Below are 113801 nucleotides of genomic sequence, written 5' to 3'. Positions count from 1 at the left end.
GGACGCAGTTGTGGTTGAGGGTGCCGCCGCCGGGCGCCTGCTGCACCCACAGTTCCTTCGCCCCGGTCGCCTGCCGCACCAGGCGCTCGACCCGGGCGAGCTCCGCGGGTTCGAGCCCCGGCATGGTGCGCAGCCCGGGCCAGGTCTCCGAGGTGTAGGGGTAGCCCTGCACCCAGTCGTCCTTCGCCAGACAGCGCGCGCGGACGGCGTCCACGTCGGGCAGCACGTCGTCGAGGACCCAGTAGTCGCGGCCCTTGGTGGGCTTGCGGTACGGCAGGACCGGAAGGGCCGCGGGAACCCGGGGCGTGGGCTGTGGGGACATGGGCCGAATCTAGGTCGGGGGCTCGTCTGGACTCTCCCGAGAAGTGGTCAACATTCCGTCAACCCTGTCATGAGCACAGCACCATGATCTGACTCACACCCGTGGGATTTTACCGAATCAAAAGGTTCCGTTCCCCGGTGCCGTCCGTACTCATCTCCGTCCGACCCCCGCCTCAGGACGGCGGGACAACCGATTGGGCAGGAGGCACGGTGCGCTTTTCGCGGAACGCGACGGGAACTCTCTTCGTGGGCGGTGCCCTCAGTCTGACCCTCGTCGCACTCGCCTATCCCTCGATGCTCGGGGTGAACACCGTGTCCAGTTCGGGGACGAGAGTCATCGCGCAGACCCAGTGGGGGCCGCTGACCGAGGCGGACCGGGACTTCGTGGTCAAGGTGCGCGCCGCCGGCCTGTGGGAGTACCCCGTCGGTCAACTGGGGCTGCAGAAGGGGCAGAGCGCGGCGGTCAAGACCGCCAGCAAGCACCTCATCGACGGCCACGCGGCACTGGACGCCAGCTGCCGCAAGATCAGCACGATGCTGAACATCACGATTCCCAATGTGGCGAGCCCGCAGCAGGTGGGGTTCGTCAACACGCTCAAGGCGGACAGCGGCAAGCAGTTCGACACCGACTTCGCCAACATCCTGCGCGTGACGCACGGTTCGATCTTCAACACCATCGCGAAGATCCGCTCCACCACCAAGAACACCGTGGTGCGGACCCTGGCCGACCAGGCCAACGCCACGGTGCTGGACCACATCACGGTCATGGAGAACACCGGCCTGGTCAACTTCGACCAGGTGCTCTTCCAGGAGACCACCCCGCCGAAGCTGCCCGCCAAGGACCTGACCCCGCCGCCCCCGGTCGCAGGTCAGCCCGCGATCGTGCTCACCCCGCCGGTGGACAGCACCACCCAACCCCCGGTCCTGCCGGGCGAGCCCAGCACGAACGCCAGCCCCACCCCGACGGTGGGCTGAGCGCGGGACACCCGGAAGGACCACCTCCCGCTTGTGTCGAAATTGTGATGGACGGTTGAACTACCGCTGCGTCACCGCAGGTTGACAGCGTTCGATCACGGGCTCCACGATGTGAGCGCACTGAGGCTCATGTGACCAGTGAGCCCAGTGTTTCTTTCGACCATCACCCCGGCAGGACCGGCCGCGGCATGCCCTCACGCTGCCCGCGCGGCCCTCGCCGGGTGCTGCACATGCCGAAGTGGGGATCCGCCATGTCCACAGCGAGCCGTGTCACCGCGCGCCGCCTCCTCGGAACGGGCGTCGCGACGCTCGCCCTCTGCGCCGCCACCGCCTCCGGCGCCTGGGCGCACGGCGGCGCCCCCGGCGGAGACGGCTGGAAGTCGGGTGGCTCCTACAAGCCCGGGACGGGCGCCGGCACCAAGACGGAGACCGACCGCTGCCAGTTCTCCCTCGACGGCACGGACTTCTACGACTCCGTCAAGGTCGACGACCAGAACCTCGGACCCACCGACGACGGCAAGGTCCACATCAAGGTCCGCACCGCAGGCGACGCCTCCACCTGCACCGCCTCGCTCGCCTCCTACCTCGCCCACGGCGCCACCTTCGCCACCTCGGGACAGCAGGTCCTCGTCGACTTCGACACGGTGACGGTCAAGCCCGGCCGGACCGACTCCCTCGACATCGCGGTGCCGGACGCGGGCTGCTTCGCGCAGATCGACCTCTACCGCGGCGCCACGAAGTTCGACGGCAAGCAGGGCGCGAACGACGGCTTCGAGCACGGCGACCTGCCGGCCGGCCCGGACCACGCGGTCATCAAGGACAAGCTGATCGCGTCCTGGAACGGCGGCACGAAGGACTGCACGAGCACCGGGTCGCAGCCCCCCGCCACGCCCTCCACGACCCCGTCCACCCCGACGCCGAGCGCCTCGGAGTCGACACCGGACACCCCCGTGGCGTCCGCGTCCACCAGCGTCCCGGCGGCCACGCCGAACGGCGGCGGGGGCGACCTCGCCGAGACCGGCGGCGGCAACTCCGGCATGATCGCCGGCGGCGCGGCGGTGCTCCTGGCCGGCGGCGCGGCGATCGTCGTCGCGAGCCGACGCCGACGCGGCGCCCGCTCCTAGACCACTCCCGAACGACGGACGCCCCGGGGATCCCCCGCTCCGGGGCGTCCGTCACATCCGCACGTCAGCTCGCGTCGGCGGCACAGTGCTTGAGCAGCAGCCGTACGTCCTCGTCGACGAGCCGGTAGCGCACGACCCGCCCCTCCTTCTCCCCGGCGACCGCACCGGCCGCGCGCAGCAGCCGCAGCGCCTGCGAGACGGCCGGGTCGTTCATACCGGTCGCGATCGCCAGGTCGGACACGGCCAGCGGCCCCGTGCGGTGCAACGCGAGCAGCAGGGCCAGCCGCTTGGGGTCGGCGAGCAGGGAGAAGCGGTCGGCCCACATGCGCACATGGGCCTCGTCACCGATGGCGGCGATGGCGTCGCACACCCGGTGGCCGTCGATGGTGCGCCGGTCTGCGCGATCGGCCGGGACGAGATGCATGGGGTCATCCTCGCAGCCCCATATGTGATCTTGAATACCTGCGCAGGTGCGCAGCTATGCAGGGATACGTGGGGTCGCCTACGGTGAGCGGGCCGTGGCGTTCGGGAATCCGGTGCGATACCGGAGCGGCCCTCGCCACTGAAATCGGGGAGTCCCCGTCCCGCGTCCCGCAAGGGACAGCCACTGGTCGTCTCACGACGGCTGGGAAGGCAGGGACGACGGACGCACGACCCGTAAGCCAGGAGACCGGCCACGGCAGCTCACGAAAGATCCACGAGGTGCTGGAGCTGATGGCATGACCCTGCCCGAGACCAAGGACGCCTCCTTCCGCTGGCGACGCGAGGACACCGTCAAGACCGCGGGACTGGTGGCGGTGATCGCCGCCCTGCACATCGTCGCCTTCGGAATCCTCTTCCTCCTGGTGGTCCCCGGCCACTACGAGGTCGGCTCCAAGGCCTTCGGCATCGGCCTGGGCATCACGGCCTACACACTGGGCGTGCGGCACGCCTTCGACGCCGACCACATCGCCGCGATCGACAACACCACCCGCAAGCTGATGGCCGACGGCAAGCGGCCGGTGTCCGTCGGGTTCTGGTTCGCGCTCGGGCACTCCAGCGTGGTGATCGTGCTGGCCGTGATGATCGCGGCGGGCACGCAGCTCGCCGACAAGGTGACCAACCAGAACTCGGGTACCCACCAGGTCCTCGGCTTCCTCGGAACAACCGTCGCCGGTGCCTTCCTCTACCTCATCGCGGCGCTCAACCTGGTGGCCCTGGTGGGCATCGTGCGCGTCTTCCGGGCGATGCGGGCGGGCACGTACGACGAGAACGAGCTCCAACGCCACCTCGACTCCCGCGGTTTCATGAACCGCTTCCTGGGCCGCCTGACCCGCTCCATCAGCCGCCCCGGCCAGATGTACCCGGTCGGCTTCCTGTTCGGGCTCGGCTTCGAGACGGCCACCGAGGTCACCCTCATGGTCATGGCCGGCTCCGGAGCGGCGGCGGGCCTGCCCTGGTACGCGATCCTGTGCCTGCCGCTCCTCTTCACCGCGGGGATGTGCCTGTTCGACACGCTCGACGGCACCTTCATGAACTTCGCCTACCAGTGGGCGTTCTCCAACCCGGTCCGCAAGGTCTTCTACAACCTGACCATCACCGGCCTGTCCATCGTGGTCGCCTTCTTCATCGGCACGATGGAACTCGCAGGCCTCGACGTCGGCAACATCGGCTACGTCATCGTCGGCCTGTTCATCGTCGTATGGGCGGCAGCACTGACGTACTGGCGCCTGGCGAAGGTGGAACAGCGCTGGACCGCACGCACGGCCGAAGCGGACTAGGCCCGCTCCACAGTCTCCAGATACAACTTCACGAACCGCTCCACGTCCACGTCCAACGCCACATCCACCAGGGCCTGTTCACGGTCGCCCTCATGGTGCTCGGCCTCGCCGGGCCGAGGGCGCCGGTCGACGATCGTCTGCCCCCGCGTCGCCCCCGGCGCGAGGGAGACCTCGACCGGAAGCAGCCGCGTGCCGATCCCCGCCGGATCGACGACCGCGCACACGGCCCCCGCGTCCCCCAGCCCACCGGCCTCCTCGGCCTCGGGCGCCTCACCGGGATGGGCGGGCCGATGGGCGAGAAGCTCACCGGCGAGCCGGGTCCCCGGTTCGGAACTGGCCCGCAGCCGATGCACGTCCGCACCGGGCACGACGACCTGGGTGAAGACGTCCAGCCCGTACATGGTGATCGGCACCCCGGCGGTCAGCAGCACCGCGGCCGCCTCGGGGTCGTGCCACACGTTGAACTCGGCGACGGGCGTGGCGTTGCCGGTCGCCACCGCGCCGCCCATGAACACGATCCGCTCGATGTTGCGGGTGACCTCGGGATGGGTCCGCAACAGCAGCGCGATGTTGGTCAGCGGAGCGGTGGGAATCAGCGTCACCGGACGAGGCGAACCGACGATCGCCCTGTGCAGCAAGGTCACCGCATCGACGTCGACCGGCCGCCGCCGGGGCGCGGGCAGCCCGAGATCGCCCATACCGTCCACCCCGTGCACCGGGGCGGGCCGCGCGGGCTCGATCAACGGCCGCTCGGCCCCCCGGGCGACCGGAATGTCCGGCGCCCCGGCCTGCTCCAGCACGGTCAACGTATTACGGACAACGCCGTCCACGTCCGTGTTGCCGGCGACGCAGGTCACCGCCCGCAGATCGAGCCCCGGATGCCGCACGGCGAACAACAGCGCCAGGGCGTCGTCGACACCGGTGTCACAGTCGATGATCACCGGAATGCCCACCACGACGAACTCCTCTCGACACCCCCGTACCAGCGACTCTACGAGTCCTGTCGCACCCGGGCCAGAAGCGGTGGGGCAGCCGCGTACGACGGAAGGGGCCGCGGCGGGGGGTGCCCGCCCGCAGTGTCGGGCGTCAAGAAACAGCACATCCCCCCCCGGCACCGCCCGACCGAGGACGGACACCCCCCGCCGCGGCCCCGCACCACCACCGGCCTACGCCCGCCCCCACAGCTCGCCACCCCGCTCAGCGACCCGCTCCCCGATCCGCCGCACCAGCTCCGCACCGGACATCGCACCCACCCGCCACCCGTCCCGCAGCCGCACCTCCACCTGGTCAGCACCGGCCTCGCGGGCACCGATCACGGCCTGGTACGGCACCAGCCGCGCGCCCCGGATCCGGGCACCCAGACTGCCGCCCTCCGGTCCCACCGACTCGACCCGCAGCCCCACCGCCCGCGCCCGCCGCGCCAGCGCCTCCGCCGCGTCCCGCTGCTCCTCCGCGACCGGCAGCACCACGAGCTGCACGGGCGCGAGCCACACCGGGAACGCGCCGCCGTGTTCCTCGACGAGGTGCGCGACCACCCGCTCCACGCTGCCGATGATGCTGCGGTGCACCATCACGGGCCGGTGCTTCGCGCCGTCGGCGCCGATGTAGTGCAGGCCAAATCGTTCGGGCTGGTGGAAGTCGATCTGCACGGTGGAGAGGGTGGCCTCACGCCCGGCGGAGTCGACGACCTGCACATCGATCTTCGGCCCGTAGAAGGCGGCTTCACCCGGGACGGCCTCGTACGAGACGCCCTCGCCATCCAGCACCTCCCGCAGCAACCCAGCGGCCCGCTGCCAAATCCCCTCCCCGGCAACGTACTTACCACCCTCCCCCGGCAGGGAGAGCCGAAAGCGGGCCGCCCGGATACCCAGATCGGCGTAGGCCCGCCGAATGAGACGCAGAGCATCCCGGGCCTCCTCGACGGCCTGATCAGGGGTGCAGAAGACATGGGCGTCGTTGAGCTGGATGGCCCGCACCCGGGTGAGCCCACCAAGTACACCCGACAGCTCGGACCGGTACATGGCACCCACCTCGGCGATGCGCAGGGGCAGTTCGCGATAACTGTGTGCCCGCGACCGATAGATGAGCGCGTGATGCGGACACAGACTGGGCCGCAGCACGACCTCCTCACCGCCCAGCCGCATGGGCGGGAACATGTCGTCGCTGTAGTGGGACCAGTGCCCGGAGATCTCGTACAGCTCCCGTTTGCCCAGCACGGGCGAGTACACGTGCCGGTACCCGGCGGCGCGCTCGACCTCCCGGACGTACTCCTCCAGCACGTGCCGCACGGTCGCCCCGTCGGGCAGCCAGTACGGCAGCCCCGCGCCCATCAGCGGGTCGGTGTCGAACAGTTCCAGCTCACGGCCGAGGCGGTGGTGGTCGTACATGGTCGTTCTCCTCACGTCAGTGCGGGAGGGCGAGCGACCGGCCGACGACGAAACCCCGGGGCACTCGCCCCGGGGCTTCGGACTTCCGTCCAGGAATCAGCGCGCCGGGACACTCTCCGGCGTCGTCGTGGACCACACGTGGGCGCGCTGCATGAAAAAACGGTAGCGCCCCCGCGAAAGAAGACGCGAGCCGTTTTCGGAGTAGCCCGTACGGACCGGAGCGCTGGTGGCACAGGACGCGGAATGGTCCCTTGAAGACAGCCGATCTTGTACGCGCCCTCCCAGGAGGCCCCGATGCCCCGCACCCCCACCCGCCTCCTCACCACGGCCCCACTGCTCACCGCAGCCGCCCTGCTCACCGCGACCGCCTGCACGGCAGGCACCCCGCAAGCGAGGAAGCCCCCCGTCGCCCCCACGAAACCGTCCGCCACCGGCTCGGCACCGGCCCCCCGGGCCCTCACCGAGGCCCAGGCCCAGGCCGCCCTGGTCACCGCCACCGACCTCGGGGAGCCATGGGCGCCGACGCAGGGGGCGGCGACCTGGCGGGACGGGCTGCTGAAGGCCACGACCGAGTCGCCCGAATGCCGTCGCCTCCTGGACGCGCTCTACGCCGACGACCTGTTCGGCGGGAACACCGGCACCCGGGCGGTGACGGGCCTGGACGACCCGCTGGACCAGGCCCAGCTCCGCTACCAGGTCCTCGCGCTGAACACCTCCGACGTGGACCGCACGCTGACGTGGCTGAAGTCGCTGCCGCGCGGCTGCGGGACGTTCACGGCGGTCACCGCGCACGGCGCCGTGCAGGGGGTCACCGTCAGGGAGGCCGATCTGCCGCAGGTCGGGGACGCCCGGCAGGGGCTGCGGGTGACGCTGAGCGGCGAGACGGCGGACGGCGACCCGACGGTGCTGACGATGGACGTCGCCGCGGTCCGCGTCGGCGACGACACGATCGCGGTCAGCCTGGGCGGCCTGGGCGACGTCTCACCGGACGCGACGCGGGCGGCGGTGGAGACGGGCGTGCGCCGACTGACCGAGATCAGGAAGTCGGGCCGGGCGCAGATCTGATGCGCCCCGGCTAAGCGAGTCGCTCTACGGCTTCCTTGGCCTCGCGCAGGTCGGCCCCGGTGGCCTCCCGGTAGACCTTGATCGCCTGGATCTTCTTGCCGTCGCGCAGGAGGGCGGTCACCTCGTCGTTCCAGGGTTCGGAGGCGTCGATGCCCAAGTGCGCGATGATCAGGTCGAGTTTGCGCTCGACGCGGGCGACTCGCTTGTCCGCGCGGGAGATCCGGCTCTCGACGCTGCCGACACCGACGATGAGGAAGAGGGCGGCCAGGGAGTAACCCAGTATGTCCATGGGGCCGATCCTAGAGGTCGCCGTCGAACCTCATCCGGCGCGCCACGATGTCCCGCGCCACGTCCAGGACCGTGCGGCCGAGGACGAACGCGTGGCCGCGCAGCCGGGCCAGCGCCTCGGCCGCGTCGGCTCCGAGCTGGGCCATGATCATGCCGACGGCCTGGTTGATCTCGTCGTGGTCGGCGGCCAGCCCGACCACCCACGGCTCGTCACCCCGCTCACCGCCGGCCTCCCATGGCAGCGTCACCAGGGCCTCCGTGAGGAACCAGGCCGCCCGGCGCGCGGTACGCAGCTGCCGCTCGGTGAGCTTCCCCGGGGTGCCCCGGTAGAGGTCGAGAGTGCCGACGCACAGCGCGTCGACGCCCAGCGGAAGCGAGTACACGGCCGCGACCCCGGCGGCCGTCGCCTGGTGTGCGAACACCGGCCAGCGCTGCGGGTCGCGGCCGGCCGTGAGATCGCAGGCGAGCACGGTGGCGCCGAGCCGGGCGGCCAGCGCCCCCGGCCCCTCGCCGACAGTCGCCTGGAGTTCGGCGAGGTAGGAGGCCGCCTCGTCGCTGGCGCTGATGGGTACGGGCACCGCGTCGGACCGCAGGGAGACGCTCGCGCCGCTCACCGGCAGCAGTTCCACCAGCGCCGCGCACAGCCGGCCGGGGATCTCCTCGGGCCGTGCCCCGCGCAGCCCCGCGATCACGGCCTCGGCCCGGGCGTGGTCGTCCCCGGGCCCCGGAGCACCGCCGAAGAACCCTTCGCGGTCGTCGCCGGACCGCACGGCCACCGCCTCCCTCGGTCACGTCTCCCCTCAGCGGACCGGCAGAATCAGGGACCGGGACTCATGACACGCCCGCTCGGGAACCTCCCGCACCACCCGTGTGCCCACATCGGCCCCGCCCACGACACCACCGCACCACCCACCCCGACACACCGCACCACCATCACCACGCCGCACCCCCACCCCTCACAACGCGGCAGCACCCCTCACCACGGGCGCACCCCACCCCACCCTCACCACGGGCGCACCCCCACCCCTCACAACGCCGCGGCGCCCCGGTGAAAACGCCGCAGCGCCCCCTCACAACGGCGGCTGTGCCGGAGCCGGCCCCAGCGTGGTGGTGCCCGGCGCCGTGCGGTGGCCGAGCCCGGTCCGGTAGGCGTCCAGGGCCGCCTCCACCCGCCCGGTCCGGCGCAGCAGGTCCCCCAGCAGCCGGCACAGGTCGGCGAGGTCGCCGGCCGCCCCGGCGCGCTCGAGCAGGCTGAGCGCCCGTACGTAGTGCTCCTCGGCGGTCTCCGTGTCGCGGGCGTCCTCGGCGATGATGCCGAGGAGGCGGTGGGCGGCGGCGGAGTGCAGCGCGCCGCGTTCGGAGTTCAGGTCGCTCAGGGTGTCGTGGAGGAGGGCCGCGGCCTGTTCGGACTTGCCGCGGCGGTGCAGTACGTCGGCCAGCTCGACGGCGACCTGGCTGCTGTAGAGGGCGGCCCGCTTGGCGGTGAGCATCTCCAGGGCCTGCCGCAACTCCGCCTCGGCACGCTCCAGTTCGCCGTTCTGGGCGCACACGTACCCACGCATCCAGTGGCAGTTGGCGAGTTCGGTGCGGATCTGCAGGGTGCGGTACAGCTCGGACGCCTTGGCCAGCGAGGCGTCGGCCTCGGCGATACGGCCCTCGGCGAGCAGGGTGCGGGCGACCGAGCGGTGCATCCGGGCGACGAGGGCGGGGTCGCCGGCCTGGGGCGCGAGGGCGAGGGCGAGCTCGGCGGCCTGGGCGGCCCGGGCGTGGGCGCCCATGTCCATGTAGGGGCCGATGATGCTGGCGTAGAGCAGGAGCAGGGCGTCGGGGTCGTGCAGCCCGCCGCGGTTGAGCTCGTCGAGGGTGGACTCCAGCAGGTAGACGGCGTAGCGGAGTTCGCCCGCGAGGTAGTGGGAGACGGCGCGTCCGCGCAGGGCCGGGACGCGGGCGGGCAGCGGGGCGTCGGCGAGGGTCTTCTCCGCCTGCTCGAAGTACCGGCGGGCGTCGGTGAGTTCGCCGGTGTCCAGGGCCGACTCGCCCAGCCCCAGCAGGGCGGCGGCCTGTACGTCGGCGAGGTCGTGCCCCTCGGCCTCGGCGAGCAGCGCGCCGTACTGCTCGGCGGCCCGCTCGGCCTCGCCGCCGGCGAGCGTGCGCTGGGCCTCGGTGAGCCGGAGCCTGAGGTCGGTGGCGAGCCGTGCCGGACGTCCGGTGGCGAGTTCCTCGTACGCCACCCCGAGCCGTTCGGCGATGTGCCGGAGCGCCTCGTCGGAGGCGCGCACCCGGCCGGCTTCCAGGGTGGAGATGTAAGCGGGGGTGTAGGCGGGCTCGGCGAGCTGTTTCTGCGTCAGCCCGCGTGCCGCCCTGAGCTGCTGCACCCGTCTGCCGATGACCTCCGGTTCGTCGCGGTCCGTCATCCCCAACTCCCCCTGGCCCTCTTGCTGTTAGCCCCCGTCCGCCCCTAGGTTAAGCCACGGATTAAACATGCTTAACCCGTTGCTGTAATCACCGCTGTTGCGAGGTCGCCGTGAACGAACGCACCAGCCCCGCCGAGCGCTACGCAAGAGGCTTCGCCGCCGCGCTGATCGCCGTGACGACCCTGGTCCTGGCGGCGAACGCGGGACCGGCGAGAGCGGCGAACGAGCCGAAGCCGGCGGCCCAGGTCCAGCAGGCCTCGCAGCACGGCTGAGGCTTCGGCGAGAAGCCCCCGCGAATTCGACAGAAAGCCCTTTCCAAAAGGGTCTCGGCCTGCCAGTCTTCGGGCGGCCCCGGATGTCATGTCCGGGACGAGTCCGTTCGTCGACTGGAGCCCCCCATGCCCCACCGCCTCGCCCGTTCCGCGGCCGTCGCGGGCAGCGCCGCGGTCCTCGCCGTCGCCCTCGCCGGCAGCGCCTCCGCGGGCGTGCTGCAGAACCTGCCCGAGAACGCGACCGCGTTCCAGAAGAACTTCGAGCCCCTCTACGACTACGACACCGACAGCTGCTACCCGGCCGCCGCGATCGACCCCGACGGCAACCTCAACGGCGGCCTCAAGCCGACCGGTTCCGTCACCGGCGAGTGCCGCAGCGGGCATCTGAACCACGCGAACACCTACTCGCGCGCCAAGTGCAACAACGGCTGGTGCGGAATCGTCTACGCCGGCTACTTCGAGAAGGACGAGGCCTCGCCCGGCATCGGCCACCGCCACGACTGGGAGTGCGTCGTCGTCTGGGTCAAGGAGGGCGCGGACACCCCGTCGTACCTGTCGGCCTCCGCGCACGGCGGCTTCGACACCGAGCCCGTCGCGAACGTGCCGATGAGCGGCCGGCGCGTGCAGGTGGTCTACCACAAGGACGGCGCGAGCACCCACGCCTTCCGCTTCGCCAAGTGGGGCGAGACCGCGGAGAACGACACCGGCGCCTGGCACCAGGAGAACCTGCTCACCTGGGACAACCTGGCGCCCGACCTGCGCACGATCCTCAACGGCTCCGACTGGGGCAGCGCCAACTTCCCGCTGCAGGACTCCAAGTTCGCCGACCACCTGAACAAGGCGAGGCCGAGCGGCATCACCTTCGACCCGTACGCCTGACGCGGCCGCGGGCGCCGACGGAGGCTTCCCCTGCCGTCGGCGGCCGCCTTGCGTACGCTGCGGGGATGACCTCTGTCGCCGCGCGCACCGCCCTCGACCTGACCTCCGACCTGCCGGTGACCGCCCTGGAGGACCTCTACCGGGACCTGCACCGCCACCCCGAGCTCTCGCTGCGGGAGCACCGCACGGCAGGACGGCTCGCCGAGCAGCTGCGCGAGGCGGGCTACGAGACCGCGGAGGGCATCGGCGGCACCGGAGTCGCCGGGCTGCTGCGCAACGGCGACGGGCCGACCGTGCTGCTGCGCGCGGACATGGACGCGCTGCCGGTCGTGGAGGACACCGGGCTGCCGTACGCCTCCGAGACCCCCGGCGTGATGCACGCCTGCGGGCACGACCTGCATGTCACCTGGCTCGCGGGCGCGGCCCGGGCGCTGGCGGCCGGACGGGAGACCTGGAACGGCACCCTGCTGGTGGTGGGCCAGCCGGCCGAGGAGTCCGGGCAGGGAGCCGAGCGGATGGTCGCGGACGGGCTCTACGAGCGGTTCCCGCGGCCGGACGTGCTGCTCGGGCAGCACGCGGCGCCGGGCCCGGTCGGCTTCTACGCCCACTCGCCCGGCCTGATCATGTCGGCGTCGACGGACGTCGACATCGTCGTGCACGGGCGGGGCGGGCACGGTTCGCGGCCCGAGACGACCGTCGATCCCGTCGTCACGGCCGCCCACCTCGTCACCCGGCTGCAGACCGTCGTCTCCCGCGAGATCCCGGCGAAGGAGTCGGCCGTGCTGACCGTGGGCCGGATCGAGGCGGGCACCCGGCACAACATCATCCCGTCCGAGGCACGCATCGCCCTGAACCTGCGCACCCAGTCCGAGGAGGTGCGGGCGCGGATGCTCGCGGCGATCCGCCGTATCGCGGCCGGCGAGGCGCTCGCCGCCGGGTGCCCGCGGGAGCCGGAGATCACGGTGGGCGCGACCTTCCCGGTGACCGTCAACGACGCGGACACCGACCGCCGGGTCGCGGCCGTGCACGAGGAGGTGCTCGGGGCCGGTACGGTCCTCGACTTCGGGCCGGTGATGGGCAGCGAGGACTTCCCGCACCTGGCGCAGGGCGGGATCCCGTACTCCTACTGGTTCGTCACGACGACCCGGGCCGATGTGTGGGAGGCGGCCGAGGGGGCGGACCTGATGGAGAAGTTCCTGGCCGTCCCCAGCAACCACAGCCCCCACTTCGCCCCCGACCTCGCCACCGTCACCCCGGGCGTACGCACCCTGGTGTCGGGAGCGCTGGCCTGCCTGGACAGGTAGGGCTCTAGTCGGGCAACGCCTTGCGCAGGGCGCGGTCGAGGTTGGTCGCCAGTTTCTCGTCGGTCGGTGGGCTGTCTCCGAACAGGGCGCCAAGCTGGGCGATGAAGGTCTGGGTGAAGGCTCCGTACAGGGGTGTGCGGGGGCGCTGGACGGCCTTCTGCAGGGCGGGCAGCAGGATCCTGCGGGCGTATTTCGGGCGGCCGTCGGCGTCGCGGGGCATCGGGTCGGTGCGCTCGCCCGTGGGTGAGGCGGACGGCGCCGCGGTGCCGGTGGTGCAGCGCAGGCGGTGATCCCGGTACGCGGAGGTACGGGTGGCCGCGAACCCCGCGTCGAGCAGGCAGCGTTCGCTCTCGGCACTGGTCAGGTAGGAGATCAGCTCGGCGGCCTTGTGCGCCCGCGGGGACGAGGCGGTCACCGCCAGGTTCTGCCCGCCCAGCACCGCGGCGCCCGGCAGCGGGGCCACGCCCAGCTGTTCCTCGCCGAAGGTCTGGAACAGGCTGCGGTAGCCGTAGGGCCAGAAGCGCAGGAAGGCGGTGCGGCCGTCCGCGAAGTCGCTCATCGAGGCGGGCTCGTCGGAGTGCACTGCGGCGGGGAGCAGGTACGGTGCGGCGGTGCGCCGGCGCAGCTCCGCGATGCCCTGCGCCAGATCGTCGACGTCGGCGTCGTAATGGCCCTCGGCGTCGGTGAGCGTCAGCTCGGGCGCCTCCGTCGTGAACGCCTCGATCGCGTTGACGGTACGGCCCTCGTAGCCGGCCAGCTGTGTGGTCCAGCCCCTCTGGTAGCCCTTGGGGGCGAGGTCGTCCACGTCGCCGATCAGCGCGTCGATGTCCGTCCAGGAGGTGTCCTTCGCGCTCAGGTCGGTGTCCCGGACGCCCGCCTCCCGCAGCCAGTCGCGCCGGTAGAAGAGCAGCCCGACGTCGCTGTTGAACGGCACCGCGTACACCTTGCCGTCCCAGCTGGCCGTGCTGGCGACGGACTCGATGACGTCGTCCGGGATCAGCGAGCCCGGCAGCGGGCGCACCAGGTGGGCAGCGGCGAACTCCGGCACCCAGGTGACGTCCAGGTTCACCACGTCGTACGACGCGCTGCCGGACTGCAGGGCGCCGAGCAGCTGGCTGCGCTGTTCGTCCGCGCTGCCGGAGAGTTCGACCAGGCGGGCGTGGTAGCCGGTGTTCGCCTTGTCCTGCTTGCGGTTCCAGGCGTCGATGAGCTGCTCGCGGATGCCGTTCTTGCCGGTGACGTCCCGGCCGCTGGCGATGACGATCTCGCCGGGCACCTCCTGCGAGGAGGACGCGTCGGTGTGTCCGGTCCCGCCGGTGCAGGCGGCGAGCAGCAGCAGGGCGGCCGCGGCCGCCAGGCGCCGTAGCACCATCAGTCCTCCCCCGTTCCGGTGCGCGCGACCTCGTCGGTCAGGCCCGTGCCCAGGTCGTCGTCGGCGTCCAGGCAACGGCCGCCGCTCGCCGCGGAGATGAGCGCGTCCGGCCTGCCGCGGTCGCAGCCGCCGCTCACCAGGGACACCATGGTCACCGGCACCCGCCCCTTGCCGGCGCGGGCCTTGCTCAGCACGTCGTCGAGGGCGGCGCCGGTCAGCCGGCCGTCGTCCTCGTCGTCGGTGATGTACACGATCAGCTCGGGGCGGTGGTCGTCGATGCCGCGGCGGCGCATCTCGTCGAGGGCGGCGGACAGGGCTGCGGGCGGGTCGGCCTCGGCGTCCCGGACCCTCGCGCGGCCGACGGCTCGTTCCGCTTCCCCGCGCGGGTGGTGGCCGTAGCGCAGGAGCGTGGTGTACGGCCGCTCCCCCGTCCCCGACACTGTCCGGATCCCGAACTCGTCGCGGGAGCCGAGGCCGCCGAGCGACTGCCTCAGCAGTCCGGGCCCGCCGCTGGGTCCGTCCCAGAGACCGCCCATGGAGCCGGAGTTGTCGAGCAGATAGAGCACCCGGCCGGGCCCGTTGGCTCCCCGGTACTGCTTCAGCGCGTCGTCCATCGCGCCGCTCGCGGCGCCCGCGGCGAGCGGGGACGGGGCGTGCAGCACCCCGGAGGCGGTGTCCGCGCCGTCCGGCAGCGGCCGGTGGCGGGCGTCCCGGAACCCGTCGCGCGCGAACACGGCCCGCCCGCCGGAGCCGGCCAGCCAGGTGCCGAACCTCTCCGTGGCGTCGTCGCGGGCGGCGCCGTCCCGGTCGCCGTGGTCCCAGCGCACCCGCACGAAGGTGGGCTCGACGCCGGGCATGTCGTCCGGGTACCGGGCGGTGCGCCGCTCGCGGGTCGTCCGGTCGCAGCCGACACCGGTCTTCAGCAGGAACTCCGGTACGAGGGCGGCGGTAGAGGCGTCCGACGACGGGTCCTCGGGCAGCGCGCACATCAGGTCGGCGGCGGTCCGGGAGGGCGGCCCCGCCTGGGAGACCAGCCGCTCGGCGCGGCCGGGGTCGGTCGCCTTCGCGGTGCCGGTGCCGTACAGGCCCGTCGTGGCCAGCAGCGCGGCGTCGGCGTACTCGGGGTCGGGCCGGCGCACCCGGAAGTCGGCGTTCCGCGCGGTCAGGGCGGCCAGCATCGCGGACAGCGGCCGCCCGGTGCGCGGCCCGGCGCCGGTGACGGTGTCCGGGACGGCGAGAACGACCGGCGAGTAGGCGAGCGGTGTGCGGGCCGCCACCAGGTGGGCCACGGCCGCGGTGTCCTGGTCCTCCTTGACGCGGTCGACGTCGGCGGGTGTGGCGGGGATCCACACGTCCGGCTGCGGTCCGACGTCCCGCTGCGGGTTGACGTCCTGGTCGTTCGGCTCCCGCCAGTCCTCGCTCTGTCGCCTGAGCGCGGTGACCGCGTCGGCCGCGCCCGCGCCGTAGACGGTGATCCCGCTGCGCCGGCAGCCGTGGCCGTCGGTGTTCGCGTCCGAGGTGAGATAGGCGTCGGCCGCCGCGGTGACCGTCGGCTCCAGGTCGGGGTCGGTCAGGACCCGCAGTTCGAGCGGCGGGGCGCAGGAGGCGGAGCCGCGCAGCAGGGCGGAGACGCCGACGGAGCCGGCGCCCAGGACGGCGAGGGCCAGGGCCAGGACGACGCCGGTACGGGCGGGGCGGGACAGCTTCCTGAACCGGTCGGCACCGCGCCCGGCCCGGGAGCGGAGGGCGGCGAGCGGCACGGTGAGGGCGTTGCGGACGCGGCGGGGGAGCGTCGGCCGGCGGGCGGGCGGCAGCCGGGACTGGTCGTCGGAGGGCCCGGGGGTGTCGGTGGACGACGTCGGGGCGCCGGGCCGGATCGTGATCGGCAGCGTGGGCCGGGTGCCGGGCGGCTCCGGTGGGACACCCCGTGCCGACAGCAGTACGTCCGCCTCGGCCTCCATCCTGCTGAACGGCCGCCACGGCCGGTCGCGCAGGGTCCGCAGGTCCAGGGCCTCCATCCGGGCCCGTAAGTCCGCGGCGAGCCGGCCGAAGCCGACCTCGCCCTCCCGGCCGAGGAGGTGCACGAGTTCGGCGGTGAACGGCGTCGGGGTGGTGTCATCGCCGGCGTCGATACGGTGGTTGGGCTGCACGCTCATCAGCAGCAGCACGCGCCGGCGGTCCTCGAAGGGCTCCCACTGCTCCCAGACGTGGGAGGCGTTGCCCGCGTAGCAGCAGTCGAGGATCACCACGATCCGCTCCGCCCGGCTGGCGGCCAGCATGCCCAGGACCGTGTCGAACGTCTCGGCGCCGGGGAAGACCGACGCCTCGCCGCGGTAGACCTCCGCCCCGCGCAACTGCAGGAACAGCGGTTCGGCGGCGCTGGGTACCGCCGCGTGCCCGGCGAAGTACACCAGCAGCAGGCCCTCGGCGCCGTTGGCGGCCCTGCGCAGGGCGTTGTGGAAGGTGCCCACGTCGGGCGAGGCCAGGGCGGTGACCTCGTCCGGGGTGAAGACCTGCCCGCCCCGCAGCGCCTCCTGGAGCCGGGTCAGGTTGTGCGCCACGGCGGGCAGCGGCCCGGGTACGCCGTGCGGCGGTCGGACGTGGTCGTACTCGCTGACGCCGACCAGCAGTGCCCGGTTGGCCTTGCCACGCGGGTCCAGGCGGTTCACGGCACTACCTGTCGTCGGCCGCACCGCCGACCTGGGCCTCGGGCGGATCGCCGGCCTCCACGCTGCGGCGGTTCTCCTGCCAGGCCACGACCGCGAGCCGCACCGCCACCATCAGTTCCTTGAACGCGGCGGAGGCGGCCCCGCCGATCAGCACGACGACGACCTCGGTGCCGAAGCCCATCGGCGTGCCGGGGTCCTCGTTCCTGCGGTCGCGGAGCTCGATCTGCAGCTCGCCGCGCCGCAGCCGTTCGGCGAGCGGCTCCTCCCGCTCCAGCCACTGGCGCAGCGCCACGACGTCCCGGTCACCGGCGGTGCGGTCCAGGCATACGCGTATCTCCTGGTCGGCCACTCCATCCCCCTCAGCCATAACTCACCATCATGGCACCACGGTTGCTCAGAGGCGAGGGTCTGTCACCGTCAGTCGCAGGGGAGTTGTCAGTTCTGCGTCTGCAACTGCCGCAGCTGTCGCCGGACATGGTCCAGCGCGCCCTGCCGTTGCCCCGGCACCCGGGCACGCAGTTCGGCCAGCGCGGGCCCGGTCCGCCGCGCCTCCTCCGCGTCGCGGATCTGCCCCCACTGGTGGTGCGCCCGGTCCACGGCCGCCTCGACCGCCGGCGCGTCCACGGGCTGCCCGGCCGACAGCCTGGCCAGCGCCACGAGCATCCAGGCCCGGCAGCTGCGCACCGGATCGCCGGCCAGCATGGCCAGATCGGCGCGCACCTCGGCCCAGTGCAGGGCCTGTTCGGAGCCGGCTCCGTGGGCCTGTACGGCGGCCCGCTCGTGGCCGGCGGCGAGGGAGTCGGCGTCGGGGTGCCGGCCGGCCTGGACGGCGGCGGTGATGGCGGCGTGCGGGTCCGGCCTGCTCGCGGGGGCCGGCGGGACGTCGACGACCGGTTGCCGGGCGGCCGTCAGCACGATGCCGGGGCCCTCCTCGGCGATCCGCGCGAGGGCCTGCTGGTGCAACTGCTCCACCGGCGGCCGCCATCCGCTGCGCAGGATGGTCGCCACGGCCCTCATGTACGTCGGCGCCGCCACCGCCCGCCGGGTCGCGGGCGGCGCGATGCGGCCGTAGACCGCGTTGCTGTGGCCGGAGTCGAGACGGTTCGCGGCCAGCCACTCCCAGGTCTCGGCGTCGGCGTGCAGGTCGGCGAAGAGCGTCGTCGACCCGGGCGGGCGCAGGCGCAGCTCCTCCTTGAGCCAGTGCCAGGGAAGCCCGGTGTAGCGGACGGTGGAGGGGGTGGTGCGGGCCAGCGCCAGGTGCGGCAGCCGCTGACGGCGGTCGAGCTGGAGCTGGCCGGTGACGAAGACGGTGAGCGGGCCGGGTGCGCCCGCGGCGGCGCGCAGCCGCGTCAGCACGGCCTGCGGTTCCAGCGGGTCGGCGAGCTCGACGACGTTCGCGGTGTCGGTGCCCGACAGTACGGCGGGCGGGACGGCCGCGAGGACGGGAAGCACGGACGCCGCGTCCACCAGGCGCCCCTTGCCCGCCGGGGCGGCGGCGAGCAGCAGCACGGTTCCGGGCATCGTTCCCTCCCCATCCCCCGTCGATCACGTACGTCAGCACCGTAACGGCTGCGACTGCGAAGCAGGCACCGCAGCACCGCAAACGTCCGCTTCCTCTCCTCCCGCCGACTTGCCAGGGCCCTCGCCCAGGTGTGCCCTGGAAGGCAGGGGCGAGGAGAGAGAGGAGTGCTCTCATGGCTCATGCGGCACCCGCGCGCCGCGGCGGAATGATGGGGAAGGTCCGGGCCAACCGGGCCGCCCGGCCCACCCGTACACCCGACCTGTTCGACGAGCGCGTCCACACCGTGGGCCGGTACGGGATTCCCGTGGTTCTCGGACTCCTCTACGGGTTCTGGGCGGCCGCCAACCGCCGTCACGGCGGCGAGATCACGGGCTGGAACATCCTGTTCGGCTTCGTCACCGCGGTCGTGTTCATCGTGCTGTGCATCGCCGTCGCGACCTTCGCACCGCTGCTGAAGCGCGAGTTGCACTCACTGGTGAAGTCGGCCTTCGCAGGCGCGGCGGTCGGCTTCCTCTACAGCCAGACCGGGGACTCCGTGCTGCGGTCGGTGGCGCTGGGCGTCGGGGTGACGGCGGCCGTCTTCCTGGTGTTCTTCTACCGCTACTACACGCGTGAGGACGCCGAGGGACACCGCATCCGCTGACGTGCGGGCACGGGTGGGCCCCGGCCGTGACGGCCGGGGCCCCCCCGCTCCCTCACCCTCCGGTGGTCACGGTGATGGTGACGCTGGTGGTCACCGCCCAGGTGCCGCTCCAGCTCGGGTCGTTCCAGTCGGCGTTGGTCCAGTTGCCGTCCCGCCACCGCGGACAGGGGTCCGCGCAGGTCGGCACCCAGCGGCCGCCGGTGTCGACGAACTCGGCGCTGGCCCAGCCCTGGGCGCCGACGAGCCAGTACCAGTACGGATTGCGGTCGACGCTCTGCCCGCGGACCATGCACTGGACGCGGTCCTGGCTGCCCGGCGAGAGCCGGTCGACGACCGCCGAGTCGACGGTGGGTCTTGCCCGGACGTTCAGCGCGGTGCGGGAGACGACGGTGCCCCAGATCGGACCGCCGCTGCCTCCGGGATGGGAGGGCTGGGCCGCCGCCGACGTGCCCGCCGCCGCGGCGACGAGGGTGCCACCGGCGAACAGGGCAGCGGTGAGGGTCCTCAGGGCAGGAGTGGTGCGCATGATCGGCCTCCTTCTCCCCAGCACCATGAGACACCCGTTCGGGTGAACCCTCCACCGGAGAACGGAACCTGCAGTTCCGGCCTGCTTTCCTCCACACAGCGCCCGTTCGGCCGTGCGAAAGCACCCGTATGCAGTCACACCGCTCGCGCGGCCGGCCCACAGGGCCTTGCCTGAGAGGGTGTCCATACGCCTCAGGGGCGCCCTGTCGGCCGCTCTCATCGCCCTCGCCTGCCTCCTCGCGCCGTGCGGCGCGCTGGCGGCCTGGGCGGCGTACGACCTCGCCGACACGGGCCGCTACGTCAGCACGATGGCGCCGCTCGCCGGGGACCCCGCGGTGCAGGGCGCGGTCGCGGACACCGTGGGAGCCCAGGTCATGGACGAGGTCGGTGACCGCCCCGAGGTCCGCCCGATGCGCTCCGCCGTCGGCCCCTACGTGCACGACGCGGTCCGCTCCTTCACCCGCACCGAGACCTTCCGCGCGGCCTGGGACGCCGCCAACCGCGCCCTGCACGACGCCGTCCTGCACGCCCTGCGCGACGACCGCGAGCGCGCGGTACGGGTCGACCTGGCGCCGGTCACCGAGCAGGTCAAGCGCCGCCTCACCGACCAGCACATGCCGCTCGCCGCCCGCATCCCGGTCGAGCACACGGCGGTCGACGTCCTCCCGGCCCAGGACCTGGACCGGCTTCGGAAAGGGTTCCACGTGCTGGAAGTCGCCGGTTTCTGGCTCCCCTTGGCGGCCGTGGTCTTCGCCGTCGCCGGTCTCGCGGTGGCCGGGTGCCGCCGCCGCGCGCTGACCGCGACCGGCCTCGGCACCGCGCTCGGCGGCGGGTGCCTCGCCCTCGCCGTCGCCGTCGGTCGCCGCCTCACCCTCGCCGACCTGCCCGAGGCGGCCCACCGCCCGGCCGCGGGCGCGGTCTACGACGCCCTCACCACCACACTGCGCGAGGCCTCCTGGCTCCTGGTCGCCCTCGGCCTGGCGGTGGCCCTGGCAGCCCGGCTCAGCCGCCCCCGCGAATCCGGTACGGCGGAGACCGTTCCACCACTCCCCGACCTGAGCGCGGCCGATCGCCCGTCCGTGCCGGGGATGAGCGCGCAAGCGTAGGCTCGGGAGTCGTGACCCACCCAGGCCGTCCGGCATGTGAGGACGAGGCCCGTTCAGGGCCGAAGCGGGGGCCTGGGGGCGGCAGCCCCCAGCGAGGCCCGCACCGACGCCGGGGCCCCGCCAGGAGGCTCGGCGCCTGGACAGCCGGTCTGCTGCTGGCAGGCACCAGCACCGTCGTCGCCTGTCGCGCCGCCGACACCGACGCCCTCACCCCCGTCCCCCAACTCCTCGCCTTCCTGCCCTGGCTGCTCGCCCCCACCGGGCTCGCCCTCCTCCTCGCCCTGCTCGCCCGCTGGCGGACGGGCATGGTGTGGGCGCTGCTCGTCCTCGCGTTCCTGGCCTGGTTCGTCGAGCCGTACGGCAGGGTCGACGAACCAGGCGGCACCCCACTCGCCGAGCTCAGGGTGCTGACGTCGAATGTCGAGTTCGGGCGGGGCACGGCCGCCCTGGTCCCCGAGATCCGGCGGCACAGGCCGGACATCGTGTTCGTCGAGGAGTGCGAGTACACCTGCCAGGCCACGCTCCGGCGGGAGTTCGGCACCGCGTACCCCTACCGGCAGGCCGTCGTCGCCGGCGGCTCCGAGGGGTCGGTGGTCCTGAGCCGGCTGCCCCTGACCGGTACCGACGGGGTGGGCGGCGAGATGGGCATGCCCGGCGCCGTCGCCGACGTGCGCGGACACGACGTACGGCTCCAGCTCGCGCACCCCATGCCCCCGCTGCCCGGCCAGGTCGGGGTGTGGCGCCGCGAACTCGGCCGACTGCGGTCGGCGGCCGCCGACCGCTCCGGTACGCCGATGATCCTGGCCGGCGACTTCAACGCCTCCCAGGACCACGCCGCCTTCCGCCGCATCCTCGACACCGGCCTGCGCGACACGGCCCGGCTCGCCGACCACGACCGCACACCCAGCTGGCCGTCGCGCACCGCCCCCGCCTTCGGCGCCCAGATCGACCACGTGCTCGTGTCGGAGGAGTTCTCCGCGAACAGCGCCCGCTTCCTGGACCTCGCCGGCACCGACCATCGCGCGCTGCTCGTGGACATCACCCTGCACCGGCGCGGATGAGGCAGGCGGCCCGGGTCGGCACAGCCGGGTGCGGGCCGCCTCGTGCAGGAAAGGCGGCCCGCACCGTGTGGGGGGTGGGGTCAGGTCTTCGAGGGGGGGGTCAGCTCTTGCTGAGGGCCTTGTCGAGGGCGGCGGCGAGGCCGTTCGCCCACAACTGGTTCACGCGGGCCCGCTCGTTGGCGTTCGGCTGGGAGTTGGTGCACGACGGCCCCGGCCCGCCGCCCGACATCAGCTCGCTGCACGGGCCCGAGTAGTGGTCCGGCAGCCCCAGCACATGGCCCGTCTCGTGGGCGGTCACGCGCGTGGAGTCGTACTGCCGGTTCTGCGCGTAGTCGAGGAAGACGTAACCGCTGCCGTGCCCGTCGGTGGAGGCGTACGAGCCACGGGAGTCGTTGCCCTCGCGGTAGCTGAAGTCGGCGTTCGAGGACGAGCCCGACTGCAGCTTCACGTTCGACACCGCGCTGTTCCATATCTGGGCGCTGCGGGATATCTGCGCGCTGAACGTCGGCGCGCGGGAGGCGTCGTAGACGACGGTGACGGCGGCGGCGCTGTCCGGATGGGCGGCGCGCTTCTCCGCGACCGACTTCAGCACGGCGTCGAAGAAGGCCCGGTTTGCCTTGGCCTCGGCGGGAGAACCGGAGTACGGGGCGGGAGCCGGCGCGGCGGAGGCCGGAACCGCCGTACCGAGACCGAGGACCGCGAGGCCGAGAGCGGCCGCGGCCGCCGCACGGGAGAATGACAAGCTCATCGAGGACTCCTTGGTGGGGGGTGAGTCTCGATGTGAGTGTCGGCGCCTGTGGGGCGGCTGTGATGATGGCAACCGGCGATAGCACGGCCGTATCACCGCCCCGGTCCGGGCTCGATTCGCCTGTGCACGAAGGGATTTGTGCGTCTGGTGAAACCTTTGATTCCGCTTTACGCTCCGACGGCATGGAGCTTGAGGTGAGACACCTCCGCGCGCTGTGCGCCATAGCCGACACCGGCAGTCTGCACCGCGCCGCGCGCCAACTGGGCGTCGCTCAGCCGTCGTTGAGCACCCAACTGCGCCGCATCGAGCAGGAGCTGGGCGGCACCCTGTTCGTCCGGACCCGCACCGGCTGCCGGCCCACCCCGCTGGGCAGCCTGGTCCTCAGCCGCGCCCGCCCGCTGGTGGCGGAGATGCGTTCGCTGGTCACGGAGGCGAGGGCGGCGGCCACCGGCGGCCAGGAGTTCCGCGTCGGCTCCACCGCCAGCAAGGCCCTGGCGGGCTGGCTGCGCCGGCTGCGTGCCCGCGGCCAGGAACCGACCCTGCACATGAACGTCTCGCCGAACGCCCTGCTGCGCATGGTCGCCGACGGCCAGCTCGACGTCGCCTTCGTGCACGAGGTCGAGGGCAGTCCGCTGCGCGTCCCCGAAGACTTGCGCGTACGCGTCCTGATGGACCGCGAACCGCAGTTCGTCCTGCTGCCCGTCGACCATCCGGCCGCCGCCCGCCCGGTCGTCCACGTCCGCGAACTGGCCGACGACCGCTGGATGATCGATCCCACGGTGGACGGCGAGTGGGAGGCCGTGCAGCGCATGTTCCGCGCGGCCGGCATCAGCCCGCACGTCCTGCACGGCGACTACCACACGGCGGCCGCCCTGGTGGCGACCGGCGAGGTGGTCACCGTCTGCCAGCCGACCGCGCTCTCCCGCCCGGACATGGCGGTGCGCCGCCTGCACGGCGACCCCCTCGGGGTACGGCTGCTCCTGGCGGCCCGCACGGAGACGGACCTCGACGGCGCGCTGCCCGCGCTGGAGGAGGCGTACCGGGAGGCGGCGCGGCAGGCGCCGGCGTACCGGGACTGGCTGGAACTGGAGGGTGCGGGGAGCACACCGCACCCCCGCACCCCGGTTCCGGCTCTCCCGTAGACGACTTCCGGCCGCCCGCGACCCCTCAGACGCCGATGTCGCGGCCGTCCCGACGCCACACGGCGACCACGGCCGGCCGGGTGATCTTCCCGGGCCCGTCGGGCCAGTTGCTCGCGGGCTTCTCCACGGACGCCCCGTCGACCTCGCCCGGGTGCTGCACGGCGACGAGCACGCGCCGCCGCTGGATCACCGGCCCGCAGGTCTCCGCGCCGGTCGGCACGGTGAGGAACTGCTTCAGCTCGCCCCGCCGCTCGCCGCGCGTGGCGACGCCGAACAGTCCGTCGTGGAAGCCGAGTTGGTTGCCGTCGGTGGAGATCCAGAGGTTGCCGTGCGGGTCGAAGGCGACGTTGTCCGGGCAGGAGATCGGGCTGACCGCGTCCTTGGGGAACCCGGCGAAGTAGGTGGCGGGGTCGTCGGGATCACCGGCGACGAGGAAGAGCGACCAGGCGAACCGCTCGCTCTCGGGCCTGTTGTGACGCTCGGTCAACTCCAGTACGTGACCGTGCTTGTTGGCGTTGCGCGGGTTGGCCTCGTCGGCCTTCGCGTTCGCGCCGATGCCGCGGTTGGAGTTGTTGGTGAGGGCGACGTACACCCTGCCGGTGTGCGGGGAGGGCTGGATGTCCTCCGGCCGGTCCATCCTGGTGGCGCCGACCTTGTCCCCCGCGAGCCGGGTGAAGACGAACACCTCGTCGGCCGACATCCCCTCGACGTGCGAGACCGCGCCGTCGGCGGTGGCGGTGGCGAGCGGGATCCACTGGCCGCTGCCGTCGAACTCGCCGTCGGCGGGCAGCTTCCCGCTGCCGTCGATCTCGACGGCGGGGGAGTCACCGGTGAGCCGGGCGACGTACAGGGTGCCCTCGTCGAGCAGCGACAGGTTGTGCTCGCGCACGGACCGGCCCGTCCCGTGCCGCATGCGCTTGCTGCCGACGAACTTGTAGAAGTAGTCGAACCGCTCGTCGTCGCCGGAGTACACGACGGGCCGCCCGTCGGCGGTGAGCCGCACGGTCGCCGCCTCGTGCTTGAACCGGCCGAGGGCGGTGTGCTTGCGGGGCGTGGAGTCCGGGTCGTACGGGTCGAACTCGACGACGTACCCGAAGCGATGCACCTCGTTGGGCTCCCGGGCGAGGTCGAACCGCTTGTCGAAGCGCTCCCACTTGCGCTCGGTCGCCCCCGTCCCGACGCCGTACCGCTTGTCCGTGGCCCGCGATCCGCCCGCGAAGTACTGGTTGAAGTTCTCCTCCCCGTGCAGGGTCGTCCCCCAGGGGGTGGTCCCGCCGGAGCAGTTGTTGAGGGTGCCGAGGACCTTGGTGCCGGTCGGGTCGGCGGACGTCCTGAGCAGCGGGCTGCCGGCGGCGGGACCGGTGAGCCGGAACGCGGTGGTGGCGGTGACGCGCCGGTTGAGGTGGTGCCGGGGCACGGCGGTCAGCCGCCCCGTCTTCCGGTCCTCCTCCACCACGACGGCGGACAGGCCGTGCGCCGCCCAGGCGACCTCGACCTGCTCCCGGGTCGGCCGCTCGGCGTCGTAGCCGCGGAACATCAGGATCTCGTCCGTGTACTCGTGGTTGGCGACGAGCAGCTGCCGCCCGCGCTCGCCCGGAAGGGGCAGCAGGGCGAGGAAGTCGTTGTTGTACCCGAACTGTCCGGCCTGCGCGGCGGCCGTCTGCTTCTCCGGGTCGAAGGCGGGGGCACCGCGCAGGATGGGCTCGCCCCAGCGGATGACGACGTTCTGCGCATAACCGTCCGGGACGACGACGGCGTCCACCGTGTTGGGAGCGACGGCGCCGAACCGCAGCCCGCGGGCGCCGTCGCCGCCGGGTTTCGGCTTCCCGTACGGCTGTGCCCCCGCGGCGGCGGGATCGGCGCCCGCGAGGCCTGCCGTGCCGGCCGCGGCCGCGACGGTCACCACGGCGGCGGCCCGCATCAGCGAACGCCGGCCGAGGGCGGCGGCGATGACATCACCGACGTAGGGGTTGGAGCTGGTGTTCGGCACCTCGTGGAAACAGGCGTCACCGCACCGGAACCGGCAGGTCATGGCGGACCGGCCGCCCGAATGCGTGATGATCGGCAGCAGCTTGCGCACTTTGCTCTCCCCTTGCGATCCCTTGGTGTGATCGTGACGGTAGGGGTATACCCGCGCGGGGACGCTGCGACCGGGTGAACGAAGAGTGAACGCGGGGGAAGCGTGGGGCCGTTGACAAAGACGGGTGCCCCGTCTACCGCCCCTCCCCAAGATCGCCATCCGGGGCCGCTAACCTTACGTGTCCGTCCTGGCCAGTGATTGACGGTTTCGACTCACGCGAAGGGTTGCGCGCATGGGCATTCTCACTCTCCTTCGAAACGCATTCGGCAGGTCACGCAAGGGGCGTGCCGCCGAAGCAGAGGGTGCCGACCAGACCCCTTCGCAGCCGGCTCCCGAGCCGACGGCGTCCCCCCGGCTCCCGTCCCCCCGCACCGAATCGGCCCCGGACGCTCCCCGCGACGACGAACACGACCTGGTCGCGGCAGCCTTCGACAAAGTCTCGGTCCCCAAGCCGACCGACCCGACCCCGGCCGCGGAGGCGGTCGCGGAGCCGGCACCGACTGCGGAGCCGGTCGCGGAGCCGGCACCGGCCGCGGAGACGCCCACGGAGCGGACACCGGCCGCGGAGGCGGTCGCGGAGCCGGCACCGGCCGCGGAGACGCCCACGGAGCGGACACCGGCCGCGGAGGCGGTCGCGGAGCCGGCACCGGCCGCGGAGACGCCCACGGAGCGGACACCGGCCGCGGAGGCGGTCGCGGAGCCGGCACCGGCCGCGGAGACGCCCACGGAGCGGACACCGGCCGCGGAGGCGGTCGCGGAGCCGGCACCGGCCGCGGAGGCGGCCACGGAGCAGGAGCCCGAAGCCCCGTCCGAGGAAGCAGCTGAGCCGAAGACCGAGGCCGCCACGGCCGAGAAGACGGCCGAGCCGGAGCCCGAGGCGGCGGTCACGGAGCCGACCGAGCCGAAGACCGAGGCTGCGGAGGGGACCCCCCAGCCGGAGGCCGAGCCGAAGGCCGCGGAGCCGGAGGCCGGGCCCGCCGAGCCGAAGGCCGCGGAGCCGGAGGCCGCCGCTGTCGAGGCCCCGGTGACGGAGGAGCCCGTCACCGAAAGCGAGCCGGAGGCAGCCGCAGCCGACCCCGAGCCGGAGGCGGAGGCGGAAGAGCAGGAGCCCGCGGCCCCGGTGGCCGTGGAGCCGGTGGCCGAGACCGAGCCCGAGAACAAGCCAGTCACCGAGGAACCGACGCCCCGGGAACCGGCCGCATCGGAGACCACTCCCGAAGCCCCGGCCGTCGCGGAGGCCCCGGCCGTCGAGGACGAGCCGAAGGCCGAAGCCGTCGCCGAGGCCGCTCCCGAGGCCCCGGTCGCCGAGGAAGCCGTCGTCGAGGACGAGCCGGTGGCGGACTCCGCCCCGGAGCCCGCGCCGGAGACCGGCCCCGAACCCGATGTCGCCACGGACGGGCCCGCGGCCGCCGATGGCGAGGACGCCGCACAGGAGGCACCCGCACCCGACGACGAGACCGTCACGGGTGGTGCGGGTGGGAACGACCAGCCCGCCGAAGGCGAAGCCGAGGCCGTCCCGCCCCCCTCCGCCGTCGCGGAAGCCCTCGCCAAGGCCAACCTCACCGGCACCCGAGCGCGGCTCTACCTCGTACTCGACCGCTCCGCGAGCATGCGCCCGTACTACAAGGACGGCTCCGCCCAGGCCCTCGCCGACCAGACCCTCGCCCTCGCGCAGCACCTCACCGACGAGACGCCCGGCGTCCACGTCGTCTTCTTCTCCACGGAGGTGGACGGCACCGTCGACCTCACCCCCGCCTCCCCCGAGAACGCGATCGACGAGGCCCACGCGGGCCTCGGCCGCATGGGCCGTACCAGCTACCACGCAGCGGTCGAAGCGGTCCTCGCCCACTACGACGAGCACGCCACCCCCGGCACCCCCGCCCTGGTCGTCTTCCAGACGGACGGCGCCCCGGACGCGAAGACCCCCGCCACCCAGGCGCTCAACGAGGCCGCGAAGTCCCACCCCCAGGTGTTCTTCTCCTTCGTCGCGTTCGGCGACCACGACAACAAGGCCTTCGACTACCTCCGCAAGCTGAAGACCGACAACACGGCCTTCTTCCACGCGGGCCCGACCCCCCTGGAGCTCACGGACGCGGAGCTCTACGACGGCGTACTGATCGACTGGCGCCCGTAACCCGCACAACCGTCGGACGACGAGCGGCCGCCCCTTCCCACCCTGTAAAACGGGAAGCGGGCGGCCCACCCGTGTCGGCTACGATTTCAAGGTTCGCAAAGAACCGAGAACACCGAAATCCGACCTGGGAGCAGCCCCCGATGGCTCGACACCTCATCACCAGCGCCCTTCCGTACATCAACGGAATCAAGCACCTGGGCAACATGGTGGGGTCCATGCTCCCGGCGGACGTGTACTCCCGCTACCTGCGCCAGCGCGGCCACGACGTCCTGTACATCTGTGCGACGGACGAGCACGGCACCCCGGCCGAGCTGGCCGCGAAGGAGCAGGGCCTCCCGGTCGACGTGTTCTGCGCGCAGGCGCACGACGCGCAGAAGGCGGTCTACGACGGCTTCGCGCTCGCCTTCGACTACTTCGGCCGCAGCTCCAGCGAGCAGAACGTCGAGATCACCCAGCACTTCGCCCGCCGCCTCAACGAGAACGGCTTCATCGAGGAGCGGGCGATCCGCCAGGTGTACAGCCCCGCCGACGGCCGCTTCCTCCCCGACCGCTACGTCGAGGGCACCTGCCCGCACTGCGGCTACGACAAGGCCCGCGGCGACCAGTGCGAGAACTGCACCCGCGTCCTGGACCCGACCGACCTGATCAACCCGCGTTCGGCGATCTCCGGCTCCACCGACCTGGAGGTCCGCGAGACCAAGCACCTCTTCCTCCTGCAGTCCAAGCTGCAGCACGAGGTCGAGGCCTGGGTCGCCCGGCACGAGGACGACTGGCCGCAGCTGGCCTCCTCCATCGCCCGCAAGTGGCTGAACGAGGGCCTGCACGACCGCGCGATCACCCGCGACCTGGACTGGGGCGTGCCGGTCCCGGCGGACACCTGGCCGGAGCTGGCGGCCGAGGGCAAGGTCTTCTACGTCTGGTTCGACGCCCCGATCGAGTACATCGGCGCGACGAAGGAGTGGGCGGACCTCGACCCGGCGAACCGCGACTGGAAGTCGTGGTGGTACGACGTCGACGCCGACGTCCGCTACACCGAGTTCATGGCCAAGGACAACGTCCCGTTCCACACGGTGATGTTCCCGGCCACCGAGCTGGGCGTGCGCGAGCCGTGGAAGAAGGTCGACTACGTCAAGGCCTTCAACTGGCTGACGTACTACGGCGGCAAGTTCTCCACCAGCCAGAAGCGCGGTGTCTTCACCGACCAGGCGCTGGAGATCCTCCCCGCCGACTACTGGCGTTACTTCCTCATCGCCAACGCCCCCGAGTCCGACGACTCGTCCTTCACGTGGGAGCACTTCACCGCCACGGTCAACAAGGACCTGGCCGACACCCTCGGCAACTTCGTCAACCGCGTCCTGTCCTTCTCCCGCAAGCGCTTCGGCGACGACGTCCCCGCGGGCGGGCAGCCGGGCGAGGCGGAGACGAAGCTGGGCGAGCAGATCGCGGAGCTCCTCGCGGAGTACGAGTCGCACATGGAGTCGCTCCAGTTCCGCAAGGCCGCCGCGGCCCTGCGCGCCCTGTGGTCGGCCGGCAACTCCTACCTGGAGGAGAAGGCCCCCTGGCTGGAGATCAAGACGGACAAGGAGGGCGCGGCCCTCACCCTGCGCACGGCGATGAACCTCATCCACCTGTACGCGGTTGTCTCGGAGCCGTTCATCCCGGCGACCTCGGCCGCCATGCGCCAGGCGTTCTCGCTCGCCGACGACACCGCGGCCTGGGTCACCGCGGCCGAGGCCCGTGCGCTCACCGCCGTCCCGGCCGGCACCCCGTTCACGGTCCCGCCGGTGCTGTTCGCCAAGCTCACGGACGAGGACCTCGAGGCCTACAAGGAGCGCTTCGGCGGCGAGCCGGAGCAGTAACACGCGGAGGAACCGTGGAAGACGGGGCTCGGGAAGCCGAACAGCTTTCCGAGCCCCGTATTGTTCCGCCATGGCAGTGCCCGAAGTCGTCCCGATCGCCTACGAGCCCAGGAGCCGGACCGAGTCCATCGGCCGGTACTCCGAGGGGCAGTTCCTGGCGTCGCTCACGTACGCCTTCCCCGCCGGATTCCGTCTCGACCACGGCTGGGAAGAGCACAAGCGTCTCTACACCGTCCTGCACACCTTCGACTTCGAGGGCCGCTACCGCGACTCGGAGATCTGGTGTGCGGGCACCTGGGCCGAGCAGTTGCAGGATCCGGACGGTGACGCGTCGGTCCTCCAACGCGCCCGCGTCCATCTGGCCAAGCTCCTGCGCAGCCTGCCCCGCCGCTCCTACACGGACATCGCGATACGGCCGTTTCAGGTCACCGTCGACGACGTGGTGTTCGGCCTGGTGACCGGCGAGGACGAGGAGGGCAGCTGGGCCGAGCTCTTCCCGGACCGCCTGTTCTTCTCCCCGCCCTGGGACGGCTCCTACGACACCTAGGGGCCTGTCGCTCTAGGACAGGATCCCGGCGCCGGTCGTGGCGGCCAGCTCCGTCCGCAGGTTCTTCGCCGACGTCTCCAGGCCGGCCGTCAGCGTCGGCGTCCAGTTCACCGTGGTCTTGATCTTCTTGGAGTTGGCGGCGTTGTGGGCGGCGACGACGTCGGTCGCGGTGCCGTTGACCAGGTTGCCGCTGCCCGCGATGGAACCCGTACCGTCACCGCTGACGAGCCCCGCGACCTTCTGGCCGGAGGGGATCTTCCAGTAGTTGGCCTGCGCGACGACCTGCGCCTTGGCGCGGGAGTTGATGCTGTACTGCAGGGTGTAACCGTTCAGGGGCGCCGTGTCGTACACGTTGTTGTAGATGTGGATCTGGCCGAGCCGGGCCAGCGGTGCCCGCTGCACGATGCCCTTCCACACGTTGTGGTGGATGGAGACGCGCAGCTTGCCGGTGGAGTCGGTGTCGCTGCTGCCGATCAGCATGGTCTTGTCGTGGTTGGTGAACCGGTTGCGTTCGACGGTGACCAGGTCGGAACCCTTGGTGATGTCGAGCTCGCCGTCGTGGATCTGGTACTGGCGGCCGTAGTACGTGGGGTCGGCGGTGTCGAGGCCGGGCGCGTCGGTGAACGTGTTGTGGTCCGCCCAGACGTGGGTGGCACCGCGCAGGGTCACCGAGTCGTACTGCGAGTTCCAGTTGCCCGCGTCGCCGTCGGTCGGGTCCCACTGCGGGAAGCAGTCCTCGGTCGCGGCGAAGGTGAGGTTGCGGACGATGACGTTGTCCACCTTCTGGATCTGCAGCATGCCGCCGGTGATGCCGGCCTTGGTGCCCGGCACGCCCACGATGCTGGTGTTGGCCGGCACCTTGAAGACGATGGTGTCGGCCTGCTTCTTCTGCGCGGCGGCCCGCGCGGTCTCCTGGGTGCCGGAGGGCAGCTTGGACCGGCCGTAGGTGGCGGGGTCGAAGGCCTTCAGATAGGCGGACAGCGAGTAGCCGGTGCCCTTGGCGTAGTCGGCGCAGGCCAGCTTCTTGCCGGAGTCGTCGGTGTTGGCGTCGATGGTGCCCTTGACCTTGATGATCCGCGGGGTGGTGTCCGACGCGGATCCCAGGGCCTTCACCAGCTGGGCTCGGGTGGAGACGGTGAAGGTGTGCGCGGCGTCGGCCTTCGCGCCGCCGGTCGTACCGGTACCGGAGGAGGCCCAGCCGTCCTTGGCGGCGAGCGTCTGGTGGTACAGGTCGACGGTCGTCGTCCCGGCGTTCGCGTTCATCACGAGAACACCGGCACCGACACCCGCGGCGACAGCGGCGGCGGAGACGACGAGAACACGCCGCTTGCGAAGAGACCGACGGTGGGTGGGAGCGGCCACGGGGATTCCTTACGTACCGGGGGAACTGTGCGGAGGGAGAAGCTCCGGTGGAGGGGCTTTCGCTCCGTCAGTTGCCGCTGGTGCACGTGGGGTTGCCGGGGCCGCGGAAATTCTCTGCCGGGCCGGTCCGGGGCGGCTCAGACGGACATCTCCAGGCCCAGCACCTCGCGTGCCGTGCGGACGTGCCGCAGGCCTTCCTGAGCAGTGCGCGTGACCTGTTCGTACTGGGCGGTCGTACGGGCCTCGGCCAGGCGGGCCCGGGCGGTGCGGTGGCACTCGGCGGCCTCGGTCAGCGCCCGGCCGGCCGATTCGCCCGTGGTCCCCCAGCCGGTGGTCCCGGGCGGCATCAGGCTGCCGCCCAGCCGGATCAGCCAGCGGTTGGCCTCGGCCTCAGCGTCCAGCCGGGAGTCGTCCCGCCCCGCCCGCCCGCGTCGCAGCAGGGCGACGGCGACGACCACTCCGGTGATCAGCAGCGCCGAGAACGCGATCGTGTGCCCCATGGTTTCCTCCTCGCCCGGCGGCCCGGAGGGCGGCCCTTCCTCGTGGTGTCGTCCCCCATGAGACGCCAGGGCTCTGTGCTGCTCCCCCGGGATCGCTGTGCGCCTCCAGTGAGGTTCCCCAGACCGGCCGGGCAAGCCGAAGGGCTCGAAACCGGCGTCGGTTTCGAGCCCTACGGATACGCTCGGGGTTACTTCGGCTGCGGCTTGCGCACCGACAGGTGCAGCTCCTTCAGCCGCGCCTCCTCCAGCTCCGTCGGCGCGCCCATCATCAGGTCCTGGGCGTTGCCGTTGAGCGGGAAGGCGATGGTCTCGCGGATGTTCGGCTCGTCCGCGAGGAGCATGACGATGCGGTCGACGCCGGGGGCGATGCCGCCGTGCGGCGGGGCGCCGAAGCGGAAGGCGCGCAGCATGCCGGCGAACTTCTCCTCGACGGTGTCGCGGTCGTAGCCCGCGATCTCGAAGGCCTTCAGCATGATCTCGGGCTCGTGGTTCCGGATCGCGCCGGAGGACAGCTCGACGCCGTTGCAGACGATGTCGTACTGCCAGCCCAGGATGTCCAGCGGGTCCTGGGTCTCCAGGGCCTCCAGGCCGCCCTGCGGCATGGAGAAGGGGTTGTGCGAGAAGTCGATGGCGCCGGTGTCCTCGTCCTTCTCGTACATCGGGAAGTCGACGATCCAGCAGAACCGGAAGACGCCCTCCTCGAAGTGCCCGGCGCGCTTGGCGGCCTCGACGCGGACCGCGCCCATGATCTTGGAGACCTCGTCGAACTCGCCCGCGCCGAAGAACACCGCGTGCCCGGCGGCCAGCGACAGGCGCTTGGTCAGCTCGGCGACGTTCTCCTCGGTCAGGAACTTGGCGATCGGGCCGGAGAGCGAACCGTCCTCGGCCACGCGCACCCAGGCCAGGCCCTTCGCGCCCTGCGAGACGGCGAAGTCACCGAGCTGGTCGAAGAACTTGCGGGGCTGCGCGGAGACGTCCGGCACGGGCAGCGCGCGCACGTGCTTGCCGGCGAAGGCCTTGAACTCCGAGCCCTCGAAGATGTCGGTGATGTCGACGAGCTCCAGCTGGGCGCGCAGGTCCGGCTTGTCGGAGCCGTACTTCAGCATCGCCTCGCGGAAGGGGATGCGGGGGAACGGCGATGTGACGTGGCGGCCGTTGCCGAACTCCTCGAAAAGCTCGGTCATCAGCTGCTCGATGGGGCGGAAGACGTCCTCCTGCTCGACGAAGCTCATCTCGACGTCGAGCTGGTAGAACTCGCCCGGCGAGCGGTCGGCGCGGGCGTCCTCGTCGCGGAAGCAGGGCGCGATCTGGAAGTAGCGGTCGAAGCCGGAGATCATCAGCAGCTGCTTGAACTGCTGCGGCGCCTGCGGCAGGGCGTAGAACTTGCCCGGGTTCAGCCGGGAGGGGACCACGAAGTCGCGGGCGCCCTCGGGGGAGGTCGCCGACAGGATCGGGGTCGCCATCTCGTTGAAGCCCAGCGCCGTCATCTTGTGCCGGATCGCCGAGATGACCGCCGTACGCAGCATGATGTTCTTGTGCATGCGCTCGCGGCGCAGGTCGAGGAAGCGGTACTCCAGGCGCCGCTCCTCGTTGACCCCGTCCTCGGCGTTGATCGTGAAGGGCAGTGGGGCGGCGGTGCCCAGCACCTCGACCTCGCCGACCTCGATCTCGATCTCGCCGGTGGGCAGATCGGGGTTCACGTTCTCGGTTCCACGTGAAACAACGCCGCCGTCGACACGGACGACCGTCTCCTTGGACAGCTTGTCCAGGGCCTCGTACGCGGGGGTGCCGGGACGGGCGACGAGCTGCGTGATGCCGTAGTGATCGCGCAGATCGATGAAGAGGATGCCGCCCAGGTCGCGCCGATTGTGCAGCCAGCCACTCAGCCGGACGTCGGTGCCGACGTCAGAGGAGCGGAGCTCGCCGCAGGTGTGGGACCTGTACCGATGCATCGTCGTTCATCGTCCTTCGTGGTGGGGTGGTATGTGCCGGGGTTGCCGCCCGGCATGAACGGGCGCACGGCCCGGACCTCCCAAGGGTACCGGCCGCCCCAAGATCGGCTCCCCACCATTACGGGGCGGTCTTGACGGACGCGTGACGAGCGGCACTCCTGGTACGGATCGGTGGCACTCCTCGATCACCACTCCATAAAGTGGGGCAATGCGCACTGGCGAGCCCTTGCCGCCCGTGGGGGAGGTCCTCGCCACCCTCGCGACCGGCCTGTGGACCTGGGACACCGCCACCGAGCTGGTCACGGTCGACGCCGAGGCGGCACGGCTGCTCGGGCTGCCCGCCGAACCGGCCACGCTCACCGAGGCCCAGGCCCGGGCCCGGCTGCACCCGGTCGACTGGAACGAGATCATCAGCGTGGTGGGTCTCGCCGTCGCCGAGCGCACCCTCGCCGAGGTACGCATCCGGATCATGGACGACCACGGCCGCGTGCTGCGCGTCGTCCGCTCCCGTTCCAAACCGTCGTACGACACGGAACGCCACGCGTTCCAGCTGATCGGCACCCTGCAGGAGGTCACCGAGCCGACCCCGGGCACCCCGGCCGGACGCAGCGCCGTCACCGGTGACTGGCGGCGCTCCCGGGAGGCGTTCCTGCTGGACGCGGGCCGGGCGCTGGCCGAGGCGCGGTCGACGGAGGAGGTGCTGCGGGTCGCGGCGGGCCTGTCGATGCCCGGCTTCTCGCCGGACGGACTGGCGGTCTTCGGCACCGAGGGCGAGCGGGTGACCGTCATCGGCCTGCACGGCTACCAGCCCGGCGACGAGGACCCGTTCGCCGCGATGCCGCTGGACACGGACCATCCGGCGGCCGAGGTCATACGCACGGGCCGCGCCGTCTATCTGTCGACCCCGTCCGACTACAAGGCCCGCTACCCCGTCATGTGGCAGCTGGTGGAGAGCTTCGGCCGCCAGTCCTGGGCGTTCCTGCCGCTCATCGTGGCCGGCCGCACGATGGGCGCCTGGATGGCGTCCTTCGCCTACCCGGTCGCCTTCACGCCCGACGAGCGCTCGGTGCTGACCACCGTCGCCCGCATGCTCGCCCAGGCTCTCTCCCGCGCCGGCGCGGCGGAGACCGAGCGGGCCCTGACGGACGGCCTCCAGCGCTCCATGCTGCCGACGCTCGGCCCGCAGATACCGGGCATGAACGTCGCCGCCCGCTACGTCCCCACCGGCGGCGGCCTCCAGGTCGGCGGCGACTGGTACGACATGATCCCGCTGCCCGGCGGCAGGTTCGCGCTGGCCATCGGGGACGTCCAGGGCCATGACGTGCGCGCCGCCGGACTCATGGGCCAGCTCCGTATCGCCCTGCGCGCCTACGCCTCCGAGGGGCACCGGCCCGACGCGGTCCTCTCCCGCGCCTCCCGCTTCCTGCACGGCATGACCGACGGCGACTCCGTCGACCCGCGCTTCGCGACCTGCCTCTACGTCGAGGCCGACCCGGCCACCGGCACCCTCGACATCGCCCGGGCCGGCCACCCCGACCCGGCGATCCGTCTCGCCGACGGCACGGTGCTGGCCCGTCCGACCGCCGGCGGTCTGCCGCTCGGCATCGACCCGGACGCCGACTACCCCACCACGCGTTTCGCCCTCGAACCCGGTGAAACGATGCTGATCTGCACCGACGGCCTCATCGAGACCGGCGGGCACGACCTGGACAGTGGCTGGCAGCGCATCCGCGAGATCCTGGAGGACCACAAGGGCGACCTGGAGGAACTCGCCGACGCCCTGGTCCAGGGCGTGCACGGCCCGTCCTCGCACCACACCACGGGCCCGCTCGCCGACCGCCGTGAGGACGACATAGCGGTGCTGCTGCTGTGCCGGCCGGGGGAGGGCTGCGGCTGCGCCGACGCGCTGCCGGGGGTGGCGCCGCAGGTCCGGCGCACGATGCTGTCCGTCGCCCAGGCCGAGCCGGAGCGGGTGGCGGTGGCCCGCCAGCACTTGCGCGAGCTGCTGCACGACTGGCGCTCGCCGGACCAGATCGACTCGGCGGTGCTGCTGCTGTCGGAGATGCTGACGAACGTCCTGGTCCACACCGACGCCGACGCCCTGCTGCTGGCCGAGGTCCGGGGCGAGCCGGGCAGCCGCCGGATGCGCGTGGAGGTCAACGACACCAGCGACGACCTGCCGCACCGGCGCCGCCCCGGGGAGCTGGCCTCCTCCGGCCGCGGACTGGTCCTGATGGAACTGCTCGCCCAGGCGTGGGGAGTTGACCCGCGGGGCGAGGGCAAGAGCATCTGGTTCGAGCTCTACGAGGCCGAGGAGGCGGTGACCCCGTAGGGTGCCGCCTCCTCGGTGATCGCCTCACCGGCCTTACAGACCGCCCTCGGTCATCCCGTGCACGGCGGGAACGGTGCCCAGCCGGCCCTTCTGGAAGTCCTCGAACGCCTGCTGCAGTTCCTCGCGGGTGTTCATGACGAACGGGCCGTAGTGGGCCATGGGCTCACGGATCGGCTGTCCGCCCAGCAGCACGACCTCCAGGTCCGGGGTGTGGCTGTCCTGCTTCTCGTCCGCGCGGACGGTGAGCGAGGAACCGGCGCCGAAGACCGCCGTCTGGCCGAGGTGGACCGGACGCCGCTCGGTGCCGACCGCGCCCCGCCCGGCCAGGACGTACGCCAGACCGTTGAAGTCCTCCCGCCACGGCAGGGTGAGCTCCGCGCCGGGCGCGAGCGTGGCGTGGATCATCGTGATCGGGGTGTGGGTGATGCCGGGGCCCTGGTGGCCGTCCAGCTCACCGGCGATGACCCGCAGCAGCGCGCCGCCGTCGGGGGTGGTGAGCAGCTGGACGTTGCCGCCGCGGATGTCCTGGTAGCGCGGCGCCATCATCTTGTCCCTGGCCGGGAGGTTCACCCACAGCTGCAGGCCGTGGAAGAGGCCGCCGGACATCACCAGGGACTCCGGCGGGGCCTCGATGTGCAGCAGACCGGAGCCGGCCGTCATCCACTGGGTGTCGCCGTTGGTGATGGTGCCGCCGCCGCCCTGGGAGTCCTGGTGGTCGAAGATCCCGTCGATGATGTAGGTGACGGTCTCGAAGCCGCGGTGCGGGTGCCAGGGGGTGCCCTTGGGCTCGCCCGGCGCGTACTCCACCTCGCCCATCTGGTCCATCATGATGAACGGGTCGAGGTACTTGTAGTTGATCCCGGCGAACGCCCGGCGCACCGGGAAGCCCTCACCCTCGAAACCGCTCGGCGCGGTCGTGACGGCGAGCACGGGACGCGCCACGGCGTCGGCCGGCGCGGCGACGCGGGGCAGGGTCAGCGGGTTCTCGACGGTCACTGCAGGCATGTCGGTACCTCCTTGTGCGGCCAGTTTAGTTGAGCATTGAACTTTCTGCCACCCCACAACAGAAGGAGCCCGGAGGGCATTCCCTCCGGGCTCCCGGCGACGGCGTCGGCTCAGCCGTACATCCGTCTCATCGCGAACTCCACCATCTGCTCGACCGCCTTCGCGTCGAACACCATCCGGTGCTCGCCCTCCATGTCCAGGACGAAGCCGTAGCCGGTCGGAAGGAGGTCGATCACCTCGGCGCCCGTGATCACGAAGTACTTGGACTCCTTGCCCGCGTACCGGCGCAGCTCCTTGAGGGAGGTGAACATCGGGATGACCGGCTGCTGGGTGTTGTGCAGGGCGAGGAAGCCGGGGTTGTCACCGCGCGGGCAGTACACCTTGGACGTGGCGAAGACCTGCTGGAAGTCCTCCGCCGACATCTGGCCGGTGGTGAAGGCGCGCACCGCGTCCGCCAGCGAGGGCGGGGACGGCTCGGGGTACAGCGGCGGCTGCTGGCCGTACCCGCCCGGCATCTGCTGCTGCGGCGGGACGCCGTACTGCTGCTGGGCCCCAACGTTCTGGTCGTAGCCGTACATGCCCCACAGACTACTGACCCCGCACGAGGGCTCGGTCACAGATGTCCGGAACGGGGTTGCTTCTTATTACCGACGGGTAGCATCATCGGAGCTACTTGTTGGTACGTGAACTAGAAGCAGGCGCGAGGATCCACGTCAGTGCCTCGCCGATCTCTCTTACGGAGCTGTCGCCATGGGGCACTACAAGTCGAATCTCCGCGACATCGAGTTCAACCTGTTCGAAGTCCTCGGACGGGACCAGGTGTACGGCTCCGGCCCGTTCGCGGAGATGGACGCGGAGACCGCGAAGAGCATCCTCGAGGAGCTCACCCGGCTCGCGGAGAACGAGCTGGCGGAGTCCTTCGCGGACGCCGACCGCAACCCGCCGGTCTTCGACCCCGAGACGAACACCGCGCCCGTCCCGGCGTCCTTCAAGAAGAGCTACAACGCCTTCATGGAGTCGGAGTACTGGCGCCTGGGCCTGCCCGAGGAGATCGGCGGCACCACCTCGCCGCGCTCCCTGATCTGGGCCTACGCGGAGCTGCTGCTCGGCTCGAACCCGGCCGTGTGGATGTACGCCTCCGGCCCGGCGTTCGCCGGCATCCTCTTCGACGAGGGCAACGACGTACAGAAGCACATCGCGAAGATCGCCGTGGACAAGCGGTGGGGTTCGACGATGGTGCTCACCGAGCCCGACGCGGGCTCCGACGTCGGCGCCGGCCGCACCAAGGCGGTGCAGCAGGAGGACGGCTCCTGGCACATCGAGGGCGTGAAGCGCTTCATCACCTCCGGTGAGCACGACATGGAGGAGAACATCCTCCACTACGTCCTCGCCCGCCCCGAGGGCGCCGGCCCCGGCACCAAGGGCCTGTCCCTCTTCCTGGTCCCGAAGTATCTCTTCGACTTCGAGACCGGCGAGCTGGGCGAGCGCAACGGCGTCTACGCCACGAACGTCGAGCACAAGATGGGCCTGAAGGCCTCCAACACGTGCGAGATGACGTTCGGCGACCAGCACCCCGCCAAGGGCTGGCTGATCGGCGACAAGCACGACGGCATCCGCCAGATGTTCCGGATCATCGAGTTCGCCCGCATGATGGTCGGCACGAAGGCCATCTCGACGCTGTCGACGGGCTACCTGAACGCGCTGGAGTACGCCAAGGAGCGCGTCCAGGGCCCCGACCTGGCGAACTTCATGGACAAGTCCGCGCCCAAGGTCACCATCACCCACCACCCCGACGTGCGCCGCTCGCTCATGACGCAGAAGGCGTACGCGGAGGGCATGCGCGCGCTGGTGATGTACACCGCCTCGATCCAGGACGCCATCCAGATCAAGGAGGCGAACGGCGAGGACGCCAAGACCGAGCACGCGCTCAACGACCTGCTCCTGCCGATCGTCAAGGGCTACGGCTCCGAGAAGGGCTACGAGCAGCTCGCCCAGTCGCTGCAGACCTTCGGCGGCTCCGGGTTCCTTCAGGAGTACCCGATCGAGCAGTACATCCGGGACGCCAAGATCGACACCCTGTACGAGGGCACGACCGCGATCCAGGGCCAGGACTTCTTCTTCCGGAAGATCGTGCGCAACCAGGGCGCGGCGCTGAACTCCCTCGCCGAGGACATCAAGAAGTTCCTGGCGCTGGGCACCGGCGGCGAGGATCTGGCGGGCGCCCGCGAACACCTGGCGAAGGCCGCCGTCGAGCTGGAGGCGATCGTCGGCCTGATGCTGACCGACCTCGCGGCCACCGAGCAGGACACCAAGAACATCTACAAGGTGGGCCTGAACACCACCCGCCTGCTCATGGCCTCCGGTGACGTGGTCGTCGGCTACCTGCTCCTCAAGGGCGCCGCGGTCGCCGCCGAGAAGCTCCCGTCCGCCTCCGCCAAGGACAAGGCGTTCTACAGCGGCAAGATCGCGGCGGCGAAGTTCTTCGCGGCCAACGTCCTGCCCGGCGTCACGGGCGCGCGCAAGCTCGCCGAGAACGTCGACCTGGACCTGATGGAACTGGACGAGGCCGCGTTCTAGTCACCCCCCGCACAGGGCCCGCTCCCCGTACTTCCGGTACGCGCGGAGCGGGCCTTCGTACGTCGTTAAGGTGAACACCATGAGCGAACCCCCCCGCTTCGACCGCGGCCACACCGACGACCTCATGTCCTTCCTGACGGCGAGTCCCTCGCCGTACCACGCCGTGGCGAGCACCGCCGAGCGGCTGGAGAAGGCTGGTTTCCGGCAGGTCGCGGAGACGGACGCCTGGGACGGGACGACCGGTGGCAAGTACGTGCTGCGCGGCGGCGCGATCATCGCCTGGTACGTCCCCGAGGGCGCGGCGCCCCACACGCCGTTCCGTATCGTCGGCGCCCACACCGACTCCCCCAACCTGCGGGTCAAGCCCCGGCCGGACACCGGGGCGCACGGCTGGCGCCAGGTTGCCGTGGAGATCTACGGCGGCCCCCTGCTCAACTCCTGGCTGGACCGCGACCTGGGCCTGGCCGGCCGGCTGACCCTGCGGGACGGCTCGACCCGCCTGGTGAACGTCGACCGGCCGCTGCTGCGGGTGCCCCAGCTCGCCATCCACCTGGACCGTTCGGTCTCGGCGGAGGGCCTCAAACTCGACAAGCAGCGTCATCTGCAGCCCGTGTGGGGGCTCGGCCACGACGTGCGCGACGGCGACCTGATCGCCTTCCTGAAGGAGGAGTCCGGTCTCGGCGCCGGCGAGGTCACCGGCTGGGACCTGATGACGCACTCCGTGGAACCGCCCGCCTACCTGGGCCGGGACCAGGAACTGCTCGCCGGGCCCCGGATGGACAACCTGCTGTCCGTGCACTCGGCCGTGGCCGCGCTGACCGCGGTGGCCGCCGGGGGCTCCGAACTCCCCTGCATCCCGGTGCTGGCCGCCTTCGACCACGAGGAGAACGGCTCGCAGTCGGACACGGGCGCGGACGGCCCACTGCTCGGGAACGTGCTGGAGCGCTCGGTGTTCGCGCGCGGCGGCTCCTTCGAGGACCGGGCCAGGGCCTTCGCGGGCACGGTCTGCCTCTCCTCCGACACGGGCCACGCGGTGCACCCCAACTACGCGGAGCGGCACGACCCGACGCACCACCCGCGCGTCAACGGCGGCCCCATCCTCAAGGTCAACGTCAACAACCGCTACGCCACGGACGGTTCGGGCCGCGCGGTGTTCGCCGCCGCCTGCGAGAAGGCGGGCGTGCCGTTCCAGTCCTTCGTCTCCAACAACTCCATGCCGTGCGGCACCACCATCGGACCGATCACCGCGGCCCGGCACGGCATCCGGACCGTCGACATCGGCGTCGCGATCCTGTCGATGCACAGCGTGCGCGAACTGTGCGGCGCGGACGACCCGTTCCTGCTGGCGAACGCGCTGGTGGCCTTCCTGGAGGCGTAGACGTGACGTGAGCGATGGCCTCCGCATGGTCAGGGCGTGTCCGGGTACACGGAGTTGACCGGAAGTCCGGAACCACCGGACCGGACAGGGAGGCGACACTCATGGGCCTCGGCGGATGCATCATCCTCATCGCCGCGGGAGCCATCCTCACTTTCGCGACCGACTGGCACATGCAGGGGGTCAACCTCGACCTGGTCGGCATCATCCTCATGATCGTCGGGCTGATCGGTGTGAGCACCTTCAGCAGCATCGCCCGACGTCGCCGAGTGGTGGTACCGCCCACGACGCCGGTCATCGACGAGGAGCGCGCCACGCATCGGCGGGACGGCTACAGCGACGGTTACGGCGTCTGAAACGAAGGTCCGGTCGGCCGGGGCAGCCGACCGGACCTTTCTCAGCCCTGGCGGACCACGTCCTTACCCGGGCCACCGGAGAGCGTGTCCTTGCCGGGGCCCCCGTACAGCCTGTCGTCGCCACTGTTGCCGTAGAGCTTGTCGTTGCCGCTGTTGCCGTACAGGACGTCGTCGCCCTTGCCGCCGTAGAGGGAGTCGGCGTCGGATCCGCCGGTGACGGTGTCGTTGCCGTCGTCCCCGGAGAGGTACTGGGCGCCGTTTCCGCCGTGCAGCACGTCGTTGCCCCGGCCGCCCTGCACGATGTTGTCGCCGCCGCTCGCGGTGATCGTGTCGTTGCCGTCCTCGCCCCAGGCCAGGCCCTCCGCGCCGACGGTGATCATGTCGTTGCCCGAACCGCCGGAGACGTAGGCGCCGTCGAGGCGGCCGGAGTCGGTCGCGCGGTCGTTGCCGGTGCCCAGGACGATCTGGGCGTAGGTGTAGATCTGGTCGCTGCCGTTGGCGTACCTGAGCGTGTCGTTGCCGTCGCCGAGGTCCACGATCACACCCGGGTACGGGTCCTGGCTGTCCACGAAGGTGACGGTGCAGGAGACCCTGGTGAGGTCCGAGGCGGCGGGGTGGACGCAGTCGTGGCCGGCGGCTATCGGGACGACGTCGTCGATCAGGTACGTGATGCCCGTCTTGTCGGCGGTGAGCGAGGCGGTGACGGTGGCCTTGTTCGCCTGGCCGGCGGCGGCCCGGTAGGTGAGCTGCCAGTCGTACTGGTTGACCGAGGCGCCGGCCGAGGCGGTCGCCGCTCCCGCGGTGCCGGAGAGGGCGAGCGGGGCGGCCAGGGCCGTGCCGAGGACGAGGGCCGCCGCCGAGACGGTACGGGTCATCCGGCGGTGGACGGGACGAGAGAGCATGACGAGACCTCCGGAAGCTCTGTGCGGCGCTGTGCGCCCTGTGCCTGATCCGACTCGGCGGTCTCAGGTTGGGTTGGACAACTTCCGCACACACGAGCGAAGTTCATCTGCGAGACACCCCTCGGCCCGGTCGAGTACGGGGTCCGGTCAGGTCGGGGCGTGGCCGCGAGCGGTGCGAGGGGGCGTCAGCCCGTCGGCCTACCGGCGGCGTTCCCGAGGCGCGGCCGGGGAAGGGGTGGGGACATGAGATTCCAGGTACGCGACCGGCTCCTCGGCTTCGGCGAGGACTACTGGATCGAGGACGAGCGCGGCGACAAGGCGTTCCTCGTCGACGGCAAGGCCATGCGCCTGAGGGACACCTTCGAGCTGAAGGACACCCAGGGACGGGTCCTGATCGACATTCACCAGAAGATGTTCGCGCTGCGCGACACCATGGTCATCGAACGGGACGGCGCGGCCCTGGCCACCATCAGGCGCAAGCGCCTGTCCCTGCTGCGCAACCACTACCGGGTGTCCCTGGCCGACGGCTCCGAACTCGACGTCAGCGGCAAGATCCTGGACCGGGAGTTCGTCGTCGAGTACGACGGTGAGCTGCTCGCGGTCGTCTCCCGGCGCTGGCTGCACGTCCGGGAGACCTACGGCGTCGACATGGTCCGCGACGACGCCGACCCGGCGCTGCTGATCGCGGTGGCGGTGTGCGTGATCCACCTGGCGGAGAAGGACCGGGACGACTGACGGCCCCGTACCCCGTGCGCCGTCAGACCCGGTGCGGGGGTTCCAGGCCCAGCATGCGGTCCTTCAGGGCCGGGAACTGCTCCCGGGTCGTGGCGACCTTGGCGGGGTCGAAGTCCACGGTGAGGACCTCCTCGCCGGCTCCCGCCTCTGCCAGCACCTCGCCCCAGGGGTCCACCACGATCGAGTGACCCGCCTGCGGAACTCCCGCGTGGGTCCCGGCCGTTCCACAGGCGAGCACGAACGCCTGGTTCTCGACCGCCCGCGCCCGGGCCAGCAGCGTCCAGTGCGCCCGGCGGCGCTCGGGCCAGCCCGCCGGGACCACCAGGGTCTCGGCGCCGGCGTCGACGAGGCCGCGGAAGAGTTCGGGGAAACGGAGGTCGTAGCAGGTGGCGACACCGAGGGTCGTCCCGGGCAGCCGGACCGTCACCAGTTCGCGGCCCGCGCCCATCAGCACGGCCTCGCCCTTGTCGAAGCCGAAGCGGTGGATCTTCCGGTAGGCGGCGGCGAGGTCGCCGGACGGCGAGAAGAGGAGGGAGGTGTTGTACAGCGGGCCCTCCGGGTCCCGTTCGGGGATGGAGCCCGCGTGCAGCCACACGCCCGCGTCACTCGCCGCCTTGGCCATGGCCTCGTAGGTCGGCCCCTCCAGCGGCTCGGCCTCGGTGCCGAACTCCTCGTAGGCGAAGGCGCCCGTGGTCCACAGCTCCGGCAGCACGACCAGGTCGGCCCCGGCCTGCTCCCTCACCAGGGACGCCACACGCCCACGACGGGCTTCGACCGATTCGCCCTCTTCTACGGCGATCTGGATGAGAGAGGCGCGCACACTACCACCGTCCTGGCATTCGAGCCGTTGATACGGGCCTACGATCGTCACACGAAAGCACTGCCGGGGTGCCTCACAGCAGCGTAACTTGGGGGTCCACCCGGTTCGAGCGCAGCCGAGAACGGGGGGAGTCTCAAGACCGCGCCGAGTGCAGCCACCTCCCACTGGCAAAGCCGCCACCAACCGCCCGTGTACCGACCGCCGAGGGGTCCCGTTCCGTGAGTCTGCATCCCACCCTCCAGCCCTACGCCGACGCCTGGACGCATTCCATCGAAGCGATATCCGAGCTGGTCGGGCCACTTGTGGAGGGAGAGTGGAACCGGCGGACGCCGTGCCCCGGCTGGTCGGTCCGCGACATCGTCTCCCATGTCATGGGACTGGACTGCGAGATGCTCGGCGACCCGCGGCCCATCCACACGCTGCCGCGCGATCTGTTCCACGTCACCAACGACCACCAGCGCTACATGGAGATGCAGGTCGACGTGCGCCGCCACCACACGGCGCCGGAGATGACCTCCGAGCTCGAGTACGTGATCATCCGCCGCAACCGCCAGCTGCGCAACGAGTCCCGGGACCCGGGGACCAAGGTGCGCGGCCCGCTCGGCACGGAGCTGACGCTGGAGGAGTCCATGCGGTCCCACGCGTTCAACGTGTGGGTGCACGAGCAGGACCTGCGCGCGGCCCTCGGCCGTCCGGGCAACCTGGACTCCCCCGGCGCGCACATCGCGCGGGACGTCCTGCTCGGCGAGCTGCCCGTGGTCGTGGCCGAACGGGCGGACGCGCCGCGCAGTTCGGCGATCGTCTTCGACGTGCACGGCCCCATCGAGTTCCTGCGCACCATCCGGGTCGACATCCAGGGCCGCGGCACCCTGGAGACGGCCCCCGCGCTCGGTCCCGCCGCCACCCTCACCCTCGACTGGGAGACGTTTGTGCGCCTGGCCTGCGGCCGGGTGACGGCGGACGCGGTGGCGGACCGGGTGAAGGCGGAGGGCGACCCCCAGCTGACGGCGGCGATCCTGCGGAACTTCGCGGTCACCCGGTAGGACGACGCGTGGGGCCGGCTCCACCGGCACAGGATGCGCCCTGTGCCGGTCCCCCCGGGCAGAACCCGCAGGTGGGCCGTGCGCGTCAGGCGGGCACGTGCACCGTCTCCACCCGGCTGGCCACCAGCCGCTCCCGCTCCCGCCGGGCCACCCGCCCGCGCAGCCGCAGGATCTGACCGACGCCCAGCGCCTGGAGCACGAACACCGCGCAGAAGGCGACGGTGTAGTCGTCGCCGGTCGCGTCCAGCAGGACGCCGATAAGGAACAGCGTGGTCATCGAGGCCACGAAACCGCCCATGTTGGTGATGCCGGAGGCCGTGCCCTGCCGCTCGGGCGGGTTGGCCGGGCGGGCGAAGTCGAAGCCGATCATCGACGCCGGTCCGCAGGCCCCGAGCACCGCGCACAGCACGACCAGCAGCCACATCGGCGCGTGCTCGCCCGGCCAGGCCAGCGTCACCGCCCACATCAGCGCCGTCGCGCCGACCGTGCCGAGCGCCAGCGGCAGCCGGGCCGCGTGGTGCCGGGCGACGATCTGGCCGTAGACGAGCCCGATCAGCATGTTCGACAGCACGACCAGGGTCAGCAGTTCGCCCGCCGTGGCCCGGGACAGGCCCTGCGCCTGGACCAGGAACGGCAGGCCCCACAGCAGCAGGAACACCATCGCCGGGAACTGGGTGGTGAAGTGCACCCACAGGCCGAGGCGGGTCCCCGGCTCCCGCCAGGAGGCGGCGATCTGACGGCGGACGTAGGCCGCTCCCTGGTGCGGCACGGGCTCCGGCTCATGCCCCTCGGGGTGGTCCCGGAGGAAGAGCAGCATCAGGACGAGGACGACGACGCCGGCGAGCGCGCTGCCCGCGAACGCCGCGGTCCAGCCGACGCCGTGCAGCAGCCGGGCGATGACCAGGGTGGAGACCAGGTTGCCGGCCATGCCGACCAGGCCCGCGAGCTGGGCGACCAACGGACCGCGCCGGGCCGGGAACCAGCGGGTGCCGAGCCGCAGCACGCTGATGAACGTCATCGCGTCACCGCAGCCGAGCAGGGCGCGGGAGGCGAGGGCCGTGCCGTACGAGGGGGAGAAGGCGAATCCGAGCTGGCCCGCGGTGAACAGCACGACCCCGATGGTCAGCACCTTCTTGGTGCCGAGCCGGTCCACCAGCAGCCCGACCGGTATCTGCATGCCGGCGTAGACCAGCAGTTGCAGGATCGAGAAGGTCGACAGCGCGGAGGCGTTCACATGGAAACGGTCGGCGGCGTCCAGGCCGGCCACGCCCAGGGACGTACGGAAGATGACGGCGACGAAGTAGACGGAGACGCCGACCGCCCAGACGGCCATGGCACGCCGGCCGCCCGGCGGATCACCCGGGAGGGTGATCGTCGCGGACGAGGAGGAGCGGCTCATCGGACCTCACCCCGGGCGAGGTGCGAGAACCAGCCGACGTGCCGGTGGACCACCCCGACCGCTGCCTCCGGGTCCCCGGACCGCAGTGCCTCCAGGATCTCCTCGTGCTCGGCGAGGGTCTTGGCGATCCGGTCCGGATGCGAGTGCATGATCGCCACGCCCATGCGCAACTGGCGGTCGCGGAGCTGGTCGTAGAGGCGGGAGAGGATCTCGTTGCCGCCGCTGCGGACGATCTCGGCGTGGAAGCAGCGGTCGGTGACGGCGGCCCCGGCCAGGTCGCCGGCGGCGGCCTGCTCCTTCTGCCTGGCCAGCAGCTCCTCGAGACGGCCGATCAGCCCGGCGGGTGCCGGTACGGCCTTGCGGGCGGCGTGCTCCTCGACGAGCAGGCGGGTCTCGACCACGTCCGCGATCTCCTGGGCTGAGACGGGCAGGACCAGCGCTCCCTTCTTCGGGTAGAGCCTGATCAGCCCCTCGACCTCCAGGCGCAGCAGCGCCTCGCGCACCGGTGTGCGCGAAACCCCGACGGCCTCGGCGAGTTCACCCTCGGTCAGCAGGGTCCCGCCCTCGTAACGGCGCTCCAGGACGCCCTGCTTGACGTGGGTGTACACGCGGTCGGCGGCGGGTGGTTGCTTGGTGGTCAGGGTGCCGGGGCCGGTCATGCGAACAGCATAGATACAACACGTACGCATGATGATCCCCGTCCATCATGCGGACCCTTCTGTACCAAGGTCGTCACAGTAGGGAGCCCTGACTCAGCAGGCGCACAACCATCTGTGCTAATTACGTGTCACACATGTGCGGCCCCGCTCCCCCCCCCTCCAACTCGGCCGCATTTCATGGGCATTCGACGTAATCGGGGTATTTGAGTTGAAAACCGCCATCAAGGGCTTCCGTGTCCGCAGAGCCGCAGCCGTCGCCGTCACGGCCGGCGCAGTGCTCGCCACCGGAGCCCTCACCGCGGCACCGGCGCAGGCTGTCACCACGCCCACCATCACCGCCAAGGGCGGGTACCTGATGAACAGCGCCACCGGCAAGACCCTGTTCACCAAGTCCGCCGACACCAAGCGGCTCACGGCCTCCACGACGAAGATCATGACCGCGAAGGTCGTGCTCTCGCAGTCGAACCTGAACCTGGACACCAAGGTCACGATCAAGAAGGCCGTCAGCGACTACATGGTCGCCAAGGGCTACCCCTCGTCGGCCCACCTGATCGTCGGCGACAAGGTCACCGTCCGTCAGCTGCTGTACGGGATGATGCTGCCGTCCGGCTGCGACGCCGCGTTCGCGCTGGCCGACAAATTCGGTTCCGGCACGACGTCCTCCGCCCGGACCAAGAACTTCATCGGCAAGATGAACACGATGGCCCAGAGCCTCGGCATGACGAACACGCACTTCGACTCGTTCGACGGCCTCAGCAACGGCAACAACTACTCGACGCCGCGCGACCTGACGAAGGTCGCCCGGAGCGTGATGAAGAGCACCACGTTCAAGACCGTCGTGAAGACCAAGTCGTACACGGCGAAGACGATCACGAGCTCCGGGTCCACGCGCACGATGAGCACGTGGACGAACACCAACACGCTGCTCGGCTGGAACGGCACGCTCGGCATCAAGACCGGCTCGGGCCCCGACGCCCACTACTGCCTCGTCTTCGCCGCCACGCTGAACGGCGAGTCGGTCATCGGCGCCGTCCTGACCGCCCCCTCCGCGACCGACCGCACGTCGGACGTGAAGAAGCTCATCAACTACGGCTACGCGAAGATCAGCTGACCTTCAGCTGTGACTGCGACGGGCGACGGTCCGCGGGACCCCGGGGTGAGCGAGCCTTCCTGTCTCGCCGCCGTCCGGAAGTCCTACGACACCGTCGCCGACGCCTATGCCGAGCAGGTACCACGGCCGCCGGACCTGGATCCGCTTCCCCGTACCCTGCTCGGCATGTTCGCCGAGACGGTACGAGACACCAACCTCGGCCCACTCGCCGACCTCGGCTGCGGCCCCGGTTTCGTGACGGCCCATCTGGCCGGCCTGGGCGCCCCCGCCTTCGGCGTCGACCTGTCGCCGAGGATGGTCGAACTGGCCCGACGCGCACATCCGCACCTCACCGCGCGAACTCCCCGTCCTCTACGCCGAGTTCCACCGCACCCTCGCACCCGGTGCAGGTTCGTGACGTTGCTGGCACGAAAGCTCGCGGACGTTCAAGCCGAATAGGCGAACTTCGCTCGCATAAGTGAACATCATTGCGCCGACTGGCAAATTCGAATTCCTCCGCCCTAGGTTCCGCAGCGGAGGTGGTTCACATGATCGAACCCAGCAAGCACCAGCCCAGCCCGCAGGCACGGCAAGACGCGATCGACGTCAGCGACTTCGTCTACGCGGCCACCGGAGCCCGCGTCCGAAGGCTGACCATGCCGGACGGGACGCACTGGTTCCCGGCGGTGGACGTCTGCAAGGAACTCGGCCACACCAACGCCCGAAAGGCTCTGGCCGACCATGTCCCCGAGGCGCACCGAGAGATTCTCGAGACCGTAACTGGAGGTTACGGTCTCAGCGTTCCCGCAGGTAGGGAGTGGCGGCGAGACTTGAATCTGATCAGTCTCCAGGGACTGATCCTTCTCGTCAGCGCCTGTACCAAGCCAGAGTGTGCGCCCTTCAAGCAGTGGGTCGCCGAAGTGATCGAGACCGTGCAGCGGGAGGGTTCCTACACCCTCGAGGAAGCGGAGATCCAGCCGTCCGACCCGGGTGCGCCGACCGCCTACGTGATGCCCGAGCAGGTCGTGGAGGCCATCGTCCGGCTCGAGGCACACAATCTCCAGCTGGACGAACGGCTCGCCGATGTGCAACAGCAATCCCTGGCCCTGCAAAAGGAGATGGCGGAGACGCAGCGGCAGAACCTCGTCGCCCAGCAGGCCATCGCCCAGGCCATCGAGCGCATCGCCGACCGGCTCGACGTCCTGACGCTCGACCGTCCGGCGCCCTCCGCCGCCCTCTCCGCGCAGCCGACGACGGAATCCGTACTGGCCGACTGGCGGCAGCGGCTGTCCGTGACGTCGGACGTGTGGGCGGTGGCCGTGGTCATCGCGCCGGTTCTCGTGGAGCAGGGCGAACTGCGGCAGCCGCTCGAGTCGATCGCCGCTCGCACCGGCCTCACGGTCCAGCGTGTCAACGAGTGCCTGCGTCTGCTGCGCAAGCACGCGTGCATCCATCCCCGGGGTGCGAGCGAGGACGGTGCGCCGGTGTACGTGCTCGACCGGCCCTGAGCCGGAGGGCGGGGGAAATAAGTGAAGGGGCGGTCGCAACTCGAACTTGCGGCCGTCCCTTCACCGTTCAATCTATCCTGCCGCAGCGGTCACGCCCAGGTGATCAGCCTTTTCGGCTGCTCCAGGATCGCCGCCACGTCGGCCAGGACCTTCGAGCCGAGTTCGCCGTCGACCAGGCGGTGGTCGAAGGACAGGGCCAGGGTGGTGACCTGACGCGGCTTCACCTTGCCCTTGTGCACCCACGGCTGGAGCTTGATCGCGCCGACCGCGAGGATCGCGGACTCACCGGGGTTGAGCAGGGGCGTTCCGGTGTCGACGCCGAAGACGCCGACGTTGGTGATGGTCACCGTGCCGCCCTGCATCGCGGCGGGCGAGGTCTTGCCCTCACGGGCCGTCGACACCAGTTCGCCCAGGGACTGTGCCAGTTGCGGCAGCGTCTTGGCGTGGGCGTCCTTGACGTTCGGCACGATCAGACCGCGCGGGGTGGCCGCCGCGATGCCCAGGTTGACGTAGTGCTTGACCACGATCTCCTGGGCCGCCTCGTCCCAGGACGCGTTGATGTCCGGGTTGCGCTTGACGGCGACCAACAGGGCCTTGGCGATCAGCAGTAGGGGGTTCACGCGCAGGCCCGCGAACTCCTTGTCCTGCTTGAGCTCCTCGACCAGCTTCATGGTGCGCGTCACGTCCACCGTCACGAACTCCGTGACGTGCGGCGCCGTGAACGCCGAACCGACCATCGCCTGGGCCGTCGCCTTGCGCACGCCCTTGATCGGCACCCGGGTCTCACGGGCCGTGTCGTACGACGCGGCCGGCGCGGGAGCCGCCGCGGCCGGCGTCTCCGCCGGGGCGGGTGCGGCCGCGGGGGCCGGCGGTGCCACCGCCGCGTGCACGTCGTCCCGCGTGATGATGCCGTCCGGGCCGGACGGGATCACCGTGGCGAGGTCCACGCCCAGGTCCTTGGCCAGCTTGCGCACCGGCGGCTTGGCCAGCGGGCGCGGCCGGTCGTCCGTCACCGCCGGCGCGGCGGCCGCCGGACCGTGGCCGTTCAGCTCGGTCTGGATCGCCGTCGACGCCTGGGCGACCGCGACCTCCGGGCCCTTGCGCGGGCGGCGCTTGGTGGAGGACGTGGCAACGCCGTAGCCGACGAGGACCGGCTGGCGGCCCTCGGGCTTCTTCTCCTCGGCGGGGGCCGAGGTGGCGGGGGCGGCGCTCTGGGCCGGGGCCTCCTGCGCAGGGGCGGCGCCGCCCGACACGTCGACCGAGATGATCGCCGTGCCCACGTCCACCGTGGTGCCCTCGGGGAAGCACAGCTCCCTGACGACCCCGTCGTACGGGATGGGCAGTTCGACGGCCGCCTTGGCGGTCTCGACCTCGCACACCACCTGTCCGTCGGTGACCGTGTCACCGGGCTGGACGTACCACTTGAGGATCTCCGCCTCGGTGAGCCCCTCGCCCACGTCCGGCATCTTGAACTCGCGAACGGATGCTTCCGTCATCGTCGTCACGACCCTCTCCTCAGTACGCCAGGGCGCGGTCGACGGCATCGAGTACCCGGTCCAGGCCAGGCAGGTACTCCTCTTCCAGGCGGGCCGGCGGGTACGGGGCGTGGTAGCCGCCCACCCGCAGCACCGGGGCCTCCAGGTGGTAGAAGCAGCGCTCGGTGATCCGGGCGGCGATCTCCGCGCCCGAGCCGAAGAACACCGGTGCCTCGTGCACGACCACCAGCCGGCGGGTCTTCTCCACCGACGCCTGGATGGCGTCGAAGTCCAGCGGGGAGACCGAGCGCAGGTCCAGCACCTCCAGGGACTTGCCCTCCTCGGCGGCCGCGTCGGCGACCTCCTGGCAGAGCTTCACCATGGGGCCGTAGGCGACCAGGGTGAGGTCCGTGCCCGCGCGGACGACCTGCGCCCTGTGCAGCGGGCCGGGGATCGCCTCGGGGTTGACCTCGGCCTTGTCCCAGTAGCGCCGCTTGGGCTCGAAGAAGATCACCGGGTCGTCGCTCTGGATGGCCTGCTGCATCATCCAGTACGCGTCGGACGCGTTCGACGGGGAGACCACCTTCAGGCCGGCCACGTGCGCGAACAGCGACTCGGGGGACTCGGAGTGGTGCTCGACCGCGCCGATGCCGCCGCCGTAGGGGATGCGGATGACGACCGGGAGCTTGACCTTGCCCAGCGAGCGCGCGTGCATCTTCGCGAGCTGCGTGACGATCTGGTCGTAGGCGGGGAAGACGAAGCCGTCGAACTGGATCTCCACCACCGGGCGGTAGCCGCGCAGGGCGAGGCCGATCGCGGTGCCGACGATGCCGGACTCGGCAAGCGGGGTGTCGATCACCCGGCTCTCGCCGAAGTCCTTCTGCAGCCCGTCCGTCACCCGGAACACGCCGCCGAGCTTGCCTACGTCCTCGCCCATGACGAGGACCTTGGGGTCGGACTCCAGGGCGCGGCGCAGCGACTCGTTGATCGCCTTGGCCAGAGCCATCTTCTCGGCTGCCATGTCAGGCCCCCTCTCCGTCGGCGAACGACGCCTGGTAGGCGGCGAACTGGGCGCGCTCCTCGTCGACGAGCGCGTGCCCGTCCGCGTACACGTTCTCGAAGATGGCGAAGTGGTCCGGGTCCGGCATGGCACGGACCGCCTCGCGCACTCGTTTGCCCAACGCCTCGGACTCTTCCTCGAGTTCCGTGAAGAATCCCTCGTCCGTGTGGTTTGAGGCCTCCAGGTACCGGCGGAGCCGCAGGATCGGGTCCTTCGCCTCCCAGGCCAGCCGCTCCTCGTCGCCCCGGTAGCGGGTGGGGTCGTCGGAGGTGGTGTGGGCGCCCATGCGGTACGTGTAGGCCTCCACCAGCGTCGGCCCCTCACCGGTGCGGGCCCGCTCCAGCGCCCACTTGGTGACGGCCAGGACGGCGAGGACGTCGTTGCCGTCGACCCGCACGCCCGGGAAGCCGTAGCCCTGCGCGCGCTGGTACAGCGGGACGCGGGTCTGCTTCTCGGTCGGCTCGGAGATCGCCCACTGGTTGTTCTGGCAGAAGAACACCACCGGGGCGTTGTAGACCGCGGAGAAGGTGAAGGACTCCGCGACGTCGCCCTGGCTGGAGGCGCCGTCGCCGAAGTAGGCGATCACCGCGCTGTCCGCGCCGTCCTTGGCGACGCCCATGGCGTAGCCGGTGGCGTGCAGGGTCTGGGAGCCGATGACGATCGTGTAGAGCTGGAAGTTGTTGCTGTTGGGGTCCCAGCCGCCGTTGTTGACGCCGCGGAACATGCCGAGCAGGTTGGCCGGGTCGACGCCGCGGCACCAGGCGACGCCGTGCTCGCGGTAGGTGGGGAAGACGTAGTCGTCCTCGCGAGTGGCCCGGCCGGAGCCGATCTGGGCGGCCTCCTGGCCGAGCAGCGAGGCCCACAGTCCCAGCTCGCCCTGGCGCTGCAGTGAGGTGGCCTCGGCGTCGAAGCGGCGGGTGAGCACCATGTCGCGGTACAGGCCGCGCAGCTCATCGGGGGTGATGCCGGCGACGTACTTGTCGTACTCGGCGTTCTTGACGCGCTCGCCCTCGGGCGTCAGCAGCTGTACCAGCTCGGGCTCGGCGCCCGGCGCGTTGCTCGCGGTCGTTCGCTTGCCGGCCGTGCTCTTGGTCCCGGCGCTGCGTCGCGGCTTGCGCGCGGCAGTGCTCTCCACGGTCACGTGTGCTCCTCCGTCGGTCCGGCCACCCGGGTTCGCCGGATGCCTGGGGTCCCCCCAGCTCCGTTCAGGAGCCTGGGGGAGCGGCTCACCTGAAGCCCTACGGACGCACAGGGTGGGTGCGCCCGGTCGGGAACAGGCGTGACAGGTGCCCCGGCGAGCGCCCTGCAGAAGGCACGTTACCCAGTGCTCCACATTTCTGTGAAACCCCTCCTGACCTGCGTTTTTGCTTGGATTTCCAAGTAAATCGCAGAAGGCGGGAACAAGTCCTGGTCACAGCCTTGCAGGGGGCCGGAACAACGGCACGTTATCCCGGTGACCCAGGTCACGGGAAGGGTCCATTTTCGTGCCGGGAGATCCGCTCACCGGATGAAAACGGTTGCCGGGCCCGGGGGCCGCGGTCCGGACCGTCCGTTCCACGGACGGTGCCCTGGATCGCCACTTCGAGCACGTCCCGTGACCAAATGCGACTGCCTGTGACAACGCCCAGCTCACAGCCCTGGCCGGTGCCCTACCATCTGGCGCGTGCCGCGCTCCCATGTACCACCCCACGTGCCTCACGCGCCCCCGCTGGGCGCCTTGCTGCGCCAGTACGCGGCCGGCAGCGCCGTCGTCTGCGAGCCCGTCGACCAGGGCCTGCTGAACCGCGGCTACCGCTTGTGCACCACCCGCGGCCGGTACTTCCTCAAGCACCACTTCGACCCCGAGACCGCCGACCCGGCCGCGATCGCCCGCCAGCACCGCGCCACCCAGCGCCTGGCCGACCTCGGTGTCCCGGTGGCGCCGCCGCTGCCCGGCCGGGACGGGCGCACGGTCGCCGTGGTCGGCGGGCACGCCTACGCCCTGCATCCCTGGATCGAGGGGCGGCACCGGCACGGCGGTCAGCTCACCGCCGGCCAGTGCGAGCGGCTGGGGGCGCTCCTGGGGGTCGTCCACGCGAGCCTGGAGCGGGTGATGCCGGCGCACGCACGGGCGTGCGCCGAGGCGCCGGAGGCCGCCGACAGCGCCGATCCCGCCGACACCTTCACGCTCATCGACGACCTGCTCGGCCGGGTACGGCGCCACCACCCCGCCGACTCCTTCGACGAACTGGCCCGCCACCGGCTCCTGGAGCGGCGGGCGCTGCTGGAGCAGCACGCCGACCGGCGTCCGCCGCGCGGGGGCTCGGTGGGCTGGGTGCACGGGGACTTCCACCCGTTCAACCTGCTCTACAAGGGCGACGCCCCGGCCGCGATCGTGGACTGGGACCGGCTCGGCCTGCGTCCGCGCGCCGAGGAGGCGGTGCGCGCCGCCGCGATCTTCTTCGTACGACCCGTCGGCGCGCTCGACCTGCCGAAGGTGCGGGCGTACGCGCGCGCGTACCGGCGCACGGCAGGGGCCACGCCCTCCCAGCTCGCGGCGGCCGTGCACCGCGTGTGGTGGGAGCGGCTGAACGACTTCTGGATGCTGCGCTGGCACTACGAACGCGGCGACACCCGCGCCGACCCCCAGTTCCCGGCCGCCTCGGCGCTCGTCGTGTGGTGGACGCGGGAGTACGACGCGGTGTGCGAGGCCTTCGCGGGGTGAGCGCGGGTCAGAGACCGCCCCCGAGGCCGGAGGTGCCGCCGTTGTCGGCGCCGGCCGTCGGGGCCGTCGCCGTGTCCGACGGCGCCGGCGGCGCGCTCGACGTGGGCGCGGACGGCGTCGGGTCGCTCGTCGTCGGCTCCTCGGTCGGCTCGTAGCTCTTGGAGGCGGACGGCGTGGACGACGGGGTGTAGGAGGGCGTGTAGTCGCCCGATCCGTTGCCCGAGGTGCCGTTGTCCGTGTTGGTGTCCGTGGGCTGGTCGGTCGACTCGTCGCTGGGCGTCTCGGACGCCGTGTCGTCCTTGGTGGACTGCGAGCTGGTCGGCGACTTCGTGGGCTTGCCGCCGCCCGAGCCGCCGGCGTTCTGCAGCGCCAGCGCGACGCCCGCGGCGATCGCGATCACCGCGAGGACGGCCAGGATCCACAGCTTGCCGCGGCCGCTGCCCCGGTTGCCTTGCCCCTCGAAACCGCCTTCGTCCCCGCCGCCGTAGCCCTGGGGCAGGATCGGCTGCGGGATCTGCGTGGTGCCGGCGCCCGAGTCGGCGGGGTGGGGCATCACGGTCGTACCGGCGAAGCCCGCGGCCGGGGTGTGACGGCCCTCGTGCATGTCCACCGGGCCGGTGTTCCAGGTGCCGGTGTGGCCGCCCTGGTCGTAGAGCATCTGCAGGCCGTACTGGACCAGCCCGCGCATCTCCTCCGCGGTCTGGAAGCGGTCGTCGGGCTCCTTGGCGAGGGAGCGCATGACCAGGCCGTCCAACTCCGGCGGGCAGCCGCCGTTGGAGACCTGCGACGGCGGCACGGGGATGTCCTGGACGTGCTGGTAAACCACCGACAGCGGGGTCTCGCCGACGAACGGGGGCCGCAGGGCGAGGAGTTCGTAGAGCAGGCAGCCGGTCGCGTACAGGTCGGAGCGGTGGTCGACGGCCTTGCCGAGCGCCTGCTCCGGGGAGAGGTACTGCGGCGTGCCCATGACCATGCCGGTCTGCGTCATCGTCGTGGACGCGCCGTGCAGGGCGCGGGCGATGCCGAAGTCCATCACCTTGACGGCGCCGTTGTTGGTGATGATGACGTTCGCCGGCTTGATGTCGCGGTGCACGATGCCGTGCTGGTGCGAGTAGGCCAGCGCCTCCAGGACACCGGAGACGATGATCAGGGCCTGCTCGGGGCCCGGCGCCTCGGCGTTGATCAGGAGGTCGCGGATGGTGCGGCCCTCGACGATCTCCATCACGATGTAGGGGACGCTCTGGCCGCCCACGTAGTCCTCGCCGGAGTCGTACACGGCGACGATGGAGTGGTGGTTGAGGCCGGCGACCGACTGTGCCTCGCGCGTGAAGCGGGCCTTGGAGACCGGATCCTCGGCGAGGTCGGCGCGCAGCAGCTTCACCGCGACGGTGCGCCCCAGACGCACGTCCTCGGCGGCGAACACCTCCGCCATGCCGCCCCGGCCGAGTCTGCGGGTCAGCCGATATCGGCCGTCGCCGACCAGGCCGCCGTTGCCCCACATCTCCGGCGCATCTGACATACCGCCGCCAGTCGCCTCGGGGTCGGACGGGCCCTGAGCGCGCTGCTGCTGCTCCATCAGTCCTCGCCGTCGTTTCTGCCCGCGGTGCGCGCGGTGTTGTTACGGTCTCCGTCGGCCACGCTACAGCCTCAACGCAAGCCGCCGGTCCGAGAAGGGGGCCGGAACCGGCACGAGACGGACCGGCCATCAAACCGTCACACGATGCCTACGTGCAAATTTCGTGTACCGGCCGTACAGCCTCTGTAACGCTCGCGCGACGCTTCTTTCGCGTACGGTCACGGAACGGGCACCGCGCTTGACGTGTCAGTGCCCTGGGGCAGACTTGGCCGGGAATGAGCCATTCGATCAGCAACGAGCGGGCCGGCGCCGGAAGGCCGATGGGGGACACGGACACATGAGCCAGGACGGCGCACAGGACCGGTACGCGGGTCAGTCGCTCGCCGGCGGCCGCTATCAGCTGCGCGACTTGCTCGGCCAGGGTGGCATGGCCGCCGTGCATCTCGCCTACGACTCGGTGCTCGACCGGCAGGTCGCGATCAAGACCCTGCACACCGAACTGGGCCGGGAGCAGGCCTTCCGCGAGCGCTTCCGCCGTGAGGCGCAGGCGGTGGCCAAGCTCACGCACACCAACATCGTCTCCGTCTTCGACACCGGTGAGGACACCGTCGCCGACGCCACGACGCCGTACATCGTCATGGAGTACGTCGAGGGCCGCCCGCTCGGCTCCGTGCTCGACGAGGACGTACGGCAGTTCGGCGCGATGCCCGCCGACAAGGCGCTCAAGGTCACCGCCGACGTGCTGGCCGCGCTGGAGATCAGCCACGAGATGGGCCTGGTCCACCGGGACATCAAGCCGGGCAACGTGATGGTGACCAAGCGCGGCGTGGTCAAGGTGATGGACTTCGGCATCGCCCGCGCCATGCAGTCCGGCGTCACCTCCATGACGCAGACCGGCATGGTCGTCGGCACCCCGCAGTACCTCTCGCCCGAGCAGGCCCTCGGCCGCGGGGTCGACGCCCGCTCCGACCTGTACTCGGTCGGCATCATGCTGTTCCAACTGGTCACCGGGCGGCTTCCGTTCGACGCGGACTCGCCGCTGGCGATCGCTTACGCGCACGTGCAGGAGGAGCCGGTCGCGCCCTCCTCCATCAACCGCTCGCTGCCGCCCGCGGTGGACGCGCTGATCGCCCGCGCGCTGAAGAAGAACCCGAACGAACGCTTTCCGAACGCCGTCGCCATGCGCGACGAGTGCCTGCGCGTGGCCGCATCCTTCCAGGCCGCCCCGCCGAGCATCGTCACCGGCGCGCCGAGCGCGAGCGGCGCCGGTGTCGGGGCCGCGGTGTTCCCGCCGGTCAGCCACGCGACCCCGCCGCCGGCCCCGGTCCAGACGCCGTACCAGCCGACCCCGGCGCCCAACCCGTACGGCACGCCCGCGCCGACCCCGTCGTACGGCTATCCGCAGCAGGGCGGCTACCAGACCCCGGCGCCCTACAGCCAGCAGCCGCAGACCCCGCCGCCGTACAACCTCACGCCGCCCTCGACGCCCGTCCCCTCGTCGGGCGACCGGGGCAACAAGCCGGTGATCGTCGTCTCGATCATCGCCGGGATCGTCGCCGTCACCGGCCTGCTGGCCGCCCTGCTGTACGGCGGCGGGAGCAACAACGACAACAACAGCGGCGGCAGCGGCGGTTCCAGCAGCGAGCCGACCACGTCGACCACCCACGCGGCGGACTACCGCGGACCGGACAAGACCAAGGTGATCGACAAGACGGAGTGCACCGACCCGCAGGAGTCGTACACCGACGAGAACAAGATCGAGGTGCCGGACTTCCGGTTCAAGTACATCGACTCGGTGAAGGCCTGCCTGGACGCGGCCGGCTGGTCGTACAAGGTCGAGAACTACGACGAGAACACCTACGGCGAGGGCGCGGTCATCGACCAGGACCCGGCCGCCGACACGGACGTCGACCCGGACAGCATGCCGACGATCACCCTCCAGGTCTCGACCGGCAACCCCTCCTGACCCCGCGCACGGACGAAGGGCCCGGCAGCCTCTGGCCGCCGGGCCCTGTGCTTGTACGTCCGTGAGTCCTCGCCGGCCGGTACGTCCTTACAGATACGGTCCGCCCGAACGGCCCTGCGCGTGGCCGTCCTCGCCCATCTCCTGACCGCCGACGCCCGGCGGGAGGGCGCGGCGCATCTGCTCCAGCTGGGCCCTCGCGGCCATCTGCTGGGCGAACAGCGTGGTCTGGATGCCATGGAAGAGGCCCTCCAGCCAGCCCACCAACTGGGCCTGCGCGATCCGCAGTTCGGCGTCGCTGGGGGTGCCCTCGTCCTGGAACGGCAGGGACAGCCGCTCCAGCTCCTCCACCAGCTCCGGCGCCAGACCGTCCTCCAGCTCCTTGACCGAGCTGCGGTGGATGTCCTTCAGCCGGGCGCGGCTCGCCTCGTCCAGAGGGGCCGCGCGCACCTCCTCCAGGAGCTGCTTGATCATGCTGCCGATCCGCATCACCTTGGCCGGCTGCTCGACCTGCTCCGTCACCGGAATCTCGCGGGAGTCGTCGTCGCCTCCGCCGCCAATCGCCATGCCGTCCTGGCCCACGACCAGGATCTGTGGATTCTCCGGCGACCGTTCGTTCCTCGGCATCTCCATGCCGCCATTCTCTCGCACCCGTGCATCTCATCACCGTGGTGCCCCCCGTGCAGGGTGATCCACCGTTTCCGACACGAGGATTCCGTCACGCGCCCCCGTCCTTCGTGACGGTCAGGCGCAGCAGCCGGGTCTCGCAGTGCTCCAGCCAGCGGATCTCGGCCTCGGTGTGGCAGATCAGCTGCTCCAGCACCAGCAGCCGCGCCACCTCGTCCGTGCGGGCGGCCGTCCGGGACAGCACCTGGGCCCGCTGCCGTACGTACTCGTGCAGCGCGTCCGTCACGTGCCGGCGCTGCGCCTCGACGACCTTCCGTATGTCGACGCCGGGCGCCCCGACCGCCATGGCCAGCTTGATCGCCAGCTCGTCGCGCGGCGGACTGGCCCGCTCCACCGGCCGGGTGAACCAGGCCCGCAGCTCGGCCCGTCCGGCCGGGGTCAGCGCGTACAGCACCCGCCCGGCCTCGTCCTCGCCCTCCTGCGCGACCATCCCGTCCCGCTCCAGCCGGCCGAGCGTCGTGTAGACCTGCCCGATGTTGAGCGGCCAGGTCGCCCCCGTGCGCTCCTCGAACTCGGTCCGCAGCCGCGAGCCGTAGCGGGGGCCGCGTTCCAGGAGCGCCAGGAGCCCGTGACGTATCGACATACCCGGATTGTGCAGCGGGTCCGGCTTGTTTGGCGGATCCCGGAATGCCGGACGGCCACCGTAGTGTGACGCTGGTCACGTGACTCGATGGCTGCGTGACGCGGGGGCGACAGGACTGCTGGTGGCGGTGGGGGTGCTGGGGCCGCTGAACGCGGGCGGGGTGTCGTACGCGGGTGTGCCGACGGCCGGAGCGGGGGGCGGCTTCGGGGTTCCCGGGCCGTATGCCACCACGGCGCCGCGGTGGGGCGACGGCAGTTCGACGCCGTGGGCGCGGGAGACGGCCCGGGCGCACGGGAGCGCGTCGGCGCGGCCCGGAGCACCCGCGCACCGCGACGGGCCGCACGAGGCCGTACGGGTGCCCGTCCCCGTGCCTTCCTGGGACGCGCGGGCGTCCGAACCGTCACGGGCCGGGAGTGTCGCCGGGGAGGGGCGGCAGCGCCCCGGCCGGCCGGAGGAGAAGACGCCCACGGCCGATCCGACGGATCAGGAACAGGAACAGCAGCAGCAGCAGGACGAGGCGAACACGGCCGATCCGCAGGAGAACGCGGACGACACAGGTGCCGCCGAGAGCCCGGAGGCCGTCGGATCGGCGCCGGCCGTGCCGGCCACCCCGGCGGCCTCGTCCGGGCGGGACCGGCAGGCCGTCACGCGCGCGGTGGCCCCCGCCGAGCCGGTCCTGCGGATCCTGCCGCTGGGCAGCGGCCTGGTCCTGATCGGTCTCGGCCTGGGCCTCGCATTCGTCGGACTACGGCTGCGGCGGGCGTAGCGCGTTCAGCCGCCCACGGACGTCACACCACCAGCAAGACCTTCCCCATGTGGCCGCTCTCCTCCACCACCCGGTGCGCGGCCGCCGCGTCGCTCATCGGCACTTCGCGGTCGACGACCGGACGGACGTGGCCGGCGGTCAGCAGGGGCCAGACGTGTTCGCGTACGGCCGCCACGATCGCCGCCTTCTCCCCGAGCGGACGGGCCCGCAGCGAGGTCGCGCTGATGGCGGCACGCTTGTTCAGCAGCGCCGCGATGTTCAGCTCACCCTTGATACCGCCCTGCATGCCGATGATCGCGAGCCGGCCGTTGACGGCGAGGGCCTTGACGTTGCGGTCGAGGTACTTGGCGCCCATGTTGTCGAGGATGACGTCGGCACCGGCACCGTCCGTGGCCCGCCCGATCTCCTCGACGAAGTCCTGCTCCCGGTAGTTGACCAGGATGTCGGCGCCCAGCTCGGCACAGCGGTCCAGCTTCTCCTTGGTGCCCGCGGTCACGGCTACCTTGGCGCCGACGGCCTTGGCGAGCTGAATGGCCATCGTGCCGATGCCGCTGGAGCCGCCGTGCACCAGCAGCGTCTCCCCCGGCCGCAGGTGAGCGATCATGAAGACGTTCGACCAGACGGTGCACACCACCTCCGGCAGCGCGGCCGCCTGCCGCAGCTCCACCCCGTCGGGCACCGGCAGCAGCTGGCCGGCGGGAACGACGACCTTCTCGGCGTAACCGCCGCCCGAGAGCAGCGCGCACACCTCGTCACCGACGGACCATCCGGAGACGCCCGGGCCGAGCGCGGCGATCCGGCCGGAGCACTCCAGGCCCGGATACCGGGACGCGCCGGGCGGCGGGTCGTAGAAGCCCTGCCGCTGCAGGATGTCGGCGCGGTTGACGGCGCTGGCCACCACCTCGACCAGGACCTCGCCCTCACCGGCCTCCGGATCGGGGACCTCGTCCCACACCAGCGCCTCGGGTCCACCAGGTTCGGGAATCGTGATCGCATGCATGAAGGCGACGCTACCCCTCGGTCGTCTCAGTCCTGCGGTATGGGACGCACGTCGGGCGTGACCTTCGCGTCGGGCGTCGCCCGCACGATCGTGATCAGACGGTCCGTCAACTGCAGCGTGCCGACCGCGGGATCGTCGTATCCGAGCACCCGGTGCCCGCGTACGACGCTCACCACCAGGTCGTCCGTCTCCCGCGGTCCCCTGCCCACCTCGGCCTTCACCACCGGCCGTTCGACGATGTCGAGCCCGCTGCCCTGCTGGATGAGGTCCTCCATCACCATGCCGGCGGCGGGGCTGAGCACGGACAGGCCGAGCAGCCGGCCGGCCGCGCTGGCACTGGTGATGACCGCGTCGGCGCCGGACTGCTGCAGCAGCGGGGCGTTCTCCTCCTCGCGCACCGCGGCCACGATCTTCGCCCCCCGGTTGAGCTGGCGGGCCGTCAGCGTCACCAGCACCGCCGTGTCGTCGCGCTGGGTCGCGATGATGATCTGCCGCGCCCGCTGCACCTCGGCCCGCTTCAGCACCTCGCTGCGCGTCGCATCGCCTATGACACCCGCGTAGCCGTCGGCCGTCGCGGCGTCGATCACCTTGGCGCTGGGGTCGACCACGACGACCTGCTCCTTCCGCAGCCCCGTCGCGCAGACGGTCTGGATCGCCGAGCGCCCCTTCGTGCCGAAGCCGACGACGACGGTGTGATCGCGCAAGGCGGACCTCCAGCGGCTCAGGCGCCAGTCATCCCGGGTCCGTTCGGTGAGGACCTCGAGGGTGGTGCCGACCAGGATGATCAGGAAGAGCACGCGCAGGGGCGTGATGACGAAGATGTTGGTGAGCCGGGCGGCGTCGCTGACCGGGGTGATGTCGCCGTACCCGGTGGTGGAGAGGGTGACGGTCGCGTAGTAGAAGGCGTCGAGCAGGTCGACCGAGCCGTCGGAGTTGTCGTTGTAGCCGTCGTGGTCGGCGTAGACGATGAAGGCGGTCGCGACCAGGACCAGCAGTGCCAGGGACAGCCGCTTGGCGACCTGCCGGATCGGCCGTTCGACCACCTTGCGCGGAAGTTTCACCCGATGGGTCACGAGATGTTCGTCCGCCTGGCGGGCGATCGCGTCATGGCCCGGAAGTTTCACGTGAAACACACCCCGATTCCGGCGGACGCCCAGGGCAGGTCGAGGAGTTCGAGCTCCTCACCCGCACGGGCACCGCCGGGCGGTACGACGGCGAGCGCGTCGGCCGCCGCGATGCCGCGCAGCATGGCCGGACCGTTGTAGTGCAGCGGCACGGCCCGGTCGCCGCGCAGGACGACGGGGATGAGCCGGGTGTCGTACGGGTGTCCGTGGGCCTCGTCCCGCAGCGGCAGCGTGTACGGCTCCGGGGCGGGGCGGGCCGCCAGGGTGCGCAGCAGAGGCTCGGCGAGCGTGAGCAGGCCGGAGATGGCGGCCAGGGGGTTGCCGGGGAGGCCGACGAGATGCCGTCCGTCGCCGACGCGGGCCAGCAGCATGGGGTGGCCGGGGCGCACCTTGACGCCGTCCACGAGGAGTTCGGCGCCGACGCGTTCGAGGATGGAATGGACATGGTCGACCGGGCCGGCCGCGGTGCCGCCGGTGGTGACGATCAGGTCGGCGGTGGAGCCGGTGACGGCCTTGTGCAGGGCCTTGGCGTCGTCGCCGAGCCGGCGTACGGCGGTGACCTCCGCGCCGAGCGCCCGCAGCCAGGGCGGGAGCATCGGGCCGAGGGCGTCCCTGATCAGGCCGTCGCGCGGGCGCCCCTCGGTCAGCAACTCGTCGCCGAGGACGAGGACTTCGACGCGGGGGCGGGGTACGGCGGCGAGGGTGTCGTAGCCGGCGGCCGCGGCGAGACCGAGGACGGCCGGGGTGACGACGGTGCCGACGAGCAGCAGCTGGTCGCCGGAGCGGCACTCCTGGCCGCGCGGGCGGATGTCCTGGCCGTGGTGCATGTCGCGGAGGGCGTGCAGTCGGCCCTGGGCGTCGGTGCGGCCGTGCTCGGTGCGCAGCACGGCGGTGGTGTCCGGGGGGACCCGGGCGCCGGTGGCGATACGGACGGCCTCGCCGTCGGTGAGCGGCTGCGGTTCGGCCTGCCCGGCCAGCACCCCCTCGTCCCGTACGTCCCAGGGGCCGGGGCCGGCGACCGCCCAGCCGTCCATCGCCGAGGTGTCGAAGGAGGGCAGGTCGGTGAGGGCGTCGAGGGGGGCGGCGAGGGTGAGGCCGAGGGCCGCGTCGAGGGGGACGGAGACCGGTTCGCGACGCCCCGCGTGAGTGCCGGAGCGGGCCGCGCGGGCGGCGATCGCGCGGGCCTCGGGCCAGGGGGTGGCCCTGTGCTGGGCGTCCGGTGTGCCGGGGCCGGCCGGGCGGGTGTGCTGCGCGGCGGGCGAGGGCACGTGGCCGCCGGGGCCGTTGTGCTCGTTCACGAGCGCCAGCACCTCCTCGACGTCGAGGTCCTCGGCGTCCTCGCCGGTCCGGGCGGAGCGGGCGGTCATCCGGCGTCCGGTCGGCTGTCGGGCGTGCCGTCGGAGGCGGCGTCGGCCTCGGCGTCGGCGGCCTCGTCGGCCCAGCGCAGGGCGAGGGCGGCGGCCTTGCGGGCCGCCTCGGCGACGGCTTCGGGGCCGCCTCCGGCCCGTCCGGCCGCGTAGCCGACGAGGAAGGTGGTCAGCGGTGCCGCGGGCCTGGCCACGCCGTGGGCGGCGTCGCGGGCGAGGTCGAGGAGGACGCCGGTGTCGACGTCGAGGTCGATGCCCAGCTCGTCCTTGGCTGCGGAAATCCATTCATCCAACACGTGCCCATGCTCCCTGATGCGTGCCCTGGCGGTGGCGATGTCGTCCCAGGTGTCGCAGTCGAAGGACGCGACGGGGTCGGGGACGCGGGTGAGGTCGAGGCCGGCGGTCAGCCGGCGGAGGGGAAGGCCGGTGAGGCCGGTGTGCTCCTCGGTGAGCGTGGACAGTCCGCGGTGCAGCGCGGGCCTGCGGTAGGCGGCCACGAGGGGTTGGTCGCGGCCGCCGGCGTCGGTGAGGAGGGCGCCGTCGGCGCTGCCCGCGCGCAGGGCGGCGAGCAGCCGCCGTACCGTCGGCGCCCCGAGGAAGGGCAGGTCGGCGGAGAGGACGACGACCTGTTCGGCCGTGGTGTGGCGCAGGCCTGCGTCGAGCGCGGCGAGCGGGCCTCCGCCCGGTGGGTCCTCGCGGGTCCACCGCACGGGCCGCGGGGTGGGGCGGGGGTCGGCCACGACGACGGTGGTGCGCGCGTCGGCGCAGGCGGCGAGCACGCGGTCGAGCAGCGCGCGCCCGCCGACGTGCACACCGGGCTTGTCCGCGCCGCCGAGCCGCCGCGCGGCGCCCCCGGCGAGCACGACGGCGTCGTACGCCGTGCCGAGGACGTCCGAGCGCTCGTACGAGGTCACCCCATGAGTATGCGTGCCGTCGCGATCACAGGGAACGTGCGGGTGGTCCCTGCGTCACAGCGTACGCAGCAGCACCGCGGGCTGTTCCACACAGTCCGCGACGTACCGCAGGAAGCCGCCCGCCGTGCCGCCGTCGCACACCCGGTGGTCGAAGGTGAGCGAGAGCTGGACGACCTGGCGCACCGCCAGCTCGCCCTCGTGCACCCACGGCTTGGGGACGATGCGGCCGACGCCGAGCATGGCGGCCTCGGGGTGGTTGATGATCGGCGTGGAGCCGTCGACGCCGAACACTCCGTAGTTGTTCAACGTGAAGGTGCCGCCGGTGAGTTCCCCGGGCGTGAGGCCGCCGGTGCGGGCCGCCTCGGTCAGCCGGGCGAACTCCGCGGTGAGCGCCTCGGCGTCGCGCGCGTGGGCGTCCCGGACGACCGGCACGACCAGGCCGCGTTCGGTCTGCGCCGCGAAGCCGAGGTGCACGTGGTCGAGCTGGACGACCTCCCTGGCCGCCGTGTCGACCGTGGAGTTGAGCTCCGGGAAACGGGCGAGCGCGGCGGTGCAGATCCTGGCCAGAAGGGCGATCAGGGAGATCTTGGCCCCGCCCGCCGCGTTCATCGCGGCGCGCGCCCGCATGAGCTCGGTCGCGTCGGCGTCCACCCAGCAGGTCGCGTCCGGTATCTCGTGCCGACTGCGGGAGAGCTTGTCGGCGACGGCACCGCGGATGCCCTTGAGGGGGATACGGATTTCCCCGGAGGCGGCCGGTCCGGTCATCGGGGCGGCCGGGACCGGTGCCACAGGGCGTTGTGCGGCGGCACGCAGCGCGTACTCGACGTCGGCGCGCAGGATCAGTCCGTCGGGGCCGGAGCCGGTCAACTCCCGCAGGTCCAGGCCGTTCTCGCGGGCGAGGCGGCGGACGAGGGGCGAGATGACCGGTACGGGGCCCTCGGGCCTGACCGGGTCCGCGACGACGGCCGTCGCCACCGTCCCGTCGTGCCGCTGCGGCCCCCGTCCCACGGCGGGCGCGACCCTGCCGTCGGCTCCGTCGTCGGCGGGGCCCCCGGCCGGCCGGCCGGGCACCGTCGGCCGCACCCGCCGCCTGCGCGCCGGAGGTGCCCCGGTGCCGTATCCCACCAGCACGTTCCCGGAGCCCTCGGCCTGGTCGGCGGAGGACTGCGGGCCCACCGCCACCGTCAGCAGCGGGGCGCCGACGGGCAGTTCCGTGCCCTCCTCGCCGAAGCGGGCGGTGACCACGCCGCCGTAGGGGCAGGGCACCTCGACCATCGCCTTGGCCGTCTCGACCTCGACGACCGGCTGGTCGACGGCGACGACGTCGCCGACCTGCACCAGCCAGCGCACGATCTCCGCCTCGGTGAGCCCCTCCCCGAGGTCGGGGAGCTTGAACTCCAGCACCTGTGCCATCAGCTCTCGGCCTCCCACTGCAGACGCCCGACGGCGTCCAGGATCCGGTCCACGCCGGGCAGGTGGTGACGCTCCAGCATCGGCGGCGGGTAAGGGATGTCGAACCCGGCCACGCGCAGCACGGGCGCCTCCAGGTGGTGGAAGCAGCGCTCCGTGACGCGGGCCGCGATCTCCCCGCCCGGGCCGCCGAACCCGCCCGACTCGTGCACGACGACCGCGCGCCCGGTGCGCCGTACCGAGGCGGCGACGGTCTCGTCGTCGAACGGCACCAGCGAGCGCAGGTCGACGACTTCGAGGTCCCAGCCCTCGGCCCGCGCCGCCTCGGCGGCCTCCAGGCAGACGGGCACCGACGGTCCGTAGGTGATGAGCGTGGCGCTTTGGCCCGGGCGCCGCACCACCGCTCGGCCTATCGGCTCGACGGCCGCCGGCTCCTCGGGGTTCCATGTGTCCTTGGACCAGTACAGCCGCTTGGGTTCGAGGAAGACGACCGGGTCGTCGGAGGCGATCGCGGCGCGCAGCAGGCCGTAGGCGTCGGCGACGGTGGCGGGCGTGACGACATGGAGCCCCGGAGTCGCCATGTAGTACGCCTCGGAGGAGTCGCTGTGGTGCTCGACGCCGCCGATGCCGCCGCCGTAGGGGACGCGGATGGTGATCGGCAGGGGCATGGCGCCGCGGGTGCGGTTGCGCATGCGGGAGACGTGGCTGATGAGCTGCTCGAACGCCGGGTAGGCGAACGCGTCGAACTGCATCTCCACCACGGGGCGCAGACCGTACATCGCCATGCCGACCGCGGTGCCCAGGATGCCGGCCTCGGCGAGCGGGGTGTCGGTGCAGCGGTCCTCGCCGAACTCCTTCGCGAGCCCGTCGGTGACGCGGAAGACGCCGCCGAGGGTGCCGACGTCCTCGCCCATGACGTGCACGGACGGGTCGGCTGCCATGGCGTCGCGCAACGCGCGCGTGAGGGCCTGCGCCATGGTGGCCGGCTTGAGGGCGACGGTGGTCATCAGTGGCCGCCTTCCTGTTCCGCCGCGAGCTCGGCCGCCAGCATGGCCTGCTGTTCGCGCAGTTGCGGGGTGGGCTCGGCGTAGACGTGGGCGAAGAGGTCCATGGGGTCGAGCACCGGGTCCTGGTTCATGCGTTCGCGCAGGTCGGCGGCCATGGTCTCGGCGGCCTCGCGCGCCTGCCGGATGCCTTCCTCGTCGATGAGGCCGCGCTCGGTCAGCTCGTGCTCCAGAAGGGTGATCGGGTCGTGCGCGCGCCAGGCCTCGACCTCGGAGTCGCCCCGGTAGCGGGTGGCGTCGTCGGCGTTGGTGTGGGCGTCGATGCGATAGGTGATCGCCTCGACCAGCGTGGGTCCCCCGCCCTCTCGCGCGCGCCGTACGGCGTCGGTGAGGACCTCGTGCACGGCGGCCGCGTCGTTGCCGTCGACCAGGCGGCCGGGCATGCCGTAGCCGACGGCCTTGTGGGCCAGCGACGGGGCCGCGGTCTGCTTGGCGAGCGGGACGGAGATCGCGAAGCCGTTGTTCTGGACCAGGAAGACGACCGGGGCCTGCCAGACGGCGGCGAAGTTCAGCGCCTCGTGGAAGTCGCCCTCGCTGGTGCCGCCGTCGCCGACCATGGCGAGCGCGACGACGTCGTCTCCCTTGAGGCGGGCGGCGTGCGCGAGGCCCACGGCGTGCGGGAGCTGGGTGGCGAGCGGCGTCGACAGGGGCGCCACGCGGTGCTCGCGCGGGTCGTAGCCGGTGTGCCAGTCGCCGCGCAGGAGGGTGAGCGCCTGGACGGGGTCCAGGCCGCGGGCCACGGCGGCGAGGGTGTCGCGGTAGCTGGGGAAGAGCCAGTCGCGCTCCTGCAGGGCGAGCGCGGCGGCGACCTCGCAGGCCTCCTGGCCGGTGGTGGAGGGGTAGACGGCCAGCCGGCCCTGCTTGGTCAGCGCGGTGGCCTGCGCGTTGTAGCGGCGGCCGCGCACCAGCTCGGCGTACAGGCGGCGCAGCAGCGCCGGGTCGGCCTTCGCCGCCCGCTCGGTGCCGAGGACGCGGTAGGGCTCCGCGTCCGGCAGCAGCGGCGCGGGGTCGGTGCGGGGCTGCCAGGCGGGCGGCGGCGATGGCCGATACGCGCCCCGCTGCTCCATGACCGTCATGACGGCACCTCCTCGTGGGAGTGGCTACGGGAGGCGTGTCGGCTGTGACCCGCCTCACCTACCGATTGTTCGGTCGTCGGCACATTTTGGCTACAGGCCCCTTCAGGCTGTGGACAATCGGTTCTGCACAGCCCTAAATGAACGCAGTACGTCCATGGTAGGGAGGCGGGGGGACATGGCACCTGAACAAATGGCCGAGGGACCGGAGAGCACGGTCCCCCTGCCGCCGCCGCGTCCCCTCGACGCGATCGATCTGGACATCCTGCAGATGCTCCAGGCCGACGGCCGGGCATCGATACGGTCGGTCGCCGAACGGGTCCACGTCTCGCGCGCCAACGCCTACGCCCGCATCAACCGTCTCATCGAGGACGGCGTCATCCGCGGTTTCGGCGCCCGCGTCAACCATGAGCGCGCCGGTCAGGGCACCTCGGCGTACATCACCCTGAAGATCGTCCAGAACTCCTGGCGCACGGTGCGCGAGCAGCTCAGACAGCTGCCCGGCGCCTCGCACATCGCCCTGGTGGGCGGCGACTTCGACGTGCTGCTGCTGGTTCACACGTCGGACAACAGGGCCCTGCGCGAGCTGGTCCTCACACGTCTGCAGGCCATGCCCGAGGTGCTGAGCACCCGCACGCTGCTGGTGTTCGAGGAGGAGGACCTGGAGCCGCAGGGGGGCTGACCTCAGGGGCGGCGCAGCCCCGAGAACACCAACTGCACGACCGCGTCAGCCACTTCGCGTTCGTTCATCCCCCGCCCGTCCGGGCGGTACCACTCCACGATGGAGTTGATCATCCCGAAGACCAGCCGGGTGGCGAGCCGCACCTCCACGTCGCCGCGCACGTCCCCGTCGGCGGCCGCGGCCTTCAGCAGTCCGGCGACCCGGTGGTCGAAGTCGCGGCGGCGCTCCAGGGCCCACCGCTCGGTGTCGGTGTTGCCGCGCACCCGCAGCAGCAGGGTGACGTACGGCAGCTCGCCGATCAGCACCTCGACCATGCGCCGTACGACGTACTCCAGCCGGCCGGAGGCCCGCCCCACGCGCGCGTGCTCCTCGTCGAGGATGCCGAAGAGACCGTCCAGCGCGCGGCTGACGGCGCGGCGCAGCAGCTCCTCCTTGCCGGCCACGTGGTGGTAGATCGACGACTTGGAGATGCCGGCCGCCCTGGACAGGTGCTCCATGGAGGTGCCGTCGTAGCCGCGCTCGTTGAAGACCTGCACGGCGACGGACAGCAGCGTCTCCGGGGTGTACGTGTCGCGCTTGGCCGTCGTCATGACTGGCTGCCCTCCCGCTTGTCGGAGGCGTACGCGTGGCGGTACAGCGCGAGGGAGGGCGCGTAGCGGCCGGAGGGGTCGCGCAGGTGCAGGTCGTCGAGGAGGGCGTAGGCCCAGTTGCGGCCCAGCCGGCGGCTCCATTCGAAGGGGCCGAGGGGGTAGTTGACGCCCAGGCGCATCGCGGTGTCGATGTCCTCCTCGGTGGCCACCCCCTTGGCGACCGCGTCGTGCGCGAGGTCGACGATGCGGGCGACCGTGCGCGCCACGATCATCCCGGGCACGTCCCCGATGATGCTGACGTCCTTGCCGAGCGCCTGGAAGAGGCCGGTGGCCTCGGCGAGGGTCTGCGGGGCGGTGTCCTGGGAGGCGGACAGGGCGATACGGGTGGCGCGGCGGTAGTCCAGGGCGAGGTCGAAGTAGACGACGTCGCGGAACTCGACCGAGGTCTGGCCGTCGGCGAGCGCGAGCTGGCCGCCGCTCGGCAGCACCAGCCGGGTGCCGTGGTCCTCGTCCTCCTCGCGGACCTGGATGCCCGCCTCGCGGATCAGCGCGAGCAGTTCGGAGGCGGGGCCCAGGTCGCCCTCGACGACGACGTACGCGGGCGCCTGCGCCTTCTCGGCGGTGTGCGGTTCGGCGCGCTCGGCGCCGTCGGAGTGGTCGTACCAGCCGTGCCCGCTCTTGCGGCCCAGCCGGCCGGACTCGACCAGGCGGCGCTGGGCCAGCGAGGGCGTGAAGCGCACGTCCTGGAAGAAGCTCTGCCACACCGAGTGAGTGACGGACTCGTTGACGTCCTGGCCGATGAGGTCGGTCAGCTCGAAGGCGCCCATACGGAAGCCGCCCGACTCGCGCAGGATCGCGTCGATGGTGGCGGGGTCGGCGCCCTGGGCCTCGTAGACCGCGAAGGCCTCGGCGTAGAACGGCCGGGCGATGCGGTTGACGATGAAGCCGGGGGTGTCGGCGCAGGCCACCGGCGTCTTGCCCCAGGCGCGCGCCATCTCGTACGCGCGTGTGGCCGAGGTGACGTCGGTGGCGAACCCGGAGACGACCTCGACCAGCGGCAGCAGCGGCGCGGGGTTGAAGAAGTGCAGGCCGACGAAGCGGCCGGGGTGGCGCAGGGCCCCGCCGATCGCGGTGACCGACAGGGACGAGGTGTTGGTCGCGAGCAGACAGTCCTCGTCGACGATGTCCTCCAGCGCCCGGAACAGGTCCTGCTTGGCGTTCAGCCGCTCCAGGACCGCCTCGACGACCAGGGAGCAGTCGGCGAGCTCGGCGAGGTCCGCGGCGGGCAGCAGACGCTCCCGTGCCGCGTCGCGCTCGGCAGCGGTGAGCCGGTCCTTCTCGACGAGCCGGTCGAGGCGGGCGCCGATCGCGTCGGCGGCGTCCCCGGCCCGCCCGGGGAGGGCGTCGTACAGCCGTACGCGGTGGCCGGCGACCAGCGCGACCTGGGCGATGCCCTGGCCCATGGTGCCGGTACCGACGACGGCCACGGGGCTGCTGAGGTCCAGTGCTGTCATGTGCGCGATCCTCCCGCACGGGGTTTTCCACAGATGCGGCGGACCCCCTTGTCCCGACCGATCGTTCGGTTACTCTAACTCTGACCGGCTGTTCCTGCCCATATTTCTGCCCAGGTCATGAGCTCGACGGAGAGTTCACAAGACGAGGAGTTGGTCCCGCATGGCCGCCGAACTGACCGCGCACGAGCTGATCGCCGAGCACCGGCCCACCCTCGATCAGGCGCTGGAGGCGATCCGCACACGCGCGTACTGGTCCCCGCACCCCGAACACCCCAAGGCCTACGGGGAGAACGGCAGCCTGGACATGGCCGCGGGCAAGGCCGCCTTCGACGCGCTGGTGGGCACTCGCCTCGACCTCGGCCAGCCCGGTACGGACGACTGGGTGGGCGGCGAGGTGTCGCCGTACGGCATCGAGCTGGGCATGGAGTACCCGCACGCGGACGTGGACGTGCTGCTGCCGGCCATGAAGGCGGGCCAGAAGGCGTGGCGGGACGCGGGCGCGGAGGTGCGCGCGGTGGTGTGCCTGGAGATCCTCAAGCGGATCAGCGACCGCACGCACGAGTTCGCGCACGCGGTCATGCACACCTCCGGACAGGCGTTCATGATGGCGTTCCAGGCGGGCGGCCCACACGCGCAGGACCGCGGTCTGGAGGCGGTGGCTTACGCGTACGTGGAGCAGGTCCGCACGCCCGACACCGCGGAGTGGACCAAACCGCAGGGCAAGCGGGACCCGCTGGCGCTCAACAAGCAGTTCACGCCCGTCCCGCGCGGGATCGCGCTGCTGATCGGCTGCAACACCTTCCCGACGTGGAACGGCTATCCGGGCCTGTTCGCCTCCCTGGCCACCGGCAACGCCGTCCTGGTCAAGCCCCACCCGCGCGCGGTGCTGCCGCTCGCGCTGACCGTGCTGGTGGCGCGCCAGGTGCTCGCCGAGGCGGGCTTCGACCCGAACCTGGTGGCGCTGGCGGCCGAACGGCCCGGCGAGGGCATCGCGAAGGCCCTGGCCACCCGCCCGGAGATCCGCATCATCGACTACACGGGTTCGACGGCGTTCGGCGACTGGCTGGAGGCCAACGCCCGTCAGGCGGAGGTCTACACGGAGAAGGCCGGCGTCAACACCGTGCTGGTGGACTCGGCGGCGAACTACAAGGGCATGCTCGCCAACCTCGCCTTCTCGCTGTCCCTCTACAGCGGCCAGATGTGCACCACCCCGCAGAACCTGCTGATCCCCCGCGACGGCATCCGCACCGACGAGGGCCCCAAGACCTTCGACGAGGTGGTCGCCGACCTCGCCCGCGCCGTCGACGGCCTGCTCGGCGACGACGCCCGCGCGAACGCGCTGCTCGGCGCGATCGTGAACCCGGACGTGAAGTCCCGTCTGGAGGCGGCGGCCGGACTCGGCGAAGTCGCCCTCGCCTCGCGGGAGATCACCAACCCCGAGTTCCCCGGCGCGGTCGTGCGCTCTCCCGTGATCGTCAAGCTGGACGGCGCCAAGCCGGACGACGAGGCGGCCTACATGAGCGAGTGCTTCGGACCGGTCTCCTTCGCCGTCGCGATGGACTCCACGGCCGACGCGGTGGAGCTGCTGCGGCGCACGGTCCGTGAGAAGGGCGCGATGACGGTCGGCGCGTACACGACCGACGAGGAGGTCGAGCAGGCCGTCCAGGAGGTCTGCCTGGAAGAGGCGGCCCAGCTGTCGCTGAACCTGACGGGCGGGGTGTACGTCAACCAGACGGCCGCGTTCTCCGACTTCCACGGCTCGGGCGGCAACCCGGCGGCGAACGCCGCCCTGTGCGACGGAGCCTTCGTGGCGAACCGCTTCCGGGTGGTCGAGGTCCGCAGGGAGGCCTAGGCCTCGGCGTCGAAGCCGGTCAGGCTCCAGTGGTACAGCGTCATGGCGACGCTCGTCGCCAGGTTGTAGCTGGAGACCTGCGGGCGCATCGGCAGGGCCACCAAGTGGTCGGCACGCCCGCGCAGTTCGGCGGACAGGCCGCTTCGCTCGGAGCCGAAGGCGAGGACGGCGTCGTCCGGGAGCTTGATGCCCCGGACGTCGTCGCCCTCCGGGTCCAGGGCGAACAGCGGTCCCGGCGGCAGTTCCTCGACGGACATCCGCTCCACCGCGGTCGCGAAGTGCAGTCCCGCGCCGCCGCGCACGACCGTGGGGTGCCAGGGGTCGAGCGTGCCGGTGGTGACGACCCCCGTCGCGCCGAAGCCGGCGGCCAGACGGATCACCGCGCCCGCGTTGCCGAGGTTGCGCGGGTTGTCGAGGACCACGACGGGAGTGGCGCGCGGGGTGTGCGCCAGCTTCCGGAGATTCGCCTCCCGCGAGGGCCGGACCGCGAGTGCGGCCACGGCGGTGGGATGCGGGCGCGGGACCAGGCTCCGGTACGTCGACTCCGGCACCTCCGTCAGGAGCGCGGCCAGCGTCTCGCGTACGTCGGACGCCAACTCGTCGGCGAGGGCCAGCGCCGCTCGCCGGTCGGCGGTGACCGCCACCGGAACCTCGGCACCGAAGCGGACGGCGTGCTTGAGGGCGTGGAAGCCGTCCAGCAGGACGGCGCCCTCCGCGAGCCGGCGCCAGGTGCTCAGCGGGTCCGGGGCGGGGTCGGTCATGACGTGCAGCCTACGTGCGCGCGGACGGCGTTCACGCCGTGGAGCTCGCGTGCGTGGGTTCGGCGCTCTCCGCGGCCCGCGGCTCGGGCAGCGGTGTCCGGCCGGTCCTCGCGCCGACGCGGTCACGCGCGCGTGCCACCACTCCACCCAGCAGAAGCAGGAACGGCGTGGGCAGGAAGACCGCGTCCGTCGCGATCATCGCCAGCGAGAAGAACGGCAGCCCGAGGACCACGGCGATCACCGCGTGCTCGGTCATCATCACCGCCAGCAGGACGTTCTTGAGCCGCCGGTTGAGCAGCGTGAAGGGGAAGGCGACCTGCACGATGACGGTCCCGTAGGTCACGAGCATCACCATGGTGCCGCTGGACGACATCAGGTCGCCGAGGGCCGGCCAGGGCGAGAAGTAGTCCAGGTGGAGCGGGTAGTAGACGGCGGTGCCGTCCTGCCAGCGCGTGCCCTGGATCTTGTACCAGCCGGCCGTGGAGTAGATCATGCAGGCCTCGGCCATGACCACCAGCAGGGCGCCGTTGTGCGCGAGGTTGGCGACGACGTCCAGCAGGATGCGCGGCTCCCGGCCCTTCGCCCGGCGTGCCACCACCCACCACACGGCCTGCGCCACCCACGTCAGCCACAGGATGACGGGCACCGTCGGGTCCATCCCGTCGAAGCGGCCCCCGGCGGTCACCGCGACCAGCGCGAACCCGAACACCGCCCACAGGGCGGGGCCGGTCCGGTCCACCACGCGCTCTCCACGCGCGCGTGCCTCGTCGGCGAGCCGCTTGCGCCGCGCGTCCAGCGACCACACCTGGCCGCACCGCGTGAAGACCAGGTAGACGGACATCAGGTGCAGGACGTTGTCGCCGCCGTCCCCCATGAAGACGCTGCGGTTCTGCAGCGAGACGACCCCGACCATGAACAGCACGGACATGGCGCGGGTGCGCCAGCCGAACAGCAGCAGCGCGCTCGCCAGGACGGCGAGCGCGAAGAGCAGCTCGAACCAGATCTGGGTGTCGGACCACATCAGGGCCGTGAAGGCGCCGTTGGAGGCGACGAGCTGGTGGGCCAGGCCCCAGCTCCACGGTGCGTCGGGTCCATACATCTCCTGGCGGTGCGGGAACTCCCGCAGCAGGAACAGCAGCCAGGTCGCGCTGAAGCCGATACGGATCACGGCGGACTGGTACGGGCCGAGCGCCGACTCGGTGATGCGGGCGATGCCGGCGGAGACCGACAGGGCGAAACGGTTCACTCGGCACCCCCGGCGGTGTCGGCGGCCGTCACGGGCCACCAGGGCAGCATGCGGTACATCGGTTGGTTCGAGACCCTCTCCGTGCTCCATGGCGGCGGGGGCACGTTCGTGGTGCTCGAACGGACCTGGACCCGGGTGATCGTGCCGTTCTTTCCGGCCGCGTCGTCGCGGTCCAGCCGCAGCGCCACGATGCGCCGCATGTACGTCTCGGCGAGGGAGCCGCGCGTGCCCGTCGCGCGGTTTGAGGCGTCGTGCGTGGCGACGAAGAAGTCCCAGGCACGGCGCAGTTCGTTCTGCTGGGTGTGGCTCGGCACCGGGTTGGCGTCGATGGCCCGGCCGTCCTCGGCGGACAGGTCGTACCAGCCGGTGGTGCGCACATCGCCGTCCGCCGTCTTCACCTCGGCACGGACCTGGACCGCGATGTTCTGCTGCAGCGGGTTGGGCGCGAACAGCTTCCAGTTCTGCTCGAACTCCGGGTAGATCCAGTCGTCGATCGCCTTGCCGTGCTCCTTGGTGAGCGTGTTCGACGGCGCGACGTGCAGGAACACCATGCCGATGTGCACGAACACCGTGACGGCGACGACGGCCACGGCCACCGCGGCGGCTATCCGATAGCGGAACGACAGGGCGGCGACACCGCGGCGGGGTTCGGGGAACGTGTCGGTGACGACGACGGTGAGCGGCCCGGAACCGGCTCCGCCCGCCGCCGGGCCGTCATCGGCCACGGACGCCTCCGACCGCGGGCCGGGCAGCCCGGCGACCCGGTCCCCTCGAGGCATGGGAGCAGGGCAGCCGTCAGGCTCGGTCGAACCGTCTGCCTCCACGCCACCGGTGCTCTCGGCGGCCCCGCCGGGCTCATTGGCAACGCCAGCCTCACTCGCACCGCCAGACTCACTCGCACCGGCGGACCCCACTGCACCGGCGGAGTCCGAGCCCCCGCCGGACCCCACGCCACCGCCCGACTCCGAGGCCCCGCCGGACCCCACACCACCGCCGGAATCCGAGCCCCCACCCGGCTCCGCCCCACCGGCCGGCTCGGGCGCCCCGTCGGGCCCGTCCAGCCCGTGCCGGGCGTGCGAGCCAGTGTCGTACGCGTCCATTCCGCCCCGTTTCCCGTTCCGTGTCCGTCTTCCGGCTGTCCGGCCGCGGGCGCCGAGTCGCCCGCATGTGCCGCTCCACCGCAGTCGCACGGAACGGTACTCAGACCCGCATGCGACGCACAGCCCCCACCCGCCCCATTCCCATGCTCCGCAGGGGCGTGGTCCACAGGGCACGGCCGCGGGTTATCCACAGCGGTTGACACCTTACGGCGCCCGACCCACCATGGAATCGCACGGACCGAACGATCGGTCGGTAGACAGTTCCGGGCAGAGCCCAGGTCGAGGGGGCCACATGGCGACAGCAGCCGCGCACCAGACGTACGGCGCCGAGAAGGCGGGCGCCGACACCACCGCGTACGAGCGCGCCTTCGACGCCGCCGTGGCCGCCGACGAGCGCATCGAACCGCGGGACTGGATGCCGGACGCCTACCGCGCGACGCTGGTGCGGCAGATGGCCCAGCACGCCCACTCCGAGATCATCGGCATGCAGCCGGAGGCCAACTGGATCACCCGCGCCCCCTCGCTGCGCCGCAAGGCCATCCTGATGGCCAAGGTCCAGGACGAGGCGGGGCACGGCCTGTATCTGTACAGCGCGGCCGAAACGCTGGGCACCAGCCGCGAAGAGCTGCTCGACAAGCTCCACGCCGGCCGCCAGAAGTACTCCTCGATCTTCAACTACCCGACCCTGACCTGGGCGGACGTCGGCGCGATCGGCTGGCTGGTGGACGGCGCAGCGATCACCAACCAGGTGCCGCTGTGCCGCTGCTCCTACGGCCCGTACGCGCGCGCGATGATCCGCATCTGCAAGGAGGAGTCCTTCCACCAGCGCCAGGGCTACGAGCTGCTGCTCGCCCTGAGCCGTGGCACCGCGGAGCAGCACGCGATGGCGCAGGACGCCGTCGACCGCTGGTGGTGGCCGTCGCTGATGATGTTCGGCCCGCCCGACGACGAGTCGGCGCACTCCGCACAGTCGATGACGTGGAAGATCAAGCGGCACTCGAACGACGAGCTGCGCCAGCGCTTCGTCGACATCTGCGTCCCCCAGGCCGAGTCACTGGGTCTCACCCTCCCCGACCCCGACCTGAAGTGGAACGAGGAGCGGCAGCACTACGACTTCGGCCCGATCGACTGGACGGAGTTCAAGGAAGTCCTCAAGGGCAACGGACCGTGCAACGAACAGCGGCTCACCCAGCGCAGGCGGGCCCACGAAGAGGGCGCGTGGGTGCGGGAGGCGGCCGCCGCCTACGCGGCCAAGCACAACGACATCACGGGAGCGATGCAGGCATGACGAACACCGACTGGCCCCTGTGGGAGGTCTTCGTGCGCTCGCGCCGGGGCCTCGCCCACACCCACGCCGGCAGCCTGCACGCGCCGGACGCCGAGTTCGCCCTGCGCAACGCCCGCGACCTGTACACCCGGCGCGGCGAGGGCGTCTCCATCTGGGTCGTCCCGTCCGCGGCGATCACCGCGTCCTCACCGGACGAGAAGGACCCGTTCTTCGATCCGGCCGCCGACAAGCCGTACCGGCACCCCACGTTCTACGAGATCCCGGAAGGGGTGAAGCACCTGTGACGGCACCACGGACGACGCCCGTCCCCACGACCGCCGCCCTCGCCCTCGGCGACGACGCCCTGGTGCTCTCCCACCGCCTGGGGGAGTGGGCGGGCCACGCCCCCGTCCTGGAGGAGGAGGTCGCCCTCGCGAACATCGCGCTGGACCTGCTCGGCCAGGCCCGCGTGCTGCTGTCCATGGTCGGCGACGAGGACGAGCTGGCGTACCTGCGCGAGGAACGGTCCTTCCGCAACCTCCAGCTGGTCGAGCAGCCCAACGGCGACTTCGCCCACACCATCGCCCGCCAGCTCTACTTCTCCACCTACCAGCACCTGCTGTACACCGAACTGGCCGCCGGTGACGGCCTATTCGCCGGTCTCGCCACCAAGGCCGTCAAGGAGGTCGCCTATCACCGCGACCACGCCGAGCAGTGGACCCTGCGGATCGGCGACGGCACCGAGTCCAGTCGCGAGCGGATGCTGCGGGCGACGGCGGCCCTGTGGCGGTTCACCGGCGAGATGTTCCAGCCGGTGGAAGGACTGGACGTCGACCCGTCCGCGCTGGAGGCGGCCTGGCTGGACGCGGTCGGGGGCGTGCTGCGCCGGGCGACCCTCACGGTCCCCGAGGGACCCCGGTCCGGCGCCTGGACGGCCGGCGCGGGCCGGCAGGGCGTGCACACCGAACCCTTCGGCCGGATGCTCGCCGAGATGCAGTACCTGCACCGCAGCCACCCGGGGGCGTCATGGTGACGGCCACCGGGACGACGGCACTGGAGGCGGAGCTCCTGGGGATCGCCGGTTCGGTTCCCGACCCCGAACTGCCCGCGCTCACCCTGCGGGAGCTCGGCGTAGTCCGCGCGGTGCACCTGCGCGGCGCGGACTCGGTCGAGGTGGAGCTGACGCCGACGTACACCGGCTGCCCGGCGCTGGAGACCATGTCCCTGGACATAGAACGGGCGCTGCACGCGCACGGCGTGCGCGAGGTCGAGGTCCGCACGGTGCTCGTGCCCGCCTGGTCGACCGACGACATCACGGACGAAGGACGGCGCAAGCTGCGGGAGTTCGGGATCGCGCCGCCGCGCACCCGAGCGGCGGCCGGACCGGTCCCGCTGCCACTGGGCCCGACGCGGACGGCGGGCGACGGTCCGCAGGCCGGCTCGGTCCCGCACCGGTCCCTCGACGCCGACCCCGTCCACTGCCCGCACTGCGGCTCCCCCGACACCGAGCTGCTCAGCCGCTTCTCCTCCACGGCGTGCAAGGCGCTGCGCCGCTGCCTCGCCTGCCGTGAACCCTTCGACCACTTCAAGGAGCTGTAGATGGCCCGCTTCCACTCGCTCCCCGTGGCTGCGGTCGAACGGCTCACCGACGACTCCGTGGCCCTCACCCTCGCCGTTCCGCCGGAACTGCGCGAGGAGTACCGGCACGCCCCGGGCCAGCACCTCGCGCTGCGCCGGAGGGTCGACGGCACGGAGATCCGGCGCACGTACTCGATCTGCTCCCCGGCACCGGCCCCCGGCGACGAGGGCCCGGCCATCCTTCGGGTCGGGGTGCGGCTGGTCGAGGGCGGGGCCTTCTCGACGTACGCGCTCAAGGAGATCGACCTCGGCGACGAGCTGGAGGTGATGACACCGGCCGGCCGCTTCACCCTCGATCCGGCGCCCGGCCTGTACGCGGCCGTCGTCGGCGGCAGCGGCATCACCCCGGTGCTGTCGATCGTCTCGACACTGCTCGCGCGCGAACCCGGGGCCCGGTTCTGCCTGATACGCAGCGACCGTACCGCCGCCTCGACGATGTTCCTGGAGGAGGTCGCCGACCTCAAGGACCGCTATCCCGACCGGCTGCAGTTGGTGACGGTGCTGTCCCGGGAGGAACAGCAGGCGGGGCTGCCGTCCGGCCGGCTCGACCAGGAGCGGCTGACCGGACTGCTCCCGGCGCTGCTGCCGGTGGGTCAGGTGGCGGGGTGGTTCCTGTGCGGGCCGTTCGGGCTGGTGCAGGGGGCGGAGCGGACGCTGCGCGCGCTCGGCGTCCCGCGCGCCCGCATCCACGAGGAGATCTTCCACGTGGACAGCGCCGCCCCGGCCGCCACCCCCGTCTCCGCCCCGGTCCACAGCTCGGTCACCGCGCGCCTCGACGGCCGCGGCGGCACCTGGCCCGTCCGCGACGGCGAGTCCCTGCTGGAGACGGTCCTGCGCAACCGTCCCGACGCGCCCTACGCCTGCAAGGGCGGGGTGTGCGGGACGTGCCGGGCGTTCCTGGTCTCCGGCGAGGTGCGCATGGACCGCAACTTCGCGCTGGAGAAGGAGGAGACCGAGGCGGGCTACGTGCTGGCCTGCCAGTCGCATCCGGTGACGGAGAAGGTGGAGCTGGACTTCGACAGGTGAACGCCGGCGCCGCGCCCTCCTGAACACCGTCGGCCCGCTCGTGGCCGACGGGCCCGTTCCCTTCTCCTAGAACCTGTTCTATCTTGACGGTCCGTCAGATCAGCGGACCCTCCGGAGGGACAGGACCGTGGACTTCACCTTCACCGAGGAGCAGCAGGCGGCGGCCGAGGCGGCGCGCGGAGTGTTCGCCGGGGTGGCGCCGGACACGGTGCCCTCTCCCTCGCTCGTCGCGGGCGCCGTCGCCGACGACTTGGACCGGGCGCTGTGGGCGAAGCTCGCCGAGGCGGACCTGCTGAGCCTGCTCCTCGACCCGCGATACGGCGGGGCGGGCCTGGACGCGATCGCGCTGTGCCTGGTGCTGCGGGAGTCGGCGAGGAAGCTGGCCCGGGTGCCGCTGCTGGAGAGCAGCGCCGCCTCCGCTGCCGTACAGGCCTACGGCAGTGAGGAGTTGAGGTCGGCGCTGCTGCCGGGGGCGGCCCGTGGGGAGCTGGTGCTGACCGTCGCCGCACACGGCCGCACCGGGCACGACCCGGCCGAACTCGCCGTGAGCGCACGGCAGGACGGCGACGGCTGGCTTCTGGACGGTGTGCAGACCGCGGTGCCCTGGGCGCACAACGCCGACTTCGTGCTGTTGCCCGCCCGCACCGCCACGGACCGGACGCTGCTCGCCGTGGTGCCGCCCGGCCACGAGGGGGTCGCACTCGCCGAGCAGGTCTCCACGTCCGGCGAGCGGCTCGGCGAACTGCGCCTGGACTCCGTGCGCGTTCCGGCCCGCGACGTCATGGACGCCGACGGCGCCTGGGAGTGGCTGCGTGATCTGCTGACCACCGGGACCTGCGCCCTGGCTCTCGGGCTGGGCGAGCGCGTCCTCGCGATGACCAGCGAATACGCGGGCAAGCGGGAGCAGTTCGGGCACCCGATCGCCACGTTCCAGGCGGTGGCCGTGCAGGCCGCCGACCGCTACATCGACCTGCGGGCCATGGAGGCCACGCTCTGGCAGGCGGCCTGGCGGATCGCCTCCGGCGCGTCCGGTGCGCTGCCCGCCTCCGGGGACGTGGCCGTCGCCAAGATCTGGGCGTCGGAAGGGGTGCGCCGGGTCGTGCAGACGGCGCAGCATCTGCACGGCGGCTTCGGCGCGGACGTGGAGTACCCGCTGCACCGGTACCACGCCTGGGCCAAGCACCTGGAGCTGTCGCTCGGCCCGGCGGCGGCGCACGAGGAGGCCCTCGGCGACCTGCTGGCGGCACACCCGCTGGGCTGAGCGCCCGCCGCGCCTCCTACAGCACGAACCCGGGCGTGCCCTCGTCCGTCACGACGGGCCGGCCGGCGGCCGCCCACACCTGCATGCCGCCGTCGACGTTCACCGCGTCGATGCCCTGCTGGACCAGGTACATGGTGACCTGGGCCGAGCGGCCGCCGGAGCGGCAGATCACGTTGACGCGCCCGTCCTGCGGCGCGGCCTCGGTGAGCTCGCCGTAACGGGCCACGAACTCGCTGATGGGGATGTGCAGCGCGCCTTCGGCGTGACCCGCCTTCCACTCGTCGTCCTCGCGGACGTCCAGCAGGAAGTCGCCGTCCTTCAGGTCACCGACCTCGACGGTGGGCACACCAGCTCCGAAACTCATGCCCCCGACGCTACCCGACGCCACCGGACACGAAAGTGACCGACCGACCGGCGGGGACCGGCCCGGCTAGCCGCCCAGCAGTTCCGCCAGCTCGCGCTCCCGCTGGGCCACGTCCGCCAGCAGCTGCTCGGCGATCTCCTCGAGGAGGCGGTCGGGGTCGTCGGGGGCCAGCCGGAGCATCGAGCCGATCGCGCCCTCCTCCAGCTCCTTGGCGACCAGCGAGAGCAGCTCCTTGCGCTGGGCCAGCCATTCGAGGCGGGCGTAGAGCTCCTCGCTGCGGCTCGGGCCGCGCTCGGCCGGCGCCGGGCCTTTGGCCCACTCCTCGGCCAGTTCCCGCAGCAGCGTCTCGTCACCGCGGGCGTAGGCGGCGTTGACCCGGGTGATGAACTCCTCACGCCGCTGCCGTTCGGTGTCGTCCGGCGCCAGGTCGGGGTGCGCCTTGCGGGCCAGTTCGCGGTAGAGCTTGCGGGCCTCGTCGCTCGGGCGGACCCGCTGCGGGGGACGCACCGGCTGGTCGGTGAGCATCGCGGCCGCCTCCGGGAACAGCCCCTCGCCGTCCATCCAGCCGTGGAACAGCTCCTCGACCCCCGGCATGGGCATGACCCGCGCCCGGGCCTCGTCCGCGCGGCGCCGGTCCTCCGGGTCGCCGGACCGCTCGGCCCTGGCCTCGGCGATCTGGGCGTCCAGCTCGTCCAGGCGGGCGTACATCGGGCCGAGCTTCTGGTGGTGCAGCCGGGAGAAGTTCTCGACCTCCACCCGGAAGGTCTCCACCGCGATCTCGTACTCGATCAGCGCCTGCTCGGCGGCGCGCACGGCCCGCTCCAGGCGCTCCTCGGGGCGCGGCGCACCGTCCTCGGGCGTCGCCTGCGCCTCGCCGGCGACCCCACCCTGCTCAGCTTCCGGGCTCGTCACCCGACCAGCCTAGGCCACGGCCGGTGCGGACCGGTCCGCCGCGACCCTTCCCGCCCTCAGACCCCCATCTCCGCCGCGACCCGCCCCGCCCGCACCGCCGCCACCAGATCCGCGTGGTCCGCCTCGGTGCGGTCGGCGTACGCGACCGCGAAGTCGGCGATGGCCTCGTCCAGTTCGTCGTTCTTGCCGCAGTAACCGGCGACCAGCCGCGGGTCGGCGCTGTGGGAATGGGCCCGGGCCAGCAGGGCTCCGGTCATGCGGCCGTAGTCGTCGATCTGGTCGGCGGCCAGAGCCGCGGGGTCGACGCTGCCCTTGCGGTTGCGGAACTGCCGTACCTGGAAGGGCCGGCCGTCCACCGACGTCCAGCCCAGCAGGATGTCGCTGACCACCTGCATCCGCTTCTGGCCGAGCACCACCCGGCGACCCTCGTGCTCGACGGCCGGCGCCTCGAAGCCGGCGGTCACCAGGTGCGGGACGAGGGCCGACGGCCGCGACTCCTTCACCTGCAGCACCAGCGGCTCGCCCCGGTGGTCCAGGAGCAGGACGACGTAGGAGCGCGTGCCCACGCTGCCCGTTCCGACGATGCGGAAGGCCACGTCGTGCACCGCGTGCCGGGCCAGCAGCGGCAGCCGGTCCTCGGAGAGCGTCCCCACGTACTGTTCGAGGGCCGCCGCGACCGCGGCCGCCTCCTCGTCGTCCACCCGCCGCAGCACCGGCGCCGCGTCCACGAAGCGGCGCCCGCCCTCCGCGGTCTCCTCCGTCGCCTTCGCCGCGAACCGCCCGCTGGTGTTGGCCCGAGCCTTCTCCGAGACCCGCTCCAGGGTGCCGAGCAGGTCATGGGCGTCGGTGTGGGAGACGAGCTCCTCGTCCGCGATCGCGTTCCACGCGTCCAGCACGGGCAGCCTGGCCAGGAGCCGCATGGTGCGGCGGTAGGCGCCGGTCGCGTCGTACGCCGCCTTGCGGCAGCAGTCCTCGTCCGCGCCGGCCTCGCGGCCCGCGAGCACCAGGGAGGCGGCGAGCCGCTTGAGGTCCCACTCCCAGGGGCCGCTGACCGTCTCGTCGAAGTCGTTCAGATCGATGACCAGACCACCGCGCGCGTCCCCGTACAGACCGAAGTTCGCGGCATGCGCGTCTCCGCAGATCTGCGCGCGGATCCTCGTCATGGGTGTACGCGCGAGGTCGTATGCCATCAGGCCCGCCGAGCCGCGCAGGAAGGCGAAGGGCGTGGCGGCCATCCGGCCCGCCCGTATCGGCGTGAGCTCGGGGATGCGGCCTCGATGCGACTCCTCGATCGCCCCCACGGCGTCCGGCCGGGAGTCGTCCAGGTCGAGCGCGGCGTGCGCACTGCGCGGAACAGCCCCGCGCAGCGCCTTGCCCTCCTGCTTGGGCGAACCCTCAGCGGGCCACTCGGCGAAGCCGCGCACCCGGGGCAACCGGCGCACGTCCGTCCCCGCAACACCTTCAGTCACACCGACCGCCTCCCCCGCACATCCGCGCACGCGCGCCCACGAACATCAACTCGTGGAGACCGTACAGCCGGTGGCCGAAACGCGTCAGACCCCTGTGGACAACTCTCACCCTGTGGAAAACTCCGGCCGCCGACCCCGGACCGGACCCGAGTCACATCCGTGTGATTGTCCTCACCAGGTAATACGGCTCACACGCCTCAGACAACGCGGAAGCCCCCAGGTCCGAGACCTGGGGGCTTCCGGCTGGTGCGCGAGGGGGGAGTTGAACCCCCACGCCCTTGCGGGCACTGGAACCTGAATCCAGCGCGTCTGCCTATTCCGCCACCCGCGCATTGGGTGTGTCCTCCGGCTCCTTCCCCTGCGGGGTTGGCGCCTTCCGACACGCAGAACATTAGCACGCTGGCGGGGGTGGGTTCACGTCCCTTACCCCGGGGCAGCCGCCGACCAGGGAGCTCTCCCGATCCGGCCGCGCCCCGGTCGATCATCGGAGCGCTCCGCTCCGTATCAAGGAGTACCGGTTCTCGTATCAACCTCGTACCGGTACGGCCCGTCTCCACAGGAGCCGGACCGGGTCCACAGTCAGGTGCGGGACACTTGTCTGCGGCCACCTCTACGATCCTGGGCAGAAGGAGTTCGAGGGACGAGTTCGAAGGGGAGCTTCGGAGGGAACCTCCGGAGGGAACCTCGACAGGCGTCGACACCCGTCGACGGGGCCGACAGGGGGAACCAGCCGATTACCCGGCGCGTGGATACGATCAGTAAGCAGTACCAGGCAGTGCAGTACCCGCGAGGCGGGGCGCAGGACGACAGAGACTACGGAGGAGGTGCCCCATGGGAGTCCTGAAGAAGTTCGAGCAGCGTCTCGAAGGTCTGGTCAACGGCACCTTCGCCAAGGTGTTCAAGTCCGAGGTCCAGCCCGTGGAGATCGCCGGCGCGCTGCAGCGCGAGTGCGACAACAACGCGACGATCTGGAACCGCGACCGGACCGTCGTACCCAACGACTTCATCGTGGAGCTGAGCACGCCGGACTTCGAGCGGCTCAGCCCCTACTCCGGCCAGCTCGGTGACGAGCTCGCCGGCATGGTGCGCGACTACGCCAAGCAGCAGCGCTACACCTTCATGGGCCCCATCAAGGTCCACCTGGAGAAGGCCGACGACCTCGACACCGGCCTGTACCGGGTGCGCAGCCGTACGCTCGCCTCCTCCACCAACCAGCAGGCCCCCGGAGCCCCGGCCCCGGCGGCTCCCGCGGCCCCGGCCGCGGGCCGTCCCGGCGGTTACGGCTACCCGCCGGCCGCCGCCCCGGCGGGGGCCCCGCCCATGCCGGCCGCACCGCCGCCCGGCGGCCGCGGCGGCAGCGCGCCCTACCTTCAGCGTCCCCCGGCGGCCCCGGCGGCCGGCGGGCGCACCCGCTACTGGATCGAGATCAACGGCGCCCGCCATCAGATCTCCCGCCCGACTCTGGTGCTGGGCCGCAGCACCGAAGCCGACGTGCGGATCGACGACCCCGGCGTCTCGCGCCGGCACTGTGAGATCCGGACCGGAACGCCCTCGACGATCCAGGATCTCGGGTCCACCAACGGCATCGTGGTGGACGGGCAGCACACCACCCGCGCTACGCTCCGCGACGGCTCGCGGATCGTCGTGGGCAGCACCACCATCATTTACCGGCAAGCCGAAGGGTGAAGCGGGGGCAATGTCAGAGCTGACCCTCACGGTCATGCGGCTGGGTTTCCTGGCCGTACTGTGGCTGTTCGTGATCGTGGCCGTGCAGGTCATCCGCAGCGACCTGTTCGGTACGCGCGTCACCCAGCGCGGCTCGCGACGGGAGGCCAACCGGCCCCAGCAGGCCGCCCGACAGCAGCAGCAGGCGGCACCGCCGCCGCAGCGCCAGCAGGGCGGCGGCGGCCGTCAGCGCCGCAACGCCCCCACCAAGCTCGTCGTGAGCGAGGGCACCCTCACCGGCACCACCGTCGCGCTGCAGGGCCAGACCATCACCCTGGGCCGGGCGCACGACAGCACGATCGTGCTGGACGACGACTACGCCTCCAGCCGCCATGCCAGGATCTACCCGGACCGCGACGGCAACTGGATCGTCGAGGACCTGGGCTCCACCAACGGCACGTACCTCGACCGGAGCCGGCTGACGACCCCCACGCCGATTCCGCTGGGCGCGCCGATCCGCATCGGCAAGACAGTCATCGAGCTGCGGAAGTAGTACGACAATGAGCGAGCGGAGCGAGCACGCAGCGGCGGCCCCCACGACGGGCCCCGGCGCGCTCCCGACCGGAGGGTGGGCACCGTGCGGATGTACCCGGAGCCGACGGGCGAGGTGCGCATGAGTCTGTCACTGCGCTTCGCCGCCGGATCGCACAAAGGCATGATCCGGGAGGGCAACGAGGACTCCGGATACGCCGGCCCGCGTCTGCTCGCGATCGCCGACGGCATGGGCGGCGCCGCCGCCGGCGAGGTCGCCTCCTCGGAGGCCATCTCCACCATCGTCGCCCTCGACGACGACGTGCCCGGCTCCGACATCCTCACCTCCCTCGGCGCGGCCGTGCAGCGCGCCAACGACCAGCTGCGCTCGATGGTCGAGGAGGACCCGCAGCTGGAGGGCATGGGCACCACGCTCACCGCCCTGCTGTGGACGGGCCAGCGGCTCGGCCTCGTGCACGTCGGCGACTCGCGCGCGTACCTGCTGCGCGACGGCGTCCTCACTCAGATCACGCAGGACCACACCTGGGTGCAGCGGCTGGTCGACGAGGGCCGCATCACCGAGGAAGAGGCCACCACCCACCCCCAACGCTCCCTGCTGATGCGGGCGTTGGGCAGCGGCGAGCACGTCGAGCCGGACCTGTCGATCCGTGAGGTCCGGGCCGGCGACCGCTACCTGATCTGTTCCGACGGCCTCTCCGGCGTCGTCTCGCACCAGACCCTCGAGGACACCCTGGCCAGCTACCAGGGCCCCCAGGAGACCGTCCAGGAGCTCATCCAGCTCGCGCTGCGCGGCGGCGGTCCCGACAACATCACGGTCATCATCGCCGACGTCCTCGACCTGGACACCGGTGACACCCTCGCCGGGCAGCTCTCCGACACCCCGGTCGTGGTCGGCGCCGTCGCCGAGAACCAGAACCACCTCCACCACGACCCCGGGATCATGCAGACGCCCGCGGGCCGCGCCTCCGGCCTCGGCCGCCAGGTGCCCGGACAGGGCGGCGGAGGCGGCGAGTTCGGGCCGCCCGGCTCCGGCGACACCACCGGCTACATCCCGGCGGGCAGCTTCGGCGACTACACCGACGACGACTTCGTCAAGCCCCGCAAGGGCCGCAGGTGGCTGAAGCGATCCTTCTACAGCGTGCTCGCGCTCGCCGTCATCGGCGGCGGTCTGTACGGCGGCTACCGCTGGACGCAGACCCAGTACTACGTCGGCACCAACGGCGAGCACGTCGCGCTGTACCGGGGCATCAGCCAGGACCTGGCCTGGGTCTCCCTGTCGAAGGTGGAGAAGGACCACCCCGAGATCGAACTCAAGTACCTGCCGCCGTACCAGCAGAAGCAGGTCAAGAACACGATCGCCGAGGGCGGCCTGACGGACGCCCGGAAGAAGGTCGACGAGCTCGCCGTACAGGCCTCCGCGTGCAAGAAGCAGGCCGCGCAGGAGACGGCGGAGAGCCAGAAGAACTCCAAGACCGGAGAAGGCCAGGCGGGCGGCACCACGGGAACCAGCAGCACCTCCCTCACGTCCAAGGCCACGTCGTCACCGACGCCGTCGTCGACGGCGTCGCCGAAGTCGAAGTCCCCGAGCCCGACCCCGTCCGCGACCACCGCCACTCCCAGCCCCGGCCCCAGCCTCTCGGAGGAAGAGCAGAAGGTCGTCTCGATGTGCGGTAAGCAGTAGGCAAGCCGTGAGAGGCCCTGTCACACGATGAGCAGTACTACCAACACACCGACGCACCACACGTCCACGATCGGCGCGATCGGCGCACCGAGCAGACGGAACACCGAGCTTGCGATGCTGGTGTTCGCCGTCGTCATCCCCGTGTTCGCCTACGCCAACGTGGGCCTCGCCATTGACGACAAGGTGCCCGCGGGCCTGCTCAGCTACGGCCTCGGGCTCGGACTGCTCGCGGCCATCGGCCATCTCGCGGTACGGAAGTTCGCCCCGTACGCGGACCCGCTGCTGCTGCCGCTGGCCACACTGCTCAACGGTCTCGGACTCGTCGTCATCTGGCGGCTCGACCAGTCCAAGCTGCTGCAGTCGCTGCCGAACTACTTCACGGCCGCGCCGCGCCAGCTGCTCTACACCGCGCTGGGCATCGGCCTGTTCGTGGTCGTGCTGATCTTCCTCAAGGACCACCGCGTCCTGCAGCGCTACACGTACATCTCGATGTTCGGTGCGCTGGTGCTGCTCATCCTGCCGCTGGTGCCGGGCCTGGGCGCCAACATCTACGGCGCCAAGATCTGGATCCGGGTCCCGGGCCTGGGCTCCCTGCAGCCCGGTGAGTTCGCGAAGATCGCCCTGGCGATCTTCTTCGCGGGCTACCTGATGGTCAAACGCGACGCCCTCGCGCTCGCCAGCCGCCGCTTCATGGGCCTGTACCTGCCGCGCGGCCGCGACCTCGGCCCGATCCTGGTCGTCTGGGCGCTGTCGATCCTCATCCTGGTCTTCGAGACCGACCTCGGTACCTCGCTGCTGTTCTTCGGCATGTTCGTCGTCATGCTGTACGTCGCCACCGAGCGGACCAGCTGGATCGTCTTCGGTCTGCTGATGTCCGCGGCCGGCGCCGTCGGCGTGGCCAGTTTCGAACCGCACGTCCAGCAGCGTGTCCAGGCCTGGCTCGACCCGATGAAGGAGTACAAGCTCAGCCAGGCCGGCGTGGCCGGCCACTCCGAGCAGTCAATGCAGGCGCTGTGGGCCTTCGGCTCAGGCGGCACCCTCGGCTCCGGCCTCGGCCAGGGCCACTCCGACCTCATCCGGTTCGCCGCCAACTCCGACTTCATCCTCGCCACCTTCGGCGAGGAGCTCGGCCTGGCGGGCATCATGGCGATCCTGCTCATCTACGGCCTGATCGTGGAGCGCGGCGTGCGCACCGCCCTCGCCGCCCGCGACCCCTTCGGCAAGCTCCTCGCGGTGGGCCTGTCCGGCGCCTTCGCCCTCCAGGTCTTCGTCGTGGCCGGCGGTGTCATGGGCCTCATCCCGCTGACCGGTATGACCATGCCGTTCCTGGCCTACGGCGGCTCCTCTGTGCTCGCCAACTGGGCCCTCATCGGCATCCTGATCAGAATCAGCGACACCGCACGCCGCCCGGCGCCCACCCCCGCCATCAACCCCGACGCCGAGATGACCCAGGTGGTCCGCCCGTCATGAACAAGCCCCTGCGCCGGATCGCGATCTTCTGCGGTCTTCTGGTCCTCGCCCTGCTGATCCGCGACAACTGGCTCCAGTACGTCAAGGCCGACAGCCTCAAGGACGACCCGAAGAACCGCCGCGTCACCATCGCCCGCTACTCCACCCCGCGCGGCGACATCATCGTCGACGGAGACCCGATCACCGGCTCCACCGAGTCCAGCAGGAGCGGCCTGAACGACCTGAAGTACAAGCGCACCTACAAGAACGGCCCCATGTGGGCGCCGGTCACCGGGTACGCCTCCCAGGCCTTCGGCGCCAACCAGCTGGAGTCGATCGAGGACGGCATCCTCACCGGCAACGACGACCGGCTGTTCTTCCGCAACACCTTCAACATGATCACGGGCAAGCAGCGGCAGGGCGGCAACGTCGTCACCACCCTCAACGCCGCCGCGCAGAAGGCCGCCTACGACGGTCTGAAGGCCCAGGGCGGCAAGGGCGCGGTCGCCGCGCTCGACCCGTCCACCGGCAAGATCCTGGCGCTGGCCTCGTACCCGTCGTACGACCCCTCGACGTTCGCGGGCAACTCGACGTCGACGGACTCCAAGGCCTGGACGGCGCTGCAGAAGAAGAACAACCCGTCCGACCCGATGCTCAACCGGGCGCTGCGCGAGACCTACCCGCCGGGCTCCACCTTCAAGGTGGTCACGGCCGCGGCCGCGCTGGAGAACGGGCTGTACTCCACGGCCGACGAGAAGACCGACTCGCCGCTGCCCTACATCATGAAGGGCACCACGACCGAGCTGAAGAACGAGGGGAACATCCCCTGCAAGGACGCGACGCTGCGGGTCGCCCTGCGCTACTCCTGCAACACCGTCTTCGGCAAGATCGGCTCCGACCTCGGCAACGACAAGATGCTCGAGGAGGCGAAGAAGTTCGGCTTCGACTCCGAGCAGTTCACGCCGGTCCGCTCCAGCGCCTCGGTCTTCTCCGACAACATGAACTCGTCGCAGACCGCGCTGTCCTCGATCGGCCAGTTCAACACGGCCGCGACCCCGCTGCAGATGGCGATGGTCGCCTCCGCGGTCGCCAACGACGGCAAGCTGATGAAGCCGTACATGGTCGACAAGCTGCAGTCCTCCAACCTGGACACGCTCTCGCAGACCGAGCCGCAGGAGATGAGCCAGCCCCTGTCGGCGAAGAACGCTCAGGTCCTGCAGTCCATGATGGAGACGGTCGTCAAGCAGGGCACGGGTACGAAGGCGCAGATCAACGGCGTCACCGTGGGCGGCAAGACCGGTACCGCCCAGCACGGTGTGGAGAACAGCGAGAACCCGTACGCCTGGTTCATCTCCTACGCCAAGCTCGGCGACGGCTCGAAGCCCGTCGCCGTGGCCGTGGTCATCGAGGACGACAAAGCCAACCGTGACGACATCTCCGGTGGCGGTCTGGCCGCCCCGATCGCGAAGAGTGTGATGGAGGCGGTCATCGGCTCCAAGAAGTGACCCCGCTCACGTCGCCTTCACATCGGTGCACGTTGCGATACCGGTCCTGTATCGGGTGACGCACTTGGCCAGGTCACACAAAGCTAGCCGGGTACGGTAGGCCCGGACGGCAGCCTCCGACCGCACACCCGTGTCGGTCGGGACCGACGGAGAGGGCTGGTAGGAAGCATGGAAGAGCCGCGTCGCCTCGGCGGCCGGTACGAGCTGGGCCAGGTGCTCGGCCGTGGTGGCATGGCGGAGGTATACCTCGCGCATGACACCCGGCTCGGCCGCACCGTGGCGGTGAAGACGCTGCGCGCCGACCTCGCGCGCGACCCGTCCTTCCAGGCCCGGTTCCGCCGGGAGGCCCAGTCGGCCGCCTCGCTCAACCATCCCGCGATCGTCGCGGTCTACGACACGGGCGAGGACTACATCGACGGGGTCTCGATCCCGTACATCGTGATGGAGTACGTCGACGGCTCCACGCTGCGCGAACTCCTGCACTCCGGTCGCAAGCTCCTGCCAGAGCGCGCGATGGAGATGACCATCGGCATCCTCCAGGGCCTGGAGTACGCCCACCGGAACGGCATCGTCCACCGCGACATCAAGCCGGCCAACGTCATGCTCACGCGCAACGGCCAGGTCAAGGTCATGGACTTCGGCATCGCCCGCGCCATGGGCGACTCCGGCATGACCATGACGCAGACCGCGGCGGTCATCGGCACGGCGCAGTACCTGTCGCCGGAGCAGGCCAAGGGCGAGCAGGTGGACGCTCGGTCCGACCTGTACTCGACGGGCTGTCTGCTGTACGAGCTGCTGACGGTCCGCCCGCCGTTCGTCGGCGACTCCCCGGTCGCGGTGGCGTACCAGCACGTCCGCGAGGAGGCGCAGCCGCCGTCCGTCTTCGACCCCGAGATCACGCCGGAGATGGATGCCATCGTCCTGAAGGCGCTGGTCAAGGACCCGAACTACCGGTACCAGTCGGCCGACGAGATGCGCGCCGACATCGAGGCCTGCCTCGACGGCCAGCCGGTCGGGGCCACCGCGGCCATGGGTTCGGTCGGCTACGGCGGCTACCCGGACGACCAGCCGACGACGGCCCTGCGCGCCGACGCGGGCGCCGGCGCCACGACGATGCTGCCGCCCATGGGAGGCCCGGACGACCAGGGCTACGGCTACGACGACCGCGTCGACCGCCGCCGCCAGAAGAAGTCCAACACCTCCACGATCCTGCTGGTCGTGGCGGGCATCCTGGTGCTGGTGGGCGCGATCCTGATCGGCAAGTGGGCGTTCGGCGGAGGGGGCGCCGGCAACGGCACCGTCCAGGTCCCCAACCTGGTGAGCCTGAAGCTGACGGACGCCGAGAAGCAGCTGACCAACAGCGACCTCAAGGTGGGCTCGGTCACCAAGAAGCCGTGCGAGGCCCAGGCCAAGGGCACGGTCTGCTCCCAGGACCCTTCGAAGGAGTCCGAGGTGAAGAAGGGAACCTCGGTCAACCTCGTGGTGTCGACGGGGGCGCCGAAGGTCCAGGTTCCGGGTGTGGTCGGTCTGAGCCTCGCCGACGCCAAGCAGAAGCTCGAAGGCGACGACTACAACTTCAGGGTCGAGACCAAGACGCGGGAGTCCTCGCAGCCGGCGAACCAGGTTCTCGAGCAGGACCCGATCGGCGGCAAGGAGGTGGAGAAGGGATCCACGATCACCCTCACCATCGCCAAGGCCCCCTCGACGGTCGCCGTCCCGGACGTCACCGGCAAGAGTTGCGACGACGCCAAGGCCGCGCTCTCGAACGTCGGTCTGAACGGCAACTGCGTCAACACGCCGACCACCGACGACAACCAGGTCGGCAAGGCCATCTCGACCAACCCGTCGAACGGCACCCCGGTCAAGAAGAACACCGCGGTGCAGATCAGCATCGGTCAGAAGCAGCAGCAGACGGCGGTCCCGAGTGTCGTCGGCCAGCGCGTCAAGGACGCCAAGAAGGCGCTGCAGCAGGCGGGCTTCAACAACATCCAGTTCGCCAACGGCAGTGACCAGAGCGACGACGCGTTCGTCATCCAGCAGGACCCGCAGGCCAACACCGGCGTCGACGACCCCGGGAACACGACGATCACCCTCGTGACCGTCGGCGGCGGAGGCAACAACGGCGGGAACAACGGCGGCATCTTCGGCTGACGTCTGCCGACCTTCGTCGAAGCCTTGGTACTCCCCGGAGTACCAAGGCTTCTTCGTCAAGGCGTTGTAGCGCTCCGCACAGCATGATCGAATGTGTGTCGACCACAGCTCCAACCCTTACGGGGGAATCCCATGCCGCTTGCGGCGACCAAGAAGCGCAAACGACACATAGCCACCTCACTCGCCTTGAGCCTGACGGCGATGGCCACCGCCACGCTCGCGGCGTCCCCGGCCCAGGCGGCCGACGTCGTCATCAAGATGTCGTGCCACGACAAGCACAACACGTTCAAGGCCTACGGAACCCTTGAGGGGAGCGGCGCTCCCACCGCGAAGTACGACGCCGCGCTCAAGGTCATCGACCTCATCGACGACACTCGCGCCCCGCAGATCAGGTTCAAGTCCGCCAACAAAGACGGATCGGTGACCAACTTCCCCTGGCACAAGGGTGCCCAGGGAAGGAGCGTCGTCAGCAGTTTCAGCGACCTCACCCTCCAGCAGCCCAAGGGCCTGAAGGTGATCTTCATCGAGGCGCGGGTGAACACATCCGACTGGGCCGAGTTCCAGTGCTCGGACTACGCCCCGAAGTCGTAACAGGAGTCGGAAATACGGCACGGGCGCCCGTTCCTCAGGAAGGGGCGCCCGGCACTCAGCGGAGTTCCTTCGGTGGGGTCCGCTTGCTGTCGACCTTCTCCACCCGGACCAGCTCGCCCCACACCACGTACCGGTAACGCGAGGTGTACACCGGGGTGCAGGTCGTCAGGGTGATGTAGTGGCCGGCCTTGTTGCGGCCGGACTCCTTCGGGATCTGGGAGAGGACCTTGACGTTGTACTTCGAGGTCTCGTCGAGGATGTCGTAGACCTTGTAGACGTACCACTTGTCCCGCGTCTCGAAGACGATCGGGTCGCCCTTGCGCAGCTTGTCGATGTTGTGGAACTTGGCGCCGTGGCCGTCCCGGTGGGCGGCGAGGGTGAAGTTGCCCTTCTTGCCCGTCATCGGGAGCGTCGCCTTGATCGGGTCCGTGTAGTAGCCGGCCACGCCCTCGTTGAGGACGTCCGTCGAGGTGCCCTTCTCGACCAGGACCTCGCCGTTCTTCATGGCGGGGACACGCAGGAAGCCGACGCCGTTCTTGGTGTCCAGGGCGCCGGGGCCGCCGGGCTCGTGGGCCCAGGTGTCGCGCACCTTGTCCGCCTGCCTGTCCGCCGCCCGGTCGGCGATGACGTTCGTCCACCACAGCGAGTAGACGACGAAGAGCCCGAGGATCAGGCCGGCGGTGATGAGGAGTTCGCCGAAGACGCTCACCGCCATGGCGATACGGCCCGGGCGCCGGCGCCGTGCCGGGGGCGCCGCGGGCGCGTCGGTGTCCTCTTGTGTGCCGTCGGTGGTCGCTGCCACGTTCATCTGTCCCTACTGGACGAGCGCATCCGGCTTGCCCTTGCTGCGCGGCCGTTCCTCGACCATCTTGCCCCAGACGATCAACCTGTACTTGCTCGTGTACTCCGGCGTGCAGGTGGTGAGGGTGATGTAACGGCCCGGCCGGGTGAAGCCGGACTGCGGCGGCACGGGGTCGATCACGCTGGTGTTGCTCGGCGACGTCACCGGCAGCATGGACGTCATCTTGTAGACGTAGTAGTCGTCCTGCGTCTCCACGACGATCTCGTCGCCCGCCTTGAGCTTGTTGATGTAGCGGAACGGCTCGCCGTGCGTGTTGCGGTGGCCGGCGAGCGCGAAGTTGCCGGTCTTGTCCGAGGGCATCGCCGTCTTCAGCTTGCCCTCGCTGTAGTGGCCGACCATGCCCTTGTCCAGGACCTTCTTGTTGCTGACGCCCTGGGCTATGGGTACGACGACGTCGAGCTCGGGGATGTGGAGGATGGCGAAGCCCTGACCGGGCTGGAACTCCCCCGGCTCGCGCTTCCCGCTCGCCCAGTCCTTCTGCAGGCTGCTCGTCTCCTTGTCCGCCTGCGCGTGCGCCCGGACGTTCGTCCACCACAGCTGGTAGGACACGAACAGCAGCATCAGCACACCGGTGGTGATGAACAGTTCCCCGACGGCCCGGCTCGCGATGACGCCCGGACTCGGCTTGCGGGCGCGGGCCTGCCGACGGGCCTCGACGCGGGAGAGGGGCCCGCCGGAACCGGACGAACCGGAGGAATCAGGCGATTCGGCGCTCTCCGGCGACTCCGATGCCGCGTGTGCGCCCCCATGACGCCCACCACGGCGCTTGGCGGCCTTTCTGCGGGCCGCTCGTCCGCCCGAAGGGGTTCCCGATGCCGGTGTTGCTGTTGAGGCGTCAGAGGGCGTTCTGGACGCGCCCGGCGGCGGATCGGGGATCCGCAGCGCCACCGTCTCCTCGTCGATCGGCGGCAGGTACGGCTCGTACGGTCGGTACGGCTCCTCCGTCACCGGCGCCGCGTACGGCTCTTCGGCCGGTGCCGCGTGTCTCCCGTGCCGCCCCGCCTGGTCCGCGTGCCGTCCCGCCGCATCCCCGTACCACTCCTCGAACGCACCGGACGCCTCGTAGGGCTGCTGCCCGTACGAGGCGTCGGTCTCGCGCTCGGGGCGCAGTGCGGTCACGCCGTGGCCCTGCCCACCACCGGGGCGAGCCCCGCCGACCTCGCCACCGCGCCCTCGTCGCCGCACTCGACCAGCCAGTTGGCCAGCATCCGGTGCCCGTGCTCGGTGAGCACGGACTCGGGGTGGAACTGCACGCCCTCGACCGGGAGTTCGCGGTGACGCAGGCCCATGATGATGCCGTCGTGCGTGCGGGCCGTGACCTCCAGCTCGGCGGGCACGGTCAGGGGCATCGCCGCCAGGGAGTGGTAGCGGGTCGCGGTGAAGGGGCTGGGCAGGCCGGCGAAGACGCCCTTGCCCTCGTGCTCCACCAGCGAGGTCTTGCCGTGCAGCAGCTCCGGCGCGCGGTCCACGACACCGCCGTACGCCACCTGCATCGACTGCATGCCCAGGCACACGCCGAAGACGGGCACACCGGTGGCGGCGCAGTGGCGGGTCATCTCGACGCAGACGCCGGCCTCCTCGGGCGTGCCCGGGCCCGGCGACAGCAGCACTCCGTCGAAGCCGTCCTGGGCGTGCGCGGTCGCCACCTCGTCGTTGCGCAGCACCTCGCACTCGGCGCCCAGCTGGTACAGGTACTGGACCAGGTTGAAGACGAAGCTGTCGTAGTTGTCGACGACGAGAATGCGGGCGCTCACTGGTTGTCCACCGTCACATCGTTGAAGGGCAGCAGCGGTTCGGCCCACGGGAAGACGTACTGGAAGAGGACATAGACCACCAGCAGCACGAGTGCGAGCGCGATCAGCGCCCTCACCCACACGTTCCCCGGCAGATGCCGCCAGATCCAGCCGTACATGCCGTCCCTTCCGTTCCGCCACGGCTCCATACTCACGCCGTATCCGCACCAGACTAACGGCGCAGCGCCGCCGGTTCGCCTTCCTCCACAGGCTGTGTGCCGTCCAGGTGCGCCCACACGATGAGCCGGTGACTGTGCCCCCACTCGGGATCGCACGTGGTCAGCGTGAGATACCGGCCCGCACGCGTATACCCCGACTTACGTGGGACAGGGTCGATCACCTCAACGTCGGTGGGAACGGTTTTGTAGGGGCCTTTGTCGATCCGATACGTGAACCAGGTCGTCCCGTCGGTCAGGACGACGGCGTCCCCGGGCCGCAGCCTGGGGAAGTCCACGAACGGATCGCCGTACGTGCGCCGGTGCCCGGCGACCGCGAAGTTGCCCACCTCGCCGAGCCGCGCGGTGTCCGCGTAGTGCCCGAGGCCCTTCTTCAGGGTGTTCACCTCGGTGTTCTCCAGCACCGGCTTGTTCCACGTGAAACCGAGCCGCGGGATGTACATGATCGCGAAGGGTCGGCCCGCCACATACGGAGCGGGCCGGGCGGGAGCGGTGGAGCGTCCGCTCGCGGCCCCGGCGGTCGACTTCGGCCGTGCCGTCTGCTTCGACCACTGGTCGTGCAACACGTCGATCTGGTGGTTCATCGCGCCGTCCGCGCGCACGCCGGTCCAGAACAGCACGTAGACGACGAAGAGGCAGATCAGGGTCCCGACGGTGATGCACAGCTCGCTGAGGGTCCTGACGACAACGCGCACCGGCAGCTCCCGAACCGCTCAGTTCACTCCACGGGCTGGGCGTAGTGCACATCCACTGTGCCCGAGTAGCCGGGAAGAGTCACCGTCCCGTCCTGCGTCACTTTCCAGCCGAGGCCGTAGACGTTCACGTAGACCATGTAGTTCTGGATCGCGGCGGAGTCGGACAGCGCCTTGTTCAGCTTGTCCGGGTCCCCCACCGCGGTGATCTTGTACGGCGGTGAGTAGACCCGGCCCTGCAGGATCAGCGTGTTGCCGACGCAGCGCACGGCGCTGGTGGAGATCAGCCGCTGGTCCATGACCTTGATCCCCTTGGCGCCGCCCTGCCACAGGGCGTTCACCACGGCCTGCAGGTCCTGCTGGTGGATGACCAGGTAGTCCGGCTGCGGATCGGGATAGCCGGGGAGCTTGGCGGTGGCGTTCGGCGGGGCGTCGTTGAGGGTGACGGTGATCGCCGTGCCCTTGACCTTCTGCGTGCCGGCGCTCTTCTCCAGGGCCGACAGCTTCTCGTCCTGCGCCTTGCTGCTGCCGTCGTCGCGTTCGGCGAGCGACTCGACGTCACCGCGCAGGGAGGCGTTGGAGTCGTCCAGTTCCTTGTTCTTCCGGCTGCGCTCCTGGATGAGGTCCGAAAGCTTCAGCAAGGACGTGTCCGTCCGGATATTGGTGCCCTTGGCCGTATTGAAACTGGTGAAGAAAATGAGCCCCGCGAGGGCGAAGACGGCCACTGTGAGCACCCGTACGGGCCGGAAACGGCGGCCTGGGGCAGCACTGGATCCGGACCGGGGGGAGTCGGCAGAATTGCTCAACGTACCCTTATCTCCTTCGGCACCGCGGAAGCACTACGCTAACGGACGCCCGGGGGAGCACTAAGAGTCCCCTTGTACGCTGCTCCGGAGCCAGCCACAGTTCCCTGCGCGGCCACGCAGCGCATCGACAGGAGAGACCCTCGTGCCGAAGTCACGTATCCGCAAGAAGGCCGACTACACGCCGCCCCCGGCGAAGCAGGCGACCGCCATCAAGCTGACCAACCGCGCCTGGGTGGCGCCCGTCATGCTGGCCATGTTCGTCATCGGGCTCGCCTGGATCGTCGTCTTCTACGTGACGGACGGTTCACTGCCCATCGACGCACTGGACAACTGGAACATCGTGGTGGGCTTCGGCTTCATTGCCGCCGGATTCGGTGTCTCCACCCAGTGGAAGTAGCTCTGCCCAGGGGTATGCGCTGAGTTATCCACAGCCCGCGAAATATCCACAGGAGCCCTGGGGATAAAGAACGACGATCTGTGGATAACCAGTCCGCCATTGACGCCGGTACGACTGTCGCACCCATCATCGCAAGCTTGTTCGCCCCCTGCCTGAGCTGCGGAAACACCGCTCAGTGACAGGGGGCACAGCTGTTCCCGCGCATCATGCACAAGATTCGCCACAGGCTGTGGACAACCGGGCACGTCAGGTGAGCTGAGCCGTCCTGAGCAGGGTGACCACCACCACGGCGGCCAGCACGAGCGCGCTGGTTCCGTACTGCACGAGGGCGCGGCGCTCGCGTGGGGCGTGGACCATCCCGTACCCCGTGACGACGCCGGCCACCAGGCCGCCGATGTGGGCCTGCCAGGAGATGCCGCCCCAGCCGAAGGTGATGACCAGGTTGATGGCCAGCAGGGCGATGATCGGCCGCATGTCGTATTTGAGCCGGCGCATCAGCACGGCGGTGGCGCCGAAGAGGCCGAAGATCGCGCCGGAGGCACCGAGGGTGGCGGTGTTCGGGGAGGCCAGGAGGTAGGCCAGGGCGCTGCCCGACAGACCGGAGACGAAGTAGACGGTCAGGTAGCGGGCGCGGCCGAGTGCGGCCTCGAGCGGTCCGCCCAGCCACCACAGGCTCAGCATGTTGAAGGCGATGTGCCAGATCTCCTGGTGCGTGAACATCGAGGTGACCATGCGGTACCACTCACCGCCCGCGACGCCCTGGTTGGGCGTGTAGGGGGCCGGTGGCCAGGCGCCGAGGAGAACCAGGTCGTTCAGCAGCGAAGACCGCACGTGCACCGCGATGAACACGGCGACGTTGATGCCGATGAGGATCTTGGTGCACAGCCGCGGGTCGGCGGTGACAGTACCGCCGGCCACGGTGCGGGGCCGGGAGGCGGCCGGGGCATGGCCCGTACCGGAGTCGCCGCGGGCGCATTCGGGGCACTGGAAGCCCACGGAGGCGTTGACCATGCACTCGGGGCAGATGGCGCGCTCGCAGCGGGTGCAGCGGATGCCGGTCTCGCGGTCCGGGTGGCGGTAGCAGCCGGGCACGCTCTGGGCGTCCTGCGAGCTGCCTGCCGCGTGTTCCATGACATCCCCTAGGTCGTCGTCCTGGTGCCGGGCACGAATGCACCGCCCCGCCCATCTTTACGGATGAGCGGGGCGTTTGGTTCCTGCCGTGCGGGGACTCGCCTGTGGGGAGTCGTCCCTCGCGGTCTCAGCCCTCGCGGGTCTCGACGACGACGGACTCGATGACGACGTCGTTGACCGGACGGTCGGTGCGCGGGTTGGTCGGCGTGTTGATGATGGCGTCCACGACCTTCTGGCTCGCCGCGTCGGTGACCTCGCCGAAGATGGTGTGCTTGCGGTTCAGCCACGTCGTGGGCGCGACGGTGATGAAGAACTGCGAGCCGTTGGTGCCCGGACCGGCGTTGGCCATGGCCAGCAGGTAGGGCTTGTTGAAGGAGAGGTCCGGGTGGAACTCGTCCTCGAACTGGTAACCGGGACCGCCGGTGCCGTTGCCCAGGGGGTCGCCGCCCTGGATCATGAAACCGCTGATCACCCGGTGGAAGACCGTACCGTCGTAGAGCCGGTCCGTGGACTTGGCGCCGGTGGCGGGGTTGACCCACTCACGCTCGCCCTGGGCGAGCTCGACGAAGTTCCGGACCGTCTTCGGGGCGTGGTTCGGCAGGAGCCGGACTTCGATGTCGCCGTGGTTGGTCTTCAGGGTGGCGTAAAGCTGCTCAGCCACGATCTGCCTTCCGTTGTCTTCCTGTGACCCCCCGATCCTCGCACGCTACGCGCCCCGCGTCGCCCGGCACCTGCTTCCCGTGGGAGATCCGGGGTATCCGGTTGCGGAAAACCGGCTCGTACCCCCGGGTACCGAAGCGCTGCGCGGCGATCCGTGGCATTGTCGACGACAAGCTCTCGTTGCCCCGTATTCATCCTCATGACCCGGATGCCCGCCCTCGCATGCCTGGTGATTCGTTGGCAGGCATGATCCGTAAAAGGGTGGAAAGTCGAATTACCGTACGCCACCGAGGAGGAGGAACCCGTGACCCGCATCGACAGCGTGCGCGCCGCGACCGGTTCGGCGAAGGACAGCGTGCTGCACGCCGCGGAAGTGGTGGCGCCCTACGCCGAGACGGCCAAGGACAGGACCGCGTACTACGCACAGGAGGCCCGCGTACGGCTTGCGCCGGTAGTGACGCAGGCCGCCGGTCAGGCCCGCGTCCAGTACGGCGCCCACGTCGCACCGCGCATCGAACAGGCCCGTACACATGTGCCGCCCAAGGTCGACCAGGCCGCTCATGAGGCCGCCGCTCGTACCCGCAAGGCGGCCCGGCAGGCCGCCGAGTACTCCCGGCCGAAGATCGAGCAGGCCGTGGCCGCGGCCGGGCCAGTCAGGGACGAGGCCACCGCCCGCGGTGTCGCCGCACTGGCGGCGCTGCGGGGCCAGGTCTCGCCGAAGGAGATCCAGAAGCTGGTCCGCAAGCACGAGCGGCGGGCGCGGGCCGGTCGGGCCGCACGCGTGCTGTTGGTGCTCGGCGCCGTCGCAGGCGGTGCCTTCGCCGCCTGGAAGTGGTGGGACAAGCAGGCCAACCCCGACTGGCTGGTGGAGCCGCCGGCCGCGACGGAGGTTCCGGAGTCGAGCCGGCTGACGTCGGTGGACGGCAGCGGCCAGGCCGCTCTGGACCCCGAGGTCCAGGTCAAGGAAGCCGAGGAAGAGGCCGCTCGGCACGACGAGGGAAACTGACGGCCTTCCACGCCGACAACGCCGTGGGGCGGGAGACTTGAGGGTCTCCCGCCCCACGGCGTTGTTTCACGTGGAACATCCCTCAACGCCGTCCGTTCGCGATGACGTTTGCAACGACCAGTACCTACGAGCGCCCTACGCGACCTGCACCGCGATCCCACGGACCCGGCCCACCCATGACGTTTGCGCAAATCGACATGACGGCTGCGGGTCCAGGCCCGTGACGCACGTCACGCCCATGGGCCGTCCGGGTGGCCGAACCCGGCGGCAGGAGCGCCGGCTCCCGCCCGGGAGCGGAGACCGGGAGCGGGCAGCTCCGCGGCCGGACCGCGCGGGGTGGCCGCAGCGCCCGGGAGACCGTGGCCGCCCCTTGATGACCGCCTGTCGCCTCCCCGGCTCCGCCGCGTGGAGGCCCGCTTCCCGCCCGGCGGTGCGGCCGACGGCACGAAAAACCCCTCCGACCGCGTCGTGCCAGGTCGGAGGGGTTGATAAGTGGAGCCTAGGGGAGTCGAACCCCTGACATCTGCCATGCAAAGACAGCGCTCTACCAACTGAGCTAAGGCCCCGTGAGCGAGACGCCCTGCCGGAAGAACCACGTACCGGCGGCCGCCGGGGACCAGAGTACCGGGTCACCCCCGGGATCTCGCAAAAAGATTGGGGGTCCCCGCAGGCGACCACGCTCCGTAAGATGCTCGGCGTGGTTCGCTACAGCGAACCACAGTACTTGGGGAAGCGATGGGGAGACGCAATGGACGCCGCACAGCAGGAAGCGACCGCGAGAGCGCGGGAACTGCAGCGGAACTGGTACGGGGAGCCTTTGGGGGCGCTCTTCCGTAAGCTCATAGACGATCTCGGTCTCAACCAGGCTCGTCTTGCGGGGGTACTCGGTCTGTCCGCTCCGATGCTGTCGCAGCTGATGAGCGGTCAGCGGGCGAAGATCGGCAATCCGGCGGTCGTTCAGCGGGTGCAGCTGCTGCAGGACCTGGCGGGGCAGGTCGCGGACGGCAGTGTCAGCGCCGCCGAGGCCACCGATCGCATGGAGGAGATCAAGAAGTCCCAGGGGGGATCAGTGCTCAGCAACACCACGACCACGACCAGCAGTTCGGGTGCGCCGACGGTCAAGCGGGTGGTCCGCGAGATCCAGTCACTGCTGCGTTCCGTGGCCGCCGCGGGCGACATCATCGACGCCGCGGACACGCTCGCCGCGACCCACCCCGAACTGGCGGAGTTCCTGCGCGTGTACGGCGCCGGCCGCACCTCGGACGCGGTCGCGCACTACCAGTCCCACCAGAACTGAGCCGAAGGCCCGGTCCACCGAAGGGGGTTCGGCGGACCGGGCCACGGACGAGGCGGATGCCGATGCCGCCGCGGGGGAGTTCCGGAGCAGGGGGCGCGAGGGGGAGTCGTATCGCTCGTCGAGGGGGAAGCAAGGGGGGTAGCCGCAGGGGGAGGAGCGACGTACAGCCATGGGTGAGGTCTTCGCCGGCCGGTACGAACTGGTCGACCCGATCGGGCGCGGAGGGGTCGGCGCCGTCTGGCGCGCCTGGGACCACCGCCGTCGCCGCTACGTCGCCGCCAAGGTGCTGCAGCAGCGCGACGCGCACTCGCTGCTGCGCTTCGTGCGCGAGCAGGCTCTGCGGATCGACCACCCTCATGTGCTCGCGCCCGCCAGCTGGGCCGCCGACGACGACAAGGTCCTGTTCACCATGGACCTGGTGGGGGGCGGCTCACTGGTCCACCTGGTGGGCGACTACGGGCCGCTGCCACCGGCGTTCGTCTGCACGCTGCTCGACCAGTTGCTGTCGGGGCTTGCCGCGGTGCACGCGGAGGACGTCGTGCACCGTGACATCAAGCCGGCCAACGTGCTGCTGGAGGCGACCGGCACGGGCCGCCCGCACCTGAGGCTCTCCGACTTCGGCATCGCCATGCGGATGGGCGAGCCGCGGCTGACGGAGACCAACCTCGTGGTGGGGACGCCCGGTTACCTGGCCCCCGAGCAGATGCTGGGCGCCGAACCGGACTTTCCGGCGGACCTGTTCGCGGTGGGCCTGGTCGCGCTGTATCTGCTGGAGGGCGCCAAACCGGACACCAAGGCGCTGGTGGAGTACTTCGCGGCGCACGGGACGCCCAGCGCGCCCAAGGGCATTCCGGAGCCGCTGTGGCAGGTCGTGGCGTCGCTGCTGCAGCCCGATCCGCAGGCGCGGTTCCGCACTGCCACGGGGGCGCGCAAGGCGCTCGCCGCGGCCACGGAGCTCCTGCCGGAGCCCGGTCCGGACGACGAGTTGATCGAGATATTCGACCAACTCGGCCCCCTTCCGACCGGTTTCACCGCCGACGGTCCCCTCAAACGGGCGCCGGGGGTCGGCGCGAGGCCGGGAGCGACCTTCGCCACCGGCGACGTACGGAGAGGGCCGGCGTCCCGGCCGGACGAGCGGGACGCGCCGTCGGGGCCGGGCGGGCGGACGGACGCCGGGACCGGCTCGGTACCGGCGGAGGAGCATGCGTCGCTCTCGGGGACGGCGTCGCCCGTGGGGCCGGTTCCGGGGACGGCATCCACGCCGACGGGGTCACGGCCGCACAGCGACCCTCGCCCAGGCACCGGGCCCCGGCAGGCGGCCCGCACTCCCGTTCAGCCGCCGAGCATGTCGGACACCGGCAGCTTCCAGCTGCCGCCCCCGCAGGACACCGGTTCCTCCCCGCGCACTCCCGCACCTCCGGCGCGCCCCCCACAGCCACCGCTGTACGCCGGGCCCCAGGTCCCCTCCGTCCCGCCGCCGGTCCGCCACTCCCCCGACGAGGCCACGTACGCCCTGTCATTCCCCCGGCCCGCGCCCCCGGCGCCCGATCAGCGCGCCGAGGCCTCCACGGCTTCGTACACCGCCGAGGTTCCGCTGGTTCCCCGTTCCGCGCCGGAGGTCCCCGGCGGGGCCGGGCGCCGGGACCGTCGTGCCGGCCATCGCCGCGCACGCCGACCGGGCCCGCCCGCGACGGTGGTGTTCCCGCTCCTGCTGCTGGCGCTGGCCTGTTACGCCGTGGGGTTCTGGGCCCTGGCCCGTATCTGAACCACGGCCCGCCGCCGGGCCGTCAGGGTCCACACGCCGAGGACGACCAGCAGCACGGTCCCCGCCCCGATCCCGCCCACGGCGAGGGCCCTCATGGCGGTGTCGCCGCCCCCGGTCCCGAGGTCCGCGCCGGTCGCCCTTTCCTGCGGGCTGACCTGGAAGAGGTGCTGCGGGACGGACTGTCCCGCGTAACCGGGGCCGTCCTGCGCCGTGCCCTTGATCCGCACGCGCAGGGTCAGTCCGAAGGGACCGTCGCCGAAGTCGTCGGCGACCGCGGCGGAGAGGTGCACGGCGAGGTAGTACGAGCCCGCGAAGCGCATGCCCTTGACCCGGGGGACGCCGGTGTAGCGGTTGCGGTAGTCGACCGGTGGCACCGGGGCGAGAGCGGCGGCCCGGCGACTGCCGTCGTATCCCCTGTCGGTGTCCTCGACGGTGGCGCGCACCGGGTTGTACAGGGTCAGGTCCAGGGCGTCGGCCGTGTAGCCGCGGGCGTCGCCGCCGGTGGCGTCCAGTTCGGCCGTGGCGGACAGCTGCTGGCCCCAGTCGACGGGGACCCGGTAGAAGAGCGTCTGCCCGGGCGAGAGCCCGGTGCGCCAGACCCCTTGGCCCAAGGAGGCCGCCTGGGCGAACCCCGGGCCGCCCGCGCGGGACCGGGCCTCGCCGGTGGGGGGAGCGGGCGTGGCGGAGTCCCAGGACCGGGGGGCGGTCGCCTCCCCGGCCTGCCGCAGGCCCGGCTCGGTCGCGGCGGTCAGCTCCAGGTCCCAGTCGGCGCCCGGGGAGTCGGCGGTGCCGAGCCGTTCGACGACGACGTAGTACGTACCGCCGTCCGTGCACAGCGGGGTGCGCGGGGAGGTCGTGCGCGCGCCCGACGCCGTGATGGGGTGCGGGCTGCCGGACGCGCCGAAGCGGACGGTCTGGGTGGAACAGGAGTGGCCCTCGGGCGACCGCACCGACACCTTGAGACCGTCGCTCAGCGAGAGCTTGTCGTCGGTGCGCGGTACGGCGGTGGCGGAGACGTAGGCGTTGGAGTCGGCGTCGAGTTCGAGACGGTAGTAGCGCGTCGCGGCCCGGGGGAGGGAGCTGCGGTAACTCCCGCCGGGCCGGAGGGTCTCGGCCTCCGTGGGCTGCGTCGCGCCTTCGATCGGCCTGGCGTCCGGGGCGAAGCCGTACGAGGAGGACGGCGAGGAGGACGTGACCTCGGACGCGAAAGCCGATGTGCCGACCGCCGATGTGCACAGCACCGCCGCCACGGCCGCCGTACGCCACCCCATCTCGCGCCACCCCTCGTCGTCACGGCCCTCCAAGGCGGGACCGTCGCCCATCCTGCCCCGCGGCGCCGCGCGTCACCCGCGCATTGCGTACGAGCGTCCGAAACGCCCGCTTCCAGGGGCTTCCCCAACCCCTCGGACGACTCGCCGCAACACAAAACCCCGACCGTCGGACGGCCGGGGTCTGCTCAGAATCGGATGTCGGTGCTCAGGAACCCGTGGGCACGGAGTCGGTCGCCTCCGTCCACAGATCCTGCTCGGCGCGATCCGCCTGGATCTGGCGGTACACGAGGAGCCCGCCGATGGCGGCCAGTGCGACCAGGAGAAGCTTCTTCACCGCGCGACCTCGTCTTTCCTTGACGTAGGGGACCTCTGGCGCCCGACTATACACACCGACCGATACCGATCGGTGACCTGTGTACGCCCCCCAACTTCCCTCCGGGGGAACGCAGTAGAACCGGAGCCGACCGCTCCTATCTGACGGTGATCACACCCGCACGGACGGTCACTTGGTCCCTGCTTGCGTATTCTCCTCCACTTTTCTGGCTCCTTGCACCCATTCGTGTGGTGTTCATCTGAAGATCGACGTGCCACGGGCGTCGGTCCACCACTTCGCGAGCCTCATACACATCATGAGGAAAGTACGCAAATCGCCCAACCCGAAAGTGAGGGACCATGGCCCGGAACCAGGTCATGAAGCTGTGGACCGCCTTCGTCACCGCCTTCCTCGCGCTGTGCACGGCGCTCGGACTCGTCACGACCACCGCCACCGCGTCCGTAGCGCGGACCGAGGCGACCGGCAACACGACCGCCGGTGCCGGCACCGGCGTCACGGGACACCACGTGACGATGCCGACGGCGTCGCACCAGTGGTCCTGGTCCCACGCCGCGGCCCTGCCGCCCACGATGAAGCAGCGCATCGGGGCCGAGGCCCACGGCAAGTCCCCCAGCTGCCGCCACCGCCCGCTCGACGAGACGGACGCGACCGTGCAGGACGGCTCCCCCGAACCGGCCGCCGCCGCCCCGTGCGCGTGACCCGACGGACGCCACGGAACACCCTGAGACTCCTCGCAGTACCCGCGGTATCCGCAGCACCGAAGACGTGACACACCGGCAGCACCGCAAGACCGGTAACACGCAACACCCGCAGTACCCGCAACACCCGAAGACTTGAAGCGCCCGACGTTCCGAAGCAGCCGCACATGTACTTCACCGCATCGCCGGCACCCTCGCCCAACCGGGACTTCCGCCAGGACCCCGACCAGGATTTCCGTCCGGGACAGGCCCTCTAGCGCCGGCCCGCCGCCAGCGCCAGCCAGTGGGCCACCCTGCGTACGGTCGTCTCGTCGAGCCGCTCGGCGAGAGCCTCCACCGCACCGAAGTCGTCCGGACCGAGGTCGTGCAGGCCCGCCTTGCCGAGGCCCGCCACGAGCACCTGCCGACGCCGGCCGTCCATGCGTTCCGTGAGCCTGCTGGGCCGCTCCGGGCCACTGGAAGAGGCCTCGGCCGCCGGCACCGGCGCCGTGGCCGTCGTAGCGGCGAAGGCGTCGAACCGTTCCCACGCTCCCGCTCCCGGGCCCCACAGGGCGACCTCCAGGTCGCCCCCACGCGCGCGTACCGTGTGCGCCATCTCCGCGAGCGCGTACTGCACGGGTGAGCGATGCGGTGATTCCGCGCACACGGCCCAGGCCTCGGAGGACGGCCGGTAGACCATCGCGACCCAGCGGGGAGTTCCTGACGGCTGCGGACTCTGGGGACGTGTCGGCACTGCGCTCACCCCTTCGGAAGCTGCACGGCAGGGGGGACCATAACTGACGACCAGTCAGATAGCCAGTGCGCTCCCGCGTGCTCTTCACGCCCCGCGCGAGACCCGCGTCGTCCGGCTCCGGTCCCTCCCCTCGTGGGGACCGGCGCCGAACGCTGCGGGCGCCTCCTCACACGTCGCGGTGACGCGGAAGGAGGAAGGACCGGATCCGTGGTCGGCATGAGAGCGGCACTGCCGGGACTCTCTCCACGGATCAGTCGGGCTCGGACGGGCGCTGAGCCGATGGCCTGCGCGAACGAAGCGTGACGGGCGCGCTACAGCGCAGAATCCTGCCAGTTGTGGCTTGAACCGAGGAGATTCCGGTCTGGTTCCGGACCCTTAATCCGCAGGTCAGGCGTATAAGGTGAGTTTTCCGGTCCGGATGTTCAACGGCGGGGGAAGTAAGGAGTGGAGGCCTTGCGTTCCGATTCAGGGGCACGCACAGCCTTCGCGGAGCGCCTCGCGCTGCTCTACAAGGAGGCCGGCAACCCTCCCCTCGCGCGCGTGGCCGAAGCCGTCGTACAGCTGCAGCGGATGGACGAGCGCGGGCGGCCCGTGCGGGTCTCCGCGCAGCGGATCAGCGACTGGCGGCGGGCGAAGAACGTACCGGCGCAGTTCGCCGCCCTCGCCGCCGTGCTGCACATCCTGATCCCCCAGGCGCGGCGCGCGCGGCCCACACCGGTGTCCGCCGGACTGTACGACCTGGCGCAGTGGCAGCGCCTGTGGGAGCGCGCCGTGGCCGACCCGGCCGGCGAGCGGCCCGCAGCCACGGAGGCGGAGGAGGCCCCGCCGGCCGAGGGCGGCGTGTGCCCGTACCGCGGTCTGGCCTCCTACCGCCAGGAGGACGCCCGCTGGTTCTTCGGCCGGGAGCGCAGCACCCGGGCCCTGGTCGAGCAGTTGCGCGCCGCGGAGAAGAGCGGCGGCCTGGTGATGCTGGTCGGCGCCTCGGGCGCGGGGAAGTCCTCCCTGCTCAACGCCGGCCTGGTCAACGCGGTCCGTGGCGGCGCCCTGGGCGGCGAGAACGAACCGCAGCCCGTGCTGCAGCTCCTGCCCGGTGCCGATCCGCTCGCCGAGCTGACCCGCCGCATCCCCGAACTCGCCGAGGCCGTCGCCGCCGGGGCGCAGCCGGGCGCGGTGCGGGAGGCCGTCGCGGCGTGGGCACGGCGGGAGGCGTCTTCCGCGGCCCGTCCGGTGCTGATCGTGGACCAGTTCGAGGAGACCTTCACGCTCTGCGCCGACGAGGCGACCAGGCGTACGTTCGTGCGGGTTCTGCATGCCGCGTGCTCGCCCCCCGGACCGGGGACCCTCGCCCCGGTGCTGGTCGTCCTCGGCATCCGCGCCGACTTCTACGAGCAGTGCCTCGCCCACCCCGAACTCGCCGACGCCCTCCAGCACCGGCACATGGTGCTCGGCCCGCTGACCGCCGCGGAACTGCGCGAGGCGGTGACCGGCCCCGCCAAGGCCGTGGGTCTGGAACTCGAACCCGGTCTCGCGGAGCTGATCGTGCGGGAGGTGAGCGCCGACGGCCCCCGCGGGGCGCACGACGCCGGCGCGCTGCCGCTGCTGTCGCACGCCCTGCTCGCCACCTGGCAGCGGCGCAAGGCGGGCCGGCTGACGGTCGCGGGCTATCGCGCCGCGGGCGGCATCCAGGGGGCGGTGGCGGCGACCGCCGAGCGCGCCTGGTCGGGCCTGGACCCGGCGGCCCGTACGGCGGCCCGGCTGCTGCTGCTGCGGCTCGTGCGGCTCGGCGAGGACACCCAGGCGACCCGCAGGCGGGGGACCCGGCGGCAACTGGCCCAGGAGTCGGCGGACCCGGACAAGACAGAGGAGTCCCTGGAGGCCCTGGTCCGCGCCCGGCTGGTGACGCTGGACGCGGAGACCGTGGAGATCACTCATGAGGCGCTGCTGCACGCCTGGCCGCGGCTGCGCGAGTGGATCGACGAGGACCGCGGGGACCATCTGCTGCGCCAGCGACTGGAGGAGGACGGCCGGGCCTGGGAGGAGTCGGGCCGCGACTCCTCGCTGCTGTACCGGGGGTCGAGGCTGGGGCAGGCCCACAGCTGGGCGAAGTCGGCCGGTGACACGTTCCTCACCCGTGGCGCGGTGGAGTTCCTGGCCGCCTCGGTCCGGCTGCGCCGGCGCATGGTCTGGATCGGCCGCGGCGCGGTCGCGGCCCTGGTCGCACTGGCGGTGGTGGCCGGCGGAGCGGCCGTGATCGCCTGGCAGCAGCGCGACGACGCCGTGTTCGAGCAGGTGCTCGCGGAGGCGGACCGGGTGCAGTACACGGACCCCTCGCTGTCGGCCCAGCTCGACCTGGTCGCCCACCGGCTGCGCTCGGACGACGCCGGTACCGACAGCCGTCTGATATCGATCGTCAACGCCCCGCTGGCCACCCCGCTCCTCGGTCACACGGGTGCCGTCTACCTGACGACGTTCAGTCCGGACGGCCGCCTCCTCGCCACCGCCAGCGGCGACCGGACGGTACGCCTGTGGGACGTGGCGGACCGCACCCGCCCCAAGGCCGTGGGCAGGCCGCTGACCGGCCACACCAGCTGGGTGAGCAGCGCGGTCTTCAGCCCCGACGGCCACACCCTCGCCAGCGCCTCGGACGACGGCACGGTCCGGCTGTACGACATCCGCGACCCACACCGCCCCAGGCCGCTCGGCACGCCCCTGACCGGCCACGACGGCACGATCTATCTGATCGCCTTCAGCCCGGACGGCCGCACCCTGGCCACGGCGAACGAGGACCACACCGTCCGTCTGTGGGACATGACCGGCAACCGGCCCCGCTCCCTCACCACGCTGACCGGCCACTCCGCCGCCGTGCGCTCGCTCGCGTTCAGCCCCGACGGCCGCACCGTCGCCGCCGGGGGCGACGACGACACGGTGATGCTCTGGAACGTGAGCGACCGGCACCGTCCGAAACGGAACGGCCCGGCCCTGACCGGTCACACCGGCACCGTGCACTCGGTGGCGTTCAGCCCCGACGGCCACACCCTCGCCAGCGGCAGCGTCGACGACACCGTACGACTGTGGGTCGTCACCGACCCGGCCCGGGCCAGGCCCCTCGGCTCCCCGCTGACCGGGCACACCGGTCCCGTCTGGTCGGTGGCCTTCAACTCCGACGGCAACACGCTCGCCGCGGGCAGCGCCGACAGCACGGCCAGCCTGTGGAACGTCAGCGACCCGGCCTATCCCTCCCAGGTCGGCGAGCCGCTGGCGGGCAGCAGCGGCGAGATGTACGCCCTGGGCTTCAGTCCCGACGGCAAAACCCTGGCCACCGGCAGCGGCGACAGCAAGGTCCGCCTGTGGTCGATCCCGACCTCCGACCTGATCGGCCACCGGGGCACCTTCCGGCCGGACGGCAAGGTCCTGGCCACGGCCGGGAGCGACGGACGTATGCGCATGTGGGACGTGCGCAGAGCCGCCCGGCCCGCGCTGCTGGGCAGGCCGTTCATGGCCGCGGACGGCAGCGACCGCTCCCCGGCCTTCTCCCCCGACGGCCGCACCCTCGCCGTCCTGACGGGCAACCGCTCGGTGGCCCTGTGGAACGTCGGCGACCCGGCCCACCCGGCCGCCGCCGGACCCGACATCCGCCTGAAGACGAGGTTCATGGGCCCGAAGGCCATCGTCTTCAGTCCGAACGGCCGCATTCTGGCGACGCCCTTCGACGACCGCACGATCCAGCTGTGGGACATCGCCGACCCGTTTCACGTGAAACCACTCGGCAACCCGCTCTCCGGCCCCAAGGGGTTCATCGACTCCCTCGCCTTCACCCCGGACGGCCGCACGCTCGCCGGTGGCAGCGAGGACGGCGCCGTACGGCTGTGGGACGTGACCGAACCGACCCGCGCCAAGCTGCTCGGCAAGCCGCTCAGGGGTCACCTCGGCCCGGTCAACGCGCTCGCCTACAGTCCCGACGGCCATACGCTGGCCAGCGGCAGCGACGACGACACGGTCCGCCTGTGGGACGTCACCGACCCCCGCGGCGCGCACCCCGCCGGTTCCCCGCTCACCGGCCACTCCGAGGCGGTCGTCTCGCTGACCTACAGCCGGGACGGCCGCACCCTGGCCAGCGGCGGCAACGACAGCACGGTCCGCCTGTGGAACGTCGGCGACCCGTCCGACGCCGACCCCATCGGCCAGTCGATGAGCCCCAACGCCAAGACCGGCAACTTCCTCGCCTTCAGCCCGTCCACGCACATGCTCGGCGTCTCCAGCGGCTCCGACACGATCCGCCTGTGGAACCTCGACGTGGACGTTGCCATCCGCCGCATCTGCTCGACCACGCGGGGCGTGCTGACACCTCAGAAGTGGCACGAGTACCTGCCGCGGCTCTCCTACGACCCTCCGTGCGGAACCTCGTGATCCGGATCACAACTCTTGGTTCCGGCCGAACAGTTGGCTCCCGCCGGACAACCGGCCTTGTTACCCTTGGCCATAGCCCGACCGCTGGTGCATCCCCCGTCGCCAGCGGTCGGGTCTTTTCATGTGCGCTCAGGCGCTCTCGGGGCGCAGTTGGCCGAGGATGCAGAACTCGTTGCCCTCGGGGTCGGCCATGACGATCCACGACTGGTCGCCCTGGCCGATGTCGACGCGCTTCGCACCGAGGGCCTCAAGACGCGCCACCTCGGCCGCCTGGTCGTCCGGCCTGAAGTCGAGGTGCAGCCGGCTCTTGGACTGCTTGGCCTCTTCCAGCCGGACGAAGTCCAGCCCCGGCACACGGTCCGGCGCCGGACGGATCTCGAACTCGTCATCGGAGGAGTGGACGACGACCCAGCCGAGAGCGTCGGCCCACCACTGCCCAAGCGCCACCGGGTCCGCCGAGTGAACGATTACCTGTTCCCATTCCAAGGTCATTCGCAGAGTCTAGGCTCACATGATCACAACGCTGAAGGCCCCCGATCCACCGGATCGGGGGCCTTCAGGCTGGTGGGGCTAACAGGATTTGAACCTGTGGCCTCATCCTTATCAGGTCGATCAAGGCGGCCCGGAGAGCCTGGCACTCCCCTTCTTAACGCCCAAGCATGGGTCGCCGTGGTCCGCCTTAGTCCGACTCTGTACGTGGCTGTTGGTGTCAGCCGCTGATGTCACGCGAAAAGGCAGCCTTGACATGCGACTGCGGGAGATGTGCGGCAACCGCCTGCACGACGACCAGAACGATCACCGCAACCACCAGCCAAGTGGCCTGCCGTAGAACGCCAGTCATGGTGTCGCCATTGATCACGCACGCGATGGCTACCGCCAGCGGGATCATGATTTTCTTGCGGCTGTCAGTCCCTCGTGCGAGAGTTGCAAGCAGGTGGGTGTCAAGCACCGACAATCCACCGAGACCCGGGATGGGCATGGTCCTCCTTGGTTGTCAGAAGGGCGCGCCCGGAGCCTCTTCCCAAAGGCGGGCGCGCCCTTCGGTGTTGGTGCTCCAACGTTATGGCACGGGGCTGACACTGTGTGCCTCTCGGGGTCAAGTCCTCGACGTGAGCACAACGCTCCTGCGCGAGACACCCTTCGGCTAGCTTTGGCGAACTTCGGTCACCACAAGCCGACTTCCTGACCTGCAGGAACGCGCCTACATACCACACGCCACTGACAAATCAGCCCCCACACCGCGATGGCTATACTAGGGGTATCGAACCTTATGGGTTTAACGTCCGCTTTTATGGCGTGATGCAGATCACTAAAATTTACCGCTCAGCCTTTTCGCCACCCACCGGTTCCCACCACCATCCCCGGCTTCCATCCCGTCCGCCGTCGACCCACACACCGTGGAGCGGGCGTGGTTCATGGCGTCCAGGTGGAGCGCGCCACTGTACGAACGACCTGGACGCCATGGGCCGCGTCTGCTCGGCTCTGCCTGGGTCGGCGGTGGACGGGATGGAAGCACCCCGCGCACGCCACTACGGACCCGTGGTCGGCGACGGCGCCCCCTCCATCCCGGTGCCGGCCGATCCCCCGCCGGAGGCATCGTTCTGACCACTCACGTGTGATCGTGTTTTCAGCCCCCACGATCCCGCCCACCACGGCTCGCATGATCCAACGAGGCCCAAGCCGTCGCGCACCTGCTTGTGGAGCACAAAGCGTCTTTTGGGTCCGTGGCGGCACCGTGTGTGCGGGCCTGTGGGCCATGCCGTCTCCCCAGGGTGCGGTGTGGCGGTGTGGGCCGGGGAGGGGAATCGGGATCGGTCCGGTGCATCGGCCCCTCGGCGGGATCGGAGCGTGAAGCGTGATCATCCCGGGGCATCGTGTGGCGCGGGGCCGGGGCCGGGGCGGCGCGGGCCGAAGGCAGG

The 113801-nt window shown here is 71.3% G+C and carries 103 protein-coding genes, 2 tRNA genes, 1 pseudogene and 1 riboswitch (1 of these 107 only partly in view); of the genes and pseudogenes, 47 read left to right on the top strand and 59 right to left on the bottom strand.

Annotated features, from left to right (window positions below):
* On the bottom strand, nt 1-322 hold the 5' portion of the coding sequence (locus tag FBY22_RS41535) for a DUF6445 family protein (protein ID WP_142153806.1). It extends 365 nt beyond the left edge of the window; the window shows 322 of its 687 coding nt (coding positions 1-322); the start codon lies at nt 320-322; its stop codon lies beyond the left edge, outside the window.
* Between the two features lie 245 nt (nt 323-567).
* Between FBY22_RS41535 and FBY22_RS41530 the strand changes: the two genes are divergently transcribed.
* Both FBY22_RS41530 and FBY22_RS41525 read left to right on the top strand, forming a co-directional pair.
* The gene (locus FBY22_RS41530) at nt 568-1296 is read left to right on the top strand and encodes a DUF4142 domain-containing protein (protein WP_142154658.1); all 729 of its coding nucleotides are present in this window, start codon (nt 568-570) and stop codon (nt 1294-1296) included.
* Nucleotides 1297-1547: 251 nt separating this feature from the next.
* The gene (locus FBY22_RS41525) at nt 1548-2420 is read left to right on the top strand and encodes an LAETG motif-containing sortase-dependent surface protein (protein WP_142153804.1); all 873 of its coding nucleotides are present in this window, start codon (nt 1548-1550) and stop codon (nt 2418-2420) included.
* Nucleotides 2421-2484: 64 nt separating this feature from the next.
* On the opposite strand, the gene FBY22_RS41520 is transcribed toward FBY22_RS41525, so the two are convergent.
* Complete coding sequence (locus tag FBY22_RS41520; RefSeq protein ID WP_142153802.1) at nt 2485-2844, bottom strand: metalloregulator ArsR/SmtB family transcription factor; 360 nt, start codon at nt 2842-2844, stop codon at nt 2485-2487.
* A 54-nt stretch (nt 2845-2898) separates the two neighbouring features.
* Nucleotides 2899-3114: riboswitch (cobalamin riboswitch) on the top strand.
* 25 nt (nt 3115-3139) lie between these two features.
* On the opposite strand from FBY22_RS41520, the gene FBY22_RS41515 reads away from it, so the two are divergent.
* Complete coding sequence (locus FBY22_RS41515; protein ID WP_142153800.1) at nt 3140-4180, top strand: HoxN/HupN/NixA family nickel/cobalt transporter; 1041 nt, start codon at nt 3140-3142, stop codon at nt 4178-4180.
* On the opposite strand, the gene FBY22_RS41510 is transcribed toward FBY22_RS41515, so the two are convergent.
* Complete coding sequence (locus FBY22_RS41510; RefSeq protein WP_142153798.1) at nt 4177-5136, bottom strand: nucleoside hydrolase; 960 nt, start codon at nt 5134-5136, stop codon at nt 4177-4179. The two genes, FBY22_RS41515 and FBY22_RS41510, sit on opposite strands and share 4 nt — an antisense overlap.
* Nucleotides 5137-5346: 210 nt before the next feature.
* A complete protein-coding gene (thrS, locus tag FBY22_RS41505) occupies nt 5347-6567 on the bottom strand; it encodes a threonine--tRNA ligase (RefSeq protein WP_142153796.1) in 1221 nt (406 codons plus the stop codon).
* Nucleotides 6568-6861: 294 nt separating this feature from the next.
* Between thrS and FBY22_RS41500 the strand changes: the two genes are divergently transcribed.
* A complete protein-coding gene (locus FBY22_RS41500; RefSeq protein ID WP_142153794.1) occupies nt 6862-7632 on the top strand; it encodes a hypothetical protein in 771 nt (256 codons plus the stop codon).
* 10 nt (nt 7633-7642) lie between these two features.
* Here FBY22_RS41500 and FBY22_RS41495 read toward each other — a convergent pair whose 3' ends face one another.
* The 3 genes from FBY22_RS41495 to FBY22_RS41485 form a co-directional block, all read right to left on the bottom strand.
* The gene (locus tag FBY22_RS41495) at nt 7643-7921 is read right to left on the bottom strand and encodes a ribosomal protein L7/L12 (protein WP_142153792.1); all 279 of its coding nucleotides are present in this window, start codon (nt 7919-7921) and stop codon (nt 7643-7645) included.
* A gap of 10 nt (nt 7922-7931) precedes the next feature.
* Nucleotides 7932-8690: a GAF and ANTAR domain-containing protein gene (locus FBY22_RS41490; protein WP_260845381.1), complete on the bottom strand. Its 759-nt coding sequence runs from the start codon at nt 8688-8690 to the stop codon at nt 7932-7934.
* Between the two features lie 300 nt (nt 8691-8990).
* The gene (locus tag FBY22_RS41485) at nt 8991-10334 is read right to left on the bottom strand and encodes a helix-turn-helix transcriptional regulator (RefSeq protein ID WP_142153788.1); all 1344 of its coding nucleotides are present in this window, start codon (nt 10332-10334) and stop codon (nt 8991-8993) included.
* Between the two features lie 110 nt (nt 10335-10444).
* Between FBY22_RS41485 and FBY22_RS44380 the strand changes: the two genes are divergently transcribed.
* The 3 genes from FBY22_RS44380 (at nt 10445) to FBY22_RS41475 (ending at nt 12789) form a co-directional block, all read left to right on the top strand.
* The gene (locus FBY22_RS44380; protein WP_174267427.1) at nt 10445-10606 is read left to right on the top strand and encodes a hypothetical protein; all 162 of its coding nucleotides are present in this window, start codon (nt 10445-10447) and stop codon (nt 10604-10606) included.
* 126 nt (nt 10607-10732) lie between these two features.
* Nucleotides 10733-11485 (top strand): NPP1 family protein, encoded by a 753-nt coding sequence (locus FBY22_RS41480; protein WP_142153785.1) that lies wholly within the window; start codon nt 10733-10735, stop codon nt 11483-11485.
* A 65-nt stretch (nt 11486-11550) separates the two neighbouring features.
* Nucleotides 11551-12789, top strand: a complete 1239-nt coding sequence (locus tag FBY22_RS41475) for an amidohydrolase (protein WP_142153783.1) — start codon at nt 11551-11553, stop codon at nt 12787-12789.
* A 4-nt stretch (nt 12790-12793) separates the two neighbouring features.
* Here FBY22_RS41475 and FBY22_RS41470 read toward each other — a convergent pair whose 3' ends face one another.
* The 4 genes from FBY22_RS41470 to FBY22_RS41455 form a co-directional block, all read right to left on the bottom strand.
* Nucleotides 12794-14161 carry an extracellular solute-binding protein gene (locus FBY22_RS41470; protein ID WP_142153781.1) on the bottom strand — a complete coding sequence of 456 codons (1368 nt, stop codon included), beginning with the start codon at nt 14159-14161 and terminating at the stop codon, nt 12794-12796.
* A complete protein-coding gene (locus FBY22_RS41465) occupies nt 14161-16830 on the bottom strand; it encodes a substrate-binding domain-containing protein (RefSeq protein WP_142153779.1) in 2670 nt (889 codons plus the stop codon). The genes FBY22_RS41470 and FBY22_RS41465 overlap by 1 nt, the downstream gene beginning before the upstream one ends.
* Nucleotides 16831-16834: 4 nt before the next feature.
* Entirely contained in the window at nt 16835-17197 is a 363-nt protein-coding gene (locus tag FBY22_RS41460) for a hypothetical protein (RefSeq protein ID WP_142153777.1), read from the bottom strand.
* A gap of 68 nt (nt 17198-17265) precedes the next feature.
* Nucleotides 17266-18351 carry a hypothetical protein gene (locus FBY22_RS41455; protein WP_142153775.1) on the bottom strand — a complete coding sequence of 362 codons (1086 nt, stop codon included), beginning with the start codon at nt 18349-18351 and terminating at the stop codon, nt 17266-17268.
* Between the two features lie 173 nt (nt 18352-18524).
* Between FBY22_RS41455 and FBY22_RS41450 the strand changes: the two genes are divergently transcribed.
* Nucleotides 18525-18995, top strand: a complete 471-nt coding sequence (locus FBY22_RS41450; protein ID WP_142153773.1) for a hypothetical protein — start codon at nt 18525-18527, stop codon at nt 18993-18995.
* Nucleotides 18996-19047: 52 nt separating this feature from the next.
* On the opposite strand, the gene FBY22_RS41445 is transcribed toward FBY22_RS41450, so the two are convergent.
* Nucleotides 19048-19521, bottom strand: coding sequence for an SH3 domain-containing protein (locus FBY22_RS41445; protein ID WP_142153771.1), 474 nt, complete (start codon nt 19519-19521; stop codon nt 19048-19050).
* A 178-nt stretch (nt 19522-19699) separates the two neighbouring features.
* On the opposite strand from FBY22_RS41445, the gene FBY22_RS41440 reads away from it, so the two are divergent.
* Both FBY22_RS41440 and FBY22_RS41435 read left to right on the top strand, forming a co-directional pair.
* Entirely contained in the window at nt 19700-20626 is a 927-nt protein-coding gene (locus FBY22_RS41440; RefSeq protein WP_260845380.1) for a hypothetical protein, read from the top strand.
* Between the two features lie 149 nt (nt 20627-20775).
* Nucleotides 20776-21687: an endonuclease/exonuclease/phosphatase family protein gene (locus tag FBY22_RS41435; RefSeq protein ID WP_260845416.1), complete on the top strand. Its 912-nt coding sequence runs from the start codon at nt 20776-20778 to the stop codon at nt 21685-21687.
* Between the two features lie 100 nt (nt 21688-21787).
* Here the strand turns inward: FBY22_RS41435 and snpA are convergent, their stop codons facing one another.
* Nucleotides 21788-22435, bottom strand: a complete 648-nt coding sequence (gene snpA, locus FBY22_RS41430) for a snapalysin (RefSeq protein ID WP_142153768.1) — start codon at nt 22433-22435, stop codon at nt 21788-21790.
* Nucleotides 22436-22617: 182 nt separating this feature from the next.
* On the opposite strand from snpA, the gene FBY22_RS41425 reads away from it, so the two are divergent.
* The gene (locus tag FBY22_RS41425; protein WP_142153766.1) at nt 22618-23577 is read left to right on the top strand and encodes a LysR family transcriptional regulator; all 960 of its coding nucleotides are present in this window, start codon (nt 22618-22620) and stop codon (nt 23575-23577) included.
* Between the two features lie 25 nt (nt 23578-23602).
* Here the strand turns inward: FBY22_RS41425 and FBY22_RS41420 are convergent, their stop codons facing one another.
* Entirely contained in the window at nt 23603-25657 is a 2055-nt protein-coding gene (locus FBY22_RS41420) for a PhoX family phosphatase (RefSeq protein WP_142153764.1), read from the bottom strand.
* A gap of 232 nt (nt 25658-25889) precedes the next feature.
* Between FBY22_RS41420 and FBY22_RS41415 the strand changes: the two genes are divergently transcribed.
* The 3 genes from FBY22_RS41415 (at nt 25890) to FBY22_RS41405 (ending at nt 30197) form a co-directional block, all read left to right on the top strand.
* A complete protein-coding gene (locus FBY22_RS41415) occupies nt 25890-27791 on the top strand; it encodes a VWA domain-containing protein (protein WP_142153762.1) in 1902 nt (633 codons plus the stop codon).
* A 140-nt stretch (nt 27792-27931) separates the two neighbouring features.
* The gene (gene metG, locus FBY22_RS41410; RefSeq protein WP_142153760.1) at nt 27932-29650 is read left to right on the top strand and encodes a methionine--tRNA ligase; all 1719 of its coding nucleotides are present in this window, start codon (nt 27932-27934) and stop codon (nt 29648-29650) included.
* Between the two features lie 70 nt (nt 29651-29720).
* Nucleotides 29721-30197, top strand: coding sequence for a hypothetical protein (locus FBY22_RS41405; protein WP_142153758.1), 477 nt, complete (start codon nt 29721-29723; stop codon nt 30195-30197).
* Nucleotides 30198-30209: 12 nt separating this feature from the next.
* Here the strand turns inward: FBY22_RS41405 and FBY22_RS41400 are convergent, their stop codons facing one another.
* The 3 genes from FBY22_RS41400 to aspS form a co-directional block, all read right to left on the bottom strand.
* Complete coding sequence (locus tag FBY22_RS41400) at nt 30210-31559, bottom strand: polysaccharide lyase family 1 protein (RefSeq protein ID WP_142153756.1); 1350 nt, start codon at nt 31557-31559, stop codon at nt 30210-30212.
* A 137-nt stretch (nt 31560-31696) separates the two neighbouring features.
* Nucleotides 31697-32059, bottom strand: a complete 363-nt coding sequence (locus tag FBY22_RS41395) for a hypothetical protein (protein ID WP_142153754.1) — start codon at nt 32057-32059, stop codon at nt 31697-31699.
* A gap of 188 nt (nt 32060-32247) precedes the next feature.
* A complete protein-coding gene (aspS, locus tag FBY22_RS41390) occupies nt 32248-34011 on the bottom strand; it encodes an aspartate--tRNA ligase (protein WP_142153752.1) in 1764 nt (587 codons plus the stop codon).
* A gap of 208 nt (nt 34012-34219) precedes the next feature.
* Between aspS and FBY22_RS41385 the strand changes: the two genes are divergently transcribed.
* The gene (locus FBY22_RS41385) at nt 34220-36343 is read left to right on the top strand and encodes a SpoIIE family protein phosphatase (RefSeq protein ID WP_142153750.1); all 2124 of its coding nucleotides are present in this window, start codon (nt 34220-34222) and stop codon (nt 36341-36343) included.
* Between the two features lie 33 nt (nt 36344-36376).
* On the opposite strand, the gene FBY22_RS41380 is transcribed toward FBY22_RS41385, so the two are convergent.
* Both FBY22_RS41380 and FBY22_RS41375 read right to left on the bottom strand, forming a co-directional pair.
* Nucleotides 36377-37348: a pirin family protein gene (locus FBY22_RS41380; protein WP_142153748.1), complete on the bottom strand. Its 972-nt coding sequence runs from the start codon at nt 37346-37348 to the stop codon at nt 36377-36379.
* A 110-nt stretch (nt 37349-37458) separates the two neighbouring features.
* On the bottom strand, nt 37459-37926 hold the full coding sequence (locus FBY22_RS41375) for an SseB family protein (RefSeq protein WP_058924228.1): 468 nt from the start codon (nt 37924-37926) through the stop codon (nt 37459-37461).
* 172 nt (nt 37927-38098) lie between these two features.
* Between FBY22_RS41375 and FBY22_RS41370 the strand changes: the two genes are divergently transcribed.
* From FBY22_RS41370 to FBY22_RS41360, 3 genes are all read left to right on the top strand, one after another.
* Nucleotides 38099-39925 carry an acyl-CoA dehydrogenase gene (locus FBY22_RS41370; protein ID WP_142153746.1) on the top strand — a complete coding sequence of 609 codons (1827 nt, stop codon included), beginning with the start codon at nt 38099-38101 and terminating at the stop codon, nt 39923-39925.
* 79 nt (nt 39926-40004) lie between these two features.
* Nucleotides 40005-41303 carry a M18 family aminopeptidase gene (locus tag FBY22_RS41365; protein ID WP_142153744.1) on the top strand — a complete coding sequence of 433 codons (1299 nt, stop codon included), beginning with the start codon at nt 40005-40007 and terminating at the stop codon, nt 41301-41303.
* Between the two features lie 101 nt (nt 41304-41404).
* Complete coding sequence (locus FBY22_RS41360) at nt 41405-41656, top strand: DUF6458 family protein (protein ID WP_058924231.1); 252 nt, start codon at nt 41405-41407, stop codon at nt 41654-41656.
* 41 nt (nt 41657-41697) lie between these two features.
* Here FBY22_RS41360 and FBY22_RS41355 read toward each other — a convergent pair whose 3' ends face one another.
* The gene (locus FBY22_RS41355) at nt 41698-42558 is read right to left on the bottom strand and encodes a calcium-binding protein (RefSeq protein WP_142153742.1); all 861 of its coding nucleotides are present in this window, start codon (nt 42556-42558) and stop codon (nt 41698-41700) included.
* Nucleotides 42559-42801: 243 nt separating this feature from the next.
* Between FBY22_RS41355 and FBY22_RS41350 the strand changes: the two genes are divergently transcribed.
* Nucleotides 42802-43293 carry an LURP-one-related/scramblase family protein gene (locus tag FBY22_RS41350; protein WP_142153740.1) on the top strand — a complete coding sequence of 164 codons (492 nt, stop codon included), beginning with the start codon at nt 42802-42804 and terminating at the stop codon, nt 43291-43293.
* Between the two features lie 22 nt (nt 43294-43315).
* Here the strand turns inward: FBY22_RS41350 and FBY22_RS41345 are convergent, their stop codons facing one another.
* The gene (locus FBY22_RS41345; protein ID WP_142153738.1) at nt 43316-44113 is read right to left on the bottom strand and encodes a carbon-nitrogen family hydrolase; all 798 of its coding nucleotides are present in this window, start codon (nt 44111-44113) and stop codon (nt 43316-43318) included.
* Between the two features lie 218 nt (nt 44114-44331).
* On the opposite strand from FBY22_RS41345, the gene FBY22_RS41340 reads away from it, so the two are divergent.
* On the top strand, nt 44332-45156 hold the full coding sequence (locus FBY22_RS41340; RefSeq protein WP_142153737.1) for a maleylpyruvate isomerase family mycothiol-dependent enzyme: 825 nt from the start codon (nt 44332-44334) through the stop codon (nt 45154-45156).
* Nucleotides 45157-45241: 85 nt separating this feature from the next.
* Here FBY22_RS41340 and FBY22_RS41335 read toward each other — a convergent pair whose 3' ends face one another.
* Nucleotides 45242-46555, bottom strand: a complete 1314-nt coding sequence (locus FBY22_RS41335; RefSeq protein WP_142153735.1) for a nitrate/nitrite transporter — start codon at nt 46553-46555, stop codon at nt 45242-45244.
* Nucleotides 46552-47214 carry a GntR family transcriptional regulator gene (locus tag FBY22_RS41330; protein WP_142153733.1) on the bottom strand — a complete coding sequence of 221 codons (663 nt, stop codon included), beginning with the start codon at nt 47212-47214 and terminating at the stop codon, nt 46552-46554. The genes FBY22_RS41335 and FBY22_RS41330 overlap by 4 nt, the downstream gene beginning before the upstream one ends.
* Before the next feature lie 208 nt (nt 47215-47422).
* Here FBY22_RS41330 and FBY22_RS41325 point away from each other — a divergent pair, with 208 nt between their 5' ends.
* The 3 genes and pseudogenes from FBY22_RS41325 to FBY22_RS41315 all read left to right on the top strand — a co-directional run bounded on the left by FBY22_RS41325 (nt 47423) and on the right by FBY22_RS41315 (nt 49812).
* On the top strand, nt 47423-48325 hold the full coding sequence (locus FBY22_RS41325; protein WP_142153731.1) for a D-alanyl-D-alanine carboxypeptidase family protein: 903 nt from the start codon (nt 47423-47425) through the stop codon (nt 48323-48325).
* 45 nt (nt 48326-48370) lie between these two features.
* Nucleotides 48371-48710 (top strand): annotated as a pseudogene (locus tag FBY22_RS41320) (methyltransferase domain-containing protein); the annotation flags it as partial.
* Between the two features lie 142 nt (nt 48711-48852).
* Nucleotides 48853-49812: a Bro-N domain-containing protein gene (locus tag FBY22_RS41315; protein ID WP_142153729.1), complete on the top strand. Its 960-nt coding sequence runs from the start codon at nt 48853-48855 to the stop codon at nt 49810-49812.
* A gap of 89 nt (nt 49813-49901) precedes the next feature.
* Here the strand turns inward: FBY22_RS41315 and FBY22_RS41310 are convergent, their stop codons facing one another.
* Genes FBY22_RS41310 through pdhA (FBY22_RS41300) form a run of 3 tightly spaced genes read right to left on the bottom strand, consistent with a single transcriptional unit; the run spans nt 49902 to nt 53488 of the window.
* Nucleotides 49902-51317 carry a dihydrolipoamide acetyltransferase family protein gene (locus FBY22_RS41310; RefSeq protein WP_174267426.1) on the bottom strand — a complete coding sequence of 472 codons (1416 nt, stop codon included), beginning with the start codon at nt 51315-51317 and terminating at the stop codon, nt 49902-49904.
* A 10-nt stretch (nt 51318-51327) separates the two neighbouring features.
* Complete coding sequence (locus FBY22_RS41305; RefSeq protein ID WP_142153727.1) at nt 51328-52308, bottom strand: alpha-ketoacid dehydrogenase subunit beta; 981 nt, start codon at nt 52306-52308, stop codon at nt 51328-51330.
* A 1-nt stretch (nt 52309) separates the two neighbouring features.
* A complete protein-coding gene (gene pdhA / locus FBY22_RS41300; protein WP_142153725.1) occupies nt 52310-53488 on the bottom strand; it encodes a pyruvate dehydrogenase (acetyl-transferring) E1 component subunit alpha in 1179 nt (392 codons plus the stop codon).
* A gap of 549 nt (nt 53489-54037) precedes the next feature.
* On the opposite strand from pdhA (FBY22_RS41300), the gene FBY22_RS41295 reads away from it, so the two are divergent.
* Entirely contained in the window at nt 54038-55051 is a 1014-nt protein-coding gene (locus tag FBY22_RS41295) for a phosphotransferase (protein ID WP_142153723.1), read from the top strand.
* Nucleotides 55052-55058: 7 nt separating this feature from the next.
* Here the strand turns inward: FBY22_RS41295 and FBY22_RS41290 are convergent, their stop codons facing one another.
* Nucleotides 55059-56627 carry a protein kinase domain-containing protein gene (locus tag FBY22_RS41290; RefSeq protein WP_142153721.1) on the bottom strand — a complete coding sequence of 523 codons (1569 nt, stop codon included), beginning with the start codon at nt 56625-56627 and terminating at the stop codon, nt 55059-55061.
* A 337-nt stretch (nt 56628-56964) separates the two neighbouring features.
* On the opposite strand from FBY22_RS41290, the gene FBY22_RS41285 reads away from it, so the two are divergent.
* Nucleotides 56965-58593, top strand: coding sequence for a protein kinase domain-containing protein (locus FBY22_RS41285; RefSeq protein ID WP_142153719.1), 1629 nt, complete (start codon nt 56965-56967; stop codon nt 58591-58593).
* An 87-nt stretch (nt 58594-58680) separates the two neighbouring features.
* Here the strand turns inward: FBY22_RS41285 and FBY22_RS41280 are convergent, their stop codons facing one another.
* Entirely contained in the window at nt 58681-59223 is a 543-nt protein-coding gene (locus FBY22_RS41280) for a bacterial proteasome activator family protein (RefSeq protein WP_142153717.1), read from the bottom strand.
* A gap of 85 nt (nt 59224-59308) precedes the next feature.
* The gene (locus FBY22_RS41275; protein WP_142153715.1) at nt 59309-59860 is read right to left on the bottom strand and encodes a PadR family transcriptional regulator; all 552 of its coding nucleotides are present in this window, start codon (nt 59858-59860) and stop codon (nt 59309-59311) included.
* A gap of 79 nt (nt 59861-59939) precedes the next feature.
* Between FBY22_RS41275 and FBY22_RS41270 the strand changes: the two genes are divergently transcribed.
* Nucleotides 59940-60626 (top strand): hypothetical protein, encoded by a 687-nt coding sequence (locus FBY22_RS41270; protein ID WP_142153713.1) that lies wholly within the window; start codon nt 59940-59942, stop codon nt 60624-60626.
* 22 nt (nt 60627-60648) lie between these two features.
* Here the strand turns inward: FBY22_RS41270 and FBY22_RS41265 are convergent, their stop codons facing one another.
* Genes FBY22_RS41265 through pdhA (FBY22_RS41235) form a run of 7 tightly spaced genes read right to left on the bottom strand, consistent with a single transcriptional unit; the run spans nt 60649 to nt 68581 of the window.
* Nucleotides 60649-61626: an NAD(P)H-quinone oxidoreductase gene (locus tag FBY22_RS41265; protein ID WP_142153711.1), complete on the bottom strand. Its 978-nt coding sequence runs from the start codon at nt 61624-61626 to the stop codon at nt 60649-60651.
* A gap of 26 nt (nt 61627-61652) precedes the next feature.
* On the bottom strand, nt 61653-62750 hold the full coding sequence (locus FBY22_RS41260; protein WP_142153709.1) for a TrkA family potassium uptake protein: 1098 nt from the start codon (nt 62748-62750) through the stop codon (nt 61653-61655).
* A complete protein-coding gene (locus FBY22_RS41255) occupies nt 62747-64117 on the bottom strand; it encodes a molybdopterin molybdotransferase MoeA (RefSeq protein ID WP_142153707.1) in 1371 nt (456 codons plus the stop codon). The genes FBY22_RS41260 and FBY22_RS41255 overlap by 4 nt, the downstream gene beginning before the upstream one ends.
* On the bottom strand, nt 64114-65031 hold the full coding sequence (locus tag FBY22_RS41250; protein WP_142153705.1) for an NTP transferase domain-containing protein: 918 nt from the start codon (nt 65029-65031) through the stop codon (nt 64114-64116). Before FBY22_RS41250 ends, FBY22_RS41255 begins: the two co-directional genes overlap by 4 nt.
* A 54-nt stretch (nt 65032-65085) precedes the next feature.
* Nucleotides 65086-66444 (bottom strand): dihydrolipoamide acetyltransferase family protein, encoded by a 1359-nt coding sequence (locus FBY22_RS41245; protein WP_142153703.1) that lies wholly within the window; start codon nt 66442-66444, stop codon nt 65086-65088.
* Nucleotides 66444-67448, bottom strand: coding sequence for an alpha-ketoacid dehydrogenase subunit beta (locus tag FBY22_RS41240; protein WP_142153701.1), 1005 nt, complete (start codon nt 67446-67448; stop codon nt 66444-66446). Before FBY22_RS41240 ends, FBY22_RS41245 begins: the two co-directional genes overlap by 1 nt.
* On the bottom strand, nt 67448-68581 hold the full coding sequence (pdhA, locus tag FBY22_RS41235; RefSeq protein ID WP_142153699.1) for a pyruvate dehydrogenase (acetyl-transferring) E1 component subunit alpha: 1134 nt from the start codon (nt 68579-68581) through the stop codon (nt 67448-67450). The genes FBY22_RS41240 and pdhA (FBY22_RS41235) overlap by 1 nt, the downstream gene beginning before the upstream one ends.
* 175 nt (nt 68582-68756) lie before the next feature.
* On the opposite strand from pdhA (FBY22_RS41235), the gene FBY22_RS41230 reads away from it, so the two are divergent.
* Nucleotides 68757-69260 carry an Lrp/AsnC family transcriptional regulator gene (locus FBY22_RS41230; protein WP_399212827.1) on the top strand — a complete coding sequence of 168 codons (504 nt, stop codon included), beginning with the start codon at nt 68757-68759 and terminating at the stop codon, nt 69258-69260.
* A gap of 2 nt (nt 69261-69262) precedes the next feature.
* On the opposite strand, the gene FBY22_RS41225 is transcribed toward FBY22_RS41230, so the two are convergent.
* Together FBY22_RS41225 and FBY22_RS41220 are read right to left on the bottom strand one after the other, a co-directional pair.
* A complete protein-coding gene (locus FBY22_RS41225) occupies nt 69263-69850 on the bottom strand; it encodes a TetR/AcrR family transcriptional regulator (RefSeq protein WP_142153697.1) in 588 nt (195 codons plus the stop codon).
* Nucleotides 69847-71364: a 3-hydroxyacyl-CoA dehydrogenase gene (locus FBY22_RS41220; RefSeq protein ID WP_142153695.1), complete on the bottom strand. Its 1518-nt coding sequence runs from the start codon at nt 71362-71364 to the stop codon at nt 69847-69849. Before FBY22_RS41220 ends, FBY22_RS41225 begins: the two co-directional genes overlap by 4 nt.
* Before the next feature lie 160 nt (nt 71365-71524).
* Here FBY22_RS41220 and paaN point away from each other — a divergent pair, with 160 nt between their 5' ends.
* Complete coding sequence (paaN, locus tag FBY22_RS41215) at nt 71525-73216, top strand: phenylacetic acid degradation protein PaaN (RefSeq protein WP_142153693.1); 1692 nt, start codon at nt 71525-71527, stop codon at nt 73214-73216.
* Here the strand turns inward: paaN and FBY22_RS41210 are convergent.
* Genes FBY22_RS41210 through FBY22_RS41200 form a run of 3 tightly spaced genes read right to left on the bottom strand, consistent with a single transcriptional unit; the run spans nt 73213 to nt 76002 of the window.
* Nucleotides 73213-73977 (bottom strand): RNA methyltransferase, encoded by a 765-nt coding sequence (locus FBY22_RS41210; RefSeq protein ID WP_142153691.1) that lies wholly within the window; start codon nt 73975-73977, stop codon nt 73213-73215. The two genes, paaN and FBY22_RS41210, sit on opposite strands and share 4 nt — an antisense overlap.
* A gap of 31 nt (nt 73978-74008) precedes the next feature.
* On the bottom strand, nt 74009-75223 hold the full coding sequence (locus FBY22_RS41205) for an HTTM domain-containing protein (RefSeq protein WP_142153689.1): 1215 nt from the start codon (nt 75221-75223) through the stop codon (nt 74009-74011).
* The gene (locus tag FBY22_RS41200) at nt 75220-76002 is read right to left on the bottom strand and encodes a DUF5819 family protein (protein WP_313905486.1); all 783 of its coding nucleotides are present in this window, start codon (nt 76000-76002) and stop codon (nt 75220-75222) included. Before FBY22_RS41200 ends, FBY22_RS41205 begins: the two co-directional genes overlap by 4 nt.
* 613 nt (nt 76003-76615) lie before the next feature.
* On the opposite strand from FBY22_RS41200, the gene paaA reads away from it, so the two are divergent.
* The 6 genes from paaA to FBY22_RS41170 all read left to right on the top strand — a co-directional run bounded on the left by paaA (nt 76616) and on the right by FBY22_RS41170 (nt 81515).
* Nucleotides 76616-77611 carry a 1,2-phenylacetyl-CoA epoxidase subunit PaaA gene (gene paaA, locus FBY22_RS41195; RefSeq protein ID WP_142153685.1) on the top strand — a complete coding sequence of 332 codons (996 nt, stop codon included), beginning with the start codon at nt 76616-76618 and terminating at the stop codon, nt 77609-77611.
* Nucleotides 77608-77895, top strand: coding sequence for a 1,2-phenylacetyl-CoA epoxidase subunit PaaB (paaB, locus tag FBY22_RS41190; protein WP_142153683.1), 288 nt, complete (start codon nt 77608-77610; stop codon nt 77893-77895). Before paaA ends, paaB begins: the two co-directional genes overlap by 4 nt.
* Nucleotides 77892-78623, top strand: a complete 732-nt coding sequence (paaC, locus tag FBY22_RS41185) for a 1,2-phenylacetyl-CoA epoxidase subunit PaaC (protein ID WP_142153681.1) — start codon at nt 77892-77894, stop codon at nt 78621-78623. Before paaB ends, paaC begins: the two co-directional genes overlap by 4 nt.
* Complete coding sequence (gene paaD / locus FBY22_RS41180; RefSeq protein WP_142153679.1) at nt 78617-79189, top strand: 1,2-phenylacetyl-CoA epoxidase subunit PaaD; 573 nt, start codon at nt 78617-78619, stop codon at nt 79187-79189. The genes paaC and paaD overlap by 7 nt, the downstream gene beginning before the upstream one ends.
* Nucleotides 79190-80254, top strand: a complete 1065-nt coding sequence (locus tag FBY22_RS41175) for a 2Fe-2S iron-sulfur cluster-binding protein (RefSeq protein WP_142153677.1) — start codon at nt 79190-79192, stop codon at nt 80252-80254.
* 127 nt (nt 80255-80381) lie between these two features.
* A complete protein-coding gene (locus tag FBY22_RS41170; protein WP_142153674.1) occupies nt 80382-81515 on the top strand; it encodes an acyl-CoA dehydrogenase family protein in 1134 nt (377 codons plus the stop codon).
* Nucleotides 81516-81531: 16 nt separating this feature from the next.
* Here FBY22_RS41170 and FBY22_RS41165 read toward each other — a convergent pair whose 3' ends face one another.
* The 4 genes from FBY22_RS41165 to FBY22_RS41150 form a co-directional block, all read right to left on the bottom strand.
* On the bottom strand, nt 81532-81861 hold the full coding sequence (locus FBY22_RS41165) for a rhodanese-like domain-containing protein (protein WP_142154652.1): 330 nt from the start codon (nt 81859-81861) through the stop codon (nt 81532-81534).
* Between the two features lie 84 nt (nt 81862-81945).
* Nucleotides 81946-82791, bottom strand: a complete 846-nt coding sequence (locus FBY22_RS41160; protein ID WP_142153672.1) for a J domain-containing protein — start codon at nt 82789-82791, stop codon at nt 81946-81948.
* Nucleotides 82792-82847: 56 nt separating this feature from the next.
* The gene (locus FBY22_RS41155; RefSeq protein WP_142153670.1) at nt 82848-84260 is read right to left on the bottom strand and encodes a DUF2252 domain-containing protein; all 1413 of its coding nucleotides are present in this window, start codon (nt 84258-84260) and stop codon (nt 82848-82850) included.
* A 244-nt stretch (nt 84261-84504) separates the two neighbouring features.
* A tRNA-Leu gene (locus FBY22_RS41150) sits at nt 84505-84591 on the bottom strand.
* 500 nt (nt 84592-85091) lie between these two features.
* Here FBY22_RS41150 and FBY22_RS41145 point away from each other — a divergent pair.
* The 7 genes from FBY22_RS41145 to FBY22_RS41110 all read left to right on the top strand — a co-directional run bounded on the left by FBY22_RS41145 (nt 85092) and on the right by FBY22_RS41110 (nt 93854).
* On the top strand, nt 85092-85946 hold the full coding sequence (locus tag FBY22_RS41145) for a DUF3662 and FHA domain-containing protein (protein ID WP_142153669.1): 855 nt from the start codon (nt 85092-85094) through the stop codon (nt 85944-85946).
* A gap of 10 nt (nt 85947-85956) precedes the next feature.
* Nucleotides 85957-86478 carry an FHA domain-containing protein gene (locus tag FBY22_RS41140; RefSeq protein ID WP_058924273.1) on the top strand — a complete coding sequence of 174 codons (522 nt, stop codon included), beginning with the start codon at nt 85957-85959 and terminating at the stop codon, nt 86476-86478.
* Between the two features lie 90 nt (nt 86479-86568).
* The gene (locus tag FBY22_RS41135; RefSeq protein ID WP_142154650.1) at nt 86569-88158 is read left to right on the top strand and encodes a Stp1/IreP family PP2C-type Ser/Thr phosphatase; all 1590 of its coding nucleotides are present in this window, start codon (nt 86569-86571) and stop codon (nt 88156-88158) included.
* A gap of 27 nt (nt 88159-88185) precedes the next feature.
* Entirely contained in the window at nt 88186-89628 is a 1443-nt protein-coding gene (locus FBY22_RS41130; RefSeq protein ID WP_142153667.1) for an FtsW/RodA/SpoVE family cell cycle protein, read from the top strand.
* Entirely contained in the window at nt 89625-91112 is a 1488-nt protein-coding gene (locus FBY22_RS41125; protein ID WP_142153666.1) for a penicillin-binding protein 2, read from the top strand. The genes FBY22_RS41130 and FBY22_RS41125 overlap by 4 nt, the downstream gene beginning before the upstream one ends.
* 168 nt (nt 91113-91280) lie before the next feature.
* Nucleotides 91281-93263, top strand: coding sequence for a Stk1 family PASTA domain-containing Ser/Thr kinase (gene pknB, locus FBY22_RS41115; protein ID WP_142153662.1), 1983 nt, complete (start codon nt 91281-91283; stop codon nt 93261-93263).
* Nucleotides 93264-93395: 132 nt separating this feature from the next.
* Complete coding sequence (locus tag FBY22_RS41110; RefSeq protein ID WP_142153661.1) at nt 93396-93854, top strand: hypothetical protein; 459 nt, start codon at nt 93396-93398, stop codon at nt 93852-93854.
* A gap of 55 nt (nt 93855-93909) precedes the next feature.
* On the opposite strand, the gene FBY22_RS41105 is transcribed toward FBY22_RS41110, so the two are convergent.
* The 6 genes from FBY22_RS41105 to FBY22_RS41080 are packed head-to-tail and all read right to left on the bottom strand — an operon-like array spanning nt 93910 to nt 98183.
* A complete protein-coding gene (locus tag FBY22_RS41105) occupies nt 93910-94662 on the bottom strand; it encodes a class E sortase (RefSeq protein ID WP_174267425.1) in 753 nt (250 codons plus the stop codon).
* A 6-nt stretch (nt 94663-94668) separates the two neighbouring features.
* Nucleotides 94669-95835, bottom strand: coding sequence for a class E sortase (locus tag FBY22_RS41100; RefSeq protein WP_142153657.1), 1167 nt, complete (start codon nt 95833-95835; stop codon nt 94669-94671).
* On the bottom strand, nt 95832-96470 hold the full coding sequence (locus FBY22_RS41095; protein WP_142153655.1) for an aminodeoxychorismate/anthranilate synthase component II: 639 nt from the start codon (nt 96468-96470) through the stop codon (nt 95832-95834). Before FBY22_RS41095 ends, FBY22_RS41100 begins: the two co-directional genes overlap by 4 nt.
* Nucleotides 96467-96658 (bottom strand): hypothetical protein, encoded by a 192-nt coding sequence (locus FBY22_RS41090; protein ID WP_142154648.1) that lies wholly within the window; start codon nt 96656-96658, stop codon nt 96467-96469. Before FBY22_RS41090 ends, FBY22_RS41095 begins: the two co-directional genes overlap by 4 nt.
* A gap of 23 nt (nt 96659-96681) precedes the next feature.
* Nucleotides 96682-97380 carry a class E sortase gene (locus FBY22_RS41085; RefSeq protein ID WP_142153653.1) on the bottom strand — a complete coding sequence of 233 codons (699 nt, stop codon included), beginning with the start codon at nt 97378-97380 and terminating at the stop codon, nt 96682-96684.
* Nucleotides 97381-97403: 23 nt separating this feature from the next.
* Nucleotides 97404-98183 (bottom strand): DUF881 domain-containing protein, encoded by a 780-nt coding sequence (locus FBY22_RS41080; protein WP_142153651.1) that lies wholly within the window; start codon nt 98181-98183, stop codon nt 97404-97406.
* A 142-nt stretch (nt 98184-98325) separates the two neighbouring features.
* Between FBY22_RS41080 and crgA the strand changes: the two genes are divergently transcribed.
* Nucleotides 98326-98580: a cell division protein CrgA gene (crgA, locus tag FBY22_RS41075; RefSeq protein ID WP_058924281.1), complete on the top strand. Its 255-nt coding sequence runs from the start codon at nt 98326-98328 to the stop codon at nt 98578-98580.
* A gap of 246 nt (nt 98581-98826) precedes the next feature.
* Here crgA and FBY22_RS41070 read toward each other — a convergent pair whose 3' ends face one another.
* Both FBY22_RS41070 and FBY22_RS41065 read right to left on the bottom strand, forming a co-directional pair.
* Complete coding sequence (locus FBY22_RS41070; protein WP_142153649.1) at nt 98827-99711, bottom strand: rhomboid family intramembrane serine protease; 885 nt, start codon at nt 99709-99711, stop codon at nt 98827-98829.
* A gap of 127 nt (nt 99712-99838) precedes the next feature.
* The gene (locus FBY22_RS41065; RefSeq protein ID WP_142153647.1) at nt 99839-100372 is read right to left on the bottom strand and encodes a peptidylprolyl isomerase; all 534 of its coding nucleotides are present in this window, start codon (nt 100370-100372) and stop codon (nt 99839-99841) included.
* 303 nt (nt 100373-100675) lie between these two features.
* On the opposite strand from FBY22_RS41065, the gene FBY22_RS41060 reads away from it, so the two are divergent.
* On the top strand, nt 100676-101377 hold the full coding sequence (locus FBY22_RS41060; RefSeq protein ID WP_142153645.1) for a DUF5324 family protein: 702 nt from the start codon (nt 100676-100678) through the stop codon (nt 101375-101377).
* A 493-nt stretch (nt 101378-101870) separates the two neighbouring features.
* Here FBY22_RS41060 and FBY22_RS41055 read toward each other — a convergent pair.
* Nucleotides 101871-101943, bottom strand: a tRNA-Ala gene (locus tag FBY22_RS41055).
* 182 nt (nt 101944-102125) lie between these two features.
* On the opposite strand from FBY22_RS41055, the gene FBY22_RS41050 reads away from it, so the two are divergent.
* Both FBY22_RS41050 and FBY22_RS41045 read left to right on the top strand, forming a co-directional pair.
* Nucleotides 102126-102674, top strand: coding sequence for a DNA-binding protein (locus FBY22_RS41050; protein WP_142153643.1), 549 nt, complete (start codon nt 102126-102128; stop codon nt 102672-102674).
* Nucleotides 102675-102843: 169 nt separating this feature from the next.
* Nucleotides 102844-104439, top strand: a complete 1596-nt coding sequence (locus FBY22_RS41045) for a serine/threonine-protein kinase (protein ID WP_142153641.1) — start codon at nt 102844-102846, stop codon at nt 104437-104439.
* Here FBY22_RS41045 and FBY22_RS45850 read toward each other — a convergent pair.
* Both FBY22_RS45850 and FBY22_RS41035 read right to left on the bottom strand, forming a co-directional pair.
* The gene (locus FBY22_RS45850; protein WP_313905485.1) at nt 104403-105743 is read right to left on the bottom strand and encodes a hypothetical protein; all 1341 of its coding nucleotides are present in this window, start codon (nt 105741-105743) and stop codon (nt 104403-104405) included. The two genes, FBY22_RS41045 and FBY22_RS45850, sit on opposite strands and share 37 nt — an antisense overlap.
* A gap of 172 nt (nt 105744-105915) precedes the next feature.
* On the bottom strand, nt 105916-106044 hold the full coding sequence (locus FBY22_RS41035) for a DLW-39 family protein (protein WP_003999697.1): 129 nt from the start codon (nt 106042-106044) through the stop codon (nt 105916-105918).
* 338 nt (nt 106045-106382) lie between these two features.
* Here FBY22_RS41035 and FBY22_RS41030 point away from each other — a divergent pair, with 338 nt between their 5' ends.
* On the top strand, nt 106383-106742 hold the full coding sequence (locus FBY22_RS41030; RefSeq protein ID WP_142153639.1) for a DUF6344 domain-containing protein: 360 nt from the start codon (nt 106383-106385) through the stop codon (nt 106740-106742).
* 253 nt (nt 106743-106995) lie between these two features.
* Here the strand turns inward: FBY22_RS41030 and FBY22_RS41025 are convergent, their stop codons facing one another.
* Complete coding sequence (locus tag FBY22_RS41025) at nt 106996-107475, bottom strand: hypothetical protein (protein ID WP_260845378.1); 480 nt, start codon at nt 107473-107475, stop codon at nt 106996-106998.
* A gap of 444 nt (nt 107476-107919) precedes the next feature.
* On the opposite strand from FBY22_RS41025, the gene FBY22_RS41020 reads away from it, so the two are divergent.
* Entirely contained in the window at nt 107920-111882 is a 3963-nt protein-coding gene (locus tag FBY22_RS41020) for an AAA family ATPase (RefSeq protein ID WP_142153637.1), read from the top strand.
* A 129-nt stretch (nt 111883-112011) separates the two neighbouring features.
* Here FBY22_RS41020 and FBY22_RS41015 read toward each other — a convergent pair whose 3' ends face one another.
* Nucleotides 112012-112374 (bottom strand): VOC family protein, encoded by a 363-nt coding sequence (locus tag FBY22_RS41015; RefSeq protein ID WP_142153635.1) that lies wholly within the window; start codon nt 112372-112374, stop codon nt 112012-112014.
* 217 nt (nt 112375-112591) lie between these two features.
* Nucleotides 112592-112861, bottom strand: a complete 270-nt coding sequence (locus FBY22_RS41010; protein WP_142153633.1) for a hypothetical protein — start codon at nt 112859-112861, stop codon at nt 112592-112594.
* Nucleotides 112862-113801 lie beyond the last annotated feature (940 nt).

The organism is Streptomyces sp. SLBN-31 (genome assembly GCF_006715395.1).
Taxonomy (GTDB): domain Bacteria; phylum Actinomycetota; class Actinomycetes; order Streptomycetales; family Streptomycetaceae; genus Streptomyces.
Note: the sequence above shows the minus strand (reverse complement) of the source record. Positions and strands in the feature narration are given on the sequence as shown.

What these genes read in the sequence shown, in the direction of transcription:
- FBY22_RS41240 (WP_142153701.1), bottom strand. Translation starts at nt 67,448, where the DNA reads ATGACCACCGTCGCCCTCAAGCCGGCCACCATGGCGCAGGCCCTCACG.
- FBY22_RS41015 (WP_142153635.1), bottom strand. Translation starts at nt 112,374, where the DNA reads ATGACCTTGGAATGGGAACAGGTAATCGTTCACTCGGCGGACCCGGTG.
- FBY22_RS41385 (WP_142153750.1), top strand. Translation starts at nt 34,220, where the DNA reads ATGCGCACTGGCGAGCCCTTGCCGCCCGTGGGGGAGGTCCTCGCCACC.
- FBY22_RS41275 (WP_142153715.1), bottom strand. Translation starts at nt 59,860, where the DNA reads ATGTCGATACGTCACGGGCTCCTGGCGCTCCTGGAACGCGGCCCCCGC.
- FBY22_RS41105 (WP_174267425.1), bottom strand. Translation starts at nt 94,662, where the DNA reads ATGAACGTGGCAGCGACCACCGACGGCACACAAGAGGACACCGACGCG.
- FBY22_RS41450 (WP_142153773.1), top strand. Translation starts at nt 18,525, where the DNA reads ATGGCTCATGCGGCACCCGCGCGCCGCGGCGGAATGATGGGGAAGGTC.
- FBY22_RS41380 (WP_142153748.1), bottom strand. Translation starts at nt 37,348, where the DNA reads ATGCCTGCAGTGACCGTCGAGAACCCGCTGACCCTGCCCCGCGTCGCC.
- FBY22_RS41445 (WP_142153771.1), bottom strand. Translation starts at nt 19,521, where the DNA reads ATGCGCACCACTCCTGCCCTGAGGACCCTCACCGCTGCCCTGTTCGCC.
- FBY22_RS41220 (WP_142153695.1), bottom strand. Translation starts at nt 71,364, where the DNA reads ATGACAGCACTGGACCTCAGCAGCCCCGTGGCCGTCGTCGGTACCGGC.
- FBY22_RS41525 (WP_142153804.1), top strand. Translation starts at nt 1,548, where the DNA reads ATGTCCACAGCGAGCCGTGTCACCGCGCGCCGCCTCCTCGGAACGGGC.
- FBY22_RS41255 (WP_142153707.1), bottom strand. Translation starts at nt 64,117, where the DNA reads ATGACCGCCCGCTCCGCCCGGACCGGCGAGGACGCCGAGGACCTCGAC.
- FBY22_RS41480 (WP_142153785.1), top strand. Translation starts at nt 10,733, where the DNA reads ATGCCCCACCGCCTCGCCCGTTCCGCGGCCGTCGCGGGCAGCGCCGCG.
- paaB (WP_142153683.1), top strand. Translation starts at nt 77,608, where the DNA reads ATGACGAACACCGACTGGCCCCTGTGGGAGGTCTTCGTGCGCTCGCGC.
- FBY22_RS41405 (WP_142153758.1), top strand. Translation starts at nt 29,721, where the DNA reads ATGGCAGTGCCCGAAGTCGTCCCGATCGCCTACGAGCCCAGGAGCCGG.
- FBY22_RS41315 (WP_142153729.1), top strand. Translation starts at nt 48,853, where the DNA reads ATGATCGAACCCAGCAAGCACCAGCCCAGCCCGCAGGCACGGCAAGAC.
- FBY22_RS41050 (WP_142153643.1), top strand. Translation starts at nt 102,126, where the DNA reads ATGGACGCCGCACAGCAGGAAGCGACCGCGAGAGCGCGGGAACTGCAG.
- FBY22_RS41200 (WP_313905486.1), bottom strand. Translation starts at nt 76,002, where the DNA reads ATGCCTCGAGGGGACCGGGTCGCCGGGCTGCCCGGCCCGCGGTCGGAG.
- FBY22_RS41130 (WP_142153667.1), top strand. Translation starts at nt 88,186, where the DNA reads ATGAGCAGTACTACCAACACACCGACGCACCACACGTCCACGATCGGC.
- FBY22_RS41070 (WP_142153649.1), bottom strand. Translation starts at nt 99,711, where the DNA reads ATGGAACACGCGGCAGGCAGCTCGCAGGACGCCCAGAGCGTGCCCGGC.
- FBY22_RS41290 (WP_142153721.1), bottom strand. Translation starts at nt 56,627, where the DNA reads ATGGAGCAGCAGCAGCGCGCTCAGGGCCCGTCCGACCCCGAGGCGACT.
- FBY22_RS41455 (WP_142153775.1), bottom strand. Translation starts at nt 18,351, where the DNA reads ATGCCCGGAACCGTGCTGCTGCTCGCCGCCGCCCCGGCGGGCAAGGGG.
- FBY22_RS41475 (WP_142153783.1), top strand. Translation starts at nt 11,551, where the DNA reads ATGACCTCTGTCGCCGCGCGCACCGCCCTCGACCTGACCTCCGACCTG.
- FBY22_RS41395 (WP_142153754.1), bottom strand. Translation starts at nt 32,059, where the DNA reads ATGGGGCACACGATCGCGTTCTCGGCGCTGCTGATCACCGGAGTGGTC.
- FBY22_RS41495 (WP_142153792.1), bottom strand. Translation starts at nt 7,921, where the DNA reads ATGGACATACTGGGTTACTCCCTGGCCGCCCTCTTCCTCATCGTCGGT.
- FBY22_RS41415 (WP_142153762.1), top strand. Translation starts at nt 25,890, where the DNA reads ATGGGCATTCTCACTCTCCTTCGAAACGCATTCGGCAGGTCACGCAAG.
- FBY22_RS41280 (WP_142153717.1), bottom strand. Translation starts at nt 59,223, where the DNA reads ATGGAGATGCCGAGGAACGAACGGTCGCCGGAGAATCCACAGATCCTG.
- FBY22_RS41365 (WP_142153744.1), top strand. Translation starts at nt 40,005, where the DNA reads ATGAGCGAACCCCCCCGCTTCGACCGCGGCCACACCGACGACCTCATG.
- FBY22_RS41370 (WP_142153746.1), top strand. Translation starts at nt 38,099, where the DNA reads ATGGGGCACTACAAGTCGAATCTCCGCGACATCGAGTTCAACCTGTTC.
- FBY22_RS41090 (WP_142154648.1), bottom strand. Translation starts at nt 96,658, where the DNA reads ATGGAGCCGTGGCGGAACGGAAGGGACGGCATGTACGGCTGGATCTGG.
- FBY22_RS41140 (WP_058924273.1), top strand. Translation starts at nt 85,957, where the DNA reads ATGTCAGAGCTGACCCTCACGGTCATGCGGCTGGGTTTCCTGGCCGTA.
- FBY22_RS41350 (WP_142153740.1), top strand. Translation starts at nt 42,802, where the DNA reads ATGAGATTCCAGGTACGCGACCGGCTCCTCGGCTTCGGCGAGGACTAC.
- FBY22_RS41010 (WP_142153633.1), bottom strand. Translation starts at nt 112,861, where the DNA reads ATGCCCATCCCGGGTCTCGGTGGATTGTCGGTGCTTGACACCCACCTG.
- paaN (WP_142153693.1), top strand. Translation starts at nt 71,525, where the DNA reads ATGGCCGCCGAACTGACCGCGCACGAGCTGATCGCCGAGCACCGGCCC.
- FBY22_RS41355 (WP_142153742.1), bottom strand. Translation starts at nt 42,558, where the DNA reads ATGCTCTCTCGTCCCGTCCACCGCCGGATGACCCGTACCGTCTCGGCG.
- FBY22_RS41175 (WP_142153677.1), top strand. Translation starts at nt 79,190, where the DNA reads ATGGCCCGCTTCCACTCGCTCCCCGTGGCTGCGGTCGAACGGCTCACC.
- FBY22_RS41305 (WP_142153727.1), bottom strand. Translation starts at nt 52,308, where the DNA reads ATGGCAGCCGAGAAGATGGCTCTGGCCAAGGCGATCAACGAGTCGCTG.
- FBY22_RS41125 (WP_142153666.1), top strand. Translation starts at nt 89,625, where the DNA reads ATGAACAAGCCCCTGCGCCGGATCGCGATCTTCTGCGGTCTTCTGGTC.
- FBY22_RS41145 (WP_142153669.1), top strand. Translation starts at nt 85,092, where the DNA reads ATGGGAGTCCTGAAGAAGTTCGAGCAGCGTCTCGAAGGTCTGGTCAAC.
- pdhA (WP_142153699.1), bottom strand. Translation starts at nt 68,581, where the DNA reads ATGACGGTCATGGAGCAGCGGGGCGCGTATCGGCCATCGCCGCCGCCC.
- snpA (WP_142153768.1), bottom strand. Translation starts at nt 22,435, where the DNA reads ATGAGCTTGTCATTCTCCCGTGCGGCGGCCGCGGCCGCTCTCGGCCTC.
- FBY22_RS41360 (WP_058924231.1), top strand. Translation starts at nt 41,405, where the DNA reads ATGGGCCTCGGCGGATGCATCATCCTCATCGCCGCGGGAGCCATCCTC.
- FBY22_RS41460 (WP_142153777.1), bottom strand. Translation starts at nt 17,197, where the DNA reads ATGGCTGAGGGGGATGGAGTGGCCGACCAGGAGATACGCGTATGCCTG.
- FBY22_RS41265 (WP_142153711.1), bottom strand. Translation starts at nt 61,626, where the DNA reads ATGCATGCGATCACGATTCCCGAACCTGGTGGACCCGAGGCGCTGGTG.
- pknB (WP_142153662.1), top strand. Translation starts at nt 91,281, where the DNA reads ATGGAAGAGCCGCGTCGCCTCGGCGGCCGGTACGAGCTGGGCCAGGTG.
- FBY22_RS41485 (WP_142153788.1), bottom strand. Translation starts at nt 10,334, where the DNA reads ATGACGGACCGCGACGAACCGGAGGTCATCGGCAGACGGGTGCAGCAG.
- FBY22_RS41500 (WP_142153794.1), top strand. Translation starts at nt 6,862, where the DNA reads ATGCCCCGCACCCCCACCCGCCTCCTCACCACGGCCCCACTGCTCACC.
- FBY22_RS41135 (WP_142154650.1), top strand. Translation starts at nt 86,569, where the DNA reads ATGTACCCGGAGCCGACGGGCGAGGTGCGCATGAGTCTGTCACTGCGC.
- FBY22_RS41225 (WP_142153697.1), bottom strand. Translation starts at nt 69,850, where the DNA reads ATGACGACGGCCAAGCGCGACACGTACACCCCGGAGACGCTGCTGTCC.
- FBY22_RS41470 (WP_142153781.1), bottom strand. Translation starts at nt 14,161, where the DNA reads ATGGTGCTACGGCGCCTGGCGGCCGCGGCCGCCCTGCTGCTGCTCGCC.
- paaA (WP_142153685.1), top strand. Translation starts at nt 76,616, where the DNA reads ATGGCGACAGCAGCCGCGCACCAGACGTACGGCGCCGAGAAGGCGGGC.
- paaD (WP_142153679.1), top strand. Translation starts at nt 78,617, where the DNA reads ATGGTGACGGCCACCGGGACGACGGCACTGGAGGCGGAGCTCCTGGGG.
- thrS (WP_142153796.1), bottom strand. Translation starts at nt 6,567, where the DNA reads ATGTACGACCACCACCGCCTCGGCCGTGAGCTGGAACTGTTCGACACC.
- aspS (WP_142153752.1), bottom strand. Translation starts at nt 34,011, where the DNA reads ATGCATCGGTACAGGTCCCACACCTGCGGCGAGCTCCGCTCCTCTGAC.
- FBY22_RS41520 (WP_142153802.1), bottom strand. Translation starts at nt 2,844, where the DNA reads ATGCATCTCGTCCCGGCCGATCGCGCAGACCGGCGCACCATCGACGGC.
- FBY22_RS41110 (WP_142153661.1), top strand. Translation starts at nt 93,396, where the DNA reads ATGCCGCTTGCGGCGACCAAGAAGCGCAAACGACACATAGCCACCTCA.
- metG (WP_142153760.1), top strand. Translation starts at nt 27,932, where the DNA reads ATGGCTCGACACCTCATCACCAGCGCCCTTCCGTACATCAACGGAATC.
- FBY22_RS41045 (WP_142153641.1), top strand. Translation starts at nt 102,844, where the DNA reads ATGGGTGAGGTCTTCGCCGGCCGGTACGAACTGGTCGACCCGATCGGG.
- FBY22_RS41375 (WP_058924228.1), bottom strand. Translation starts at nt 37,926, where the DNA reads ATGTACGGCTACGACCAGAACGTTGGGGCCCAGCAGCAGTACGGCGTC.
- FBY22_RS41245 (WP_142153703.1), bottom strand. Translation starts at nt 66,444, where the DNA reads ATGGCACAGGTGCTGGAGTTCAAGCTCCCCGACCTCGGGGAGGGGCTC.
- FBY22_RS41210 (WP_142153691.1), bottom strand. Translation starts at nt 73,977, where the DNA reads ATGACCGACCCCGCCCCGGACCCGCTGAGCACCTGGCGCCGGCTCGCG.
- FBY22_RS41515 (WP_142153800.1), top strand. Translation starts at nt 3,140, where the DNA reads ATGACCCTGCCCGAGACCAAGGACGCCTCCTTCCGCTGGCGACGCGAG.
- FBY22_RS41230 (WP_399212827.1), top strand. Translation starts at nt 68,757, where the DNA reads ATGGCACCTGAACAAATGGCCGAGGGACCGGAGAGCACGGTCCCCCTG.
- FBY22_RS41335 (WP_142153735.1), bottom strand. Translation starts at nt 46,555, where the DNA reads ATGAGCCGCTCCTCCTCGTCCGCGACGATCACCCTCCCGGGTGATCCG.
- FBY22_RS41030 (WP_142153639.1), top strand. Translation starts at nt 106,383, where the DNA reads ATGGCCCGGAACCAGGTCATGAAGCTGTGGACCGCCTTCGTCACCGCC.
- FBY22_RS41425 (WP_142153766.1), top strand. Translation starts at nt 22,618, where the DNA reads ATGGAGCTTGAGGTGAGACACCTCCGCGCGCTGTGCGCCATAGCCGAC.
- FBY22_RS41330 (WP_142153733.1), bottom strand. Translation starts at nt 47,214, where the DNA reads ATGACCGGCCCCGGCACCCTGACCACCAAGCAACCACCCGCCGCCGAC.
- FBY22_RS41285 (WP_142153719.1), top strand. Translation starts at nt 56,965, where the DNA reads ATGAGCCAGGACGGCGCACAGGACCGGTACGCGGGTCAGTCGCTCGCC.